The organism is Methylorubrum subtropicum (assembly GCF_038442325.1).
Taxonomy (GTDB): Bacteria; Pseudomonadota; Alphaproteobacteria; order Rhizobiales; family Beijerinckiaceae; genus Methylobacterium; species Methylobacterium subtropicum.
Genome location: NZ_JBBXMW010000009.1, coordinates 1 through 109,254 on the forward strand (window position 1 = coordinate 1; position 109,254 = coordinate 109,254).

At 69.8% G+C, this 109,254-nt stretch carries 112 protein-coding genes, 1 rRNA gene, 1 other RNA gene and 2 riboswitches (1 of these 116 only partly in view); of the genes, 60 read left to right on the plus strand and 54 right to left on the minus strand.

The annotated features are described in order from the left end of the window. Both AAHG03_RS13735 and AAHG03_RS13740 read right to left on the minus strand, forming a co-directional pair. Window positions 1–119: ribosomal RNA gene (locus tag AAHG03_RS13735) — 16S ribosomal RNA — on the minus strand; the annotation flags it as partial. 645 nt (window positions 120–764) lie between these two features. Further along, window positions 765–1,286 (minus strand): DUF2244 domain-containing protein, encoded by a 522-nt coding sequence (locus tag AAHG03_RS13740; protein WP_342151238.1) that lies wholly within the window; start codon window positions 1,284–1,286, stop codon window positions 765–767. 20 nt (window positions 1,287–1,306) lie between these two features. On the opposite strand from AAHG03_RS13740, the gene nth reads away from it, so the two are divergent. Together nth and purC are read left to right on the plus strand one after the other, a co-directional pair. Continuing rightward, window positions 1,307–2,113, plus strand: a complete 807-nt coding sequence (nth, locus tag AAHG03_RS13745; RefSeq protein WP_342151240.1) for an endonuclease III — start codon at window positions 1,307–1,309, stop codon at window positions 2,111–2,113. A 224-nt stretch (window positions 2,114–2,337) separates the two neighbouring features. After that, window positions 2,338–3,132: a phosphoribosylaminoimidazolesuccinocarboxamide synthase gene (purC, locus tag AAHG03_RS13750; protein ID WP_342151241.1), complete on the plus strand. Its 795-nt coding sequence runs from the start codon at window positions 2,338–2,340 to the stop codon at window positions 3,130–3,132. Window positions 3,133–3,135: 3 nt separating this feature from the next. Here purC and AAHG03_RS13755 read toward each other — a convergent pair whose 3' ends face one another. From AAHG03_RS13755 to AAHG03_RS13770, 4 genes are read right to left on the minus strand one after another with little or no spacing between them, the layout of a single operon-like run. Continuing rightward, window positions 3,136–4,782: a glycosyltransferase family 2 protein gene (locus AAHG03_RS13755; protein WP_342151242.1), complete on the minus strand. Its 1,647-nt coding sequence runs from the start codon at window positions 4,780–4,782 to the stop codon at window positions 3,136–3,138. Further along, a complete protein-coding gene (locus AAHG03_RS13760) occupies window positions 4,779–6,764 on the minus strand; it encodes a glycosyltransferase family 2 protein (RefSeq protein WP_342151243.1) in 1,986 nt (661 codons plus the stop codon). Before AAHG03_RS13760 ends, AAHG03_RS13755 begins: the two co-directional genes overlap by 4 nt. Before the next feature lie 52 nt (window positions 6,765–6,816). Further along, window positions 6,817–7,473, minus strand: coding sequence for a hypothetical protein (locus AAHG03_RS13765; RefSeq protein WP_342151244.1), 657 nt, complete (start codon window positions 7,471–7,473; stop codon window positions 6,817–6,819). 9 nt (window positions 7,474–7,482) lie between these two features. Next, the gene (locus AAHG03_RS13770) at window positions 7,483–8,022 is read right to left on the minus strand and encodes an invasion associated locus B family protein (RefSeq protein ID WP_342151245.1); all 540 of its coding nucleotides are present in this window, start codon (window positions 8,020–8,022) and stop codon (window positions 7,483–7,485) included. Between the two features lie 169 nt (window positions 8,023–8,191). Here AAHG03_RS13770 and AAHG03_RS13775 point away from each other — a divergent pair, with 169 nt between their 5' ends. After that, window positions 8,192–8,620, plus strand: coding sequence for a hypothetical protein (locus AAHG03_RS13775; protein ID WP_342151459.1), 429 nt, complete (start codon window positions 8,192–8,194; stop codon window positions 8,618–8,620). Window positions 8,621–8,631: 11 nt separating this feature from the next. Here the strand turns inward: AAHG03_RS13775 and AAHG03_RS13780 are convergent, their stop codons facing one another. Both AAHG03_RS13780 and AAHG03_RS13785 read right to left on the minus strand, forming a co-directional pair. Next, complete coding sequence (locus tag AAHG03_RS13780; protein ID WP_342151246.1) at window positions 8,632–9,357, minus strand: M48 family metallopeptidase; 726 nt, start codon at window positions 9,355–9,357, stop codon at window positions 8,632–8,634. Window positions 9,358–9,431: 74 nt separating this feature from the next. Beyond that, complete coding sequence (locus tag AAHG03_RS13785) at window positions 9,432–10,679, minus strand: polyhydroxyalkanoate depolymerase (protein ID WP_342151247.1); 1,248 nt, start codon at window positions 10,677–10,679, stop codon at window positions 9,432–9,434. A gap of 134 nt (window positions 10,680–10,813) precedes the next feature. Here AAHG03_RS13785 and AAHG03_RS13790 point away from each other — a divergent pair, with 134 nt between their 5' ends. The 5 genes from AAHG03_RS13790 to purQ all read left to right on the plus strand — a co-directional run bounded on the left by AAHG03_RS13790 (window position 10,814) and on the right by purQ (window position 14,359). Then, the gene (locus tag AAHG03_RS13790; protein WP_342151248.1) at window positions 10,814–12,223 is read left to right on the plus strand and encodes an ActS/PrrB/RegB family redox-sensitive histidine kinase; all 1,410 of its coding nucleotides are present in this window, start codon (window positions 10,814–10,816) and stop codon (window positions 12,221–12,223) included. Between the two features lie 36 nt (window positions 12,224–12,259). Continuing rightward, window positions 12,260–12,862 carry an ActR/PrrA/RegA family redox response regulator transcription factor gene (locus AAHG03_RS13795; protein ID WP_342151249.1) on the plus strand — a complete coding sequence of 201 codons (603 nt, stop codon included), beginning with the start codon at window positions 12,260–12,262 and terminating at the stop codon, window positions 12,860–12,862. A 248-nt stretch (window positions 12,863–13,110) separates the two neighbouring features. Continuing rightward, window positions 13,111–13,335, plus strand: a complete 225-nt coding sequence (locus AAHG03_RS13800; protein ID WP_342151250.1) for a hypothetical protein — start codon at window positions 13,111–13,113, stop codon at window positions 13,333–13,335. Between the two features lie 104 nt (window positions 13,336–13,439). Next, complete coding sequence (gene purS, locus AAHG03_RS13805) at window positions 13,440–13,679, plus strand: phosphoribosylformylglycinamidine synthase subunit PurS (RefSeq protein ID WP_342151251.1); 240 nt, start codon at window positions 13,440–13,442, stop codon at window positions 13,677–13,679. After that, window positions 13,679–14,359 carry a phosphoribosylformylglycinamidine synthase subunit PurQ gene (purQ, locus tag AAHG03_RS13810; protein ID WP_342151252.1) on the plus strand — a complete coding sequence of 227 codons (681 nt, stop codon included), beginning with the start codon at window positions 13,679–13,681 and terminating at the stop codon, window positions 14,357–14,359. The genes purS and purQ overlap by 1 nt, the downstream gene beginning before the upstream one ends. Before the next feature lie 179 nt (window positions 14,360–14,538). Here the strand turns inward: purQ and AAHG03_RS13815 are convergent, their stop codons facing one another. The 7 genes from AAHG03_RS13815 to thiO all read right to left on the minus strand — a co-directional run bounded on the left by AAHG03_RS13815 (window position 14,539) and on the right by thiO (window position 19,829). Next, entirely contained in the window at window positions 14,539–15,129 is a 591-nt protein-coding gene (locus tag AAHG03_RS13815; protein ID WP_342151253.1) for a PepSY domain-containing protein, read from the minus strand. 139 nt (window positions 15,130–15,268) lie between these two features. Next, the gene (locus AAHG03_RS13820) at window positions 15,269–15,814 is read right to left on the minus strand and encodes an adenine phosphoribosyltransferase (protein ID WP_342151254.1); all 546 of its coding nucleotides are present in this window, start codon (window positions 15,812–15,814) and stop codon (window positions 15,269–15,271) included. Window positions 15,815–16,034: 220 nt separating this feature from the next. Next, complete coding sequence (locus tag AAHG03_RS13825; RefSeq protein ID WP_056244667.1) at window positions 16,035–16,832, minus strand: inositol monophosphatase family protein; 798 nt, start codon at window positions 16,830–16,832, stop codon at window positions 16,035–16,037. Between the two features lie 139 nt (window positions 16,833–16,971). Beyond that, complete coding sequence (locus AAHG03_RS13830) at window positions 16,972–17,592, minus strand: thiamine phosphate synthase (protein WP_342151255.1); 621 nt, start codon at window positions 17,590–17,592, stop codon at window positions 16,972–16,974. 5 nt (window positions 17,593–17,597) lie between these two features. Further along, the gene (gene thiG, locus AAHG03_RS13835) at window positions 17,598–18,401 is read right to left on the minus strand and encodes a thiazole synthase (protein ID WP_342151256.1); all 804 of its coding nucleotides are present in this window, start codon (window positions 18,399–18,401) and stop codon (window positions 17,598–17,600) included. Window positions 18,402–18,405: 4 nt separating this feature from the next. After that, complete coding sequence (gene thiS, locus AAHG03_RS13840) at window positions 18,406–18,618, minus strand: sulfur carrier protein ThiS (protein ID WP_342151257.1); 213 nt, start codon at window positions 18,616–18,618, stop codon at window positions 18,406–18,408. Further along, window positions 18,615–19,829 carry a glycine oxidase ThiO gene (thiO, locus tag AAHG03_RS13845; protein ID WP_342151258.1) on the minus strand — a complete coding sequence of 405 codons (1,215 nt, stop codon included), beginning with the start codon at window positions 19,827–19,829 and terminating at the stop codon, window positions 18,615–18,617. Before thiO ends, thiS begins: the two co-directional genes overlap by 4 nt. A 72-nt stretch (window positions 19,830–19,901) precedes the next feature. Further along, window positions 19,902–20,024: riboswitch (TPP riboswitch) on the minus strand. Between the two features lie 173 nt (window positions 20,025–20,197). Between thiO and AAHG03_RS13850 the strand changes: the two genes are divergently transcribed. Both AAHG03_RS13850 and AAHG03_RS13855 read left to right on the plus strand, forming a co-directional pair. Further along, on the plus strand, window positions 20,198–20,704 hold the full coding sequence (locus AAHG03_RS13850) for a retropepsin-like aspartic protease family protein (protein WP_342151259.1): 507 nt from the start codon (window positions 20,198–20,200) through the stop codon (window positions 20,702–20,704). A gap of 206 nt (window positions 20,705–20,910) precedes the next feature. After that, a complete protein-coding gene (locus tag AAHG03_RS13855) occupies window positions 20,911–21,801 on the plus strand; it encodes a hypothetical protein (protein ID WP_342151260.1) in 891 nt (296 codons plus the stop codon). Window positions 21,802–22,058: 257 nt separating this feature from the next. Here the strand turns inward: AAHG03_RS13855 and AAHG03_RS13860 are convergent, their stop codons facing one another. Then, window positions 22,059–23,324 (minus strand): adenylate/guanylate cyclase domain-containing protein, encoded by a 1,266-nt coding sequence (locus AAHG03_RS13860; protein ID WP_342151261.1) that lies wholly within the window; start codon window positions 23,322–23,324, stop codon window positions 22,059–22,061. A 204-nt stretch (window positions 23,325–23,528) separates the two neighbouring features. Here AAHG03_RS13860 and AAHG03_RS13865 point away from each other — a divergent pair, with 204 nt between their 5' ends. The 3 genes from AAHG03_RS13865 to AAHG03_RS13875 all read left to right on the plus strand — a co-directional run bounded on the left by AAHG03_RS13865 (window position 23,529) and on the right by AAHG03_RS13875 (window position 26,478). Then, window positions 23,529–23,897, plus strand: coding sequence for a hypothetical protein (locus AAHG03_RS13865; protein ID WP_342151262.1), 369 nt, complete (start codon window positions 23,529–23,531; stop codon window positions 23,895–23,897). 299 nt (window positions 23,898–24,196) lie between these two features. Next, complete coding sequence (locus tag AAHG03_RS13870) at window positions 24,197–25,177, plus strand: helix-turn-helix domain-containing protein (protein WP_342151263.1); 981 nt, start codon at window positions 24,197–24,199, stop codon at window positions 25,175–25,177. Beyond that, window positions 25,156–26,478, plus strand: a complete 1,323-nt coding sequence (locus AAHG03_RS13875) for an MFS transporter (protein WP_342151264.1) — start codon at window positions 25,156–25,158, stop codon at window positions 26,476–26,478. The genes AAHG03_RS13870 and AAHG03_RS13875 overlap by 22 nt, the downstream gene beginning before the upstream one ends. On the opposite strand, the gene carA is transcribed toward AAHG03_RS13875, so the two are convergent. After that, the gene (carA, locus tag AAHG03_RS13880; protein ID WP_342151265.1) at window positions 26,424–27,653 is read right to left on the minus strand and encodes a glutamine-hydrolyzing carbamoyl-phosphate synthase small subunit; all 1,230 of its coding nucleotides are present in this window, start codon (window positions 27,651–27,653) and stop codon (window positions 26,424–26,426) included. The genes AAHG03_RS13875 and carA overlap by 55 nt on opposite strands. Window positions 27,654–27,845: 192 nt before the next feature. Between carA and AAHG03_RS13885 the strand changes: the two genes are divergently transcribed. After that, window positions 27,846–28,304, plus strand: coding sequence for a GatB/YqeY domain-containing protein (locus AAHG03_RS13885; protein WP_342151266.1), 459 nt, complete (start codon window positions 27,846–27,848; stop codon window positions 28,302–28,304). 3 nt (window positions 28,305–28,307) lie between these two features. On the opposite strand, the gene AAHG03_RS13890 is transcribed toward AAHG03_RS13885, so the two are convergent. Together AAHG03_RS13890 and AAHG03_RS13895 are read right to left on the minus strand one after the other, a co-directional pair. Beyond that, a complete protein-coding gene (locus AAHG03_RS13890; RefSeq protein WP_342151267.1) occupies window positions 28,308–29,462 on the minus strand; it encodes an L-dopachrome tautomerase-related protein in 1,155 nt (384 codons plus the stop codon). A 209-nt stretch (window positions 29,463–29,671) separates the two neighbouring features. Then, complete coding sequence (locus tag AAHG03_RS13895; protein ID WP_342151268.1) at window positions 29,672–30,625, minus strand: SMP-30/gluconolactonase/LRE family protein; 954 nt, start codon at window positions 30,623–30,625, stop codon at window positions 29,672–29,674. A gap of 122 nt (window positions 30,626–30,747) precedes the next feature. On the opposite strand from AAHG03_RS13895, the gene dnaG reads away from it, so the two are divergent. The 3 genes from dnaG (at window position 30,748) to AAHG03_RS13915 (ending at window position 35,663) form a co-directional block, all read left to right on the plus strand. Beyond that, window positions 30,748–32,658 (plus strand): DNA primase, encoded by a 1,911-nt coding sequence (dnaG, locus tag AAHG03_RS13900; RefSeq protein WP_342151269.1) that lies wholly within the window; start codon window positions 30,748–30,750, stop codon window positions 32,656–32,658. A gap of 210 nt (window positions 32,659–32,868) precedes the next feature. Continuing rightward, window positions 32,869–34,869 carry an RNA polymerase sigma factor RpoD gene (gene rpoD, locus AAHG03_RS13905; RefSeq protein WP_342151270.1) on the plus strand — a complete coding sequence of 667 codons (2,001 nt, stop codon included), beginning with the start codon at window positions 32,869–32,871 and terminating at the stop codon, window positions 34,867–34,869. Between the two features lie 419 nt (window positions 34,870–35,288). Next, entirely contained in the window at window positions 35,289–35,663 is a 375-nt protein-coding gene (locus tag AAHG03_RS13915) for a hypothetical protein (protein WP_342151271.1), read from the plus strand. Between the two features lie 104 nt (window positions 35,664–35,767). Here the strand turns inward: AAHG03_RS13915 and AAHG03_RS13920 are convergent, their stop codons facing one another. Continuing rightward, window positions 35,768–38,386, minus strand: coding sequence for a heparinase II/III domain-containing protein (locus AAHG03_RS13920; protein WP_342151272.1), 2,619 nt, complete (start codon window positions 38,384–38,386; stop codon window positions 35,768–35,770). Between the two features lie 195 nt (window positions 38,387–38,581). Here AAHG03_RS13920 and flgB point away from each other — a divergent pair, with 195 nt between their 5' ends. The 10 genes from flgB (at window position 38,582) to fliP (ending at window position 45,390) form a co-directional block, all read left to right on the plus strand. Continuing rightward, window positions 38,582–38,968, plus strand: coding sequence for a flagellar basal body rod protein FlgB (flgB, locus tag AAHG03_RS13925; protein WP_342151273.1), 387 nt, complete (start codon window positions 38,582–38,584; stop codon window positions 38,966–38,968). Beyond that, on the plus strand, window positions 38,965–39,381 hold the full coding sequence (gene flgC / locus AAHG03_RS13930; protein ID WP_342151274.1) for a flagellar basal body rod protein FlgC: 417 nt from the start codon (window positions 38,965–38,967) through the stop codon (window positions 39,379–39,381). The genes flgB and flgC overlap by 4 nt, the downstream gene beginning before the upstream one ends. Before the next feature lie 10 nt (window positions 39,382–39,391). Beyond that, the gene (locus AAHG03_RS13935) at window positions 39,392–39,727 is read left to right on the plus strand and encodes a flagellar hook-basal body complex protein FliE (protein ID WP_342151275.1); all 336 of its coding nucleotides are present in this window, start codon (window positions 39,392–39,394) and stop codon (window positions 39,725–39,727) included. Between the two features lie 12 nt (window positions 39,728–39,739). Next, window positions 39,740–40,528, plus strand: a complete 789-nt coding sequence (flgG, locus tag AAHG03_RS13940) for a flagellar basal-body rod protein FlgG (RefSeq protein WP_342151276.1) — start codon at window positions 39,740–39,742, stop codon at window positions 40,526–40,528. A 59-nt stretch (window positions 40,529–40,587) separates the two neighbouring features. Continuing rightward, window positions 40,588–41,073 carry a flagellar basal body P-ring formation chaperone FlgA gene (gene flgA / locus AAHG03_RS13945; RefSeq protein ID WP_342151277.1) on the plus strand — a complete coding sequence of 162 codons (486 nt, stop codon included), beginning with the start codon at window positions 40,588–40,590 and terminating at the stop codon, window positions 41,071–41,073. Beyond that, the gene (flgI, locus tag AAHG03_RS13950) at window positions 41,073–42,215 is read left to right on the plus strand and encodes a flagellar basal body P-ring protein FlgI (protein WP_342151278.1); all 1,143 of its coding nucleotides are present in this window, start codon (window positions 41,073–41,075) and stop codon (window positions 42,213–42,215) included. The genes flgA and flgI overlap by 1 nt, the downstream gene beginning before the upstream one ends. A 221-nt stretch (window positions 42,216–42,436) precedes the next feature. Beyond that, on the plus strand, window positions 42,437–43,033 hold the full coding sequence (locus AAHG03_RS13955) for a MotE family protein (protein WP_342151279.1): 597 nt from the start codon (window positions 42,437–42,439) through the stop codon (window positions 43,031–43,033). Continuing rightward, window positions 43,033–43,746: a flagellar basal body L-ring protein FlgH gene (gene flgH / locus AAHG03_RS13960; protein WP_342151280.1), complete on the plus strand. Its 714-nt coding sequence runs from the start codon at window positions 43,033–43,035 to the stop codon at window positions 43,744–43,746. Before AAHG03_RS13955 ends, flgH begins: the two co-directional genes overlap by 1 nt. 148 nt (window positions 43,747–43,894) lie before the next feature. Beyond that, entirely contained in the window at window positions 43,895–44,413 is a 519-nt protein-coding gene (locus tag AAHG03_RS13965) for a flagellar basal body-associated FliL family protein (protein ID WP_342151281.1), read from the plus strand. 221 nt (window positions 44,414–44,634) lie between these two features. Further along, the gene (fliP, locus tag AAHG03_RS13970; RefSeq protein WP_342151282.1) at window positions 44,635–45,390 is read left to right on the plus strand and encodes a flagellar type III secretion system pore protein FliP; all 756 of its coding nucleotides are present in this window, start codon (window positions 44,635–44,637) and stop codon (window positions 45,388–45,390) included. Between the two features lie 16 nt (window positions 45,391–45,406). Here fliP and AAHG03_RS13975 read toward each other — a convergent pair whose 3' ends face one another. Continuing rightward, window positions 45,407–45,700: a type II toxin-antitoxin system RelE/ParE family toxin gene (locus AAHG03_RS13975; RefSeq protein ID WP_342151283.1), complete on the minus strand. Its 294-nt coding sequence runs from the start codon at window positions 45,698–45,700 to the stop codon at window positions 45,407–45,409. Then, entirely contained in the window at window positions 45,697–45,924 is a 228-nt protein-coding gene (locus AAHG03_RS13980; protein WP_342151284.1) for a hypothetical protein, read from the minus strand. Before AAHG03_RS13980 ends, AAHG03_RS13975 begins: the two co-directional genes overlap by 4 nt. A gap of 170 nt (window positions 45,925–46,094) precedes the next feature. On the opposite strand from AAHG03_RS13980, the gene fliF reads away from it, so the two are divergent. The 6 genes from fliF to AAHG03_RS14010 all read left to right on the plus strand — a co-directional run bounded on the left by fliF (window position 46,095) and on the right by AAHG03_RS14010 (window position 54,812). Beyond that, a complete protein-coding gene (gene fliF, locus AAHG03_RS13985; RefSeq protein ID WP_342151285.1) occupies window positions 46,095–47,828 on the plus strand; it encodes a flagellar basal-body MS-ring/collar protein FliF in 1,734 nt (577 codons plus the stop codon). Further along, window positions 47,828–48,592, plus strand: a complete 765-nt coding sequence (locus tag AAHG03_RS13990; RefSeq protein ID WP_342151286.1) for a hypothetical protein — start codon at window positions 47,828–47,830, stop codon at window positions 48,590–48,592. The genes fliF and AAHG03_RS13990 overlap by 1 nt, the downstream gene beginning before the upstream one ends. 1 nt (window position 48,593) lies before the next feature. After that, the gene (locus tag AAHG03_RS13995) at window positions 48,594–49,982 is read left to right on the plus strand and encodes a MotB family protein (protein WP_342151287.1); all 1,389 of its coding nucleotides are present in this window, start codon (window positions 48,594–48,596) and stop codon (window positions 49,980–49,982) included. Window positions 49,983–50,173: 191 nt separating this feature from the next. Further along, the gene (locus AAHG03_RS14000; protein WP_342151288.1) at window positions 50,174–51,430 is read left to right on the plus strand and encodes a chemotaxis protein MotC; all 1,257 of its coding nucleotides are present in this window, start codon (window positions 50,174–50,176) and stop codon (window positions 51,428–51,430) included. Between the two features lie 42 nt (window positions 51,431–51,472). Continuing rightward, complete coding sequence (gene fliK, locus AAHG03_RS14005) at window positions 51,473–54,223, plus strand: flagellar hook-length control protein FliK (RefSeq protein WP_342151289.1); 2,751 nt, start codon at window positions 51,473–51,475, stop codon at window positions 54,221–54,223. Window positions 54,224–54,254: 31 nt separating this feature from the next. Continuing rightward, on the plus strand, window positions 54,255–54,812 hold the full coding sequence (locus AAHG03_RS14010) for a transglycosylase SLT domain-containing protein (RefSeq protein ID WP_342151290.1): 558 nt from the start codon (window positions 54,255–54,257) through the stop codon (window positions 54,810–54,812). Between the two features lie 209 nt (window positions 54,813–55,021). On the opposite strand, the gene AAHG03_RS14015 is transcribed toward AAHG03_RS14010, so the two are convergent. The 6 genes from AAHG03_RS14015 to AAHG03_RS14040 all read right to left on the minus strand — a co-directional run bounded on the left by AAHG03_RS14015 (window position 55,022) and on the right by AAHG03_RS14040 (window position 59,920). Continuing rightward, entirely contained in the window at window positions 55,022–55,705 is a 684-nt protein-coding gene (locus tag AAHG03_RS14015; protein ID WP_342151291.1) for a response regulator transcription factor, read from the minus strand. Between the two features lie 309 nt (window positions 55,706–56,014). Further along, complete coding sequence (locus tag AAHG03_RS14020) at window positions 56,015–56,461, minus strand: hypothetical protein (RefSeq protein ID WP_342151292.1); 447 nt, start codon at window positions 56,459–56,461, stop codon at window positions 56,015–56,017. After that, window positions 56,458–57,522 (minus strand): flagellar biosynthesis protein FlhB, encoded by a 1,065-nt coding sequence (gene flhB, locus AAHG03_RS14025; RefSeq protein ID WP_342151293.1) that lies wholly within the window; start codon window positions 57,520–57,522, stop codon window positions 56,458–56,460. The genes AAHG03_RS14020 and flhB overlap by 4 nt, the downstream gene beginning before the upstream one ends. 169 nt (window positions 57,523–57,691) lie before the next feature. Beyond that, on the minus strand, window positions 57,692–58,735 hold the full coding sequence (locus AAHG03_RS14030) for a flagellar motor switch protein FliG (protein ID WP_342151294.1): 1,044 nt from the start codon (window positions 58,733–58,735) through the stop codon (window positions 57,692–57,694). Window positions 58,736–58,780: 45 nt separating this feature from the next. After that, window positions 58,781–59,101, minus strand: a complete 321-nt coding sequence (fliN, locus tag AAHG03_RS14035) for a flagellar motor switch protein FliN (RefSeq protein ID WP_056244556.1) — start codon at window positions 59,099–59,101, stop codon at window positions 58,781–58,783. 72 nt (window positions 59,102–59,173) lie between these two features. After that, a complete protein-coding gene (locus tag AAHG03_RS14040) occupies window positions 59,174–59,920 on the minus strand; it encodes a competence/damage-inducible protein A (RefSeq protein WP_342151295.1) in 747 nt (248 codons plus the stop codon). A gap of 97 nt (window positions 59,921–60,017) precedes the next feature. Here AAHG03_RS14040 and sfsA point away from each other — a divergent pair, with 97 nt between their 5' ends. Further along, the gene (gene sfsA / locus AAHG03_RS14045; protein ID WP_342151296.1) at window positions 60,018–60,740 is read left to right on the plus strand and encodes a DNA/RNA nuclease SfsA; all 723 of its coding nucleotides are present in this window, start codon (window positions 60,018–60,020) and stop codon (window positions 60,738–60,740) included. Window positions 60,741–60,851: 111 nt separating this feature from the next. On the opposite strand, the gene AAHG03_RS14050 is transcribed toward sfsA, so the two are convergent. Further along, window positions 60,852–61,289: a hypothetical protein gene (locus AAHG03_RS14050; protein ID WP_342151297.1), complete on the minus strand. Its 438-nt coding sequence runs from the start codon at window positions 61,287–61,289 to the stop codon at window positions 60,852–60,854. A gap of 124 nt (window positions 61,290–61,413) precedes the next feature. Beyond that, window positions 61,414–62,244, minus strand: a complete 831-nt coding sequence (locus tag AAHG03_RS14055) for an FkbM family methyltransferase (RefSeq protein WP_342151298.1) — start codon at window positions 62,242–62,244, stop codon at window positions 61,414–61,416. A 252-nt stretch (window positions 62,245–62,496) separates the two neighbouring features. Between AAHG03_RS14055 and AAHG03_RS14060 the strand changes: the two genes are divergently transcribed. Next, the gene (locus tag AAHG03_RS14060) at window positions 62,497–63,261 is read left to right on the plus strand and encodes an alpha/beta fold hydrolase (protein ID WP_342151460.1); all 765 of its coding nucleotides are present in this window, start codon (window positions 62,497–62,499) and stop codon (window positions 63,259–63,261) included. 78 nt (window positions 63,262–63,339) lie between these two features. Here AAHG03_RS14060 and AAHG03_RS14065 read toward each other — a convergent pair whose 3' ends face one another. Then, the gene (locus AAHG03_RS14065) at window positions 63,340–63,573 is read right to left on the minus strand and encodes a hypothetical protein (protein WP_342151299.1); all 234 of its coding nucleotides are present in this window, start codon (window positions 63,571–63,573) and stop codon (window positions 63,340–63,342) included. 403 nt (window positions 63,574–63,976) lie between these two features. Then, window positions 63,977–64,654, minus strand: a complete 678-nt coding sequence (locus AAHG03_RS14070; protein WP_342151300.1) for an HAD family hydrolase — start codon at window positions 64,652–64,654, stop codon at window positions 63,977–63,979. A gap of 301 nt (window positions 64,655–64,955) precedes the next feature. On the opposite strand from AAHG03_RS14070, the gene AAHG03_RS14075 reads away from it, so the two are divergent. The 3 genes from AAHG03_RS14075 (at window position 64,956) to AAHG03_RS14085 (ending at window position 67,208) form a co-directional block, all read left to right on the plus strand. Then, window positions 64,956–65,303: a PetM family of cytochrome b6f complex subunit 7 gene (locus AAHG03_RS14075; protein ID WP_342151301.1), complete on the plus strand. Its 348-nt coding sequence runs from the start codon at window positions 64,956–64,958 to the stop codon at window positions 65,301–65,303. A gap of 119 nt (window positions 65,304–65,422) precedes the next feature. Then, window positions 65,423–66,358 (plus strand): penicillin-insensitive murein endopeptidase, encoded by a 936-nt coding sequence (gene mepA, locus AAHG03_RS14080; protein WP_342151302.1) that lies wholly within the window; start codon window positions 65,423–65,425, stop codon window positions 66,356–66,358. Between the two features lie 274 nt (window positions 66,359–66,632). Beyond that, the gene (locus AAHG03_RS14085; protein ID WP_342151303.1) at window positions 66,633–67,208 is read left to right on the plus strand and encodes a DUF4145 domain-containing protein; all 576 of its coding nucleotides are present in this window, start codon (window positions 66,633–66,635) and stop codon (window positions 67,206–67,208) included. Between the two features lie 135 nt (window positions 67,209–67,343). On the opposite strand, the gene msrA is transcribed toward AAHG03_RS14085, so the two are convergent. Continuing rightward, window positions 67,344–68,003, minus strand: coding sequence for a peptide-methionine (S)-S-oxide reductase MsrA (gene msrA / locus AAHG03_RS14090; RefSeq protein WP_342151304.1), 660 nt, complete (start codon window positions 68,001–68,003; stop codon window positions 67,344–67,346). 145 nt (window positions 68,004–68,148) lie between these two features. Here msrA and AAHG03_RS14095 point away from each other — a divergent pair, with 145 nt between their 5' ends. Further along, the gene (locus AAHG03_RS14095; RefSeq protein WP_342151305.1) at window positions 68,149–69,216 is read left to right on the plus strand and encodes a PAS domain-containing protein; all 1,068 of its coding nucleotides are present in this window, start codon (window positions 68,149–68,151) and stop codon (window positions 69,214–69,216) included. Here AAHG03_RS14095 and AAHG03_RS14100 read toward each other — a convergent pair whose 3' ends face one another. After that, window positions 69,217–69,636, minus strand: coding sequence for a response regulator (locus tag AAHG03_RS14100; protein ID WP_342151306.1), 420 nt, complete (start codon window positions 69,634–69,636; stop codon window positions 69,217–69,219). Between the two features lie 166 nt (window positions 69,637–69,802). On the opposite strand from AAHG03_RS14100, the gene AAHG03_RS14105 reads away from it, so the two are divergent. After that, on the plus strand, window positions 69,803–71,278 hold the full coding sequence (locus AAHG03_RS14105; protein WP_342151307.1) for a PAS domain-containing protein: 1,476 nt from the start codon (window positions 69,803–69,805) through the stop codon (window positions 71,276–71,278). 23 nt (window positions 71,279–71,301) lie between these two features. On the opposite strand, the gene AAHG03_RS14110 is transcribed toward AAHG03_RS14105, so the two are convergent. After that, the gene (locus tag AAHG03_RS14110) at window positions 71,302–72,861 is read right to left on the minus strand and encodes a YifB family Mg chelatase-like AAA ATPase (protein WP_342151308.1); all 1,560 of its coding nucleotides are present in this window, start codon (window positions 72,859–72,861) and stop codon (window positions 71,302–71,304) included. Between the two features lie 167 nt (window positions 72,862–73,028). Between AAHG03_RS14110 and AAHG03_RS14115 the strand changes: the two genes are divergently transcribed. Next, window positions 73,029–73,289, plus strand: a complete 261-nt coding sequence (locus AAHG03_RS14115) for a PepSY domain-containing protein (RefSeq protein ID WP_342151309.1) — start codon at window positions 73,029–73,031, stop codon at window positions 73,287–73,289. 217 nt (window positions 73,290–73,506) lie between these two features. On the opposite strand, the gene AAHG03_RS14120 is transcribed toward AAHG03_RS14115, so the two are convergent. Next, on the minus strand, window positions 73,507–73,980 hold the full coding sequence (locus tag AAHG03_RS14120; protein ID WP_342151310.1) for a DUF5991 domain-containing protein: 474 nt from the start codon (window positions 73,978–73,980) through the stop codon (window positions 73,507–73,509). Window positions 73,981–74,066: 86 nt separating this feature from the next. Between AAHG03_RS14120 and ffs the strand changes: the two genes are divergently transcribed. The 3 genes from ffs to AAHG03_RS14135 all read left to right on the plus strand — a co-directional run bounded on the left by ffs (window position 74,067) and on the right by AAHG03_RS14135 (window position 76,495). Next, window positions 74,067–74,163: signal recognition particle sRNA small type (gene ffs / locus AAHG03_RS14125), an RNA gene on the plus strand. A 60-nt stretch (window positions 74,164–74,223) separates the two neighbouring features. Next, window positions 74,224–76,086, plus strand: coding sequence for a DNA polymerase III subunit gamma/tau (locus AAHG03_RS14130; protein WP_342151311.1), 1,863 nt, complete (start codon window positions 74,224–74,226; stop codon window positions 76,084–76,086). Window positions 76,087–76,171: 85 nt separating this feature from the next. Next, window positions 76,172–76,495: a YbaB/EbfC family nucleoid-associated protein gene (locus AAHG03_RS14135; protein WP_342151312.1), complete on the plus strand. Its 324-nt coding sequence runs from the start codon at window positions 76,172–76,174 to the stop codon at window positions 76,493–76,495. Window positions 76,496–76,961: 466 nt separating this feature from the next. Here AAHG03_RS14135 and AAHG03_RS14140 read toward each other — a convergent pair whose 3' ends face one another. Then, the gene (locus AAHG03_RS14140; RefSeq protein ID WP_342151313.1) at window positions 76,962–78,581 is read right to left on the minus strand and encodes a phosphoenolpyruvate carboxykinase; all 1,620 of its coding nucleotides are present in this window, start codon (window positions 78,579–78,581) and stop codon (window positions 76,962–76,964) included. Window positions 78,582–78,895: 314 nt separating this feature from the next. On the opposite strand from AAHG03_RS14140, the gene recR reads away from it, so the two are divergent. The 4 genes from recR to truA all read left to right on the plus strand — a co-directional run bounded on the left by recR (window position 78,896) and on the right by truA (window position 82,242). After that, window positions 78,896–79,501, plus strand: coding sequence for a recombination mediator RecR (recR, locus tag AAHG03_RS14145; protein ID WP_342151314.1), 606 nt, complete (start codon window positions 78,896–78,898; stop codon window positions 79,499–79,501). A gap of 261 nt (window positions 79,502–79,762) precedes the next feature. Next, window positions 79,763–80,278, plus strand: coding sequence for a peptide deformylase (locus AAHG03_RS14150; protein WP_342151315.1), 516 nt, complete (start codon window positions 79,763–79,765; stop codon window positions 80,276–80,278). Between the two features lie 11 nt (window positions 80,279–80,289). Continuing rightward, on the plus strand, window positions 80,290–81,222 hold the full coding sequence (gene fmt / locus AAHG03_RS14155) for a methionyl-tRNA formyltransferase (RefSeq protein WP_342151316.1): 933 nt from the start codon (window positions 80,290–80,292) through the stop codon (window positions 81,220–81,222). A 261-nt stretch (window positions 81,223–81,483) separates the two neighbouring features. Then, a complete protein-coding gene (gene truA, locus AAHG03_RS14160; RefSeq protein WP_342151317.1) occupies window positions 81,484–82,242 on the plus strand; it encodes a tRNA pseudouridine(38-40) synthase TruA in 759 nt (252 codons plus the stop codon). Here the strand turns inward: truA and dapE are convergent. Continuing rightward, window positions 82,227–83,390 (minus strand): succinyl-diaminopimelate desuccinylase, encoded by a 1,164-nt coding sequence (dapE, locus tag AAHG03_RS14165; RefSeq protein ID WP_342151318.1) that lies wholly within the window; start codon window positions 83,388–83,390, stop codon window positions 82,227–82,229. The two genes, truA and dapE, sit on opposite strands and share 16 nt — an antisense overlap. A 242-nt stretch (window positions 83,391–83,632) precedes the next feature. On the opposite strand from dapE, the gene AAHG03_RS14170 reads away from it, so the two are divergent. Beyond that, on the plus strand, window positions 83,633–84,421 hold the full coding sequence (locus AAHG03_RS14170) for a HesA/MoeB/ThiF family protein (protein WP_342151319.1): 789 nt from the start codon (window positions 83,633–83,635) through the stop codon (window positions 84,419–84,421). Here the strand turns inward: AAHG03_RS14170 and AAHG03_RS14175 are convergent. The 9 genes from AAHG03_RS14175 to AAHG03_RS14215 form a co-directional block, all read right to left on the minus strand. Further along, window positions 84,399–85,274, minus strand: coding sequence for a DUF1186 domain-containing protein (locus AAHG03_RS14175; RefSeq protein ID WP_342151320.1), 876 nt, complete (start codon window positions 85,272–85,274; stop codon window positions 84,399–84,401). The genes AAHG03_RS14170 and AAHG03_RS14175 overlap by 23 nt on opposite strands. 23 nt (window positions 85,275–85,297) lie before the next feature. Further along, complete coding sequence (pheT, locus tag AAHG03_RS14180; protein WP_342151321.1) at window positions 85,298–87,718, minus strand: phenylalanine--tRNA ligase subunit beta; 2,421 nt, start codon at window positions 87,716–87,718, stop codon at window positions 85,298–85,300. A 13-nt stretch (window positions 87,719–87,731) separates the two neighbouring features. After that, window positions 87,732–88,211 carry a hypothetical protein gene (locus tag AAHG03_RS14185; RefSeq protein WP_342151322.1) on the minus strand — a complete coding sequence of 160 codons (480 nt, stop codon included), beginning with the start codon at window positions 88,209–88,211 and terminating at the stop codon, window positions 87,732–87,734. Further along, window positions 88,211–88,516, minus strand: coding sequence for a hypothetical protein (locus tag AAHG03_RS14190; protein WP_342151323.1), 306 nt, complete (start codon window positions 88,514–88,516; stop codon window positions 88,211–88,213). Before AAHG03_RS14190 ends, AAHG03_RS14185 begins: the two co-directional genes overlap by 1 nt. A gap of 25 nt (window positions 88,517–88,541) precedes the next feature. Further along, window positions 88,542–89,621, minus strand: a complete 1,080-nt coding sequence (gene pheS, locus AAHG03_RS14195) for a phenylalanine--tRNA ligase subunit alpha (protein ID WP_342151324.1) — start codon at window positions 89,619–89,621, stop codon at window positions 88,542–88,544. A gap of 185 nt (window positions 89,622–89,806) precedes the next feature. Continuing rightward, on the minus strand, window positions 89,807–90,172 hold the full coding sequence (rplT, locus tag AAHG03_RS14200; RefSeq protein ID WP_342151325.1) for a 50S ribosomal protein L20: 366 nt from the start codon (window positions 90,170–90,172) through the stop codon (window positions 89,807–89,809). A 50-nt stretch (window positions 90,173–90,222) separates the two neighbouring features. Further along, the gene (gene rpmI, locus AAHG03_RS14205; RefSeq protein ID WP_056244427.1) at window positions 90,223–90,426 is read right to left on the minus strand and encodes a 50S ribosomal protein L35; all 204 of its coding nucleotides are present in this window, start codon (window positions 90,424–90,426) and stop codon (window positions 90,223–90,225) included. A 174-nt stretch (window positions 90,427–90,600) separates the two neighbouring features. Further along, window positions 90,601–90,885: a HigA family addiction module antitoxin gene (locus tag AAHG03_RS14210; RefSeq protein WP_342151326.1), complete on the minus strand. Its 285-nt coding sequence runs from the start codon at window positions 90,883–90,885 to the stop codon at window positions 90,601–90,603. Window positions 90,886–90,898: 13 nt separating this feature from the next. After that, window positions 90,899–91,180, minus strand: a complete 282-nt coding sequence (locus tag AAHG03_RS14215; protein WP_342151327.1) for a type II toxin-antitoxin system RelE/ParE family toxin — start codon at window positions 91,178–91,180, stop codon at window positions 90,899–90,901. A gap of 290 nt (window positions 91,181–91,470) precedes the next feature. Here AAHG03_RS14215 and AAHG03_RS14220 point away from each other — a divergent pair, with 290 nt between their 5' ends. Both AAHG03_RS14220 and AAHG03_RS14225 read left to right on the plus strand, forming a co-directional pair. Next, window positions 91,471–92,604, plus strand: a complete 1,134-nt coding sequence (locus tag AAHG03_RS14220; RefSeq protein ID WP_342151328.1) for a glycosyltransferase family 4 protein — start codon at window positions 91,471–91,473, stop codon at window positions 92,602–92,604. A gap of 226 nt (window positions 92,605–92,830) precedes the next feature. Next, window positions 92,831–95,167, plus strand: coding sequence for an amylo-alpha-1,6-glucosidase (locus AAHG03_RS14225; protein ID WP_342151329.1), 2,337 nt, complete (start codon window positions 92,831–92,833; stop codon window positions 95,165–95,167). A 249-nt stretch (window positions 95,168–95,416) separates the two neighbouring features. Here AAHG03_RS14225 and infC read toward each other — a convergent pair whose 3' ends face one another. Beyond that, window positions 95,417–95,938, minus strand: a complete 522-nt coding sequence (gene infC / locus AAHG03_RS14230; RefSeq protein WP_244535445.1) for a translation initiation factor IF-3 — start codon at window positions 95,936–95,938, stop codon at window positions 95,417–95,419. A gap of 167 nt (window positions 95,939–96,105) precedes the next feature. Continuing rightward, window positions 96,106–97,332, minus strand: a complete 1,227-nt coding sequence (locus tag AAHG03_RS14235; RefSeq protein WP_342151330.1) for a glycosyltransferase family 4 protein — start codon at window positions 97,330–97,332, stop codon at window positions 96,106–96,108. A 128-nt stretch (window positions 97,333–97,460) separates the two neighbouring features. On the opposite strand from AAHG03_RS14235, the gene AAHG03_RS14240 reads away from it, so the two are divergent. Further along, entirely contained in the window at window positions 97,461–98,255 is a 795-nt protein-coding gene (locus AAHG03_RS14240; protein WP_342151331.1) for an alpha/beta hydrolase, read from the plus strand. Between the two features lie 186 nt (window positions 98,256–98,441). Here AAHG03_RS14240 and AAHG03_RS14245 read toward each other — a convergent pair whose 3' ends face one another. The 3 genes from AAHG03_RS14245 to AAHG03_RS14255 form a co-directional block, all read right to left on the minus strand. Further along, on the minus strand, window positions 98,442–99,134 hold the full coding sequence (locus AAHG03_RS14245; protein ID WP_342151332.1) for a L,D-transpeptidase: 693 nt from the start codon (window positions 99,132–99,134) through the stop codon (window positions 98,442–98,444). 104 nt (window positions 99,135–99,238) lie between these two features. Next, window positions 99,239–99,658 carry a hypothetical protein gene (locus AAHG03_RS14250; RefSeq protein WP_342151333.1) on the minus strand — a complete coding sequence of 140 codons (420 nt, stop codon included), beginning with the start codon at window positions 99,656–99,658 and terminating at the stop codon, window positions 99,239–99,241. A gap of 187 nt (window positions 99,659–99,845) precedes the next feature. Further along, on the minus strand, window positions 99,846–100,052 hold the full coding sequence (locus AAHG03_RS14255; RefSeq protein ID WP_342151334.1) for a DUF2842 domain-containing protein: 207 nt from the start codon (window positions 100,050–100,052) through the stop codon (window positions 99,846–99,848). A gap of 188 nt (window positions 100,053–100,240) precedes the next feature. On the opposite strand from AAHG03_RS14255, the gene AAHG03_RS14260 reads away from it, so the two are divergent. The 3 genes from AAHG03_RS14260 (at window position 100,241) to trhA (ending at window position 103,324) form a co-directional block, all read left to right on the plus strand. Next, entirely contained in the window at window positions 100,241–101,365 is a 1,125-nt protein-coding gene (locus AAHG03_RS14260) for a COX15/CtaA family protein (RefSeq protein ID WP_342151335.1), read from the plus strand. A gap of 4 nt (window positions 101,366–101,369) precedes the next feature. After that, window positions 101,370–102,374: a glycosyltransferase family 61 protein gene (locus AAHG03_RS14265; RefSeq protein ID WP_342151336.1), complete on the plus strand. Its 1,005-nt coding sequence runs from the start codon at window positions 101,370–101,372 to the stop codon at window positions 102,372–102,374. A gap of 269 nt (window positions 102,375–102,643) precedes the next feature. Then, entirely contained in the window at window positions 102,644–103,324 is a 681-nt protein-coding gene (gene trhA / locus AAHG03_RS14270) for a PAQR family membrane homeostasis protein TrhA (protein WP_342151337.1), read from the plus strand. Window positions 103,325–103,491: 167 nt separating this feature from the next. Here trhA and AAHG03_RS14275 read toward each other — a convergent pair whose 3' ends face one another. Beyond that, a complete protein-coding gene (locus AAHG03_RS14275) occupies window positions 103,492–103,743 on the minus strand; it encodes a hypothetical protein (RefSeq protein WP_342151338.1) in 252 nt (83 codons plus the stop codon). A gap of 253 nt (window positions 103,744–103,996) precedes the next feature. Further along, window positions 103,997–104,101, plus strand: a riboswitch (TPP riboswitch). A 71-nt stretch (window positions 104,102–104,172) separates the two neighbouring features. On the opposite strand from AAHG03_RS14275, the gene thiC reads away from it, so the two are divergent. From thiC to AAHG03_RS14300, 5 genes are all read left to right on the plus strand, one after another. Further along, the gene (thiC, locus tag AAHG03_RS14280) at window positions 104,173–106,065 is read left to right on the plus strand and encodes a phosphomethylpyrimidine synthase ThiC (protein ID WP_342151339.1); all 1,893 of its coding nucleotides are present in this window, start codon (window positions 104,173–104,175) and stop codon (window positions 106,063–106,065) included. Between the two features lie 206 nt (window positions 106,066–106,271). Continuing rightward, window positions 106,272–106,619, plus strand: a complete 348-nt coding sequence (locus tag AAHG03_RS14285; RefSeq protein WP_342151340.1) for a flagellar protein FlaG — start codon at window positions 106,272–106,274, stop codon at window positions 106,617–106,619. Between the two features lie 184 nt (window positions 106,620–106,803). Continuing rightward, on the plus strand, window positions 106,804–107,211 hold the full coding sequence (locus AAHG03_RS14290) for a DUF3592 domain-containing protein (RefSeq protein WP_342151341.1): 408 nt from the start codon (window positions 106,804–106,806) through the stop codon (window positions 107,209–107,211). Between the two features lie 262 nt (window positions 107,212–107,473). Further along, on the plus strand, window positions 107,474–107,869 hold the full coding sequence (locus AAHG03_RS14295) for a hypothetical protein (RefSeq protein WP_342151342.1): 396 nt from the start codon (window positions 107,474–107,476) through the stop codon (window positions 107,867–107,869). A 134-nt stretch (window positions 107,870–108,003) separates the two neighbouring features. Further along, the gene (locus AAHG03_RS14300; RefSeq protein WP_342151343.1) at window positions 108,004–108,459 is read left to right on the plus strand and encodes a hypothetical protein; all 456 of its coding nucleotides are present in this window, start codon (window positions 108,004–108,006) and stop codon (window positions 108,457–108,459) included. A 171-nt stretch (window positions 108,460–108,630) separates the two neighbouring features. Here the strand turns inward: AAHG03_RS14300 and AAHG03_RS14305 are convergent, their stop codons facing one another. Continuing rightward, window positions 108,631–109,254 carry the 3' portion of a tetratricopeptide repeat protein gene (locus tag AAHG03_RS14305; protein WP_342151344.1) on the minus strand. 399 nt of this gene lie beyond the right edge of the window, so the window shows 624 of its 1,023 coding nt (coding positions 400–1,023); its start codon lies off the right edge, out of view — the gene reads right to left on this strand; its stop codon occupies window positions 108,631–108,633.

A 109,254-nucleotide genomic window follows, 5' to 3' on the forward strand; every position in this document is an offset into this window, starting at 1 on the left:
GCACGTTCCCACGTGTTACTCACCCGTCTGCCGCTGACCCCCGAAAGGGCCCGCTCGACTTGCATGTGTTAAGCCTGCCGCCAGCGTTCGCTCTGAGCCAGGATCAAACTCTCAAGTTGAAGAGTCAATCCAAGCTGATCACAACATAAACGGAGTGCTCACATCCGATGCTCCGGCGTTTCCACCAAAGCCCGGTGAGCGTTCCGAAACGTCGGTCCAGCGTCATACTCTCACGGCTCGATCTTCCGACCGAACCCGCAAGGACATGAACAAGCCGCCCGCGTTTCTCTTTCTCGATATCTACTTGTCAAAGAGCGCGAAGCCTACACCCGAGGGCGTATCCTTCTGCTGCCGACGCGCCATCATCCCGGTTGCCCGGCCCGATCAGCCCCGTCTTCAGCGATAGTTCCGCGGCGGTCCCGTTCACGCATCGACCGTAAGTCGTTGCCGGGAAGTCCGCCCGAGCGGTCCGCGGCGTCTAGAGCCGGCGAACCGCCCTGTCAACCGTCATCCGATCGACACATCGAAGACACGAAGGACAGCGATCGCCCGATCCAGTCGCCCGGATCAGCCGTGCCGCTCCATCAGTCCCGAAGACCTTCGGTTCGCCTTGCCGCCCAAGTGGTGGGCCGCGGCGCCCCGTCGGTGAGGTGCTTCTACGAGGCCCTCAGCCCGCCGTCAATCGGAAAATCGAGAAAAGTGCGAAAGAGGCCGCCACGGGCCTTCCTGGCGCAGCCGAAGCGCCGCCCAGCAGAGGGGTACCCTCAAAAGCCCTTCTTCACCTGGGCCAGGGCTGCCGCGAGCCCCTCGGCCACGCGCTCGCGCTCGGTCGGGTCGGCATCGCGGGCGACGACGACATGCTCGCGGCGGGAGATCAGGGTGAGGCGGCGCAGACCGAACTCCTCGTCGTCGAGCCGGGCGAGCTTGGTCCAGAGCGGGTTGAAGCGCCATTCGCGGCGGCCGCCGCGGGGATCGATGCGGGCGAGCGAGACTTCGAGGGGCGAGATCGCCACCTCCTCGAACGAGCGCCCGCGCTTGAAGCTCACCTTCAGCGCGACGTAGAGCGCCAGCATGTCGAGGCCGAAGAAGCCGGCGACGGGCCAGAAGCCCGCGCGCCAGCAGGCGATCGAGGTCACGAGCGAGACGGCGCAGCACAGCACCATCACGATCCGGAAGCCATCGCGACCGAGCGATTGGTTGGGGCGGATGACGGCCGTGTAGAGCGGGCGATCCAGGGTCGCCGGATCGAGGCCGTCGGGATGGGCTGAGAGGTTGCCGCTGACCATGCGGGCAATATAACGCGTCGATGCCTCCGAGAAAGCCTGCGCCGCTCATTTCCGATACGGAAGAGCGTCTGTCCAAAACTATCGCAGGCAAGAAGCCGGCGAAGAAACCGGGCAAGGCCGGGGCGAGCCTCGGCCCCGTCCTGAAGGCCTGCGTCGAGACGACCCCGGCGGCGGTGGACGACGCCACCCTGGTCGCCATCTTCGAACGCCTTCGGCAGGCCGATCCGGAGCCGCGCTCGGAACTCCAGTTCCAAAATCCCTACACGCTGCTCGTCGCCGTGGTGCTCTCGGCCCAGGCGACCGACAAGAGCGTGAACTTGGCGACCGAGCCGCTCTTCGCCATCGCGGACACGCCGGAGAAGATGGTGGCGCTCGGCGAGGAGCGGGTCCGCCACTTCATCCGCACCATCGGCCTGTTCAACACCAAGGCCAAGAACGTCATCGCGCTCTCGCGCATCCTGATCGGACGGCACGGGGGCGAGGTGCCGCGGGAGGCGTCCGAGCTGGAGGTGCTGCCCGGCGTCGGCACCAAGACCGCGAGCGTGGTGCTCAACGTCGCCTTCGGGGTGCCGCGGATCGCGGTGGACACCCACATCTTCCGGGTCTCGAACCGCATCCCGCTGTTTCCCGCGCCCACGACCGACAAGGTCCAGGCCGGGCTGGAGGCGCGCGTGCCCGAGCCCTACCGGCTCAACGCGCATCACTGGCTGATCCTGCACGGGCGCTACACCTGCAAGGCGCGCCGGCCGGATTGCCCGCGCTGCCGCATCGCCGACCTGTGCCGATACCCCTCCAAGACGACGGACCTCACGCCCATATCGGACTGAGACCACTCAGCGATCCGGCTTCCGCCGCAGCCCTGCGGGCATTGCCGTGCAAGGCCAACGCGTTGTGCTGCAAAGCCCGTTCCGGTACAGAGATGCTACGGCGGCCGGGACTATTTCCCGCGGACTGTTCGGGTCCCTGGAAAAAGCTCCGGCTACCCACCCGCCAGACGGGTCGCCGCGCCGCGGATTCGCTTCAAGGCCAGTTCGGAAGGAGCCCCGGCCCCATGGACTTCCTCAAACCACGGTACACGCCTATGAACCGCCGCCGTCGCATCTACGAGGGCAAGGCGAAGGTCCTCTACGAGGGACCCGAGCCGGGGACGCTCATCCAGCACTTCAAGGACGACGCGACCGCCTTCAACGCGAAGAAGCACGAGGTGATCGACGGCAAGGGCGTGCTGAACAACCGCATCTCCGAGTTCGTCTTCCAGCACCTCAACGACATCGGCGTGCCGACGCACTTCATCCGCCGGCTCAACATGCGCGAGCAGCTGATCCGCGAGGTCGAGATCATCCCGCTCGAAGTGGTGGTGCGCAACGTCGCCGCCGGCTCGCTGGCCACGCGCCTGGGCCTGGAGGAAGGCACCCAGCTGCCGCGTTCGATCATCGAGTTCTACTACAAGAACGACCAGCTCAACGACCCGATGGTGTCGGAAGAGCACATCACCGCCTTCGGCTGGGCGACGCCGCAGGAGATCGACGACATCATGGCGCTGGCGATCCGCGTCAACGACTTCCTGTCCGGCCTCTTCCTCGGCGTCGGCATCCGCCTCGTCGACTTCAAGATCGAGACCGGGCGCCTGTGGGAAGGTGACCTGATGCGCATCGTCGTCGCCGACGAGATCTCCCCGGATTCCTGCCGGCTGTGGGACATCAAGTCCTCGGACAAGCTCGACAAGGACCGCTTCCGCAAGGATCTCGGCGGGCTGATCGAGGCCTATACGGAAGTCGCCAAGCGGCTCGGCATCATGTCCGAGAACGAGAAGGTGCAGACCAGCGGGCCGCGGCTGGTGCAGTGACGCCTAACGCGGCGGGGCCGGCTCGAGGCCGGTCCAGCCGCGGCGCGGGGCGACATGGGTCGAGAGGTCCGGGTCGAGCCCCGGATGGTAGTGGGGGTCCTGCGCGAGCAGCGGCCCCCATCGCTTTTTGAGCGCCGCGATCTCGGCGGCGTGGCGGGCGGCGGCTTCCGGCGAGGGGCGGCGGCTCGCCGATTCGCGGTGATGCAGCACCGCGCCGCCGACGAAGAGGGTGCGCAGGCCCGCCGCGTTCAGGCGCAGGCACAGGTCGAGATCGTTGAAATCGACCGCGAAGGCCGGATCGAAGCCGCCGATTTCTTTGAATTTTTGGCGCTCGATCACGAGGCATGCGGCGGTCACCGCCGCGACCGAGCGGGTGGCGCGCAAGCTCGAAAAGTAACCCGGAGCGCCCGCGCCGAAGAAACGGTGGCCGTGGGTGGCGAGCCCCCCGGTGCCGAGCACGATGCCGCCGTGCTGGATGCGGCCTTCGCCGTCGATCAACCGGGCGCCGACCGCACCGACCTCCGGCCGCAGGGCCTCGCGCACCATGCGCTCCAGCCAGTCGGGCTGCTCGGCCTCGACATCGTTGTTGACGAAGGCGAGCACGCTGCCGCGGGCGACTTCCGCCGCGCGGTTGTTGATGGCGGCGAAGTCGAACGGGCCGTCACAGTCGAGGATGCGGGTGGCGCCCGAGGCGCGCAGTTCCTCGAAATAGGCGAGCGTCGCGGGATCGCGGCTGCCGTTGTCGCAGATCAGAATCTCTTTCGCCGGCCAGTCGGTGCGGGCGCGCAGGCTCTCGATGCAGGGGCGCAGCAGGTCGAGCCGGTCGCGGGTCGGGACGATCAGGCTGACGCGGGGGCGCGGCACCGGCAGGGGGCGCTCCAGGCGGATGACGCCGTCCGGCTCGACGAAGGCGAGGGTGTCGCCCTCCCCCGCCCGGTCGAGGTCGCGCCGCACCGCCTTCAGCCGGGCGCGGCGGGTCTCGGCGCGGGCCCCCTCCCCTCCCCCGTCGCCGCCGAGCGTCGAGAGCGAGAGCAGGCGCGGCAGGTGGCGGACGGCCCGCGGGTCGAGGCCGAGGGCGATGTCGAGGGCGGCGGCGCCGGGAACAGATTCGGTCGCGGCCACGCGCGCGCGGCGCAGGACCAGAACGGGCCCGAGCCAATCGACTGCGCGCAAAAAATCCAGGTCGAAGGCGGGGCGCAGCAGCGGCAGCCAGGGGCCGCCGGGCCGGATGCGGACGAGGGCGTCGCCGTAGAGGGCGTGGAGCGAGGGATCGGCAAAGGCGGCGGCGATGGCCTCAGTTGCGCCCGCGACGAGGGCGTGGCCGGGGGCCGCGAGGAGGACGAGGGGCGGACCCTCGGGCGCGATCCGGACCGAGCCATCGGGCACCGGCTCGATCCGCTCGATGCCGTGGCGGACGAGTTCCCCGTCCGGCTCGCAGGCGGGCACCGGGCCGGCCCAGTCCAGGCGGTGATGCGCGCCGGTCAGCGCGGCGAAGGCGGTGGCCGCCCGCACCCGGCGACCGGCGAGGCGTGCGGTGAGGATCGGCAGCAGCCGGCCGGGATGCCGGGCCGCGCGAACGAGGCGTCGCAACAAGTTCGGCGCGGGCGCGGCGGCGAAGAGCAGGGCGTCGGGGAGCGGCGCGCCCGTCATTCGAGGTCCTCGCCGAAAGTCGTGAGCGACAGGGCCGGGTGGTAGAACGGATCGTGGCGGATGGCGTCGCGCCAGCGCTCGGCGAAGGCGGCCGCTTCGCGCTCGAACCGTTGGCGGGCGGCGCCGGACGGGCGCCCCCGGCTGACCGATTCGAGATGGGACAGGACGGCGTGCGGTGTCCAGACCGTCTTCCAGCCCGCCGCGCCGAGGCGCAGGCAGAAATCCACGTCGTTGAAATCGACCGCGAAGTTTCCCGCGTCGAAGCCGCCGACGGCCCGGTACTTGTCCGCGCCGACCGCGAGGCAGGCGGCGGTGACGGCGGAGACCTCGTGAGCGACGCGCATCCGGCCGAGATGGCTCGGCGCTTCGGCGGGGCGACGGCGCAGGATGTGGCCGGCCTCGCCGCCGAGGCCGACGACCACGCCGGCATGCTGGAGGCGCCCATCCGCGTAGAGGAGTTTCGCGCCGACCGCGCCGACTTCCGGCCGCACGGCCTGCGCCACCATCGCGTCGAGCCAGTCAGGCCGCAGCACCGCCACGTCGTTGTTGAGCAGGACGAGGATTTTTCCACACGCGATTTCGGCGCCGCGATTGACCATGGCCGCGAAATTGAAGGGGTGCGGGAAGGGCTCGATGCGCACCCGCGGGTCGGCCCGCAGCCGCTCGTAGAGCGCGAGCACCGCCGGATCGGTCGAGCCGTTGTCGACGACGATCAATTCGATCGCCGGGTAGTCGGTCCGCTCCAGCACGTCGGCGGTGACGCGGGTGATCAGGTCGGACCGGTCGCGGGAGGGGATGACGATGCTGACCAGGGGCGCGGGCTCGGGCCGCGGGCGGTGCAGGTCGAGGACGCCGTCGCGGACCACCGGACGGGCGGGATCGCCGGCCGCGGACAGGCGCGCGTCGAGAAGCGCGGCGCGCTGCGCCGTGTCGTCGGGCCCGAACGCGCGGCGGCACAGGATGCGCGGGAGATGGACGACGCGGGTCGCCTCGCAAGCGTCGAGTTCGAGGGCGGTCGCGAAGCTGTCCGGCGCGCCGACCGGCCGCGGGGGCAGACCGGCGAGGAAGGTACGGGCGACGAGGGCCGGGGCGCCGAGAACGCCGCCAACGCGGGCGAGATCGGGGCTCCAATCCGGCTTGAGCCGGGGCGCGGGGACGGCCTCGCCGACCTCGTCGTCGGCGTAGATCAGATCGGGATCACTCTCACGGATCGACGCCGTGAGCAGAGCCAGGGCCTGCGGGGCGAGGCGGTCGCCCGGCCGCAGAATCCCAAAGAAATCGGCGTCGCCGCAGAGGGAGAGAGCCGTGGCCTCCGGGTACCAGGCCGTCGCGTGGATGCGAGGATCGGAGACGGGTGCGGCTCCCGAGAGATGCAGCGTCCAGTTCGCGTGGCTCTGCACCGTGAGCGCCGCGAGCGTGTCGGCCACCGCGGCGGGCGGCGCGCCCTCGCCCGCGAGGACGAGGCGGATGCGGATGTCGGGGGCGGGCGTCTCCGGCGGGGGCGCCTCGCCGCGCGCCTCCCGCCACGCGGCGTAGCCGGAGAGCGGCGTGACCGCGCAGGCGCCGCGCAGGGAATCGCGCCAGCGCCGCTCATCGCGCCGCAGCAGAGCGCGCAGGGCGCCGGCGGCGTGCAGCGGGCGCTTGGCCAGACATTCGGCGAAGACGTTGTTCGAGCTTCGCGCGCCGACCCGCTCCAGGGTGAAGCCCGCTCCCGCGGCGATCTCGATGCCCTCGCAATCGGCGGGCAGGTAGCCGAGCCAGAAGGCGCGGCCGAGGGCGACACCCGGCAGGACGAAGCGGTCGATGCGTCCGCCGGAACGGCGCAGGCGCAGGAGCGGGCGCTGCGGCCGGCCTTCCACGGCCAGGGCGTAGCGCAACACGATCCAGCCGCCCAAGGTCTCGGGCGGCAGGACGAGACGGCGATCGAACAGCGGGTCGTCGTTCGCCGTGAGGGAGAATGGCGTCGCGCGGCCCTGCCACAAACCGTCCGGGGAAATAGTCAGGCGGCCGCTCCCCGGGCGGGCGATCCGGCCGTCATTGGCCCGGCACCGGGGCTTCGCTCTGGGCGGCGTCGGCCGCGGGGGCGGGCTTGCGGCGGGCCACGGGCTTGGCGGCCTTCTTGGGCGACAGGGTCACCTCGATGTCGTAGCCCATCGCCTTGTCGGCGGGCACGACGAGATCGTTCTCGATCACGCTCGCCTCGCCCTGGGCGGTGCCGGCGGGCACCGGGATCGTGACGCGGTGGGGCCGGCTCATCACCGGCTTCTCGCCGTAGGTGATCGAGACGGTGACCGGCGCTTCGAACCGGCCGGGCGCCCCCGCGGGCCCGAGCATGGCGCGCAGCTCGACGCCGACGCGCACGGACACGGAGCCGTCGCCCCGCGCCCGGCACTCGCGGCTGAGCCGCGACACCACGATCTGATGGCGCAGGCGGGTGTTGTCGCCGGCCGCGCCCGCGTAAGCCTGGATCGCGGCGCCGCCCTCCGGCACGAACACGTTGGGGCAGTAGACGTCGTCGGGGTCGAAGGCCTTCGGCGCCATCAGGCTGCCCCCGCCCCCGCCGCCGTCGCCCGTGCCGCCGCCCCCGCCGAACAGGTTCTTGAAGAAGCCGCCGGATTCGGCCTGCGCGCCGCCGGTGAGCGCCAGCCCGAGGATCGCGGCGAGCCGCGCCGCTCTGGTCATCCCGCGCATGCCGCCCTCTTACTTCAGCGCCTCGAAGCCGGTCCCGAAGCCCTTCATCGAGACCGGGATGCCGACGCCCTCCTCCGGGGTCTGGAACACGATGAAGGTCGCCTGCGCGCCGCCCTTGAGCGAGCGGATCAGGCCCTCGTCCATGACGACCTCGGCGACGCAGCCGGTGGTGAGGCAGCGCACGAAGCTCGCCCGGCCGATATCGGTCTGGTCGATCTTGAGGCCGAGCCCCGAGGGCAGCAGCACGCCGAGCGGCGCCACCACGCGCAGCAGGTAGCCGCGGTTGTCCGCGGTCTTGAGCATGATAACGACGAGCGTCAGGTTCGGCCGATCCTCGGCCGCCACGTACTGCACGAGCGCGCATTGCTCGGCCTTGGCGCCGGCCGGCGTCTCGCAACGCAGCTGCCAGTCGTCGAAGGTGTTGCGCACGGTGCCCTGCGCCGCGGCCGGGCCGGCGGCGAAGACCGAGGCCGACAGGGCGGCGAGCGCCAGGGCGCGCCACCCCGCGGCCGACCGCATCACCCGACCCACGCCCGAAAACAGACCCACGCGGCAGCCCCTCGTCGCTCTCATCCGAACCCCGCGAAAGCGAAAGGGTTGGGACCATGCGGGTCACCCGGTGTCAAGCAATCGCGGCAACGGTGTGTCCGTGACGCTACCGTCCGGCCTCGGCCTGCTCTACATAATGGTCAAGCTCGCCCCCACCGGGATCCACACCATGCGCCGCCTCGCCCTCTCGGCCCTCGTCTCGGGTCTCTTTCCGGCCCTCCTCCTCGCTGGCAGCGGAAGCGCCCTCGCCCTGTCGCTGCCCTTCGAGGAATCGGACTACCTGCCGCCCCAGGCGACCACGACCTATGTCGAGCGCTCCCTCAACGGTCAGGCGCCGCTCACCATCGAGCACCCGCCGGTGGAGCGGAACCCGCGCGGACGCCGCCGGGGCGATTCCGCGGCCATCGCCGGCTTCTGCCGCGACGGCGGCACGATCATGCGCCGCGACGAGTTCGGCCGCCCCGCCTATCTCCGCCAGCGCGAAGTCTGCGACAACGTCGCCCCGCGCCAGATGTGGCCCGGCCACGTCGATCCCCGCCCGACCTGGCCGGCGGAGCGCGTCCACGTCCGCAGCCGGGCGATCGTGACGAAGTACTGAAACCCGAAAAATCAGCCGTAGCGGTGCAGCTCCGAGCCGTGCCGCTTCAGCCATGCCTCCGCCGCATCGACGTTCGGGCAAAGCTCGTGCGCCAGCGCCCAGAAACGAGCCGAGTGATTCATCTCGCGTAAGTGCGCCATCTCGTGGGCGACGAGGTAGTCGAGCACGATCGGCGGCGCGAGGATCAGCCGCCAGGAAAAGTTCAGCTCGCCCTTGGCGGTGCACGAGCCCCAGCGGCTGCGGGTGTCACGCAGCGTCAGCCCCGCGGGGCGCCGGCCGAGCCGGTCGGAATAGGTCGCGATCGCCTCCGACAGGTCGCGCCGGGCCTCGCGTTGCAGGAACTCGCGCACGCGGCGCGGCACGTGCGGCGCCTCGCCGGGCACCGTGAGGGTGGCGGCCTCGGGATCGACCGCGACCGTGCCGCGGCCCTCGCGGTGGACCAGCGCGTGCGGCACGCCCCGCAGCGGGATCGTGGCGCCGGGCTCGAACGGAACCCGCTCGGGGATGCGGGCGAGGCGGGCGGCGATCCAGCCGCCATGTCCTTCCGCGAACTTCTGGGCGGCGGCCAGCGACGAGCGGGTCGGCAGCGTCAGGATCACGGCGCCGGTCGCGCTCGAGACCCGCAGCGTCAGGCGCCGCGCGGTCGGGCGCCGGAGGATCGCGATGGAAAACGTCCGGCCTTCGTGATCGATCGCGATATGGTCGGGATCGGGCCGTCGCAGGAGCGCGCGCAACATGGGCGGGAATTTAACCGGCCGGACCCGTCCGAACCATCCCGCCCACGCTCCGTTCACGTGCTTTTCGGCACAGGTTAAGCCGGATTGTCCTGCATCTCGCGGATGAAGGCGGCGATGCGCGGGGCGATGACCGCGCGGTAGCGCGAGCCGTTGAACACGCCGTAATGCCCGACCTTCTCCTGAAGGTGGTAGGCCTTGCGGGAATCGGGGAGGTTGGGCGTCAGGTCGAGGGCCGCCTTGGTCTGGCCGACGCCGGAGATGTCGTCGTTCTCGCCCTCGACCGCGAGGATGGCGCAGCGGCGGATCGCCGAGAGATCGACCGGCTTGCCCTTGTGGCGCATCTGCCCCCGCGGCAGGGCGTGATCGACGAACACCGTCTGCACCGTCTGGAGATAGTACTCGGCGGTGAGGTCCATCACGGCGAGGTACTCGTCGTAGAACTCGCGGTGCTTCTCCGCCGAATCGCCGTCGCCGGTGACGAGGTGGTGGAACATATCGGAATGCGCGGTGACGTGCCGGTCGAGGTTCATCGCCATGAAGCCCGACAGCTGCAGGAAGCCCGGATAGACCCGGCGCATCGCCCCGGGGTTCGGCGGCGGCACCACGGTGATGCAGTTCTTCTCGAACCAGCCCATGCCGCGCTCCTGGGCGAGGCAGTTCACGGCGGTGGGCGAGCGGCGGGTGTCGATCGGCCCGCCCATCAGCGTCATCGAGACCGGGACGGCGGGATTGTCGGCCGCCTCCATCATGGCGACCGCAGCGAAGACCGGCACGGCGGGCTGGCACACCGCCATCACGTGCAGGTCCGGCCCGAGGTCGCGGAACATCGCGGTCAGGTACTCGATATAGGTGTCGAGGTCGAAGCGGCCCTCGAGCAGCGGCACCATGCGGGCATCCGACCAGTCGGTGATGAACACCTGATGGTTCGGCAGCATCGCCTCGACCGTGCCGCGCAGGAGCGTCGCGTAATGGCCGGACATCGGCGCCACGATGAGGAGCTTGGGCTGCGGCTTGGACGGCCCGCGGTTCAGCGCCCGCTCGAAGGCGATGACGCGGCAGAACGGCCGCTCCCACACCACGCGCTCGAACACGGGCACGGACTGGCCGTCCACCTGCGTGGTCGCGAGGCCGAAATGCGGCTTGCCGTAGCGCCGGGTCGCGCGCTCGAACATCTGCAGGGCGGCGGCGGTGGAGCGGGCATAGGGGCCGTAGGCGAAGGGGTTGCCGGGGTTCTCCAGGCTGTGCCGCGTCATGTCCGCGGCGATGCGAGCGGGCGCCAGCATCGCGCGCGCCGTCTCGTACCAAGCGTAGGCCAAGTCCATCTCGTCGCTCCCCTTCGCGACCGAATTTCCGCTTCTCTTAACCGATGTTGGTTTCGAGAGGATCACAGATTTTCGTGTGCGGCGCCGCGCCGCCCGTTTCCGTCGCGGGGTGTGGCCCTATCGTCAGCCGCACCATGATCGATGCAGCCCCCGAAATCGGCCGACCGGCCGGCCGCCACCTGCGGCTCGATACCTTCGTCCGGCTGCGCTGGCTCGCGCTGACCGGCCAGAGCGCCGCGGTGGTGGGCGCACAGTTCGGGCTCGGGCTGAACCTGCCGTTCGGCTGGTGCTTCCTCGTCATCATGGCCTCGTGCTGGCTGAATCTGGCCCTGCGCATCCGGTTTCCGGCGAGCTACCGGCTCAGCGATGATTCGGCGGCGCTGCTGCTCGCCTTCGACATCGTCCAGCTCGCTGCCCTCCTGTTCCTCACCGGCGGCCTGCAGAACCCGTTCTCGCTGCTGTTCCTCGCCCCCGTGCTGATCTCGGCGACCGCGCTGCCGCCGGAACGGACGCTGGCGCTCGGGCTCCTCGCGGTCGGGCTCGCGACCCTGCTCGCCCTGGTGCATCGGCCGCTGCCCTGGTTCGCCGACGGGCGGATCGAGCTGCCGTTCCTCTACGTCTCGGGCGTGTGGACCGCGATCCTGCTCGGCACCGCCTTCACCGGCGTCTACGCGTGGCGCGTCGCCGAGGAGACGCGCCAGCTCGCCCAGGCGCTGGCCGCGACCGAGCTCGTGCTCGCCCGCGAGCAGCACCTGTCGCAGCTCGACGGGCTGGCGGCGGCGGCCGCGCACGAACTCGGCACGCCGCTCGGCACCATCATGGTCGTCGCCAAGGAACTCGACCGCCTGCTCGGCCCCACCGCAACCCCGGAAGTCGCCGAGGATCTGGCGCTCCTGCGCGATCAGGTGGCGCGCTGCCGCGGCATCCTCTCGAAGCTGACGTCGCTGGGCGAGGACAACGAGGAGGGCGAGGGCTTCCTCCAGACCGTCACCTTCGGCCACATCGTCGAGGAACTGGTGGCGCCCCAGCGCGCGCTCGGCATCGCGGTCGCGGTGACGAAGCAGGGCGAGGGGCCGGAGCCGGTCTGCCGCCGCAACCCGGGCGTCATGTTCGGGCTCGCCAACATCGTCGACAACGCCGTGGACTTCGCCGATTCCCGCGTCGAGATCGAGGCGCGCTGGACCCTCGAACGGGTCTGGCTCACGATCCGCGACGACGGGCCGGGCTTCCCCAGCGAGGTGCTGCTGCGGGCGGGCGAGCCCTACGTGACGACCCGCAGCCGCAAGGGCGGCGCGCGGGCGGCGGAGGCCGGCGGCGACGCGGTCGGGGCCGGGCTTGGCCTCGGGCTGTTCATCGCCAAGACCCTGATCGAGCGCTCCGGGGCGCAGCTCGTCCTGTCCAACCTCACCGGGGCGGAGGAGCACGGTGCGCTGGTGCGGGTGTCCTGGGCTCGTCACATTTTCGAGAGGGACGTGATCGCGGCGCAGCCCGTTGCGCACAATTCACTGCGACCCCTGCCAGAACGCGATGCCGCACCCATATAAAGCATTCAGAGGAATGTTAGCGATGAGGAGCACCGCATGCTGACGCAGAGCGGGACGACGGTGCCGGGCCAGGACACCGCCTTTCTTTCCGAGACCGATCCCCTTTCCGCCTTCACCGATCGCAGCCTGCTGATCGTGGACGACGACAAGCCGTTCTCCACCCGCCTCGCGCGGGCGATGGAGGGCCGCGGCTACGCCGTGCAGGTCGCCGAGAGCGTGAGCGAGGGCGTCGCCGCCGTCGAGGCCAAGGCCCCGGCCTTTGCCGTGATCGACATGCGGCTCGGCGACGGCAACGGGCTCGACGTGATCGCCCGCCTGAAGGAGCGCCGCCCGGAAGCCCGCGGCGTGATCCTGACCGGCTACGGCAACATCGCGACCGCGGTGACGGCGGTGAAGCTCGGCGCGTTCGACTATCTCGCCAAGCCGGCCGACGCCGACGAGATCCACGGCACGCTGATGGCGCAGCCGGGCGAGCGGGCCGACCCGCCGGAGAACCCGATGTCGGCCGACCGGGTGCGTTGGGAGCACATCCAGCGGGTCTACGAGCTGTGCGGGCGCAACGTCTCCGAGACGGCGCGGCGCCTCAACATGCACCGCCGCACCCTGCAGCGCATCCTGGCCAAGCGCGCCCCGCGCTGAGCCGAACGACCCGAACGTCACGAGGCCGGCGCCAGCGCCGGCCTTTTTTCTTGGAGACGTCTTGCGTGGTGATGAACCGGTGGACCGATCCGTTGCAGCCGAGTTTTAATCCCGCTTCTTTTCGATTGCCGATATAATAAAATTCACATTTGCCCACGGTGGTGTAGGTGTCATGCATTGCTGACAGTTGCGGGCGAAGGAGCGCCGGGCTAGTGCGTGGCAAAACGGACGCTACGGACCGCCCGCGCATGCGCAACATGATCACGATCCTGAGCCTGATGGTGCTCGTCGGCACGGAAGTGTTCGCCGCCGCCATCGCGGCCGGCTGGGCGCTCGCCGGCCTGTTCGATCTCGGCGACACGGTCGGCCACATCCTGATGGCGCTGTTCAGCCTGCTCGCCGCCTGGATCATGTTCCAGCTCTGGCAGCGCGCGGTGAAGGCCGAGCCGTTCCGTCCGGTGAAGGGCTCCTGAAGGGTTTCGCACGAACACCCCGCGATCATCGCCTGTCGGCTTCCCCACGCTTCCCCGGTGCCGACGACCCGGCATCCGCCGCGTATCCCAACCGAGTGCCACCCATGAAAGCCCGCATCGTCGTCACCTTGAAGACCGGCGTCCTCGACCCTCAGGGCAAGGCGATCGAGGCGGCGCTCAAGTCGCTGAGCATCGACGACGTATCGGGCGTCCGCCAGGGCAAGGTGTTCGACCTCGAGATCGCCGGGGAGAACCGCGAGCAGGCCGAGGCGACGCTGAAGGCGGCTTGCGACAAGCTGCTCGCGAACACCGTCGTCGAGAACTACACGATCGAGATCGCCTGATGCGCGCGGCCGTCGTCGTCTTCCCCGGCTCCAACCGCGACGGCGACGTCGCCCGCGCGCTGACCCGCTCGGGCGCCGAGGTCGTCAAGGTCTGGCACGCCGACACCGAGCTTCCGACCGGCACCGACCTCGCCGTCGTCCCCGGCGGCTTCTCCTACGGCGATTACCTGCGCTGCGGCGCCATCGCGGGCCGCGCCGCCGCCATGGACGCGGTGCGGGCCCACGCCGCCCGCGGCGGCCTCGTGCTCGGCATCTGCAACGGCTTCCAGATCCTGTGCGAATCGGGCCTGCTGCCCGGCGTGCTGATGCGCAACGTCCAGCGCCGCTTCATCTGCCACCGCCAGTTCCTGCGGGTCGAGCAGACCGACACCCGCTTCGCCTCGGCCTACACGAAGGGTCAGGTCATCGACGTCTGCGTGGCGCACGGCGAGGGCAACTACTTCGCCGATTCCGACACGCTGGCCCGCCTCGAAGGCGAAGGCCGCGTCGCCTTCCGCTACTGTGACGCCGCCGGCACCCTCACCGAGGACGCCAACCGCAACGGCTCGCTCAACTCCATCGCCGGCATCTATTCGGAGCAGCGCAACGTGCTGGGGATGATGCCCCACCCCGAGAACTTCGTGGACGACCTCGTCGGCGGAACCGACGGGCGCGGGTTGTTCGACAGCCTCGCGGCGTAACGCTCTTCACCTCCACGCAAAAAGGCTCCTCCCTCGATCCGAGGGAGGAGCCTTTTTCGTTGGATTCCGTCTCACGCCGTCATTGCGAGGCGGAACTGAGGCAATCCAGGGCTCCGAACTCTCCGGAGAGGTCGCGCCGCTGGATTGCTTCGCTCCGCTCGCAATGACGGAGCGCGCAATCAGTCGGCCTTGGCGACGCCGTCGGGGCCGACCTTGATCTCCTTCGAGCCGTCGGGGAGCGCCACCGAGATCTCGTACTCCACGGCGTTGCCCTCGCGCTCGACCTCGGCCTCGTAGGCCTTGCCGCCGCCGGCCTTCTGCTCGGCGATGGTCAGCGCGTCCTTCAGCGAGACCTTGGCGTTGTTGAAGTCGGCCACCTTCAGGCGGGTGAAGTAGCGCTCGATCGGCTGATTCTCGCTCTTGTAGAGCTCGCCCGTGTCGGCGTTGATGCCGTGCTCGACCAGCTTGCCGTCGGGGTAGACGACCTTGATGCTGTAATGGGCCGGGTTCTTGCCGTCGGCGAGCTCGAAGTCGGCGTCGATGGCGCGGCCGCCGGCTTCCTTGCCCTCGGCGGTCGAGATCGCCTGGGCGAGGCTGGTCTTGGCGAGCGGGGCGGCCTGCCACTCCTTCATGTCCTTGCCGGCCGCCGTCGCGGTGCCGGAGGCGGCGGGCTTGTCGGCCGGAGCCGTCGTGGTCGTGTTGGTCTGGGCCGAAGCGAAGCCGGCGGAGAGCGCCACGAGGGCGGCGGCGGTGGTCAGACGCGTGAACATGGCGGAGCTTTCCTTCTACGAGGCCCTTATCGGGTCGCTGGAAACGCCAAGTCCGTCCGTTGGTTGCCGGGGATGGCGCGAGGAATTCGCGCATCCCGTTGGAACCATTCGCCTCTTCGGTTCTGAACCCGCTTTCGCGTCAGTGCCCCTCGAACTCCATGAGGGTGCGGACCGTCACGCCGAGGTCGCGCAGGCGCTGCGCCCCGCCGATCTCCGGCAGATCGATGACGAAGCAGGCCGCCACCACCTCGGCGCCGAGCTGGCGCAGGAGGTTCACCGCCGCGGTCGCGGTGCCGCCGGTGGCGATGAGGTCGTCCACCAGAATCACCCGGTCGCCGGGGCGGATGGCGTCCACGTGAATCTCGATCTCGTCGGTGCCGTATTCCAGCGCGTAGGCGGTCGAGACGGTCTTGTGGGGCAGCTTGCCCTTCTTGCGGATCGGCACGAAGCCCGAGGAGAGCTGATGCGCCACCGCGCCGCCGAGGATGAACCCACGCGCCTCGATGCCCGCCACCTGATCGATCCGCCCGCCCGCGAACGGATGCACCAGCGAATCGACCGCCCGCCGGAACGCCCGCGGGTCGCTCAGGAGCGTGGTGATGTCGCGGAAGACGATGCCGGGCTTGGGGTAGTCGGGAATCGAGCGGATCGATTCCTTGAGGGCGGAGTGGCGGCGGGCTTCCATGCTCGGACTCGCTTTTTTCGAAGACTTGCCGCGGGTTAGATCAGATGGCGGCGTGGAGGGCCAGCGGGGCGTCTCAGAGCCAGATTATCCACCCCGTCATTCCGGGGCCGCGCAGCGGAACCCGGAATCCACCCGTGATGCGCGGCCCTGCATGGCGTCGCGGCCAGTCATGGATTCCGGGTTCGCCTTCGGCGCCCCGGAATGACGGGGGGGGTGGCGCTCAGGAAGCGTTCGCCTTGCGCAGCAAGGCGATCAGCTCGCGCTGCAGCACCTCGTTGCCGCAGGCCACCGAGCGGGCGGCGAGCGGTTCGGCGCCGCCGTCGGCGCTGGAGACGAAGCCGCCGGCCTCGCGCACGAGGATGATGCCCGCCGCGATGTCCCAGGTCTGGAGGTCGCGCTCCCAGTAGAGGTCGGTGCGGCCGCAGGCGACGTAGGCGAGGTCGAGCGCCGCCGAGCCGAAGCGGCGGGTGCCGCCCGACACCGCCATCACGGCAGCGACTTCCTTGAGCAAGCGGCCGTGGCTGCCGCGGCCGAGATAGGGCGTGCCGTAGGCGACCAGCGCGTCGGCGAAATCCTGGCGGCCCGAGACGCGCAGGCGGCGGTTGTTGAGGTAGGCGCCCTTGCCGCGCTCGGCGATGAACAGCTCGTCCTTGATCGGATCGTAGATCACGCCGGCCACGATCTGCCCGTCGCGCTCCAGCCCGACCGAGATCGCGAAATGCGGGATGCCGTGCAGGAAGTTGGTGGTGCCGTCGAGCGGATCGACGTGCCACGTGTGGCTCTTGTCGGTGCCCTCGACGTTGCCGGTCTCCTCCAGGATGAGGCCGTAGCCGGGACGCGCCTTCATCAGCGCTTCCTTCAGCACCTCCTCGGCCTTCCGGTCGGCGGCGGAGACGAAGTTGCCGGGGCCTTTGCGCGAGACCTGAAGATTCTCGATCTCGCCGAAATCGCGCTTGAGCCCGCGGGCGGCCTTGCGCACGGCATCGACCATCACGGTCATGAGGGGAGAGTTGATCATGCGGTCTGGCTCGGGGCGCCCGGCGAGGGCGCGCTCTTGGATCGTTCGGGGATGATTCTCGGCCCGGTTCTATACGGGTTGGCGCCGCGTGCCATGGCCCTTCCGCAGATCGGGCATGTCGCGACACCGTAAAACGGCGTCAGAGCCCGAGACTTTGCAGCAAAGCGCGGGTTTCGGCCGCGGGATCGGCCGAGCGCATCAGCCCGCCCATCACGGCGATGCCGGCAGCACCCGCACCGAGACAGGCGGGCGCCTCAGCCGCGCCGACGCCGCCCAGCGCGAAGACCGGGATCGGCAGGGCGCGGCAGGCTTCGAGCGCCGAGAGGCCGAGCGCCGGGCCGTAGCCGGGCTTGCTGGCGGTGAGAAAGATGGGGCTGAGCGTTGCGTAGTCCGCGCCGGCCTCCGCTGCCGCCGCGGCCTCGATGGGGCTGTGGGCCGAGACGCCGATCAAGGTTTTGGGGCCGAGCGCGGCCCGCGCCTGCGCGATGTCCGCCGCCCCTGCCGCCCCGCCGAGATGGACGCCGTGGGCGCCGGTTTCCGCGGCGAGCGCGACATCGCCCCCGGTAACGAGGCGCCCGCCGAGGGGCGCCAGGACTCCCAAAAAATCGAGGGCGAGGGCGCGGCGGGCCGCGCGGTCGAGGTCGCGGTCGCGCAGCCAGACGAGGCGGGCGCCGCCCGCTGCTACCGCCCGCACCGTCTCGGCGAGCGGGCGGGGCGCGCCGTGCCGGTCGGTGACGACGAGGAGCGGCGGCAGGCCCACGCCGGCTACGAGCCGACGAGGCCGAGCTGCGGGCTCGACGGCTCGGCCCGGCCGCGGCGGGGGATGCGGCCGGCGAGATGCGCGAGGCGGCCGGCCTCGACGGCGTGGCGCATGGCGCCCGCCATCCGCACCGGGTCGTCGGCCTTGGCGACCGCGGTGTTGATGAGGCAGGCCGCCGCCCCGAGTTCCATGGCGATCACTGCGTCCGAAGCCGTGCCGATGCCGGCGTCCACGATCACCGGCACCTTGGCCCGGCGGCAGATGAGTTCGATGTTGGCCGGGTTGGCGATGCCCATGCCGGAGCCGATCAGCGAGCCCATCGGCATCACCGCGGCGCAGCCGATGTCGGCGAGCCGCTCGCAGATGACGGGATCGTCGTTGCAATAGGGCAGCACGGTGAAGCCGTCGTCGATGAGGTGGCGGCAGGCTTCCATCAGTTCGGTGACGTCCGGATAGAGCGTCTCGCGGTCGCCGATCACCTCGACCTTGATCCAGGTGGTGCCGAGCGCCTCGCGGGCGAGTTCGGCGGTCATGATCGCGTCGCGGGCCGTCTCGCAGCCGGCGGTGTTGGGCAGGAAGCGGGCGCCTTTGAGCTTCTGGAACGTGTCCGAGCCGTGGCCCTGGAGCGAGACCCGGCGGATCGAGGCGGTGACGACCTCGGCGCCCGACGCCCGCACCGACTCGGCCATGATCGCCTGGCTCGGATAGCCCGCGGTGCCGATGAACAGGCGCGAGGTCAGCCGCACGCCCGCGATTTCGAGCGCGTCGTCGGCGAGAGCGGGATGCAGCGTGGTGTCGTGATGGTTCATGGAATCAGCCTCCCTGCATGGCGCGGACGATCTCGATGCGGTCGCCCTCGTTGACCGGCGTCTGCCCCCAGGCGGCGCGGCGCACGACGCGGCCGTTGACCGCGATGGCGATGCCCTCGGGGCTCTCGATGCCCCGCTCCTCGGCTTCCGTGGCGAACAGGGCGGCGAGGTCCGCCGCCTCCCGCTCGCAGGCCTCTCCGTTGACGGTCAGCCTCACGCGACGGCCCTCCCTTCGCTCGTTGGTGCAAAGCGCGCCCGGCCGAAGCCTTGGGCGAAGTCCGGCAGCGCGCCGTCAGTGATCAAAGCGGCAACCGCGTCGGCGGTGGCCGGCGCCAGCAGGTAGCCGTTGCGGTGGTGGCCGGTGGCGACGACGAGGCCGGGGGCGGCCTCCTCGATGATCGGGGCGTCGTCGTCCGAGGTCGGCCGGAAGCCGCTCCAGACCGCCTCGACCTCCATCTCCTCGACGCCCGGCAGGATGCGTCGCGCGCCCTCCAGCAGGGCGAACAGGCCGCCCGCGGTGACGCCGGGCTTGAAGCCGCAATCCTCCACCGTGGCGCCGACGATGAGGCCGCCGTCGCCCTTCGGCGCCATGTGGACCTCGGCGGTCCAGACCATGCCGGACAGCGTGCCGGTGCGCCGCGTGGTGCGGAGCGCCAGCGACTGCCCCTTGAGCGGGCGCACCGGCAGGCTGAGGCCATCGGGCAGGAAGCCGGGCTGTCCGCTCCAGGCGCCGGCGGCGAGGATCACGGTGTCGGCGGCGACGACGCGCTCGCCGGCCCGCACCCCGACGACCCGGCCGCCGCGGCGCTCCAGGCCGTCGACGGCGGTTTCCTCAACGATATCAACGCCGGCAGTCTCGCAGGCGCGCAGCAGGGCCGCCATGACGAGGCGGGGATCGACCTGGGCGTCCAGCCGGCAGAGGATGCCCGCGGTCACGTTCGGGCGCAGCAGCGGCTCGCGGGCGCGAACCTGGGGGCCGGACAGCCACTCGGCGGCGACGCCCGAGCGCTTCTGCAGATGGAAGCGGAAGCGCAGGCGCTCGACCTCGTCGCGGCCGACCGCCAGCACCACGGTGCCGTCCTCGCGATAATCGATATCCGTACCCGATGCTGCCCGAAGCCTATCGCGAAAAAGCGGCCATCGGCGCAGGGATTCGAGCGCCAGAGGCAGCAGATGGTCGGAGCCGGGCTCGTGCTCGGCAGCCGGCGCCAGCATGCCGGTGGCGGCCAAGCTCGCGCCGTCGCCGACACGGCCGCGCTCGATCACCGCGACGGAGCGACCGGCCTCGGCCAGCCGCCACGCGATCGACAGGCCGATCAACCCGCCGCCGACCACGACGGCGTCGGCGCGCGGAGGCAGGGAAGCGAAGCGGGGGCGGGCGTCGAGGCCGCGGCGCCGCTCGAACGGGGACGTCAGAATCTCGGACATGGTCACGCAGTCCGCGGGGTTGCCCGCAGGGACCGGATACCGTGAGCTTCCGATGAAGCGGCGCGCCTTGCGGCGACGCGTCAGGTCCAATCCCTACGCCGGTATGAGCCGGATCAGGTTCGAAGGATTTCCGCGCTGCCGGTGACGGCAATAGCGGTTTCTCAGCCCCTTGGCGGGGATCTCCCTGGAACGTTTTTCGATGTGGGCCCCCGCGCGCGCCGGGTCAATCCCCTCTGCGGCACTCGGGACAAATCGATCGTTTCGATGGAGGCGCGGTCCACCCTCCGGCGCGATCGGGCGCGGGCGGCGACGCTTCCTTCACCGGCGGATCGTCCGGTGGGGCCGGGCGGCGTTCGGAGGGGGCGGGCTTGGGTCTGAAGGACATTGCGGTGCTGCTCGGGCTCGCCGTCGCGGCCGGGGCGCTGGCGCCTGCGCTCGTCAAGGCGCGCCTTTCGGAGACCGGCGGCCCGGAAAAAGCCGCGAGCCCGGCCGCTCCGGCCGAGACCGGCACGGTGGCGCTGCACGCGGCGGGTCACGGCCACTTCTACGCCGACGCCGTGATCGAGGGTCGGACGCCGCGCATGGTGGTCGATACCGGGGCGAGCCTGTGCGCGCTGCCCGAGGACGACGCCGAGCGGCTCGGCCTCCGGCTGCGGCCGGGCGACTTCACCCGCGAGGTCGCCACCGCCAACGGCCTCGTGCGGGTCGCGCCCGTCCGGCTCGGATCGGTGCAGATCGGCTCGATCGTGGTGAGCGACGTCGAGGCCGTGGTGGTGCTCCGCGGCCGGCTCGGCACCGGGCTGCTGGGCATGTCCTTCCTCAAACGCCTGCGCGACTTCAGCATCGCGGGTGGGCGGCTCACGCTGCAGGGTTAGGGGCGAAATTCGATCGGCTTGACTGTGGAGAGGGCTGCTGCGGGTGGGGAGCGGGCATCGGCTCATTGCCTTACGAGCGACGTTGTCTGCAGGGCGCAACCGGCAAGATTATTGCTTAGAAGTCCGACGACGCTGGCCGGTGTCTTTCTTCCTAGTTGGTCTGACCTCTTCCACGCATTCCGGTTTACCGCTAAACACGCCTTAGCATGCCTACGATCGCGTCATCCGTTGTCCCGCCGCCGAAATCCTGGGATGAATTTGAGGACATCACGCTTGCCGCTGCCAAGCTACGCTGGGGCAGTGATGACTTCTACCGTCATGGCCGCTCGGGTCAGAAGCAGGACGGGGTCGATGTTTACGGGCTAGACGACAAAAATCGCCAAATCGGGTTGCAGTGCAAAAACACGGTAGACGGAGTGTCGTTTGCCGTTGTCGAGGCTGAAGTGGCCAATGCCGAGACGTTCGAGCCGACCCTGGATCGCCTCTATATAGCCACAACAGCGAAGCGTGACGCCACGCTTCAGAAGCAAATACGCATCCTCTCGGCTAAGCGGCGAAAGGCAGGACAGTTTCGGGTCGACATTCTTTTCTGGGACGACATTTGTCAAGATATCGCCACCAATGATGATATCTTTTTCTCGCATTATCCCCAGTTTCGCAGCAAAGTTAACGAAGTTCGGGCACATGACCGCGCACGATACAACGAGCTAACTGCTTTACTTCGGTCTGACGGCGTTATCGGTTTCCTAGACCGCAACAACATGGCGGGTTTTTCGTTCCTAGAGGCAAAATTTGAACCGCTTAGACAGTTCTGCTATGAGTGGAACCAGCCGGAGAGAGAGTTTCTGCTGCCTGAACTCGAAGAAATTCGAAGGGCTCTCTGGGACAAGGTGAACTCTTACACCGATCTTCTGGCAACGGAGACCTTCCCTACTCGCCATCCCGACCGCCATACTGTACCTCCCGAATGGGAACATGAGCAGCCTGAGCGGTTCTGGCGAGTAGTGAAAAAATTTCACGAGCTCGCGGGTGAGATCGTCACTTTGCATCGTGATTTGATTCGAACTGGGAAGGCTCAGCTAATCGCTGGTAGCTAACTTTGATGAAAGAGCGCCTCGGCCGCAGGGTGGCGGAGACGCAACGCTTCCGTCGGCGCTCGTTGGGGCATCCGTCCAGTTCCCTTGCCGGCATAGCTTAGTCCATACAACCTGGGGCGGCGCTGTGCGCGAACGTCGCCCGGCCGCCTCATGCTGCGTGATCTTAGCCAAATTGTTTTCCAAAGAGCGGACTTCCTAAGTGTATGTGATGGATCGAAAGCAGCCTCTTACGCGGTCAACCTGATCGAGTTCAGCCCCTACCCCGCCTTCGCCAGCGGCTTCGATTTCCGCTCTGGCCGGAACACCGCCATCGGCTCGGGGAAGCCGTCGAGGGGGTGGCTTCCGAGCGGCTCGGGGTCGCCCCAGAGGAAGTCCACGAAGGGTTTCGACATCAGCAGCGGCTCCTGCAGCGTGCGGTTCAGCCGCGCCAGACGGCTCGCGAGGTTCACGTCGCGGCCGATCACGGTGAAGTCGAGGCGGGTGCCGGAGCCGACATTGCCGTAGGCGGCCTCGCCGTGGTGGAGGGCGATGCCGGCATCGACCGTCTTGCCGGCGAAGCGCCCGACCGAATTGGCCTCGGCGAGGGCCGCGAGGGCCGATTGCGCGGCGGTGAGCGCGCCCTTGGCGGCGCTGCCCATGTCGTCGCCGGGCTCGCGGAAGATCGCGAGCAGGCCGTCGCCGAGATATTTCAGCACCTCGCCGCCCTCCCGCTCGATCGGCGGGACGAGGCAATCGAAGAAGGCGTTGAGGAGATCGACCGCACCCTCGGGCGTCAGGTCGGCGGAGAGGCGGGTGTAGTCGCGCATGTCGGCGAACAGGATCGCCGAGCGGATGCGCCGCACCTGGCCGCGGCGGATGTCGCCGGACAGAATCGCCCGGTGCGGCTCGTCGCCGACATAGATGCGCAGCACCGTGTCGAGCTGCTTGTTGAGGAGCCGCATCTCCATCACCGCGGCGAGCGTCGGCATGACGAAGCGCAGGATCGCGATGTCCTCGTCGCGAAAGCCGTCGCTGGAGCGCGTCGCGAAGGTGATGCCGTTGCGGGTGCCGTTGGTGAAGATCAGCGGGGCGACGATGTAGTGGGTGTAGCCCGCGGCCTTCAGCTCGGGGATGACGGCGTAGGCGCCGTCCGGCGTCCGCGCGAGGTCGAGCACCAGCCACTCGCCCGATTGATGCACCGTGTAGAACGGGCTCTCGCGATAGGCCTTCTCCGAGGCCTCGCCGTGGGGAAACAGGCGGACGCTCGAACCCTCCTCGCGGGTCCAGCGCCGGCCGACGCCGGAATATTCCGAGTGCAGCGTGTCGATGGCGGTGGTCGCCCGGTCGATCGGCACGCCGATGGCGTCGAGGCGCTGGGCGAGGCCGGCGAGCAGATCGTCGGCCTTGGGCAGCCGGGCGCCCTCCCCGAGCAGCCAGTCGCGGATGCCGACGCAGGCTTGCAGCGCGCCGAAGGGCACGTCCTCGGCCTCCGATCCGTCGGCCAGCGCGGTCGGGGCTTGTCGCGGGGCGTCCTCGTCGAGCATCGGCCGAAAGTGGTCACTTCGCCGGCCAAGGCAAGGCTTGCCCGGATCATAGCCCCCGCTCCCGGCACCCTCGTGGATGTGGGACGCCGGGTCAATCGATCGGGACGCCCGGTCAATGCCGCCCGCCCGCCCCTGCCCTACACGCGAGGTGGGGAGCCGCGAGGCGCGATTCCCGCGAACGCCCTACGGAAAGACCGATCGACCATGCTGCGCCAAGCCGTGAGCCTCTCCCTCCTCGCCGCGACCCTGATGGCCCCGCTCCCGGCGCTGGCCCAGGGCAAGCAGGACTTCACCATCGTCAACCGCACCGGCTACCAGATCGACGAGGTCTATGTCGGCCCCGTCAGCCAGCGCCATTGGGGCGAGGACGTGATGGGCAAGGATGCGATCGGCGACGGCGAGAGCGCCAACATCACGTTCAACGGCGGCTCGAAGGCCTGCAAGTGGGACATCAAGGTCGTCTACAATGACGGCGACGAGTCCGAGTTCCGCGAGGTCAACCTGTGCAACGTCAGCACCGTGACCCTGTTCTGGAATCGCAAGTCCGGTACGACGCGCTTCGTCGTCCAGTAGTCTTGCGGTCGGGCCGCGCGGGAAGAGGGGGCTCTTGTCGCCCGCGCGGCTTAGAGCCGTATCCGACCTGATCGCATCAGGTCGGATACGGCTCTAAGTCTCTGCTTTGCCGCGCATTCTTTCGACGAACCGGTGTCCACTTCGTCGGAATGCGCTCCGGGCTGAATTTGCGCAGAATCGTGAAGACGCTGCGGCAAATGACGGATTGCCAGTCCAGCCGGCACGACGGATAAGCTCGGATCGAGGCTTCGTCTTGCATCCGCGGGAGAACGGGCCGGCTTTTCCGGTCTTGCCTGCCCGTGCCGCCCCACGCCTTCACCTTCTCATCCACCGACGCGCCGGACGGCTTCGAACGATACCGCGACCTGTACAAGGCTGGGTCCGATGCCGCGGCGACCGGTGCCGGCTTCGGCGCCTCGGTGAAAGCGCATCGGGTCGGTCGCCTGCTGGTGTTCGACCGGCATCTGCGCGCGGTCGAGCACAGCCGCGATCCCGCCCGCGTGCGGCGCGATGGCTTCGATCACTTCACGCTCCAGCTCCTGCGGGCGGGCCGCTTCCACGGCGGTCCGCTCGGCGACGAGCGGCGCATGCGGCCGGGCGAGGTGGTGCTGTTCGACCTGACGCGCCCGCAGCGCACCCGCATCGACGACGCCCGCTTCGTCACCGTCTCGATCGCCCGCGACGTGGTGGAGCGCGCCGCGCCGAACGCCCGGCGCCATCACGGCCAGCCCCTGCCGGCCGCCGCCTCGGGGCTGCTCGGCGACCTGATGGTGTCGCTGATGCGCCGCGGCGCGACGCTGCCGCCGACGGCCTCCGACAGTACGGCCCGGGCGCTGGCCGAACTGCTCGCCGGCACGCTCGCAGAGGTCGAGCCCGTCGGCGACGCCGCCGCTGCCGTCCTGGCCACCCAGCGCCTGGAGCGGGCTCAGGCCTGCATCGTGCAGCGCCTGTCCGATCCCCGCCTCGATGCCGAGGCGGTCGCCGCCGCCGCGGGCCTGTCGCGCAGCGTGCTCTATCGCCTGTTCGAGCCGTTGGGCGGGGTGGCGCAGTTCATCCTGGCCCGGCGGGTGGCCGCGCTCGCCACGGCGCTCCGCAACCCGGACGAAACGCGCTCGATCACGACGCTGACCTACGATCACGGCTTCTCCAGCGAGAGCCATTGCAGCCGCGCCTTCCGCGCCGTGCATGGCCAGCCGCCGGGGCGCTTTCGCGAAGCCGCGCGCGCGGCGCGCCCGGCGGGCGGGGATGTGATGGACGCGTGGTTCCGATCCCTCGCCTGATCCCCCGCTCCGGTGGCCTGTCCGGCTGGCCGCTCGTGGCTTTGCTGGCCGCGATGCAGCTCACCGCCTTCGCCGACCGCTTCCTCCTGACGCTGGTGGCAACGCCGGCCAAGCAGGCCCTGTCCTTGAGCGACACGCAGCTCGGGCTGCTCCAGGGCTCGGCCTTCGTCCTGCCCTACGCGCTGATCCTCCCCTTCCTCGGCACGCTCGCCGACCGGGGGCGGCAGCGCGGGCTGCTGCTCGCCGGCCTCGTTCTGTGGAGCGGCGCCACCCTCGCCTGTGCGTTCGCCGAGAGCTTTGCCGGGTTGCTCGCGGCGCGCCTCGTCCTCGGGATCGGGCAGGCGGCGTTCGCCCCCACCGCCCTGTCGCTGCTGGCGGCGCGGCTCGACCGGCGAAACCTCGGCCGCGGCGTGTCCGGCCTCACCACGGGCGCCGCGCTCGGGCGCAGCCTCGCGCTGCTGCTCGGCGGGCTCGTGCTCGGCTGGCTCACGGCCCGCGACGCGCCGCTGCTGCCGGGGCTGGCGCCGTGGCAGACGCTGTTCGTCCTCGCCGTGCTGCCGAATTTTTTTCTGGTTCCTCTCCTGATGACCGTGCGTTCGACGCCGCGGCCGGTCCGCCCCGTGAGCGCGCGGGTCGCGCTGGCCTGGATCGGGCGGCGGCGCGGGGCCTACCTCGCGCTGGCTGCCGCCGCCACGGCCTCGGTGCTGATGAGCCAGACGCTGGGGGCCTGGGCGCCGACCTTCTTCGTGCGCCGTTTCGGCCTGACGCCGGCCGAGAGCGGCCTGTGGCTCGGGCTGACCGCGGTCGCGGCCGCACCCTTCGGCCATCTCGCGGGCGGCGCGATCCTCGACCGCCTGCGTCGGAACGGGCGGACCGATGCCGCGCCCCGCCTGCTCGCGCTGGCGCTGGGGCTCGCGGTGCCGGCCACCGCGCTCGCCGGCCTGTCGCCGAGCCTCACGCTCTCGCTCGCGGGCTTTGCCGCCCTCGTGATCGTGCTGGGCATGGCGAGCCCCGCCTGGCTGTCGGGTCTCCAGCTGCTGACGCCGCGGGCGCTGCGCGGCCGGGTCAGCGGGCTGTTCCTCGCCGTCATCACCCTGGTCGGCCTCGGCACCGGGCCGGCGCTCGTCGGGCTGCTCAGCGACCGGGTTTTCGGGGAGGACGGCCTGGGGCTGACCCTGGTCGTCCTCTTCGCCGGGGTCGGCGGCCTCGGGGCGCTGGCCGCGACGGTGGCGCGGAGCCTGTGGACTCAGCCCTCGCGACGGTTCTCGCGCATCAACTGGACGAAGCGCTCGAACAGATAGTGGCTGTCGCGCGGGCCGGGCGAGGCCTCCGGGTGGTGCTGCACCGAGAAGGCCGGGCGGTCGGTGAGCGACAGGCCGCAATTCGAGCCGTCGAACAGCGAGACGTGGGTCTCGACCGCGGTCTCCGGCAGGCTCTTCGGATCGACCGCGAAGCCGTGGTTCATCGAGACGATCTCGACCTTGCCGGTGGTGTGGTCCTTCACCGGATGGTTCGCGCCGTGATGGCCCTGGCCCATCTTCACCGTGCGCCCGCCGAGCGCGAGGCCCATGAGCTGGTGGCCGAGGCAGATGCCGAAGGTCGGCACCCGCTCGTCGAGCAATTGGCGGATCACCGGCACGGCGTATTCGCCGGTGGCGGCCGGATCGCCGGGGCCGTTCGACAGGAACACGCCGTCGGGCTTCATCGCCATGATCTCTTCGGCCGTCGTCGTGGCCGGCACCACGGTGACGTCGCAGCCGGCTTCCGCCAGCAGGCGCAGGATGTTGCGCTTCACGCCGTAATCGATGGCGACGACCTTCAGGCCCTCTCCGGTCGCGCGCGAGCCGTAGCCGCCCTTCACCGCCCAGACGGTCTGGGTCCAGGCGGTCGCCTCGCGCGAGGTCACCGGCGGCACGAGGTCGAGGCCTTCCATTGGGGCGAGCGCGGCGGCGCGCGCCTTCAGGGCCTCGCGATCGAACCGGCCGCTCGCGTCGTTGGCGATGACGGCGTTGGGCATGCCATGATCGCGGATCAGCGCGGTGAGCGCGCGGGTGTCGATCCCGGTGATGCCGACGATGCCGCGGGCCTTGAGCCAGCCGTCGAGATGCGAGGAGGAGCGCCAGTTCGAGGGCTTGGTGACGGCCGACGCGATCACCGCGCCGCGCACGCCCGAGGCCGGGGCCTGATCCAGGCTCTCCAGATCCTCGTCGTTGGTGCCGACATTGCCGATATGCGGGAAGGTGAAGGTGACGATCTGCCCGGCGTAGGACGGGTCGGTCAGGATCTCCTGATAGCCCGTCATCGCGGTGTTGAAGCAGACCTCGCCGTCGGCGACGCCCTCATGGCCGATGCCGAAGCCTTCGAGCACGGTGCCGTCGGCCAGCACGAGGAGCGCGGTCGCCAGCGGCTCGGCCCAGGGCTCGGGGTTGTTGCACGCGGGATCGGCGCGCAGGGTCGCGGGTTCGTCTTGCAGCATGGGTCCGATCCGGCTTATGTCCGCCGCCTCGCGCGGCCCATGATCGAGGGTCGCGGGGATGTGCGGGATCTTGGCCCGGCTCATAGCGAGCCCGCGGCTTCGGGGTCAACTTGGTCGCGCGCCCGCGCGCCTTCAACGGGTTGGACGAAGCGGCCAGCCCTGCACGCCACTCACGCCTGGAGCCGGACCATCATGCTGCGCGCGCGCATCACCGCCGAGATGAAGGAGGCCATGAAGGCCCGCGAGCAGCAGAAGCTCTCGACGATCCGCATGATCCAGGCGGCGCTCAAGGACAAGGACATCGAGGCCCGCGGCCTCGGCAAGGGCGAGACCAGCGACGAGGACATCCTTGCGCTGCTCCAGAAGATGATCAAGCAGCGCCAGGAGGCCGCGAGCGTCTACGAGCAGGGCGGCCGGCCCGAACTCGCCGAGACCGAGCGCGCGGAGGCCGGCATCATTCAGACGTTCCTGCCGCAGCAGCTCGACGAGGCCGAGACCAAGGCCGCCATCGCGGAGGCCATCGCCGAGACGGGTGCCGCCGGCCCGAAGGACATGGGCAAGGTGATCGCCGCGCTGAAGGGCAAGTATACCGGCCGGATGGATTTCGGCCGGGCGAGCGGGATGGTGAAGGACGCGCTCGCGGGGAAGTAAGCGCTAAGCGGGACCGGCGTCGATCTTCATGCGGAAGATCGCGTAGGGCGGCCGCTGGCGGTCCACGCCGCCATTGTGCTCCGGGCGGCGATTCGCCTGGGCGGCGGAGAGGTAGAGCCAGCCGTCCGGCGTGATCCAGAATGTGTCGGGCCAAATCAGCCGCGGATCGCGGGCGATGACCTCGATCCGCCCGTCCGGATCGCGGCGGCCGATGGCGTCGAACTCCTGAAGGCTCAGGTACACCCGGTCGCGCGAATCGGCGGCGAGCCCGCCGGTCAGGCCCTTCTCGCCGAGGTCGCGCACGGTCTCGGCCACCGACGCGTCGTCGCGGGCGGAGTCGAGGAGCGCGGCCGTGTCCACCACGTAGAGGCGGCGGCTCATCAGCGGCGCGTAGTAGAGGCGCGTCCCGTCGGGACTCAGCGCGATTCCGTTGGCCCCGCCCTGGATCGGGCCCGTCGTCCCGTCGGCCTTGCGCTTCTTCAGCACGCGGCCCTCGACGATCTTCAGCGTACCCTCGACCGAGCGCGTGCTGGCATGACTCGCGAGCCGCCGCAGCGCCCGGCCGCTGGCGAGATCGACGGCGATCAAGGCGCCCGCCCCGTCCTGGCCTTGGTCGGTGATGTACGCGACCTCGCGGCCGGGCCGCGCATCGACCCGCAGGTCGTTGAGCGACGAGGTTTTCGTGACCACGTCCTGCAACGGGATCGTGCGGGTGATCGCGTTCGACGCCAGATCGATGCAGACGAGCTTGGCCGCCCCCGGCACCGGCTCGCCGGACGAGGCCATCAGCCCGGCATCGAGCAGCCAGAGCCGCCCGCGGGCATCGACCACGCCGTTCGGCACGTGAAACAGCCGCTCCCCGGCCTTCGCCGGATCGGGTTTGTTGGCCGCCTCGCTCGGGTAGGGCACGACGCGGCCGTCTAGAAACACCTCGCCCGCGGTGAAGACCGTGCGGTCGTCGAACCGGGGCATGAACAGGAACATCCGGCCATCGGGCGAAAGCGTCAGCCCGGTCGGCGTCGTCGGCGCCTGCGCGGCGACCACGAGGTCGAGCGGGTTGGTGCCGGGTTCGGCCTGGGCCGGGCGCACCCCCGTGAGGCCTGCGACCAGCAGGCCCGCCGCGCCGCCGAGGAGATGGCGCCGTCCGATGTCGGTCATTCGGTATCCTCTCGGAGCCTGTTTATCCGTCCCATCCCACCCAACCCCCTCATCCTGAGATGCGGAGCGAAGCGAAGCCTCGAAGGAGGGCTCCAGCTCGCTCAGCGATCCCTGGAGCCCTCCTTCGAGGCTGCTGCGCAGCACCTCTGGATGAGGGGTGTGGGTGGGATGAAGGGGGTTGAGGTAGGACGAAGCGGGTGGATGGGCCGTCACGCCGGAACGCGAGCCCCGCGCACCCGCGTCTCCACCGCCAGCACCTTCGGCCCGGCGCAGATGTAGAGCCGGCGCCCGTCCGGGCCGCCGAAGGCGATGTTGGCGCAGGGGCCTTCGGTCGGGATGCGGCCGAGGAAGGTGCCGTCCGGGCTCCACACCCGCACCCCGTCGCCGGTGCCGGCATAGAGGCGGCCGTCGGTGTCGGTCTTGAGTCCGTCCGGCACGCCGGCTTCCAGCCGGGCGAAGACGCGGCCGTTGGACAGGCGCCCGCCCGCCACGTCGAAGGCCCGGATGGTGCGCGGCATCGCCCCGTCCGGTGCTCCGCCGCTCTCGGCCACATACAGAACCCGGCCGTCCGGCGAGAAGGAGAGCCCATTCGGCTGGTGGAAATCGGTGGCGACCGCCGCCAGCGTGCCGTCCGGCGCGCGACGGTAGACGAAGCTTCCGGCCTGCTCCGAGGCGCGCGGCTCGCCCTCGGATCCTTGCGTGATGCCGTAGGTCGGGTCGGTGAACCAGATCGCCCCGTCGCCCGCCACGACCGCGTCGTTGGGCGAATTGAGCCGGCCGCCGCGAAACCGCTCGGCCAGCACCGTGAACGTCCCATCGGGTTCCTGGCGCACCACGCGGCCGGTGCGGTGCTGGCAGGTGATGAGCCGGCCTTGCGCGTCGAGCGTGTTGCCGTTGGCGTTGTCCGAGGGGTCGCGGAAGGTCACCGGAGCGCCGCCGTCGGGGATGCGGATCATCCGGTTGCGGCGGACATCGCTGAAGACGAGGCTGTTCAGCGCCGGCACCCAGACCGGGCCCTCGCACCATTCGCCATCGGCATAGAGCGTCCGCACCTGCGCTCCCGGCGCCAGGATCGCGGCGAGCCCGTCGGCGGCGCGGGCGGCGAAGGGCGCGAGCAGCATCAGCCCGAGGAAGGGGCGGCGGGTGAGGGAGTGAGCCGTCATCGGCCCGCCAACGCATCGCGGCGCGGAAGGCTCCGCCGGCGAGACTCCGTTAGGGATGGCGCGCTAGACTACGCCCCCACGCCGGAGGGCCTCCGCGGTCGGCCATCGAAGCGAAACGATCCGTGCGCTACCCGCCCCACATCCTCGAAGAGATCCGCACCCGGTTGCCCGCCTCCGACGTGGTCGGCCGGCGGGTGAAGCTGAAGAAGGCCGGCCGCGAATGGCGCGGCCTGTCGCCGTTCAACGCGGAGAAGACGCCGAGCTTCTACGTGAACGACCAGAAGCAGTTCTACCACTGCTTCTCATCGGGCAAGCACGGCGACATCTTCACCTTCCTGATGGAGACCGAAGGGGTCACGTTCCCGGAAGCCGTCGAGCGGCTGGCGGGCGAGGCCGGGGTCAGCCTGCCGAAGATGACGGTGGAGAGCGAGCAGGCCGAGGCCCGCCGCACCGGCGCGCTGGAGATCATGGAACTCGCCGCCCTCTATTTCGAGGAACAACTGCGCGGCCCCGGCGGCGGCGAGGCCCGCGCCTATCTCGACCGGCGGGGCTTGGGCGACAGCACGCGCAAGAAATTCCGCCTGGGTTACGCGGGGAGCGCCCGTTACGGCCTGCGCGACCATCTCGCTGGCAAGGGCATCGAGCGCGACACGATGCTCGAACTCGGGCTCCTCGCCACGGCGGAAGGCGTCGCCGTGCCCTACGACAAGTTCCGCGACCGGGTGATGTTTCCGATCCGCGACGTGCGCGGCCGGGTCGTCGCCTTCGGCGGGCGGGCGATGCAGGCCGAGGCCAAGGCCAAGTACATGAACTCGCCGGAGACGCCGCTCTTCCACAAGGGGCGGATGCTCTACAACCTCGATCTCGCCCGCAAGAGCGCCCACGACCGCGAGCGCATCGTCGCGGTGGAGGGCTACGTCGATGTCATCGCCATGACGCTGGCGGGGTTCCCCGAGACGGTGGCGCCGCTCGGCACCGCGCTCACCGAGGACCAGCTGGCCCTGCTCTGGCGCCACGCCGACGAGCCGATCCTGTGCTTCGACGGCGACGGCGCCGGGCAGCGCGCCGCCTTCCGGGCGCTGGACGTGGCGCTGCCGATGCTGGAGCCGGGCAAGTCCCTGCGGGTCGCGATGCTCCCGCAGGGCCAGGACCCGGACGACCTCGCCCGCTCCGGGGGCGCGGCGGCCATCGACATGGTGCTGGCCTCGGCCCAACCGCTGGTCGACGTGCTGTGGGCCCGCGAGACGGCGGCCGGCGCCCTCGACACCCCGGAGCGCCGGGCGGGTCTGGCCAAGACGCTGCGCGAGGCGGTGGCCGGCATCCGCGACGAGACCGTGCGGCGGTTCTACCGCGACGAGATCGACGGGCGCCTGCGCGGGCTGTCGGGCGGACGGCCGGAGCGCGGTGACAACGGCTATGCCGCCGGTCCGCGGCCCCCGCGCGCCCCGTTCCAGCGCCGCCCGCGGCCGGGCGATCCGCCGCCCTCGCCGCGCATCGTCACCGGCTTCAACCCGCTCCTCAAGGTGACGGCCCCGGCCCCCGTGCAGGGCGGGCGAGCGGCCAAGCGCGAGGCGATGATCGTCGCGAGCCTGCTCGCCCACCCGGAGCTTCTGGGCATTGAGGAAGAAGCGCTGGCCGCCCTCGAACTCGTCAACCCGGACGCGCAAGCCCTGCGCGACGTGCTCTTGGAGCGCGCCGCCGAGGTCGATGCGCTGGAGCCCGAGCTGATGGAATCGCGCCTGCGCCGGGCCGGGCTGGAGGAGGCGCATGCGCGGCTGGCTTCGCTCGTCAATCCCGGCGACCGCTGGATGCTCGATCCGCATGCCGATCCGCAGCGTCTGGAACATACCCTGCATCAGGCGGTGATCTTGCACCGGCAATCGGGAGCCCTACATAGCGAGCTTCACCAAGCTGAGCGCGCCCTTGCCGAGGATGGGTCGGAAGCCCATTTCGCGTGGCTATGCGACGTGCAGCAGCAACTCGCGGTGATCGCCGCAGCGGAAGCCGAGGCGGAGGTCGCCAAAGACGATTGATTTCGCGAAAGCGTGGCCCCGCTGCGACGGCGGCAGGCCGGTCGTTATGGTTAACGGACGGTCAAGGGGCGGCAGGCTAGAGCGAATGCAACGAGAATCGGCGCGGGCACTCGACAAGCGCGCCATTCCCCTACATTGCGACGTGTCTTTCGCGGGGAGCGCGCGGGCTAACAAAGCCCCGGCCGCCGCCACGAGAACAATAGGCTGAGCATGGCAACGAAGGCAACCGAGCGGGACGATGCGGACGCCGCCCAGGAGCAACCGACCGACGGGCCGCTCCTCGACCTGACGGATGCCGCGGTCAAGCGGATGGTGAAGCTCGCCAAGAAGCGCGGCTACGTCACCTACGAGGAGATCAACGAGGTCCTGCCCGACGGTCAGGTCGACGGCGACCAGATCGAGGACGTGCTCGCGCAGCTCGACGACATGGGCATCCGCGTCGTCGAGGCGGAGGAGTCCGAGGAGACCGCGACCGAGGCCAAGGCCAACGGCGAGGCGGGCGAGGACGAAGAGGCGTCCGAGGGCGGCGAGGTCGCCGAGACCACGACGGCGCGCGCCGTCGCGGTCGCCACGCCCACCGCCAAGGAGCCGACCGACCGTACCGACGATCCGGTGCGGATGTACCTGCGCGAGATGGGCTCGGTCGAGCTGCTGTCGCGCGAGGGCGAGATCGCCATCGCCAAGCGCATCGAGGCCGGCCGCGAGGCGATGATCGCGGGCCTGTGCGAGAGCCCGCTGACCTTCCAGGCCATCATCATCTGGCGCGACGAACTCGTCGACGGCAAGGTGCTGCTGCGCGACATCATCGACCTCGAAGCGACCTATGCCGGCCCCGACGCCCGCGGCGCGCCGCAGACGCCTGAGGAAGGCGCGGAGGAGTCCGAGGAGGGCGAAGGCCCCGTCCCGCCGGAAGGCGGCGACGACGAGGACGACATGGAGAACAACGTGTCGCTCGCGGCCATGGAGGCCGAGATCAAGCCGCGCGTGCTCGAGACCTTCGACAACATCGCCTCGAACTACCGGAAACTCCGCAAGCTCCAGAACGAGGAGACCGAGCTGAAGGCGGGCGGCGGCACGCCGACGGCCGCGCAGGGCAAGAAGCAGGCGGAGCTGAAGGACATCGTCGTCACCGACGTGAAGTCGCTCTCGCTCAACGCCAACCGCATCGAGGCCCTGGTCGAGCAGCTCTACGACATCAACAAGCGCCTCATCTCGCACGAGGGCCGCCTGATGCGCGCCGCCGAGAACCACGGCGTCGCCCGCGACGAGTTCCTGCGCCACTACCAGGGCTGGGAACTCGACCCGAACTGGATGCAGCGCGTCGGCACGCTCGGCGGCAAGGGCTGGAAGAACTTCGTCGAGAAGGGCGGCCGCCAGGTCGCCGACCTGCGCGAGCAGATCCTGACGCTCGCCTCCGAGACGGGCCTGCAGATCGGCGAGTACCGCAAGATCGTCGCGATGGTCCAGAAGGGCGAGCGCGAGGCGCGGCAGGCCAAGAAGGAGATGATCGAGGCCAACCTCCGCCTCGTGATCTCGATCGCCAAGAAGTACACCAACCGCGGCCTGCAGTTCCTGGACCTGATCCAGGAGGGCAACATCGGCCTGATGAAGGCGGTCGATAAGTTCGAGTACCGCCGCGGCTACAAGTTCTCGACCTACGCCACGTGGTGGATCCGGCAGGCGATCACCCGCTCGATCGCGGATCAGGCCCGCACGATCCGCATCCCGGTGCACATGATCGAGACGATCAACAAGATCGTCCGCACGTCGCGCCAGATGCTGCACGAGATCGGCCGCGAACCGACTCCGGAGGAGCTGGCCGAGAAGCTGGCGATGCCGCTGGAGAAGGTCCGAAAAGTTCTGAAGATCGCGAAGGAGCCGATCTCCCTCGAGACGCCCATCGGTGACGAGGAGGATTCGCATCTCGGCGACTTCATCGAGGACAAGAACGTCGTCCTGCCGATCGACGCGGCGATCCAGTCGAACCTGCGCGAGACCACGACCCGCGTGCTGGCCTCGCTGACGCCGCGCGAGGAGCGCGTGCTGCGCATGCGCTTCGGCATCGGCATGAACACCGACCACACCCTCGAAGAGGTCGGCCAGCAGTTCTCGGTGACCCGCGAGCGCATCCGCCAGATCGAGGCGAAGGCGCTGCGCAAGCTGAAGCACCCGAGCCGGTCCCGGAAGCTGCGGAGCTTCTTGGACAACTGAGGCCAGCCCTATTGTTCGCATCGGGAGCCCGCGGCTCCCCCCTCTCCCCGCACGCGGGGAGAGTGTCGCGACGACCCCGTCGTCGTCGCGATGAGCGGTAGCGGGGGTGAGGGGGACTCTACGGAAGAGGCTCCCTCGGACAGGCCCCCTCACCTTCGGCTGCCGCCTCGCTTCGATGACGACGAGGTCATCGAAGCCCTCTCCCCGCGTGCGGGGCGAGGGGATGCGCGGCTGACTTTGCTCTCAATCGTAAGACGTTCGGCCGCCCCCTCGGCGGCCGTTTTCGTTTCGCCCCACACCCTCCCACCAAAAGGTTCCCGCCCGCGTCACAAAAAACCCAGACTTCCCCGGCATCCCCAGGTCTCACGAGGCCGGGACGCCAGAATCACCGGCCGGCTCGATGTTTGGGGGTTTGCCGGATGACGTTCGACGACGCGCGCGACGACTTCTCGCGCCTGCACCGCCAGTTCACGCTGCATCTCGGGGTCGCGGTCGGCCTGTCGTGGCTGACGGCGCTCTACGCGGCGGCGTATGCCCCGTGGGTGCGCAACATCCGGGCGCTGATCGATCCCGCCGGCCCGCTGCGGGTCGAGAGCACGCTGTCCTACCTGTTCATCCTCCCGGCCGTGCTGACGTTTGCCTGGGCCTCGGCCTATTTCGGCCGCGAGACCATGCGCCGGTTCCAGACCCTGCCGAACCAGACGCTGGAATTCGCCGCCGCCGCGGCGGTCGCCTTCGGCGTGTTCTATCTCTCGATCGACCGCGCCGTCGCCGTCCTGCTCGCGGGCTTTTAAAGCCCTTACTGAGTTGCACGGACCGAGGTCCGTGCGCCCGGCGGACGACCGCCGCCCCGCAGTCGCGGGGGCAAGCGACGATGAGAGGTTCATCGTCGCTTGATTCAGTTGCCCTCCGTCAGACGCCGCACGGCGTCCGTGCCGAGCAGCCGCACGAGGCGACGCTCGGCTTCGCTGTCTGCGGCGAGCATCATGCCGCCGCAGACGCTGCCGCGGCCGTGGAAGGCGTAGCGCAGCACCGGCGCCGCCCGCAGGCCGCCATTGCCGGCTGCGACGAAGCCCTGCATCCGCCCCGGACGGTCGCTGCGCCCGATCACCACGTCGAGCCCCGCCGCCTGCCCGGTCACGGTCCAGGGCTGGAGATCGAGCCGGCCGCTATCCTGCCGCGCGAGCGCCCGGCGCGGGCCCGACAGCGCGACGAGGGTGTCCGGGGGCAGGTGCAGCAGCCCCTCGAAGGCGATGGCTCGCCCCGCGGCGTCGCCGACGCGCACGAAGCGGTCGAGCACCGCCAGCCCGTCGAGATCGTCGAGGACGAGGAACAGGCGGGCATGCGCGTAGTCCGGCCCGTGAATGGTGCTGGCGAAGGCGAGCAGCCGCCCCCCGTCGAGATCGAGTCGGCCCAGCGGCCACGCGCGCCCGGCCATCGGCTCGCGGCCATCGGGAATCGCGACGTTGTGGGCACGCGGCGAGAGCAGGTAGTGGCGCGCCGGCCCCGTCTCGGTCCCTTCGCCGCCGCCCTCCACGATCCAGCGTGAGCCCCCGGTCGCGAAGACGAAGGAGGTGGCGTCGCGGTGCTCCGGCAGAGATTGGCCGGCATGCTGGCAGGCAAAATAGGCCCAGCCCCGCTCCGGCCCGTCGTAGCGCAGGACCGTGACGTCGCCGGCCTCCGCGGGCTCGGCGGGCGCCTCCTCGCGGGCGGCGAAGAGTTCGGACGGCTCGGACACGGCGAGCCGGGCGACCCAGCCGGCATGGTCGATGGCGGTGGAGCCGTCGCCGAAGGGCGGCAGCCGCCCGCCCGGATCGAGCAGCCGGGCGAGGCCGGGCAGGGACGCCGCGACGCGGGCCGCGATGGCCGGGCCGGGCGCCGTGTCGCCCAAAGCCTCGGAGACGCCGCGGCCGAGCCCCAGCAGATCGAGCCGGCGCTGCACGGCGGATTCGGCGAAGCGGCCGTCGGCACTCAGCAACGCGTCGAAGCCCTGGTCCAGGCTGCGACGACTCAGCGTCTCCCAGAACGGCGCGAACGGGAAGGCCGGCAGCGCGCGGGCGAGGGCCAGCAGGGCGGCCGCCGCCTGGAGGCCGGGGAGGCCGCGGGCAAGCGTGTTCGCCCCGACGATCTCGGCGAGCGCGAAGCCGTGCCGCGCCGCCTCCGCCGCGATGGCGTCGCGGTCCGCGCCCTCGTCCAGCAGCAGGCTCGCCAGCACCTCGGCGCGCGGCGCGAGGGCGGCCGGATGCAGGCTGAGCGGGTCGCTCGGCTGGCCCCAGGGGTTGGCCGCCGACCACGATGCGGCGAGGCCGCGGGCGCGCGCGATGCCCTCGGGCTGGGCGGCGAGCGGCAGCAGCCATGTCAGCGACTGGTAGGCGAGGCGCCACGCGACCGAGCGGAACGGGTCCTCGCGCCAATCAGGCCCATCCGCCGGCCCATCCGGAAGCGTCCAGTCCGGCAGGCCGGCGAGGCCGAGCACGACGCCGCCCTCCAGGTCGAGCCGGGCGCTGCGGTCGGGGCCCGCACGCAACGCGCGGGCGCGGGCGAGCGGGGCGACGCCCTCGCCGATCGCGCCGAGCCAGCCCGCGGGCGCGTCCTCGGGCAGGCCGAGGCGGTCGGCGAGGCGGGCGAGGAAGGCCGGGGCGTCGAGGGCGTCGTCGCCGCACAGGCTTTCCAGCCGTAACTCGTCTTCGAGGGCGAGTTCCGGCACGCCGATCAGCTCGGCGCCGCTTGCGCGCTCCGCATCCTCCCACGGGCCGATCTGGAGATCGACCGCCGCCGCGCCGGTCGGCGGGCGCAGATCGAGGGTGAAGCGGCGCGCCTGCGGCACGGCGGCGAGGTTGAACACCGCCCCGAGGCCGGGGACCGAGAGGGCGCCGGGATAGGGCGGCGCCATCTCGGCGCCCGCGCCGTCCCGGTAGACGAGGCGCACCCGCGCGGCGTGCTCGTCCGGCACCGGGGCGTAGAGCTGGCCCCGCAGCGCCAGTCCGACGCCGTCCGGCAGGGCGAAGTGCAGCGGCAGCGGGTTTTCGTCGAGCAGGCGGCGGCGCGGCGCGGCCTCCGGATCGGGCTCGCCCAAGAGGATCACCGGATCGGACACGATGACCGGGGCGGTGTTGCGCCAGGAGCGTACGGTGACGGCGAGGTCGCGGGCCTGATCCGGCATGCGGAAGGCGACCCGCAGGACATCGTCGGCGAGCGCCGGGCCGGGCACCCAGGCGGCGTGCGGATCGAGCAGGCTGCGCACCAGCCCCGGCACGTGGTCGAGATCGAGGCTCGATCCGTCGCCGGCCAGGAAATCGAACCCGAGCGCGAGGCTGTCGGGGCTGAGCCCCGAGGCCTCCGCCTCGTCGTAGGCGAGCGCGAGCCGCAGGCAGGCCCAGGCGCCGGGGCGCAAGTCCTCGAAGCCGAGCACGGCGCGGGCGAAGCGGTGGTTCGGGGCGACGACGTGCAGGCCCGCGCGCCCACCGGGCCCGGCACCGCCGGCATAGCGGGCCGAGGCCGGCACGCGGAGGATCACGGCTTCCGCCTCATCAGGCTCCAAACCCAAATTCCCCGTCGCGCGCATCCATGGCCGCAGGCGCACCGGGTAGGCGCGTCCTGTCAAGCCGGGAGCCAGCCCCATGCAAGATTGCCGACCTAAACCGCAGGGAGACGAGGGGGCTTCCGCCCCCTCACATCACCGACGGGCCCTTTACAGGAGGGGGACGTTGCCATGACGACGGGCGTCTACCTGTTCGACCTCGCCTCGCAGCACGCGCGCTACCTCGCGGTGCGGCAGGCCACCATCGCGGGCAACGTCGCGAACGCGAACACCGCCGGCTACAAGGCCCGCGACGTGGTGCCCTTCGCCCAGGTGTTGGCGAAGACCGGCCTCGACATGCAGATGACGGCGGGCCGCCACATCGAGGGACAGGGCGCCCGCATCCCGGTGCGCACCGACGCGGGCGGCGGCTGGGAGACCCTCGAATCGTCCGCCGGCGTCAGCCTGGAGCAGGAGATGCTCAAGGGCGGCGAGGTCGCGCGCCAGAGCAACCTCGACAACGCGGTGGTCAAGTCGTTCCACCGGATGCTGATGTCGGCCGTGCGGAGCGGGTCATGATCGATCCGCTGCTCTCCGCCTCCCGGCTCGCGGCGGCCGGGCTCCAGGCCCAGTCGGTGCGCATGCGCGTCGTCTCGGAGAACCTCGCCAACGCGCAATCGACCGGCGAGACCCCCGGCGCCGACCCCTATGCCCGCAAGACGGTGACGTTCCGGGCCGAACTCGACCGCGCCGCCGGCTTCGCCTCGGTGCGGCTGGCCAAGCTCGACACCGACAAGACCCCGTTCCGCACCGAGCACGACCCGGCCAACCCGGCCGCCGACGAGGATGGCAACGTCAAGCTGCCAAACGTCAACATGCTCGTCGAGATGGCGGACATGCGCGAGGCCAACCGCTCCTACGAAGCGAACCTCCAAGTGATCAAACAGGCCCGCGCCATGGTCGCGGGCGTGATCGATCTCCTCAAGTCCTGAGACAGCAACGATGATCGAGGCACTCACCTCGCTGTCGGCCTTCGACAAGGTCGCCGGCACCTCCTTCGCCGGGACCGCGCCGGTCCAGCGCGCGGCGCTCCCCGTCCAGGCGGCGGCGCCCGCAGCCGGCACCGACTTCGGCGACATCATGGCCCAGTTCGCGACGCAAGCACGCGACGCCCTGCGGGTCGGCGAATCGACCTCGATCGCCGGCATCCAGGGCAACGCGTCGGCCCAGCAGGTGGTCGAGGCGGTGATGTCCGCCGAGCAGAGCCTCCAGACCGTGGTCGCGATCCGCGACAAGGTCGTGGCCGCCTATCTCGAACTCAGCCGCATGCCGATCTGAGGAGACTGACCCATGCGCGCTCTCGCCATCGCCGCCACGGGCATGTCGGCCCAGCAGCTCAACTTGGAGGTCATCGCGAACAACATCGCGAACCTCAACACCACCGGCTTCAAGGGCGCGCGGGCCGAGTTCACCGACCTGCTCTATCAGGCCGAGCGCCAGCAGGGCGCGCCGAACCAAGCCGGCCAGGAAGCCGTGCCGGAGGGCGCGATGCTGGGCTTAGGCGTGCGCGCCGCCGCGATCCGCAACCTGCATCGCCAGGGGCAACTGGCCAACACCGGCAACCAGCTCGATCTGGCGGTGAACGGGCGCGGCTACTTCCAGATCACCAGCCCCGGCGGTGAGATCAACTACACCCGCGCGGGCGCCTTCAACAAGAACGCCACCGGCCAGCTCGTGACGCTCGAAGGCTACGCCATCGATCCGGCGATCCTGATTCCGCAGAACACCTCGGAAGTCACGATCAATGAATCCGGTCAGGTCTTCGCCAAGGTCCAGGGGCAGGTCGCGCTGCAGAACATCGGCCAGCTCACGCTTGCCAACTTCGCCAACGAATCCGGCCTGGAGCCGCTCGGCAACGGCCTCTACCGCGAGACTCCGGCCTCCGGCGCGCCGGTCGTCGGCAATCCCGGCGACGTCAGCTTCGGCCGGCTGCACCAGGGCTACCTCGAAGGCTCGAACGTCGATCCGGTCAAGGAAATCACCAACCTGATCACGGCCCAGCGCGCCTTCGAGATGAACTCCAAGGTGATCCAGGCCGCCGACGAGATGGCCGGCACCGTCTCGAAGGGCATCCGCTGACGCCGCCTCCCGCGTCGCGACGCCCGCCCTCCCCTCCCTTCCGTATCGGCGCGATCCCCATGGCCCGCACGCTCCTCGCCCGTTGCCTCGCCCTCGCCCTGCTCGCCGGGTCCAGCCAGATGCCGGCGCTCGCCATCGAGGGCATGGCGGGCGGCGAACTCATGCTGCCGGTGCCCGTCGTCACGATCTATCCCGGCGACACGATCAAGGAATCGATGCTGCGGATGCAGGCCTATCCCTCGACCTTCAAGGCGCGGGCGGCCGTCATCGACGCGCCGCTCGCCATCGCCGGGCGGCAGGCGCGGCGGATGCTGCTGCCGGGCGAGCCGGTGCCGGTCAACGCCGTGGACGATCCTCGGCTGGTGAGCCGCAACACCCCGACCCAGATGGTGTTCGAGGAGAACGGCCTCGTCATCACCACCGTCGGCTCGCCGCTCCAGAACGGGGGGCTCGGCGAGACGATCCGGGTGCGCAACACCGACACCAACCGCATCGTGCTCGGCGTCGTGATGGCGGACGGCCGCATCAAGATCGGCGCGCAGTGATGCTGCGGCGACCGACGCACCGTATCCTCATCGCGGTCCTGCTCGGGCTCGTCACGGGTCTCGGCTTCGCCCTCGTCGCCGGCCCGGCCCGCGCCGCGGGCGGCACCCGCATCAAGGACATCGCCACGCTGAAAGGCGTGCGCGACAACCAGCTGTTCGGCTACGGCCTCGTCACCGGCCTTCAGGGCACGGGCGACACCTTGCGCAACGCGCAGTTCACCGAGCAATCGCTGCAATCGCTGCTCGACCGGCTCGGCATCAACGTGCGCGACGCGCGGCTGCGCACCCGCAACATCGCCGCCGTCATGGTGACCGCCGACCTCCCACCCTACACCGGCACCGGCTCGCGCATCGACGTCACCGTCACCTCCATGGGCGACGCCACCTCGCTGAAGGGCGGCACGCTGCTGATGACGCCGCTCACCGGCGGCGACGGGCTCGTCTATGCGGCGGCGCAGGGGCCGCTCGCGGTCTCCGGCTTCACCGTGCAGGGGCAGGCCGAGCAGCTGACGCAGGGCGTGCCGACAGCGGGCCGCATCCCCAACGGCGCGCTGATCGAGCGCGAGGTGCCCGGCACCTTCCGCGATCTGCCCGAACTCGTGTTCGAGCTGAAGAACCCGGACTTCAAGTCGGCGATCCAGATCTCGGACGCCATCAACGCGTGGTCGCTCTCGGCCTTCGGCCGCCGCATCGCCTCGGCCCGCGACCAGCGCGCCGTCGTGGTGATGCGCGGGCGCCAGATGAACCAGACCCGGCTGGTGGCCGAGATCGGCGATCTGACGATCCAGCCCGACACCCCGGCCCGCGTCGTGGTGGACCAGCGCACCGGCACGGTCGTGATCGGCCGCAACGTGCAGATCTCCACGGTGGCCGTCACCCACGGCAACCTCACGGTGCGGGTCACCGAGGCGCCCGAGGTGTCCCAGCCCGCGCCCTTCTCCAACGGCCAGACCGTGGTGGTGCCCCGCACCGAGGTCGCCGCCCAGGAGCAGATGGGCAAGCTCGCCATCCTCGGCGGCTCCGACCTGCAGACGCTGGTGCGCGGCCTCAATCAGGTCGGCCTGAAACCCACCGACATCATCGCGATCCTGCAGGCGGTGAAGACCGCCGGCGCGCTGCAAGCGGAGCTCGTGGTCCAGTGAACCGCCAGACTCATTCAGCTTGCCGCGGGACGGGAACCCCCTCTCCCCGCACGCGGGGAGAGGCCTTTAGGGACCTTGTCGTCCCTAAAGGAAGCGAAGCGGCGGTGAGGGGGCGTTTCCGGACGAGTCTCCTCCGTCGAGTCCCCCTCACCTTCGGCTGCCGCCTCGCTTTGCCGACGACAAGGTCGGCAAAGCCCTCTCCCCGCGTGCGGGGAGAGGGGATGCCTCGCCTCCCCCACACCCTCGCCCTCTGGCTCGCCCTCTCGGGCGCCGCTTTCGCGGCCGGAGGCCACGACAAGCCGGACCCGGCGAAAGAGGCCGCGATGAAGGCGCTCGCGATCCGCGACGCGCCGAAGGAGGTCTCGGCCCAGGACTACGTCGCCAAGGAGCCTGGGAAGACCGGCTACTGCGCCAACATCGCGGACGCTGCCGCCGACGCCCGGTTCGCGTGGCAGAAGGAGCAGCTCGCGACCCTGGAGCGTCAGGTCGAGGAGCGGATCAAGGCGCTGGAGGAGAAGCGGGCCGAGTACGAGACCTGGCTCAAGCGCCGCAACGAGTTCCTGGCCAAGGCCGACGAGAGCGTGGTCGCGGTCTACGCCAAGATGAAGCCCGACGCGGCGGCGCTGCAATTCGCCAACATGCCCGAAGAATCGGCCGCCGCGCTGCTGACCAAGCTCAACGCGCGCGCGGCCAGCGCCATCCTCTCCGAGATGGAGGCGACGCGCGCGGCCAACCTCGCCCGCAAGATGTCGGACACCGGCCGCAAGGACGCGCCGCCCGCGCCCGCGCCGGCTCCCAGAAAGAACGAGAGATCGTGATGCGTGGCTCGTATACCGCCCTCGCCGGCTGCCTCGCGCTCAGTGTCGGCGCCTGCCAGACCAACGAGCTCGACCGCCTCGGCCGCGCGCCGGTGCTGACCCCGGTCGGCACCGGGCTCAACGCCCCGCGCGAGCCGCTGCCGACGACCTTCGGCTCGTACGGCCCGCGCCACAGCTACCATTCGACATGGTCGCCCGCGAGCGCCGACCTTTACCAAGACCCGCGCGCCAAGAACGTCGGCGACGTCATCACGGTGGCCATCGCCATCAACGACAAGGCGCAGTTCGACAACGCGACCGAGCGCGAGCGCAGCCAGAAGAGCTTCCTGGGCTTCGATTTCGGCTACGGCGTCTCGGCGCTGAAGGATTCGGCCACCGCCGACACCGGCATCCGCTCCGGCACCTCGACCAAGGGCCAGGGCAACATCGACCGCAAGGAATCGCTCAGCCTCTCGGTCGCCGCGGTCGTCACCGAGGTGCTGCCCAACGGCAACGTGATGATCTCGGGCTCGCAGGAGGTGCGGGTCAACAACGAGGTGCGCGTGCTCAACGTCGCCGGCATCGTCCGCCCGCGCGACATCTCGCGCAAGAACACCATCGACTACGACAAGATCGCCGAGGCCCGCATCTCCTACGGCGGTCGCGGCCGCCTCACCGACGTGCAGGGGCCGACGGTGGGCCAGCAGATTTTTGAAACGGTGGCGCCGTTCTGAGGCGCGATCATCCTCATCCCACCCTCCCCCTCATCCTGAGGTGCCGGAGCGAAGCGGAGGGCTTTGAGCGAGCCCTCCAGACATCACGGCGATCCCTGGAGCCCTCGCTCAAAGCTGAGCTGACGCCTAGCACCTCAGGATGAGGAGGATGGATGGGACACGCACCGGCGGAAGAATCATCATGGCCGAGACCAAGGACGGCGCGAGGAAGGGCGGCAAGGGCTGGATCGGGGCGCTGCTGCTGGTCACGCTGGTGGCCGTCGGCACCGGCGGCGGGCTCGGCGTCTACCTGGTCGGCAACGTCGAGAAGTCGGTGGACCTCAAGAAGCGCGACGAGGCCGACAAGGCCGTCAAGGTGCTCAACTACACCGGCGACCTCAGCTTGCGCAGCGTCGGCTCGGCGGTGACGAACCTCGCCGAGCCCGCCGACGCCTGGGTGCGGATCGAATCCTCCATCGTGTTCAAGACCGGCACCCTGCCGAACCCGGACGTGACGCTCGCCGAAATCCGCGCCGACGCGGTGGCCTATCTGCGCACGATGTCGCTCGCCCAGATCGAGGGCGCCAGCGGCCTCCAGCACCTGCGCGAGGACCTCAACGAAAGGGTCGCCATCCGCACCAAGGGCGCCGTGCGCGAACTCATCGTCGAATCCCTGGTGGTTCAATGAGCGCGGCTATGGCTCATCCCGACCCGACGCGTTCCCCCTCCCCCCTCCGCGGGGGAGGGTGGCCCCCGAAGGGGGGCGGGAGAGAGGAGCGACGGTGCCACTTGGCCGCCGTCGACGGCGAATTCACCGGAAGCGTGGTTCCCCTCTCCCGCCCTGCCTCCGCAGGGCACCCTCCCCCGCAGAGGGGGGAGGGTTTGGGGTCGCGCTCCCGTCGCTCGTGGATGATCGCGACGGCGACCGTCGCCGTCGTGGGCCTCTCCGCCACCGCCGCCCTCGCCCAGAACGCGGGCGGCGTCACCGGCGTGCCCGGCCTCGACGCCCTGCTGCCCGCGGGCAACGGCGCCGCGTCCGGGCGCATCATCCAGCTCGTCGCGCTGCTGACCGTGCTGTCGCTGGCGCCGGGCCTTCTCGTCATGGTGACGAGTTTTACGCGCTTCGCCGTCGCGTTCTCGTTCCTGCGCTCGGGCCTCGGCCTCCAGAGCACGCCGGCCAACATCTTCCTCGTGTCGCTCGCGCTGTTCATGACCTTCTACGTCATGGCCCCGACCTTCGACCGCGCTTGGAACGAGGGCGTGAAGCCGCTGCAGGAGAACCGCATCGGCGAGGAGGAGGCGTTTTCCAAGATCGTCGAGCCGTTCCGCGAGTTCATGACCCAGCACGTGCGCCCGAAAGACCTCCAGACCTTCACGGATCTGGCCAGCCGCAACTTCCCGAAGGCGGAAGCGGGCGAAAAGGTGGATCTGCGCATCCTGATCCCGGCCTTCATGATCTCCGAACTGCGCCGCGGCTTCGAGATCGGCTTCCTGATCGTGCTGCCGTTCCTCGTCATCGACATCATCGTCTCCACCATCGTGATGTCGATGGGCATGATGATGCTGCCGCCGACCGTGATCTCGCTGCCGTTCAAGGTGCTTTTCTTCATCTTGATCGACGGATGGAATCTGCTGGTGAGCGGGCTGGTGCGGTCGTTCTTCTGACGGTTTGGCCTCAGGTCTACGGCACAGGCCGCCGTGCGGTATGGCGGAAGCGCTGCACGATGATGGCGTCGTCGGTCACGACGTAGTCGACCAGATAGGGATAGGGGACGAGATAGAGACGACGCACCCCGGAGACCGAGGTCCTGACGCCGAGTTGCGGATGCTCCCGAAGTCGCTGGAGCAGATGAGCAAGGCGCGCCTCGATCTTCGCCGCGCCTTGCGGCGAGCGGGCCTGGACGTAGCCGAGCGCCTCGTCGATCTGCCGGAGCGCCCGCGCCTGGAAGCGCAGTTCGCGCGGCGAAAGGCTCACCCGCGATACTTCGCGAACACGGCTTCGACCGCGGCGGCATCGGCGAACTCGCCGCGCTCCATCTCGCCGCGCGCTTCGAGCAGATCGGCCTCTTCCTCGGGCGTCAGCACGAGAACTTCATCGTCCTCACCGGCATAGGCGAGCACGAGGCTGGCGATCTCGTCCTGTAGGTTGGCCGGGAGGGATCGGGCTCGCTCCATGGCCTGCTCCAACCGCTTCGTCATGTCCTGACCTCTCGCATCGCGCGAAGACCACTCCGACCCGGATTTTGGACGCGCGACGGCCGGGTGTCGATGGACATCGCGCCGGCCGCCTCAGCGCAACCCCCACACAAGGCTGACCGGCGACATGGGAACCGGACCAACGCCCCGGTCCGGTTCGGGATGGCCTCAGGATGCCCGGTCGCGAGCAAGCCGAGAGATTGTGGAGCAACATCGTCGATCTCGGCGCGAGGCGGCTGATCGCCCTCGGGCTGGTCGGCCTGCTGGTGTTTCTGGGCGTCGGCATCGGCGCGTATTACCTGAGCCGCCCGGCGCAGGAGATGCTCTATACGGGGCTGTCGCGCGAGGATGTCGGCCGCATCGGCGGCGTGCTCAAGGACAACGGCATCCCGTTCGACGTGTCGGCGGACGGCTCGGCCGTGCTGGTCTCCTACGGCCACACCGCGCAGGCCCGGATGCTGCTCGCCGAAAAGGGCCTGCCGCAGAGTTCCAAGTCCGGCTACGAGCTGTTCAACGATCTCGGCTCGCTCGGCATGACCTCGTTCATGCAGGAGGTGACCCGCGTCCGCGCGCTCGAAGGCGAGATCGCCCGCACGATCCAGGGCATGAAGGGCGTGCGCGCCGCCCGCGTCCACCTCGTGCTCCCCGACCGCGGCTCGTTCCGCCGCGATCAGCAGCCGGCCTCGGCCTCCGTGGTGGTGCGCACCGAGCCCGCCGACGACGTGTCGGGCGCGCAGGCCATCCGCCATCTCGTGGCCTCCGCCATCCCCGGCATGAAGCCCGACCGCGTCACCGTGATCGGCTCCGAGGGCACGGTGCTGCTCGCCGGCGACGATTCGACCACCGCGCCGACCGGCAAGATGGCGACGCTGGAAAAGTCGGTCAGCCGCGAGATGCAGGACAACATCCGCCGCACGCTCTCGCCCTATCTCGGCGTCGGCAACTTCGAGGTCAGCGTCGCGACGCAGCTCAACACCGACAAGACGAGCACCAACGAGACGATCTACAACCCCGACCAGCGCGTCGAGCGCTCGGTCCGCTCGGTCCGCGAGAGCGAGAACGCGCAGAACCGCGCCAGCCAGCGCCCGACCAGCGCCCAGGAGAACCTGCCCGACCAGCGCGCCCGCTCGGACGGCAACGACCAGTCGAGCAACGAGACCTCGAAGAAGGAGGATCTCACCAATTACGAGATCTCGCAGAAGACCGTGCAGACGGTGAGCGACGGCTACGCCATCCGCCGCCTCTCGGTCGCCGTGCTGGTCAACCGCTCGCGGCTGACCGCGCTCGCCGGCCCCGACGACAAGGCCGCGCTGGAAAAGCAGATCGCCGAGATCGAGGAACTGGTCGGCTCGGCCGCGGGCTTCAGCAAGGAGCGCGGCGACACGATCAAGGTCGCGGCGGTCGGCTTCGTCAACGACGGCCAGCCGCTGGAGCCGGTGCCGCCGCTCTCCGTCACCGACGTGCTGATGAAGCAGTCCGGCACGCTCATCAACGCCGCCACGATCCTCGTCGTCGCCGCCCTTCTGATCTGGTTCGGCCTCAGGCCCGCGTTGCGCTCGATCCTGGCCGTGCCGGAGGCGCAGCAGGCCGAGATCGCCGCGCTCAACGCCCCCGAGGGCGCGCCCGCGCTCGCCGCCGGGGCGGCGGCTGCGGCGGCGCAGCAGATCGGGTCGGCGGGCGGCGCCATGGACGGCGCACCCGCGCTCGCCGCCCCCGGCACGGTCGCGACTGCGGCCACGGGCGAGCCCCAGAAACTCATGGCGCCTGGCATGGCCGGCCTGATGGAGGAGTTGGAGGACAAGGCGGCCCGCTCGCCGCAGAAGCGGCTGGAGCAGCTCATCGACATCGACGAGGAGCAGGTCGCCGCCGTCCTCAAGCGCTGGCTGATGCGTGAGGAGCCGGCGTGATGGAGGGCCTGATCGCCCGGCTCCTGCCCGAGATCGGACAGGCGCCCCCGGCCGCCGCGGGCGCGCCGGATTTCGACGGGAACTGGTTCCGCCCCGCGTCGCGCGCCAAGCCGCAGGCCGCCGCGCCCGCTCCGGTCGCGATGCCGGCCGCCCCGATGGCGCCCGTGTCCGAGATCGTGACCCCGGGCGCCATTGGAGGCCCCGCCTTCGCCCCCGTGGGCCTCGCGCCGGCCCCGGTTCGGCCGGCGGAGGATCGCGCGGCGCTGATCGCCGCGGCCGAGGCGCGCGGGCACGAGGCCGGTCGCGCCGAGGCGCTGGCCGAGGCGGAAGAACGGCTCGCGCAGGAGCGCGCCGCCTTCGAGACGCGCTTGGCCGACGCCCGCCGCACCTGGGCCGAGACCGAGGGCACGGTGCTGGCCGGCCAGCTCGCTTCGGCCTTCGCCGGGCTCGACGCCGCCCTGTCGGAGCGCGTCGCCCGGCTGCTGGCCCCGGTCCTGAACCAGGCCCTGCGGCGGCAGGCGGTCGAGGCCCTGTCCCACGCGGTGACGCGCCTGCTCGCCGAACCGCAGCCGGCGGCGATCTCCATCACCGGCCCGGAGGACCTGATCGCGGCGCTGTCCGGGCGGCTGTCCGGCCTGTCGGCGGCGGTCGCCTTCACGGCCGCGGACGTGACCGAGGTCACCGTGAGCGCGGGCGAGACCGTGATCGAGACCGAATTGTCGGCCTGGGGCCGGCTGATCGCCGACGCCGTGGCGGGGGCGTGAGATGTCCGAGCACCAAGAGATCATCATCATCAAGCGCCACGGCGACCACGAGGACGGTCACCACGGCGGCGCCTGGAAGATCGCGCTCGCCGACTTCATGACGGCGATGATGGCTTTGTTCCTCGTGATGTGGCTGATCAACTCGACCAGCAAGGAGCAGAAGCAGACCATCGCCGAGTACTTCAACCCGGTGAAGCTCGCCGAGGTCACGCACGACCGTAAGGGCGTCAACGACCCGCAGGACGTGCCGAACGATCCCGCGCCGGACGGCAAGGGCAAGGGGGAGAGCGAGGGCGAAGGCAAGGGCGGCGCCGCGGGCGCGCCCGGCAGCCGCGCGCGCGAATCCGCCCTCTTCCAGGACCCCTACGCCGTGCTGGCCAAGCTCGCGGCGGATGTCGAGGGCGCGCCCGAGGCCGCGAGCCCCGACGCCTCCGCGCTCGAATCCGGCCAGCCGGGCATCACCGGCGGCGAGATCAGCCGCGATCCGTTCGATCCGCTCTACTGGCAGGTCGCCCCCCTGCCGCGCCGCCGCACCGAGACGCCGGGCGCCCTCGACACCGGCGCGGCGGCCCCGTCCGAGACGCGCCTCGACGCCAAGGGGCAATCCGGCGCAGCGCCCGTCAAAGAGGCGGCGAAGGAGACACCGAAGGAGCCTTCGAAGGACGCGGCCAAGGACGCCGCGAAGAAGGAGGCCGCGCGCCAGAGCCTGCACGAGGCGATGAAGGCGGCGGGCGTGCGCCTCGCCTCCGCCGAGCCGATGCCGGTCGTGAAGGAACCCGAGCCGAAGCCGGCCGAAGCCCCGGCGCCCGTCGAGGCCAAGCTGCCCGAGCCCAAGCCCGTCGAGGCGAAGGCCCCCGACGCCAAGCCGGCCGAGATCAAGCCGGTGGCGAAAGAGCCGGCGCAGGAGGCCAAGGCGGCAGAGACTGCGGCGATGGCGGAGCTGAAGGCCGAGATTGCCAGGGCGGTGCAGCCGCTGGCGACCGCGAGCCCGGCCCCGAACGTCGAGGTGCGCCGCACCGGCGAGGGCATCCTCATCAGCATCACCGACGAGATCAATTTCAGCATGTTCGGGATCGGCTCGGCCGAGCCGACGCCGAAGGTGGTCAAGGCCCTGGAGCGCATCGCCAATGTGATCAACGCGCGCCCCGGAAAGATCGTCCTGCGCGGCCATACCGACGGGCGGCCGTTCAAGTCCGAGACCTACGACAACTGGCGCCTGTCCTCGGCACGCGCGCAGATGGCCTCCTACATGCTCGTGCGCGGCGGCGTCGACGAGGCCCGCGTCGAGCGGATCGAGGGCTACGCCGACCGCCAGCCCCGCGTGCCCGCCGACCCGAAGGCAGCGGAGAACCGCCGCATCGAGATTCTGCTGCGGGGGCTGCCGGAATGATGCGGTGGACTTCTGCTCGCTATCAGCCTCACGCGCCAAAAACCGCGTTGCGCGCCTCCCCTCTCCCCTCCGCGGGAGAGGGTGGCCCCCGAAGGGGGTCGGATGAGGGGCTGGCTCCGCACTTTCCGGCAGCGTCGCTCCCCTCTCCCGCCCGCTCCGCGGGCACCCTCCCCCGCAGAGGGGGGAGGGTTTTGGTGGCGCTCCTCGCACTCGGTCTCGTCGTACCCGCTATGGCAGCGGATCACGGCGGCGGCCATGCCGCCGCGCCCGCAGCGGATTCCCACGCCGCCCCGGCGGACGACCACGGCGGGCATGGCGGCCACGGCGCGCCGGCCAAACCCATCGAACCGCTGCCGGTGACCCCGCACGGGCTGCCGGTGGAACTCGTGCGCACGCTCCAACTGCTGCAGGACCGCATCGCCCGCGGCTCGACCCAGGCCCACCTCGCCCAGCGCCAACTCCTCGTCCACATCGAGCAGAAGCTGACCGAACTCGACCCCGAGACCTGGGCCGCGCCGGAGAACGTGCGCGCCGCCGTCACCTTCGCGCTCGCGGGCGGCGGGCCGGGGGCGCTGCGCCGCGTCATCGCCACCGGCAAAGTGCCGGAGGCGGAGGTGATGCTGGCGCAGGGCGCGCTCGACTTCCTCCAGGGCCGCGAGAGGGAGGCCCGCGCCCGCCTTGCCGGTCTCGACGCGCGGACGTTTCCGGCGGGGCTCGCGGGCCAGCTCGCGCTGACCCAATCGGCGCTGCTGGTGCGCGAGGCGCCGGTGCGATCCCTCGAACTCCTAGACCTCGCCCGCCTGCTGTCGCCGGGCACGCTGGTCGAGGAGGGCGCGCTGCGCCGCCAGATCTTCGTGGTGGCGCAGGGGGGTGATGCCGCGCGCTTCGAGGCGCTGTCGATCCAGTACCTGCGCCGGTTCCGCCGCTCGGTCTACGCCGGCAACTTCCGCCAGCGCTTCGCCGCGGCGCTGACCCGGCTCGACTTCGACAGCGACCGCACCCGCATCGTCAGCCTGGAGCGGATGCTCGACGAGATCGAGCCGGAGAGCCGGCGCGACCTCTACCTCCTCGTCGCCCGCGCTGGGCTGGAGCAGGGCCGGCGCGAGACGGCCCTGTTCGCCGCCGAGCGCGCCGCGGGGCTTGCCGGCCCGGACACCCGTGCCGCCGCCCAGGCCCGGCTCTATCGCGGCGCGGCGCTGATCGTTGCCGAGGGCCGGTTCGAGGAGGCCACCGACGCCCTGCGCGGCCTCGACCGCGCCGCCTTCACGGACGCCGACGCCGAACTCCTGGACTCCGCCCTTTCCGCCGCCGGCCAGATCCGCGGACCCCTGCCGAGCCCGACGCCGACGCCCGCCGAGGCGAGCGCCCGCCGTGCCGTGCCGGAGGCCCCGGCCATCGGCCGCGCCCGCGAGGCCCTGGCCCGCGCCGAGCGGGCGCTGGAACCGTAACCGAAACCCGTTGGACGCCTTTTGGAGCCCCGATCCCGCGTGATGACGCCCCTCGACACCCTGACGCTCCTGCGCCCCAAGGCCGAGGCCGGCCGCGCGCCGACGGGCGACGAGGCCGGCCCGCGCGCGGCCCCCGGCTTCGAGGCGATGCTGGAAGCGTTCGAGGCACGCCCCGCCCCCGCGGAGGCCGGCGCCGAGGGCGAGGAGGCCGCGCCGTTTCCCATGCCGGCCGATCCCCGCTCCGGCGAGACCCCCGCCGACGAATCCGGCGCCTCCCTGCGCGACCTGATGGCGCTCGCCACGCCCGTCCCGGCGGCCCCCGCCCCGGCCCTTTCGCCAGCCCTTGCACCGGAGGCCGCCCTGTCGGCGATCGTGCAGCGCGCCGCCGCCCGCGCGGGCGTCCCCGCCGCCGAGGCTCCCGCGCCCGCGCCGCGCATGACCCTCGTCGGCATCGAGACGCATTTCGCGCCGGTCCAGACCCGCGCCGTGCCGGGTGCCGCGGCCGAGCAGAGCGCGGCGTTCGCGGTCCCGGATCGGGCACCGGCCGCCCCCACCGCTTCCGCGCAGACGCCCAACGCCGCGCTCCGGCCCGATGCGCGCCCCGTCGTCCCGGCCTCGCCCGCTGCCCCGCCGCAGGTGACGATGCCCGGCCCGGCCGTGCATGCCGGCCTCACGGCGCATGGCGGATCACCGACGCCCGCCGTCCCACCGGTGCAGGGACAGATGGCATCCTCAGCGTCACCGGCAGCCGAGCCCCCGGCCGCATTGCGGGCGACGCCGGCCGCGGCGCCGTCCGCTCCCGCGACCCGTCAGGCGCCCCTCGAGGCAACGGCGATGCCGCCCTCCCCCCGTATCGCGACCACGGCGTCGCGTCCGGCGGTGGCACCTGCGCTGCCCGAAACCCGGCCCGTCGCGACCGAGACGCCCCCCGGACCGGATGCCGAGAGACCGGTCCAGACGCTCGCGACGCCATCCGCTCCGGTCGCGGCTCCGACCCCCGCCCCCGTCCCGCCGTCCGCGCCGCGCCCGCTCGCCGTGGCCGCGGCGGTCGAAGCGCCGCCCGTGACGGCAGCCGCCGACCGGGACGGAGCGGCCGATCCGCACGCAGCCCCGGCGACGGCGCCTTCCGATCCTGTCGCCGCGCCCGCGACGGAGGCGGCTGACGCGCAGCCGGCCGGCCCGTCGCCCGCCCGGCGCGCGGCGTCCCCGGCCACGGTGTCCGGGGCGATCACGGAGGATCGCTCCGCCCCGCCTCCGGCCGCGACGGTCGAGGTGCGTTCGACGGTCGTCGCCAACGATCCGGCGGTCGAGGCCCGATTCACGTCTTCCGTCACCGCATCGGCGCCCCTTACGGAAGCCGCCGCGGGCGATCCGGCAGTGACCGCACCATCCGCCCTCGCGGCCGCCGTACCCGCGGACACGGCTCCGCCGTCAGCGCCGGTCACCACCGGATCGCCCGTGCGCGCTTCGGTGGAGGGCACAGTCGCAGCCGCTATCACCGCCTCGGTTGCGGCCGAGCCGCAGGCCGCGCCCCCGCACGCCGTCGCGCCGCTGCCGGCGGCCCTCCCGGCCGGCACGGTGGATGCTCCTGTTTCCGCGCAGCCGCACGCCGATGCCCAGCCCGGCCCGGGCGAGGCCCCGCACGTCGCGGCCACCGCGTCCGCCACCGCGTCAGCCGTCGCTTCGGCGGCCCCGCGGGCGGCGCGTGGCGAGGCGCAGCGCCCGCTCGACGAGGCGGCGCCCGTGCCGGACGCGCGTTCCGACGAGACGCCACGGACGGCCCCCCGCGCCGGTCAAGCAGCGACCGTGCCGGTCCAGACCGGCGCCGCGCACCGTGCGGCCGGCGAGCGGCAGGCTGCGGTGCAGGCGAGCCTGCCGGGCCGCGCCCCCCTGCCGGCCGGCGACGCGGGGCCGGCCCCGCAGGCCTCGGACACCGCCGCCCCGCCGGCCCTGCCCACGAGCGTGGAAGCAGAACGGGCCGGCGCCCCGCTTCGCGCGGGCGACGCGCCGGATGCGGTGACCGACGATGCGCCGTCTCCCGTCCGGACCGAGGCGGGGGCGATGCCCGCCGTCGCGCCGGCGCGGGCCGAAACCGGCGTGGCGCCGCAGCGGGTGGAGCAGCCGGCGCGTGTTTCGCCCGCGCGGGTCGAGACGGCCCCCGCCTCGGAGCGGCGCCCGGAGGAAAGCCCGGTCGCGGCCGAGGCTCCGGCCGAGCCGCGCGCCCCGGAGGCCCCCGCGCCCGCGGCCCCGGTGACGGCGACGCCCGTCGGCCATCCGGGGCCGGCCTCGCCGCTGCGCCAGATCGTCGATGCGGTGAGCGCGCAGTTCCCGCCCGCGCCGCCCGCGGCGCCGGTGCGGACCGCCGTGCCGAGCGAGGCCGGGCCGCTGCGCATCCTGACGCTTCAGCTGCATCCGGCCGATCTCGGCACCGTGCTGGTGCGGATGCGGCTGCAGGACGGGCGGCTGGAGATGAACCTGCGCACCGGCCGCGAGGACACCGCCGAGCGCCTGCGCCGGGAGGGCGGCGCGCTGTCCGAGCTGCTGCGCGAGGCCGGCTACGCGCCGCAATCGCTCACCATCGAGGCGGGCGGCGGCCTCGGCACCGCGCCGGAGCGGGGCGCCCCGCAGAATTTTTCCGCAGGCCTTCAGAACGGACAATCGGGCGGGGCTTCGGCCGACCAGCCGCCGGGCCGGCGCCCGTCCCGCGAGGGACCGGAGCCCGCGCCCCGCGCCAAGGAACAGGACCATGACGGCACGTCTTCCGCTCTTCCTCGCAGCGATCTCTATCTCTAGCGCGGCGCTGGCCGCGACCAGCGTGCCGCCGATGTCCGGAAGCCCCCGCAACGCCACCGCCTCGGAGGGGCCGGACGGGAACGCGCGGGCGGGCTCGAACGTCTGCGAGCAGCAGATGGCGCGGGCCGCCGCCCGCTACGGCGTGCCGCTCGGCATGCTCTACGCGGTGGGGCTGACCGAGAGCGGCAAGCGCGGCTCGCTCCAGCCCTACGCCATGAACATCGGCGGGCGGGCCTATTTCGGCACCGGTCCGGCGGACGTGATCGCGCGGCTGGGGCAGGCGCAGCGCGAAGGCGTGCGGCTGGTCGATCTCGGCTGCATGCAGATCAACCACCACTATCACCGCGAAAAGTTCGCGTCGCTGGAGGCGATGATCGACCCGGCCCAGAACGTCGAGTACGCGACCCGCTTCCTCAAGGAGCTGCGCGACCGCGAGGGCAGCTGGACGCTGGCGGTCGCCCGCTACCACGCCGGGCCGAACAACAACCCGGCCCAGAAAGTCTATGTCTGCCGCGTCATCGCCAACATGGTCGCGACGGGTTTCGGGAACTGGACGCCGGGGGCGAAGGCGTTCTGTCAGCCGGGATAGGCGGGCTTCGACGAGCGATTATGACGCGAGCGCCGAAACTCCCCACCGTCATTCCGGGGCTCGCCGCAGGCGAGAACCCGGAATCCACCCGTGATGCACGGCCCATCACAGCGTCGTGCCCAGTCGTGGATTCCGGGTTCCGCTGCGCGGCCCCGGAATGACGGGGGAGGATGGAAGTCGAGGCGGTCAACTCGCAGGTTGCCCGGCGCTCACCCGTTATAGGTGTAGCCCATATACCGCTTCGCCTCGATCGGGTCGTGGCCCAGGCGCTCGCTGAGCTTCTTGCGCAGCTTGCTCACGTGGCCCTCGATCACGCTCTCCTCGACGCCGTTGCTGTAGACGCCGTAGACCACGTTGAAGACCTGCGTCTTGGTGAGCCGGCGCCCGCGGTTGCGCACGAGGTATTCGAGGATGTGGCGCTCGCGCCGCGGCAGGGAGAGCGGCACGCCGTCGATCTCGGGGTCGCGCCCGTCGTGGAACACCTTGAGGCGCTCCGCTGTCGGCGCGGATTCGGCGGGGGCCGGCAGCGCGCCGTTGACCCGGCGCCAGATCGCCTCGGAGCGGGCCAGTATCTCGCGGACATGGACGGGCTTCGGGAGCACGTCGTCGATGCCGGCATCGAGCAACTGCACCGTCTGCTCCAGCGAGCGCAGATCGGCCAGCGCGATGATCGGCGCGCGGGAATGGCGGCGGATCGAGGTGGCGCATTTGGCGCGTTCCTCGAAGTCGCCGAGCAGGAAGCCCTGCACCGCGTCGAGATCGCTCTGCGAGGCCGCCTCGATCCAGCTCAGGAACTCGTCCGGCAGCAGGCCGAAGGAGGAGACGCCCTCCCGCTCGAAACTGGCCTTGTACCCCTCGTTCACCGCTTCCCGTGGATCGACCAGGAAATACATCGACGGCTCTTTCCCCACACCCGGCGGGAGAGGACCCGGCCGGTGGCCACCGGACGCGCGTGCACCCCTGATGCCGGAGCCCACGCGCACCCTCGATTCGCGACCGCCCCATCCATCTCGCACCGCAACAGAGTGGTCAATTCCATTGCGCGATATTTAATTTCCGAACGCGAATGTTGCGCATCGGCCCATGCGAGTGGTGCATTCATACCACGATCAGGCGCATGAACCAATAGTTTGTTAACTTTTAGGAGTTTTGTCGAGGATACCGATCTATCCGGGCTTTTTTGCGGATTTCCGCCGCCCAGCTCAGGCGTGGCCGACGCGGGCCTGGGCGAGCGCGGTGGCGAAGCCGTCGAGGCAGAGCGCGGCGGCGTCCTCGGCGACGATGCGCTGGATCGCGACGCCCGCGAACATCTCGTCCAGTACGAGCTTGAAGAACACCGTCAGCGGCTGGGCCGAGAATTCGAGGTCCAGCACGACCTGCATGGAGCGGCCGAAATCGAGGCACACGTCGGCCCCGTCGGCATAGGTCAGCACCGAGTCCTTGAAGAACAGCTCGGCCGAGGACGCCACCACGTCGGCGATGTTGCCGTGGTGCTGGCCGCGGATCCAGCCGATCAGCACCCCGCCGTCGACGAGGCAGAGCTCGCCGATGAAGTCGCGCAGCGCATTGGCAAAGATCTCCTCCGCGGCGGCGATGCCGGGGGGCAGGCCGGGAAGGCTGGGCGAGAGGGGAGCGGCCTGAGCGGTCATCGGGCTCTCGCGAACAGGAAGAACAGGATCTGCGCCACGGCGCGGTAGAACTCCGCCGGAATCGTCTGATCGACCTGCACAGCATCGTACAGCGATCTTGCGAGAGGCTTGTCCTCGATCACGGCGATGCCTTTTTCCTCGGCAATCGCGCGAATACGTAATGCAATCAGGTCCTGACCCTTGGCCAGCACCAGCGGCGCCGGGTTCTCGCTCGGCTCGTAGCGCAGGGCGATGGCGAAGTGGGTCGGGTTGGCGATCACGACGGTGGCGCGATCGACGTTGGCGAGCATCTTGTTGCGGGCGCGGTCCTGGGCGAGCGAGCGCAGGCGGGCCTTCACGGAGGGGTCGCCCTCGGACTGCTTGTGCTCGTCCTTGATGTCCTGGCGCGACATCCGCAGCGAGCGCTGCCAACGGATGCGCGACCAGACGAGATCGCCCGCCACGATCACGATGATGGCGATCGCCACCGCCGAGACGAGGCGGATCGAGACGGTCAGGATCAGTTCTGGCAGCTGGCTCGGATCGACGAACATGGCATTGACGGCTCTTGTCCGCTCCGAGCGAAGGAGCAGGAGGGCGACCACACTGACCGACAGGAATTTAACGACGGATTTCAGGAACTCGACTTGACCCTGCAACCCGAAGATTCGCGACAATCCGGCCACCGGCGAGACCCGTGACCATTTCGGCGTGATCCGGTCGCCGACGAAGCGTGGCAGATTCTGCAGCAGCGAGGCCGCGAGACTGCATACGCACAGCAGCACGAGGAACGGCAGCAGGAACCGGCCGGTCGCGAGCGCCACCCCATGCAGCAGCATCGTCGCGTCCTCGCCGGTCTCCAGGCGAAAGCCGCGCGGCTCGTCGAAGAGCGGCGACAGGCTTTGCGTGAGCTGCGCCGCCTGTCCGCGGGCGAAGAAGGCGAGCGCCAAGAGGAAGCCGAGGATCGAGGCGAAGACCGGCGCCTCGCGCGAGAACGGGATGTCGCCCTTCTCGATCGCGTCGCGGACCCGCTTCTCGGTCGCGGCTTCTGTCTTGCTCTCCTTGTCGGTGTCCTCCGCCACGCCTCAGCCCTTTCGGGCCGAAGGCGGCGGGGCTGAACTCAGCAGGGCTGAGCGCCCCGAACGATGGCGAGCCCGACTCGCCATCGTTCGCCCGCGCGACGGCGCGGCGGCGGTCGTCCGCCGGGCGTCTCGATCCCGGCACGGGATCGAGACAACTAAAAAAAACCAATCACCGGATGAGGGCTTCATCCTCGCCTCCCGGATTGATCTCGATCTCGCCGCGGCCGGCCATCTCCATGGCGGTGTCGGTGATGGAGCGACGCGCCTCCATGACGTCGCGCTGCGCCGCGGGCTCGCCGCCGTTGAGTTCGTGCTCGACCATGCGGCGCACGCGGGCCGACAGCGCCGAGAGCACGGTGCCGCGGAACTCGGCGTCGGTGCCCTTGAGCGCCAGCACGAGGCGGTCGTTCGGCACGGCGTCGAACAGGGTGGTGCGGGCGCGCGGCGCCAGCTTGACGATGTCGTCGAAGGTGAACAGCAGACCTTTCAGGATCTCGACCGATTTCGGCCGCGACTCGCCGAGGCTGGTGAGCACGTCGTCCATCTGATGGCGCTCCATCTTGTTGATGATGTCGGCCATCTTGGCGTGGGTGTCGGCGCCGGAATTGCGGGCGCCGTTGATCATGAAGTCCTCGTGCAGCGTCTTCTCGATGCTGAGCAGCACCTCGTCGACGATGGGCTTGAAGCTCAGCATCCGCCGCATCACGGTGTTGCGGGTCGGCGCGGGCAGGTGGCCCATCACCTTGGCGGCGGTGGCGGGCTTGACCTTGGACAGGATCAGCGCCGCCGTCTGCGGGTGCTCCTTGACGAGGTAGCTCGCCAGCACGCTCTCCTGCACCGTGCCGAGGCGCTCCCACACCGAGCGGGTGGCGTTGCCGCGCACCTCGGACAGGATGTCGGCGATCTGGTCGGCGGGCAGCAGCCCGGACAGCAGTTTTTCGACCTCGTTGGCCGTGCCGACGAGGCTGTTGCCGGCCTTGAACTCCTCGGCGAAGTGCTCGACCACCGCGTCGAGCTGGTCGGGGCTGACCGCGCCGAGCTGCGAGGCCGAGCGGGTGATGCGCTTCAGCTCGTCCGGCTCGAAATACTTGATCAGCCGCCCGGCGGCCGGCTTGCCCATGGCGAGCAGCAGCGCGGCGACCTGATCGGTCGGATCGAGCCGTCGGGCCATGGCGCGGCCCGGTGCGGGAGCGGGAACGGGGCTCGCGGACATCCTCACCCTGTCGGAGTGCTAGAGCACGAAGCGGAAAGGGTGAGACTAGCCGTTCTGATCGGAGCCGGAAGGCCCGACCACCTCGGTGAGCGAGATTCCGAAGCGGGAATTGTCCTCCTCGACGATGACGATCTCGCCGCGGGCGATGACGCGGCCGTTGACCATCACGTCCACCGGCTCGCCGACCCGGTGGTCGAGGGGCACGACGGCGCCGCGCCCGAGCTTCATCAGGTTGGCCACCGGCATCGTCGCCGAGCCCAGCACCACTTGCATCAGCACCGGGATGCGCAGGATCGAATCGAGGTTGCGGCCCTCGCCGATCAGCGTGTCGGCGGCGGTCTCGGTGTCGGGGAACGGGCTGCTCATCGCGGGTCGACTCGTGAGGGACTGCGGGCCCGGTCTAGCCGCCGTGGCTGACGCGAGGCTGTCGCCGCGCGGCTATCTCAGCCCCTCCAGCATCGCCTCGATCGCGGCTCGCGCCGCGGCCACGGCCTCGGCGTCCCGCCCGCGCACGACGATGCGATTGCGAAACCCCTCCGCCGTCATCGAAGGGTAGGAGCCGATCGACACGCCGCCATGCGCCGCCGCGAGGGTGCCAAGCGCGCCCGCGAAATTGCCCTCGGGAATGTTGCCGGCCTCGATCGTCTCCGAGATGACCGGCGCGTTCGAGGTCAGCGTCGGGCGGATTTCGTCGAGCATGGCGTTCATGATCTGCGGCACGCCCGCCATCACGTGGACGTTGCCGATCCGAAAACCCGGCGCCTTCGAGATCGGGTTGGCGATGAGGTCGGCGCCCTCCGGGATGCGGGCCATGCGAAGCCGCGCCTCGTTGAGGTCCTCCGGGCGGTGACGCTCCAGCAGCATGGCGCGCGCCCGCTCATCCACGTCGATGCCGACCCCGAAGGCCTTCGCCACGCTGTCGGCGGTGATGTCGTCGTGGGTCGGGCCGATGCCGCCGGAGGTGAAGAGGTAGGTGTAGCGGGCCCTGAGCTCGTTCACGGCGGTGACGATCTCGTCCATCACGTCGGGGACGATGCGCACCTCGCGCAGATCGATGCCGATCTCGGTCAGCACGTCGGCGATGGCGCCGATGTTCTTGTCCTTGGTGCGCCCCGACAGGATCTCGTCGCCGATGATCAGGATCGCGGCGGTGATTTCTTGCGATTTTTCGGATTCTTGGGACATGCGGCCTCGGCGGCGAATTCGGCCCTGGAAGCTAGAGCGCGGATCGGTTTAGGCGAAGCCGCCGCGTCCGTCCCGCGCGGTGTGACGGGTGCGACCGATGCGCTTTCCCTCGGAACTGACCGAAGGCCGCCTCGTGCGGCGCTACAAGCGCTTCCTCGCCGACGTGACGCTGGCGGACGGGCGCCTCGTCACCGCGCACTGCGCCAACCCGGGGGCGATGCTCGGGCTCAATGCTGAGGGCGCGCGGGTGCTGCTCTCGACCTCGACCAACCCGTCGCGAAAACTGCCCTATTCCTGGGAGCTGGTGGAGGCGGACCTGCCCGGCGGCCCGCAATGGGTCGGCATCAACACCGCCCGCCCCAACGCCCTGGTGGCGGAGGCGTTTCACGAAGGACGCCTCGCGCCGCTCACGGGCTACGAGTCGCTGCGCCCCGAAGTCGCCTACGGTAAGGCGAGCCGCGTCGATTTCCTGGCGACCGGCGGCGGCCTGCCGCCCTGCCACGTCGAGGTGAAGAATTGCCACCTGATGCGCCACCCCGGCCTCGCCGAGTTCCCCGACTGCAAGGCCGCCCGCTCGGCCCGCCACATGGAGGAACTGGCCAACGTGGTGCGAGAGGGCGGCCGGGCGATGCTGATCGTGGTGATCCAGATGCGGGCGGACCGGTTCGACGTGGCGCGCGACATCGATCCGGGGTTCGATCGGGCGTTTCGGGGGGCGCTGGACGCGGGGGTCGAGGCGTATGCGTATCGGTGTGATGTTGGGGTGGAGGGGGTGGTGATTGCGGAGGGGGTGCCGATCGTCGGCGGTATCCGAACTTGAGGGATATTCTGTCGGGGTGCGTCCGCTCACGACTCTTAGCGGACCGTTCGTAAGTCAGGATCTATGCAAGCACTTAGTTAATCGGCTGCCTGCATTTACGATTAGATGACTCTAATTATTTACAACAAGAGCATCTACTACTTCACAGTCAACGGCGCCTAAATCGCGACGCACAGAGGTTCTTATATCGTTAATCTGCCTCTGACTTTTTGCTTTGAAATCTATATAGAAAGTTGTTTTAAGTGTGCCTATTTCTTCTCCATAAGATCGGAACATACGGCAGATAATATGGATATCTTTCACGTCCTTGTTTCCATTATTGTATACAGTGAGATTGAATGAAAACGACTGAGTAGAGCCTGTCTGCTGTAGACCGGATCTGCTCAATTTTATTTCTTTCTTTAGGTACTGGCGTTTAGTATCCAAAGCGTGCCGGGCTTCTGGAGTTACTTCTTCATCTCGGAAAAAATATTTCGGATTGTATAGCCATCCATAGCCCACAAGGAATACGACAGCCGCCGCTACCCCCCCCCTGTTCGGCCGTGCCATCGCCCTCATCGTCATCCCACGATCGCTTGTGCATCCACGATGTAAGCAAGGACCACCAAATAGCTGCTTTCCACCCCGAGCAGACTTTGCAAGTCCAAGTGATGGACTGAGAAGTGGCCCGCCCTCACCCCACCCGCTCGAACACCAAATTCAACCGCGTCCGCGCAACCCGCCGATAGCCATACCCCTCCAGCAACGCCGGCAGATCCATCTGCCACTGCTCGGTTCCGTTCTCGACGATCAGCAGCGCCGGCCGCAGGCTTTCCGGCGCCTCGCGAAAGAACGGCTCGAGGATCAGATCCTCGGCGCCCTCGACGTCGAGCTTGATCGCGTCGATGCGGGCGATGCCTTCCGAGCGGCACAGGCTGAGCAGGGTCACCGACGGCACGCGGATCGCGGCGCTCTTGTGAGTGCCGACGATCTTCACGCTTGATTCGCCGCGGTTGCGCGGATCGATGAACAGCGTCAGCTCGCCGGCCCGGTCGGCGACCGCGCAGGCGATGGCCTTGATCGTGCCGAACGGGTTCTGGGCGATGTTGTAGGTCAGACGGTCGAACACGTCGGGCTGCGGCTCGACCGCGAGGATGCGGGCGCGCGGGCCGGTGAGCGCCGCCACGAACAGCGCGTAGGCGCCGATATTGGCGCCGACATCGAGGAACACCGCGTCGTCCTTCAGGCGCGCCTTCAGGATCGCCCGCTCTTCGGAGTCGAAGAACTGCGGCGTGAACAACACCTTCTTCTCGCAATTGTTGTTGTAGGGGTGCAGCCGCATCCGCGCGCCGTAGCGCTCGACATCGAGCGGTTGTCCGCCGAGCAGCGAGATCGCGATCCGGCGCAGCAGCATCGCCATCCGCCGACCGCGCCAGGAATGCTCGTCGAGCGTCTGCGTCCGCTGCGCGATCCGGGCGACGAGCCCGGTCGGGGCGTAGGTGCCGTAGGGCTGGGAATCCTTCATCGTGCCCGCCTGATGCCAGCCGATTGGGGCCGCGGCAAGTCGTGTCGAAATGACGGCCGTTTCTCGAAGCCGCTCAGCGGCTTCGCGGCGCGAAGAGCGCCGCGCGCAGCGGGCCTCGGCGACAGCCGAGGCGTCGAGCGGAGCGGAAGCCTAAGCCCGCGGAGGCGGGCGCCGGCGATTGAGGCCTAGAAAGGAGAATCGATGATGCTGAAGCCTTTGACATTCCGAGGGGCCAAGCTGCATGTCGGTGCCATGCAGACCTTCGATTCCGATGGCGTTGAGATCGCCTTCATCGACGTGCCGGCCAAAGGGGGGACGGGTGACCCGATCCTGCTGATCCACGGCTTCGCCTCGAACCACGCGGTGAACTGGGTCAACACGCTGTGGGTCAAGTTCCTGTCGGAGGCCGGCTACCGGGTCATCGCGCTGGACAACCGCGGCCACGGCCAGAGCGAGAAGCTGTACGCGCCGAAGGCCTACGGCGCCGACCTGATGGCAGGCGACGGCCTGCGCCTGCTGCGCCATCTCGGCCTCCCTCGCGCCGACGTGATGGGCTACTCGATGGGCGCGCGCATCGCCGCCTATCTCGCCCTCGACTATCCCGACGCCGTGCGCTCGCTGCTGATCGGGGGCCTCGGCTTCCATCTGGTGGACGGGCGCGGCCTGCCGCAGGGCATCGCCGAGGCGCTGGAGGCCCCCGCCGGCACGCCCGCGCCGAACCCAACCGCGGCCTCGTTCCGGATGTTCGCCGAGCAGACCAAGAGCGACCTGAAGGCGCTCGCCGCCTGCATCCGCTGCTCGCGCCAGACCCTTTCGCGGGCCGAGTTGTCGGCCATCGACACCCCGACCCTGGTCTCGGTCGGCACGCTCGACACGGTGGCGGGTTCGGGCAGCGAACTCGCCCGGCTGATGCCCAACGCCCGCGCCCTCGACCTGCCGGGCCGCGACCATTCCACCGCAGTGGGCGACAAGCTGCACCGGCAGGGCGTGCTGGAGTTTTTGGCGCAGCGGCCCTGAAGGACATCGACCGCCCATGAAAAAACCGGCGGCCGTGCTCGGGCCGCCGGTGCGAATCGGTCTCGGAATAAACGCCTCTTACGCGCGCAGGCGCGTCGGGCGGCTCTTGTCGCGGGCGGCGCGGGCGGCCTGCTCGACGGTGCGGAACAGGGTGCCGTCGAGGCCGTCGAAGCGCGGCTCGGACGAGAAGAACCGCACGCCGCCGCGCTCCGGGACGGCGATGCCGGCGGTGAGGTCGCCGATCTCGATCACGCGCGTGGGCGGGCCGTCCCCGGCGGAGAGGATGTCGGCATAGGGCTGGACACGGGTCATAACGGGGTGAACTCCTGCGGCCTCCTTGGGGCCGGTTGTCGGGGCAGCGTTCGTTGCGGGGCTCCTAGCCCACCAACATGACCGCCCGACAACACGCTCGCCCCCGTCCGGCCCCGCCGCCGACAAGTCTGGAAGTTTTCAGATGCGAAACATCGTTCAAGGCAAGTCCTCCTGATTGGCGAGGACCACGAAGCGAAATGCTCCGTGATGCATTAGCGTTTGATAACGCGGCGCAAGCGTGCCATGACAAATCACCGCGGTGCGGAGACGACCGCACACCCCGAAGATGAGCGTTCAGGCCTTCACCGTCAACGGAATGTTCTTTCGAAGATCAGCTTGACAGGGAAAGAACACGCCGGGTTTCGGGGCGAATCCGACGTGTCTTGCCTGTAGGGCCCGAGGCTTAGCCCGCGGCGACGATCCGCCCGAGATCGGCATGGGCCGTGAAGACGCACGCCGCGCCCGCGTCCGACAAATCCCGCCCGGTCCGGTCGTGGCCCCAATGGCCGCCGCCGGTGAAGCCCGCGACCCGCATCCCCGCGGCGCGGGCCGCCTGCACGCCCGGCACGCTGTCCTCGATCACGAGGCACGTGGCGGGCGCCGCCCCCATCCGGGCGGCGGCATGCAGGAAGAGGTCCGGGAACGGCTTTCCGCGCGCCACCTCGGCCGAGGAGAAGATGCGCCCGTCGAAGTACGGCAGCAGGCCGGTGAGCGTGAGCGAGCAGCGCAGCCGCACCGGATCGCTGCTGGAGGCGACGCAGAACGGCAGTCGGAACGCGGCGAGCGCCTCGGCGATGCCGGCCATGGCCGAGAGTTCGGCCTCGAACGCGCGCAGCGTCTCGGCCTTCACCCGCTCGGAAAATCCCTCGGGCGGCCTGATGCCGTCCTCGTCCGCGACCCGCTGCATGATCGAGACCATGGAAGTACCGGCATAGCGCGCCCGCACGGTCTCGATATCGATCGCCAGACCGATCTGGTTGAGCCCGCGGGTGAGCACGCCGAGGCTGATCGGCTCGCTGTCCACCAGCACGCCGTCGCAGTCGAAAATCACCAGGGCGGGAGGGGAATGCGGGTCCGTCATCGGGCACGGGCTCTCGCACGGGCGCGGCAGTGCTGCAACGCGGCGGAGAGCCGTCCTCGCAGAAGGAACGGCCGTAAGGCCGGGCGCGAAGAGCGCCCCGCTTGAGCGGCCTCGGCGTAAGCCGAGGCGTCGAGCGGAGCGAACAGCCAAAGCTGCGGACGCGGCTGCCGGCGCTTGAGGCCGAGCAGGAATCCGCGGCTGCCGGCGCTTGAGGCCAGCGACGAAGAAACTTGCCAGCGGCGCTGGCCTCGGCCTAGTCAGGCGGCCAAGCGCGGCGGCTCGAGCCCGCGCGAGGTCGGACATGCTGCGAAACGTCGCCCGCTTCCTCGGATTGCCGTTCTTCAGCCGCGCGATCGGGCTCGTGGTCATGGCGGGGGGCTTCGTGCAGCTCTGCTACGACGGAGCGCGCTCCATCGCCAACAACGGCCTGCGCATCACCACCGTCGCCGACTGGATCCACGCCCTGCCGCAGGATCGCACCGCGGCGCTCGGCCAGACGGTGGAAAGGATCGCGCCCTGGGCCGACGCGGTGCTGCTGGCGCCGCTCGGCCTCGTGCCGGCCTCGCTGTTCGCGCTGGGCGTCGGCGCCGTGCTGATCTGGCTCGGCCAGCCGCCGCGGGAGCCGATCGGGTTTCTGACGGGGCCGTGAGACTGGCGGAGGATCGAGACTGCAACAATGTTGCGGCCTGCCTTGAAAAACGCCCATCTCGGCGGGCACGGTCGGGGCGCTCGCCGAACCCTGCCCCTCATCCGGACGAACCGACGCGCATGACGCTGCCCCGCCTGTCCCTCTCCACCCTTGTCGTCCCCTTGGTCGTCCTGGCGTCCCTCGGGCCGGCCGCCGCGCAGGATCGCGGCAGCGTCAACCCGAAGCCGCTGCCGCCGCTGGCCAACCCGGACGATCCCTCGACGCCGGCGAAAGCCCTGTTCGGGCGCGTGACGGGGCCGACCGGCGGCCAGCCGCAATCCTTCGGCTCCTACGCCAAGGGCTGTTTTTCCGGCGGCGAGGCGCTGGCGATGGACGGGTCGAACTGGCAGGTGATGCGCCCCTCGCGCAACCGGATGTGGGGCGTGCCGCATCTCGTGAACTTCATCGAGCGGCTGGCCGCCCAGGCGCCGCGGACCGGCTGGCCGGGCCTCCTCGTCGGCGATATGTCGCAGCCCCGCGGCGGGCCGATGCTGACCGGCCACGCCTCGCACCAGCTCGGCCTCGACGTCGATGTCTGGCTGACCCCGATGCCGGGCCACCGCATGAGCCGGGCGGAGCGCGAGGAGACCTCGGCGACGAACGTGGTGCGCCCCGACCGCCTCGACATCGACCCCCAGGTCTGGACGCCGCAGCACACGGCGCTGATCCGCATGACGGCGCGCCAGCCGGAAGTCGCGCGCATCTTCGTCAACCCGGCGATCAAGCGGGCGCTGTGCCGCGAGGCGGGCGGGGATCGCGGCTGGCTCACCAAGGTGCGCCCGATGTACGGGCACAACTATCACTACCATATTCGCCTCGCCTGCCCCGGCGGCGAGGCGGCGTGCGACGACCAGGCCCCGCCGCCGCCCGGCGACGGCTGCGGCGCGGAACTCGACTACTGGTTCAGCCCGGCGATCCTGAACCCGCCCAAGCCCAAGACTCCGCCCAAGCCGCGCCCTCCGATGACGCTGGCCGGGTTGCCGGACGCGTGCCGGGCGGTGCTGCACGCGCGGTAGGCGGCAGAAAAGAGCACTTTTCCTCGCCCGGGAAGGAGATCGGAGGCGGGGGCAAAATGAGGCGCAGACAGTGCCTGGCACATCACCGTTTACCCTTATCATTCGAATCAAATTTGTGGTTGAGCCGTCCTCAGGAAAGAGATAGAAATAAAATCATTTAATAAGGCATGCAATCTGCAGCAAGCATGCTTCGCAAGAGGGGGATGTCAGTATTCTACAAAATATGAATAACTTTTTACTATTACTAATTTACATGTAAGAATGGGGGACATGAATGCCAAATAAACCTACGTTTATAGATTTTACAGATGAAGATCGAGAAGCTTTTATTTCAGAAATTGGGCAAGAGGTCGAAAGAGGTTCCGATCGTGCCGTAGTTCTGCTTGGTGCGGCCATGGTTGATGAGGTTCTCAAAAGAACGCTGAGACAATTTTTCGCCGATGTAAGCAGCACGGAGGAACTTCTAGAAGGCGGACCTAGCGCTCCTCTCGGCAGTTTTTCTGCGAGAATTAAAATAGCTGAGGCACTTGGACTAATCGCACCGGCAGAAGCAAAGATTATGGACTCGATACGCACAATCAGAAATGATTACGCGCATAGACTTGCCGGTGAAATCGATACTGCGGCCGTTTCAGACAAATTAGCGAGCAGGCGTGCGACGATAAATAAGTGGATTGCAGAAGCTAAGGTCTCCATAGCTGAAGAAGACAACTTTGGAATGGCATATGCTAAAATGTGCATTTCCGCAATATTGTTTCTTGTAAAAAGATTTTCTTGGATCGACCGCATAAAACGACCCACAAGACCGGAGATGGTCTTAATAAAATCAAAAACAACAAAAAACGAATAATGCACATGATCTGGTGGCACGAATTAATGAACTAAAATCAAGATATATATACAATACCGACGCCAATAGATAAATTATGCAACAACCGTGCGTTAAGAAAAATAGTCAATTATTATTGCGCCACAAATTGCACAATTACTTAGCGGCGATGCCGGTCCCGACCGGGCAGGACACGCCGGTGCCACCGAGCCCGCAATAGCCGCCGGGGTTCTTGGCCAGGTATTGCTGGTGGTATTCCTCGGCGAAGTAGAACGCACCGAGTGGCTCGATCTCGGTGGTGATCGGCCCGTAGCCGCGGGCCTGGAGGGCGGGGGCGTAGGCGTCGCGCACGGTCCGCGCGGTCTCGGCCTGAGCCTCGTCCGCGGTGTAGATGCCCGAGCGGTACTGCGTGCCGACATCGTTGCCCTGGCGATACCCTTGCGTCGGGTCGTGACTCTCGAAGAACACCTTGAGGAGTTCGGCGAGCGGCAGCACGGCGGGGTCGTAGGCCACCAGCACGACTTCGTTGTGGCCGGTGCCGCCGGTGCAGACCTCCTCGTAGGTCGGGTTCGGCGTGTAGCCGCCGGCGTAACCCACCGCCGTCACGTGGACGCCGCGGGGCAGCTGCCAGAACTTGCGCTCGGCGCCCCAGAAGCAGCCGAGCCCGAGCACGATGGTCTCGATGCCCAGCGGATAGGGCCCCTTCAGCGGATTGCCGTTGACGAAATGGGCTTGCGCCGTCGGCAGCGGCGTGGGGCGGCCCGGCAGGGCCTCGGAGGGGGCGGGCATCTCGGGGCGCTTGCGGAAGAACAGCATGGGGCTTCCCTCGATCGTGACGGTGCGGTGACGGGGATTCGTGTCGCGAGACGACTTCCCCTGATATGGTCATGCCCCCGCGCTTTGACGACGGCCCCGGCGGGACCGATTCGGGGCGCGGCGACACGGGAGCGTGCAGGAGCGGATGGGGCCCGACGACGACTGGCAGCCGACCGAGCGGGTGCGCGCCGGCCTCCACCGATCCGGCAAGGGCGACCCGTTCGCCGCCGCCGTGCGGGCGACCCGCATGGCGATGATCATCACCGACCCGCGCCGGCCCGACAACCCGATCGTCTTCGCCAACGACGCGTTCCTGGCGCTCACCGGCTACACCCGGCACGAAGTGACGGGGCGCAACTGCCGCTTCCTGCAAGGGCCGGAGACCGACGCCAACGAGGTCGCGCGGGTGCGCGACGCGATCACCGCCGAGCAGGACATCCACGCCGAACTGCTGAACTACCGCAAGGACGGCAGCGCCTTCCACAACGCGCTGTTCCTCAGCCCCGTCCACGACGAGGACGGCACGCTCCTGTTCTTCTTCGCCTCGCAGCTCGACGTGAGCGACCGCTACGCGCTGCGCGACGAGCGCGACCGCACGCGCGCGGCGCTCGATGCCAACGCGCAGCTGCTGCGCGAGGTCGGGCACCGCGCCCGCAACGACCTGCAGATGATCAGCGCGATGCTGGTGCACCAGAGCGGCGACAGCACCGATCCGGCGGTGCGGACGGCGCTCGCCGTCGCGATCGGCCGCATCGATGCACTCGCCGCGCTCTATCGGATGCCGCAGGGCGAGCACGAGGCCCGCGACCTCGCCGAGCTGGCCCGCGAGGTCGCCGGGACGCTCGTCGAGGCGACCGGGCGCGACGACGTGGCGCTGACCCTCGACCTCGCGCCGATCCCGATCCGGGCCGACGCCGCCGGCCCGCTGGCGCTGATCCTCAGCGAGAGCGTCTCCGACGCGCTCCGCCACGCCTTCCCGGACCGGCCGGGCCGGCTCACCGTGCGTCTCGCGCGGGACGACGCGGCGGTGATGCTCGACGTCGCCGACGACGGGATCGGATTGCCGGAGCCGGCAGGGGGCCACGCGGCGACCGGCCGGGGCTTGGTCGACATCCTCGTGCGCCAGCTCGACGGCACGCGCCGCACCGAGCCGGCGCCGTCGGGCGGCACGCGGATCGTGTTCCGCTTCCCGCCGGGGCGGATCACGTCATAGCTAGCAGTTGCGGTCCTTGAGCGGGTCCGGCTTGCGCCCGTCCGGCAGGATCTCGGCGACGTGCTGGTGCACCATCGCGGCGGAGAACGGCTTGCCGATGAAGCGGGCCCCCTCCGGCATGTCGCCCGGCTCCGGCGCGACGTTGCCGGAGGCGATGACGATCGAGATGTGCGGCCACCGCGCGGCGGTCTCGCGCGCCAGGGCGAAGCCGTTGCGCGTTCCGGGCATCTGCACGTCGCTGAACAGCAGCACGATGCAGGCCTGCTCGCGCTCCAGCAGCGCGATGGCCTTGTCGCCGTCGTCGGCCTCGAACGTCCGGAACCCGGCATCGGCCAGGATATCCGCCGCATCCATGCGGATCAGTCCGTCGTCATCGACGACGAGGGCGTAGGGGGCTGGCGCTTCGGGCTGGGTGCTCATGAACGACACAAGTCCGTGAGCCCGCTGGAGGTCCATCCGATCCCGCGGTCCGGTGGGATATCGGGTCGCACGGTGAATTGCGCGCAATGGGATCGATTCGTGATACTGTTACGCTCGAACGGTGGTAGAGTTTCACGGACGACGGTCGCGAGGAGGCGACGGAGCCTTGCCCGATCGCTTCGAACAGAACCGCATCGACGCCGAAATCGGCCGTTCCGACCCCAGCAACGATCCGTTCGCCGCCGCGGTGCGGGCGACGCGGATGCCGATGCTGATCACCGACCCGCACAAGCCCGACAACCCGATCGTCTTCGTCAACGATGCGTTCTTCAAGCTCACCGGCTACACCCGCGACGAGATCATCGGGCAGAACTGCCGCTTCCTCCAGGGCCCGGACACCGACCGCGCGGACATCGCCCGGCTTCGCGACGCGGTGGAGCGCCGCGCGACGATCGAACTCGATCTGCTCAACTACAAGAAGAACGGCGACAAATTCTGGAACCGGCTGCTGATCTCGCCGGTCTTCGACCGCGACGGCACGCTGACGTTCTTCTTCGCGTCGCAGTTCGACGTGACTCTGGAGCGGGAAAAGCTCGCCCGCGTCCAGCAGGACCGCGACGCGCTGGAGGCCGCCGTCGAGCGCCGCACCGCGGCCCTCAGCCAGAGCGAGCAGCGGCTGCGGTTCGTCCTCAAGGCCGGCCGGATGGGCACCTGCACCGTCGATCTGGAGACGGGCCACACGGTCGCGTCCGACAGCTGCAAGGCGATCTTCGGGCGCAAGCCCGACGAGCCGATGTCCTATGCCGACCTGCTGGAGATGATCCATCCGGACGATCTCGGGCGCATGAAGGCGACCCTGGACGCATCGGTCGCGAACAACATCGAATACGCCATCGAGTACCGGGTCGTCATGCCGTCCGGCGAAGTCCGCTGGGTCGAGGTGCGCGGACAGCCGTTCTACACCTCGGAGGGGACGCCGCTGAGCATGGTCTGCGTCTCTCTCGACATCACCGAGCGCAAGCGCGGCGAGGAGCACCGCGCGCTGCTGGCGGACGAGCTGAACCACCGGGTGAAGAACTCGATGGCGACGATGCAATCCATCGCCCACCAGACCCTGACCCATGCGGGCTCGCTCTCCGATGCGCGCACCACGCTCGACGCCCGCCTGCAATCGCTCTCCGCCGCCCACGACGTGCTGACCCGCGAGAGTTGGGAGGGCGCGACCCTGGCGGAGATCGCCGAGCGGGCCTTGCAACCGTTCCGCCAACGCGACGGCAAGCGGTTCAAGGTCGGCGGCCCGCCGGTGCGGCTGTCGCCCCGGCACGCCCTGGCGTTCGTGATGGCGCTGCACGAACTGGCGACCAACGCGGTGAAGTACGGGGCGCTCTCCGACGCCAACGGCCGCGTGATCCTCGACTGGGACATCGTCGGCGAGGACAGGCCCGGCCGCCTGTGGGTGCGCTGGGAGGAGATCGGCGGCCCGCCCGTCACGCCGCCCCGGAGGAAGGGGTTCGGCTCGCGCATGATCGAGCGGGCGCTGGCGGCCGAACTCGGCGGCACCGCCGAGATCGACTACCGGCCGCGCGGCTTGGTCTGTACGGTCGAGGCGCCGATGCCGGACAAGGCCGTCGTCCTGACCTGAGCCCCGAATCGGCCCGTCGAGCCTCACGCCCGCGGATGCGCCTCGGGCCGGCGGCCGGGCGGGGCCTCGCCGCGACCGCGATAGGACAGGGCCTCGGCCAGATGCAGGCGCCGCACCCGCGCCTCGCCGTCGAGGTCGGCCAGCGTCCGGGCGACCCGGAGCGTCCGGTGGAAGCCGCGGGCGGACAGCCGCATGGTCTCGGCGGCGTTGCGGATCAGCGCGGCGCCCTCCGCGTCGGGGGCGGCGGCCTCCTCGATCACCGGGGCCGGGCAGGTCGCGTTGGTGGTGGAGGCGGGCAGGCCCTTCTCGGCGAAACGCGCATTCTGCCGGGCGCGGGCCGCGGCGACGCGGGCGGCGGCCTCGCGCGAACCTTCGGCCGGCGGCGGCAGGATCAGGTCGGCGGCGGTGACGGCGGCGACCTCGACCCGCAGGTCGATCCGGTCGAGCAGCGGGCCGGAGATGCGGGCGCCGTACTGCGCGGCGCAGCGCTCGTTCGGGCCCTTGCGGCAGGTATAGCCCGGCTCCAGCGCCATGCCGCAGCGGCACGGGTTCATCGCCGCCACCAGCTGGAAGCGGGCCGGATAGGTGACCCGGTGGTTGGCCCGCGCGATCATCACCTCGCCGGTCTCCATCGGCTGGCGCAGGGAATCGAGCACCTGGGGGGTGAACTCGGGCAGTTCGTCGAGGAACAGCACGCCGCCATGGGCCAGCGAGACCTCGCCCGGCCGCGCGTTGAGGCCGCCGCCGACGAGCGCTGCCATCGAGGCGGAGTGGTGCGGCTGGCGGAACGGACGACGGTTCGACAGCGCCCCGTCCTTGAGCACGCCCGCCACCGACTGGATCATCGAGACTTCGAGCAGCTCGCGGGGTCCGAGCGGCGGCAAGATCGAGGGGAGGCGCGCGGCGAGCATCGACTTGCCGGCGCCGGGCGGGCCGTTGAAGATGAGGTTGTGGCCACCCGCCGCGGCGATCTCCAGGGCGCGCTTGGCGCCCTCCTGGCCCTTGATGTCGCGCAGATCCGGCATTGCGCCGGGCGGGGCCGCGATGGCGGGCTGCGGGCGGGCCATCACTTGGCTGCCCTTGAAGTGGTTGGCGAGCTGGATCAGGGAGCGCGGCGCCAGCACGTCCATGTCGCCCGCCGCCCACGCCGCCTCCGGCCCGGTCGCGGCCGGGCAGATCAGCCCGAGTCCCCGGCCGTGGGCCGCCATCGCGGCCGGCAGCACCCCCGCCACCGCGGTGATCGAGCCGTCGAGCGCCAGTTCGCCGAGCACGCAATAGCCGCCGAGGGCATCTTCCGGCAGCGCGCCGATGGCGCCAATCACGGCGAGCGCGATCGGCAGATCGTAGTGCGAGCCCTCCTTCGGCAGGTCGGCCGGCGCGAGGTTGACCGTGATGCGCTTGGCCGGCAGCGCCAGCCCCGAGGCGATCAGCGCCGAGCGCACCCGCTCGCGCGACTCCGCCACCGCCTTGTCCGGCAGGCCGACCACGGTGAAGCCGACGGCGCCGGGCACGATCTGCACCTGCACATCGACGGCACGCGCCTCGATCCCCTCGAAGGCGACGGTGGCGACGCGGGTGACCATGCGGGGGGAGACGTCTCGAATCGTGGAGGTTGCAGCCTAGGCGGGCGTTCGCGGGCTGACAATCGCAAGCGTGGCCTCGAACCGGAAAGCGAGCCGGCAAAACAGGACGGAACCGTACAAAAATCCGGCCGTTCGATCAGGACAACCCACCCCTACGGAGTGCCTGAATGTCGTTTCGCCCCCTCGCCGCCGCGCTGATCGGCGTCGCCCTGCTCACCGGCCCGGCGCTCGCCGACGAGAAGCTGCCGCCCGATCAGCAGGCCAAGGTGGAGGACATCCTGAAGAAGGAGGGCTTCACCAAGTGGAAGGAGATCGAACTCGACGACGGCATGATCGAGGTGGACGACGCCATCGACACCAACGGCAAGCAGTTCGATCTCAAGCTCGATCCGAAGACGCTGGAGATCGTGAAGCGCAAGGCGGAATGACGCTCCGCCGCCCGGCACCGCCTTCCCAGGCGTTCTCCGGGCGAAGGTCGTGTGACCGGGCGCATCGTCCTGGATGTCTTATCCGGGACGATGCGCCCGGTTCCCGTGCCGCGTCGGCTTTCTCCGACGAGCCGGCGGCCATCTCGTCGGACCGATGATCGAGGGAACGGGCCTTGTGCGCGGCGTCCGCCGACCGGGCGGGGCGACGGGCCGCGTCCTACCGGAGCTCCATGAAGTACGCGCCGCTCTCGGCGACGCTCTCCCCCTCGGGCCTGAGGCCGCGCCAGTGGGTGATGAGGCCGGCCCCGCCGCGCTCTTCCGATCGCGAGAGCGTGAGCAGGCTCTCGCCGGGTTTGTAAACGGCGGTGCCGTTGCGATTCACCAGCGACCCGTTCTCGTAGCGGTGGAAGGTGACGGTCAGGATCGAGCCCTCGGATCGTGTCTGGCACAGGATGCGCTCGCCGGTCCGGAAGCCGTGGATCGTGAGCAGGCAGCCGCCGCGGGCGCCGGGAATGCCGAGGACGAGATCGTAGGAGACGAGGGTGGAGGAGCCGCCCTCGGTCAGGCCGGGATCGTGCTCGTAGACGTAGCGGCCCTGCCATTCACGACCCGGTCTCTCCGGTGCCGCGAGCGCGGTCCAGGCCGCGAACGCGGGCACCGCAGCCCAGCACAACCGAGTCGCTCGTCTCATCATCGTCCCTCCCTCAGAGCCGATCGACGCCGGCCCCGCGACCGGCACGCTTGCATCCCGCCGCGCCTGCCGTCATATACGCCCTCGGGAGGTTGGCGAGGGACGTTTCACTCGCCAACCGGGTCAGGTCCGGAAGGAAGCAGCCCTAACGAGACCGAGCGGGTCTTTGTCCAGCCTCCCACCTTCGCCGGCCCCCCCCCGCGGGGCCCGGCGGCCGGCCTTCCCAAAAATCCGATCGGCGGCATGGACGAGACGCACGGCACGCTCCCCGACGCGCCGGGCCTGCCCGGCCTGCCCGCCCCCGCGACGCCCTACCGGGTGCTGGCGCGCAAATACCGCCCCCAGACCTTCGACGACCTGATCGGCCAGGGCGCCATGGTGCGCACGCTGGCGAACGCCTTCGCGGCCAACCGCATCCCCCAGGCCTGGATGCTGACCGGCGTGCGCGGCGTCGGCAAGACCACGACCGCCCGCATCCTGGCCCGCGGCCTCAACTACGTCCGCGACGGTGAGCCCGACACCGGCCCGACGGTGGCGATGCCGGAACTCGGCCGCCATTGCCGCGCGATCATGGAATCCCGGCACATGGACGTGCTGGAAATGGACGCGGCCTCGCATACCGGCATCGACGACGTGCGCGGCATCATCGACGGCATCCGCTATTCGCCGACAGAAGCGCGCTACAAGGTCTACATCGTCGACGAGGTGCATATGCTCTCGGAGAAGGCGTTCAACGCCTTCCTCAAGACGCTGGAGGAGCCGCCGCCCCACGCCAAGTTCGTGTTCGCGACGACGGAAATCCGGAAGGTGCCGGTCACGATCCTGTCGCGCTGCCAGCGGTTCGACCTGCGCCGGGTCGAGGCCGAGACGCTCTCGGCCCATCTGAAGAAGATATGCGCATCTGAGGGCGTGGACGCCGAGGCCGAGGCGCTCGCCGCCGTCACCCGCGCGGCGGAAGGCTCGGTGCGCGACGCGCTCTCGCTGCTCGATCAGGCCATCGCCCACGGCGCCGGCACGGTGACCGCGCAAAGCGTGCGCGACATGCTGGGGCTCGCCGACCGCGCCCGCATCGTCGATCTGTTCGAGGCAATCATGCGCGGCGACGTGCCAGCCGCCTTCGCCGAGTTGCGGGCGCAGTACGATGCCGGGGCCGACCCGGCGGTGGTGCTCTCGGATCTCGCCGGCTTCACCCACCTCGTCACCCGTCTCAAGATCGTGCCGGACGCCGCCGCCGACCCGACGCTGAGCGAGGCCGAGCGGGTGCGCGGCGTCGAATTCGCCGCGCGGCTGCCGGTGCGGGCGCTGTCGCGGGCGTGGCAGATTCTGCTCAAGGCGCTGCCCGAGGTGCAGGCCGCGCCCCGCCCGCTGCCCGCGGCCGAGATGGCGCTCGTGCGGCTCGCCTACGCCGCCGACCTGCCGACCCCGGACGAGGCCCTGCGCCGCCTGCGCAGCGACGAGTCGCTTTCCGGTGGCGCAAGCCCGCAGGGCTCCGGCGGCTCCTTCTCCGGCGGATCCGGCGCGCGGGGCTCCGCCGCGCTCGCCCGCGAGAGCGCACCGCTTTCCGCATCGCCGGCCCCCGCGCTCCCGCGCCCGGTGCTCGCCTCGGCCAACCCCGCCCCGGAAGCCGCCCGCCCGGCGGCCGCCGCCGCGCCCCCCGGCCCGCGGCTCGGGCGGTTCGAGGACGTGGTGGCCCAGGCCGAGGCCCGGCGCGACATCGCCCTCAAGGTGGCGCTCGAGCGCGACGTGCATCTCGTGCGCTTCGAGGAGGGCCGCATCGAGTTCCGCCTCGCCGCCGGCGGGCGGCCGACGCTGGCCAACGACTTGGCGCGAGCGCTCGACGAGTGGACCGGTCGGCGCTGGATCGTCGCGCTCTCGAAGGACGAGGGCGGGGCGACCCTGGAGCAGAACACCCGCGCCGCCGAGCAGACCCGCCACGAGAACGCCGCCGCCCATCCGCTGGTGCGCGAGGTGATGGCGCGCTTCCCCGGCGCGCAGATCGTGGACGTGCGCGACAAAGGGGCCGCCGACGCCGGCCCCGCGACCGGCGTGGCGGCGGCCACCGGCCCGGTCGAGGCGGTGCCCGAGGAGCCGGAGGACGAGGCGTGAGGGCTCACGCCCTGGCGGCAGCGCATCGCGGCCCCTAAGTCAGAGAGCGACGTTCTTCCAAAAATACGACCGGAGCGGACCGATCATGCGCGACCTCATGGGCATCATGAAGCAGGCCCAGGCCATGCAGGAGAAGATGGCCTCGCTCCAATCCGAACTCGACACGGTCGAGGTGCGGGGCGCCTCCGGGGGCGACGCGGTGAGCGTGCGGATGACCGCCAAGGGTCAGGTGCTCGGCGTCACCATCGACCCGAGCCTGATGGTCGCCGACGAGCGCGAGATTCTGGAAGACCTCATCGTCGCCGCCTGCAACGACGCCCGCGCCAAGGCCGAGGCGACCGCGCAGGAGCGCATGGCCGAACTGACCAAGGGCCTGCCGCTCCCGCCCGGCATGAAGCTGCCGTTCTGACGGGACCCCGCGGCCGTCAGGAAACCCGCGCCGTCATTGCGAGGCGGAGCCGAAGCAATCCAGGGCGCGACCCTTCCTGAAGAGGCGAGACTGCGCCGAAGAAACGGCCACGTCCCCCTCCATCCTGTGAGTGCGGAGCGCTGGGTTGCTTCGGCTTCGCCTCGCAATGACGGCGTGAGGCGGCGACCGTCGCGGGCAACGTGCAACCGATCGCTTCGGCCCAGTCTCACGATGACGGCGCAGCTTTCCCCAGCCGCGTCGGCCCGAACCCAAACCATGTTAAGGCACGGGTCCGCCGGCGGCGGCATGATCATCGGGCCGGGCCGACCTTGCCCCCCATTGCGGCTCGGCAGGTTCCGCCGGCCTGACTCCCGGCCGGCGGGACCGCTTCTCAGCGGATGCCCGTCCGTGACGTAGCGAAGCCCTGCCCTTCCAGACGAAGGGCAGGGCTTCGCTCTTTTCAGTCTCAGGCGGCGATCGGGGCGGCCACCGGCTCGGCGGCGCGCACGTCGGCGTCGACGTGGCTCTCGAAGCGCTTGAAGTTGTCGCGGAACATCGTGACGAGGCGCGTCGCGGTCTCGGCGAAGGCGGCTTTGTTGGTCCAGGTCTCGACGGGCGAGAGCACCTGCGTCTCGACGCCCGGCACCTCCACCGGCACCGCGAAGCCGAAATACGGGTCGCGGCGGAACTCGACCTGCGACAGCGAGCCGTCGAGCGCCGCCGAGAGCAGGCGGCGGGTCACGCGGATCGGCATGCGGCGACCGGTGCCGACGCCGCCGCCGGTCCAGCCGGTGTTGACGAGCCAGCAATCGACGCCGTGCTCGGCGATGAGATCGCGCAGCAGGTTGCCGTAGGTGCTCGGATGGCGCGGCATGAACGGCGCGCCGAAGCAGGTCGAGAACGTCGCCTCCGGCGCGGTCAGGCCGCGCTCGGTGCCGGCCACCTTGGCGGTGTAGCCCGACAGGAAGTGGTACATCGCCTCGGCGCCCGACAGCTTGGCGATCGGCGGCATCACGCCGAAGGCGTCGCAGGTCAGCATCACGATGTTCTTCGGATGGCCCGCCCGGCCCGTGGCGCTGGCGTTGGCGATAAAGTCGAGCGGGTAGGCGCAGCGGGTGTTCTCGGTGAGCGAGGCGTCGTCGAAATCCGGCGCGCGGGTCGCGGGGTCGATCACCACGTTCTCCATCACCGTGCCGAACCGCTCGGTGGTGGCGTAGATCTCCGGCTCGGCGTTGCGCGAGAGGCGGATGGTCTTGGCGTAGCAGCCGCCCTCGAAGTTGAAGATGCCGTCCTTGCCCCAGCCGTGCTCGTCGTCGCCGATCAGCTGGCGCGAGGAATCGTTCGAGAGCGTGGTCTTGCCGGTGCCGGACAGGCCGAAGAACAGGGCCGAATCGCCGGACTCGTCGAGCGCCGCGTTGGCCGAGCAGTGCATCGGCATCACGCCAGCATTGGGGAGCACGTAGTTCAGGTAGGTGAAGACCGACTTCTTCATCTCGCCGGCATAGGCCGAGCCGCCGATCAGCACGATCTTCTGGGCGAAGTCGATGGCGATGACGGTCTTGGAGCGGCAGCCGTGGCGGGCCGGGTCGGCCTGGAAGCTCGGCAGGTCGATGATGGTCAGCTCAGGCACGTAGGCGGCGAGTTCGTCGCGCTCGGGCCGGATCAGCAGGTTGCGGATGAACAGCGAGTGCCACGCGAACTCGGTGTAGACGCGGGCGCGCACCCGGTGGGCCGGATCGGCGCCGCCAAAAAGATCCTGGGCGAACAGCTCCTTGCCGCGCGCATGCGCCCGGAAGTCGTCGAGCAGGGTCGTGAACTGCTCGCGGGTGATCGAGCCGTTGTTGTCCCACCAGATCTCGTTCTCGGTGGTGGCGTCGCGTACCACGTACTTGTCCTTGGGCGAACGGCCGGTGTGGCTGCCGGTGGTGGCGACCAGTGCGCCGCCGCGGGCGAGCTGCGCCTCGCCGCGCTTCAGCGCCTCCTCGTAGAGGCGCGGCGGCTCGAGGTTCCAGTGCACCGCCGCGAGGTCGGTGAGGCCGATCGCTTCCGGGCCGTGGGCCGCGTTGAAGTCGCCGATATGGGTCACGGTCTGTCTCCTTGCGCGGCCCTGATCGCGGCCGTTGGCGCCGTTGCCGGTGCCGAAGTCTCGTTCGTGTCGGGCGCGTCCGTGCGGTCGTTCAGGGCCGCCGCACGCCGGTTCGCCGGCCCGACGTGGCAGATGGGCCGATCCCAGGCTTAGCCGTCAACTAAACTTTGGGTGGGCACCAAATTTTTCTTGTGTCGTCGCCCAGCTATGGCCGCGCTTGCCTGTCGCTTCGATGAACGGGCAAAAGCCGCGCACAAGGCCTATGTGAGGGGCGGCGCCCTTCACCTTCCCTCGGACATTCATCGAAGCCCCGCATGCCCCAAGCCGTCGCCGGCCCGGAGATCGAGCGCCTGATCCAGTTGCTGGGGCGCATGCCGGGCCTCGGCCCCCGCTCGGCCCGGCGGGCCGCGCTCCAGCTCATCAAGAAGCGCGAGACCCTGCTGGCGCCGCTCGCCGACGCCATGCGGGTCGCCGCCGAGCGGATCGTGGTGTGCCAATCCTGCGGCAACGTCGATACGCGCGATCCCTGCACCATCTGCGCCGACCACAGCCGCGACCCGACCATGCTGGTGGTCGTCGAGGACGTGTCCGACCTCTGGGCGCTGGAGCGCTCCGGCGCGGTCAAGGCGCGCTACCACGTGCTCGGCGGCGTGCTCTCGGCGCTGGACGGCGTGCGGCCGGAGCACCTCAACATCGCCCGCCTCGTGGAGCGGGCGGCCGAGCCGGGGGTGAAGGAGATCATCCTGGCCTTGAACGCCACCGTCGACGGCCAGACCACGGCGCATTACGTCACCGAATCGCTCAAACCCCTGGGGCTGACGATCACCCGGCTGGCCCACGGCGTGCCGGTCGGCGGCGAACTCGACTATCTCGACGAGGGCACGCTCACGGCGGCGATCCGCAGCCGGACGGCGTTCTGAGAGCATGCTCGCAAAGGGACGGCACGACCGCGTGCAAAACACCAACCGTCATTCCGGAGCCGCGTAGCGGAACCCGGAATCCACCCGTGATGCGACGCCCTGCCCGTCGCGGCCAGTCGTGGATTCCGGGTTCGCCTTCGGCGCCCCGGAATGACGGGGAGAGGTTGAGGTACGGGTTCGCGTTCATTTGACCGCCCCCGCGCCGCCGCCTATCTGCGGGAGGCCGCATCGCTTGTCCCGCTCCCGATCCCGACCGAGCCCATGACCGTCCGCCCCCTCGTCATCCTGCCCGACGCGCAGCTTCGCCTCGTCTCCGAGCCGGTCACCGCCATCACCGACGAGATCCGTGAACTCGCCGCGGACATGCTGGAGACGATGTACGAGGCCCCCGGCGTCGGGCTCGCCGCGGTGCAGGTCGGCGTCCTGAAGCGCGTCGTCACCATCGACACCTCGACGGACGAGGATGCCCGGACCCCGATCGTCTTCCTCAACCCCGAGATCGTCTGGTCCTCGGAGGAGAAGCGGGTCTTCGACGAGGGCTGCCTGTCGATTCCCGAATTCTTCGGCGAGGTCGAGCGGCCCGACCGCGTCCGCGTGCGCTACATGAACCTCGACGGAGAGACCGTGGAGCAGGAGGCCGACGGCCTGCTCGCCACCTGCATCCAGCACGAGATCGACCATCTCAACGGCGTGCTGTTCATCGACTACCTGTCGAAGCTCAAGCGCGACCGGGTGATGAAGAAGTTCACCAAGGCCGCCAAGCGCGACGCGGCCTGAGGCTTTTCCCGATGCGCGTCGTCTTCATGGGCACGCCGGACTTCGCCGTGCCGACGCTGGCGCGCCTCTACGCCGACGGGCACGCCATCACCGCGGTCTACACTCGCGCGCCGGCCAAGGCCGGGCGCGGCATGAGCTTAAGGCCCTCGCCGGTCCACGCCCGCGCCGAGGCGCTGGGGCTGCCGGTGCTGACGCCCGCGACGCTGAAGACCGACGAGGCCGCCGAGACGTTTGCCGGGCACGGGGCCGATGTGGCGGTCGTCGTCGCCTACGGCATGCTGCTGCCCCAGAGAATCCTCGATCTGCCGCGCCACGGCTGCCTCAACCTGCACGGCTCGCTGCTGCCGCGCTGGCGCGGCGCCGCGCCGATCCAGCGGGCCGTGATGGCGGGCGATGCGATGAGCGGCGTCGGGGTGATGCGGATGGAAGCCGGGCTCGACACCGGCCCGGTGGCGATGGAGGCACGCGTGCCGATCCCCGAGGGCATGACCGCGGGCGAGTTGCACGACGCGCTGATGCCGGCGGGCGCCGAGCTGATGGGGCAGGCCCTGGCCCGGCTCGACGCGGAGGGTCTCACCTTCACGCCGCAGGCCGCGGAAGGCGTGGTCTACGCCCACAAGATCACCAACGCGGAGGCGCGCATCGACTGGTCGCGCCCGGCCGCAGAGGTGGCGCGCCACGTCAACGGGCTGTCGCCGTTTCCCGGCGCCTATTTCGAGGCCGATCTCGGCAAGGGCGTCGAGCGGGTGAAGGTTTTGCGCGCACTGGCCGCCGAAGGCTCTTCCGGAGTTCCGGGCACGCTGCTCGATGCATCCTGTACCGTCGCCTGCGGGACGGGCGCGGTGCGCCTGCTCGAACTGCGCCGGGCCGGCAAGGGCGGGACCGCCAGCGGCGAGGAGTTCTTGCGCGGGGCGCGGCTGCAAGTCGGGGCGTTGTTCGGTTGAATCGCGAGCGCACCGCTGCATCCCCTCCCCCCAACGAATCTCGGGCTTGCCCGAGATTCGCAGATGGAAGCCCAAGTCAGGCAGGCCTGACTTGGATGGGGGAGGGTGGCCCCCGAAGGGGGTCGGGAGAGGGGAGCGACGGTGCCGCTTGGCCGCAGCCGCCGGTGAAATCTCCGGAAGCGTGGCTCCCCTCTCCCGCCCGCTCCGCAGGCACCCTCCCCCGCGGAGGGGGGAGGGTTACGGCGTCGCGTCAGCCCTGACATGCCCCGCTACAAACTCGTCATCGAGTACGACGGCGCCCCCTTCTGCGGTTGGCAGCGGCAGGCCGACGATCCGACCGTGCAGGCCGCGCTGGAAACCGCGGTGCAGCGCTTCTCCGGCGAGGCGGCGCGGCTGACCTGTGCCGGGCGCACCGATGCCGGGGTGCACGCGATCCATCAGGTCGCCCATCTCGATCTCGCCAAGGACTGGCGCACCGACACCGTGCGCGACGCGCTCAACGCGCATCTCCGCCCGCAGCCGGTCGCGGTGATCTCGGCCGAGATCGTCTCGAAAGAATTCGACGCGCGCCACTCGGCGATCCGGCGGCACTACCGCTACCGCATCCTCAACCGCCGCAGCCCGGCGGCGCTGACCCGCGCCCATGTCTGGCACGTGCCGTGGCCGCTCGACGCCGATCGGATGCACGCCGCCGCGCAACGCCTGCTCGGCCGCCACGATTTTTCGGCGTTCCGCGCAGCGGAGTGTCAGGCCAAGAGCCCGGTGCGCACGCTGGAACAGCTCGACGTCACCCGCCAGCGGATGGGTCTGTTCGAGGAAATCGTGATCGCGACCGCGGCCCGCTCGTTCCTGCACCATCAGGTCCGCGCCATGGCCGGCACGCTGATGCTCGCCGGCTGCGGGCGCCTGTCGGCCGACGACGTGGCGGAGATTCTGGCGACGAAAGCCAAGCACCGCTGCGGCCCGCTGGCGCCGGCCTGCGGGCTGACTTTTGTGGGTGTCGACTACGCGGAAAAGTAAGCGTCGAGCACGCGGCCGTAGATCGCGGTCAGCCGGTCGAGGTCGTCCACCGCCACCCGCTCGTCCACCTCGTGCATGGTCTGCCCGACGAGACCGAACTCGATCACCGGGCAGGCGTCCTTGATGAAGCGCGCGTCCGAGGTGCCGCCCGTGGTCGAGAGCGCCGGGCGCCGGCCGGTCTCGGCCTGGATCGCGTCGGCGACGAGATCCACAAAGGCGTCGGGCTTCGTCAGGAAGGCAGGCGAGTTCGAGGGCTGGAGGTCGAGGCCGAAGCGCACCGCGTGGCCCGCAGCCTCTTCCAGGCGGCGGCGGATTTCGTCGCCCAGCGTCTGCGCGGTCCAATCGTCGTTGAAGCGCACATTGAACACGGCGCGTGCCGTGGCCGGGATCACGTTGGTGGCCGGGTTGCCGACATCGATCGTCGTGAATTCGAGGTTCGAGGCGTCGAAATGCGCGGTGCCGGTATCGAGCGGCGCGGCGAGCAGGGCGGAGGCGAGGCGCAGCAGGCCGGGGATCGGGTTGTCGGCCCGGTGCGGGTAGGCGACGTGGCCCTGGCGTCCGTGCACCGTGATGCGCCCGGTGAGCGAGCCGCGCCGGCCGATCTTGATCATGTCGCCCAGGCGCTCGGGGTTGGTCGGCTCGCCGAGCAGGCAATGGTCGAACCGCTCGCCGCGCGCCTTCGCCCAGTCGAGCAGCTTGACGGTGCCGTTGACCGCCGGCCCCTCCTCGTCGCCGGTGATCAGGAAGGCGATGGAGCCGCCGAATTCTTGGCCCCGCGCTTCGAGGAAGCGGAGGGTGGCGGCCAGCATGCAGGCGATGCCGCCCTTCATGTCCACGGCGCCGCGGCCGTAGAGCATCCCGTCGGCGACCGCGCCGGAGAACGGGTCGTGCGTCCAGGCGGTCGCCTCGCCCGGCGGCACCACGTCGGTATGTCCGGCGAAGAGCAGGACGGGCGAGCCGGTGCCGATGCGGGCGTAAAGGTTTTGGATGTCCGGCGTGCCGGCTTGCGAAAAAACCGGGCGCTCGACCGCGAAGCCGGCCTCTCCGAGCACGCGGGCGAGAACGGACAGCGCGCCGCCCTCCTCCGGGGTGACGGAGGGGCAGCGGATCAGGGATTGGGCGAGGGCGAGGGGGGAGGTGTCAGGCATCCGGGCCGATCTCGTGCGGGACACCGGGCTTCCACGGGGGCTCCCCTCCCCCTTGCGGGGAGGGGTAGGGGTGGGGGTGGTGCCGGAGAGGGCTCGGCGATCCATCCTGAACCACCCTCACCCTCGGTCCCTCCCCGCAAGGGAGAGGGAAGAGCGTCGGTTCGTTGCCATGCCGTAGGGCAAACCCCGCCGCCGACGCAACGCTGCTTCCGCCGCGCGCGCCGCGCGCTTACATGGCCCCCATGGCTCTCTCGTCGGACGAACTCGAACGCTATGCCCGCCACATCGTGCTGCGGGAGGTCGGCGGGCCGGGGCAGGCGCGGTTGAAGGCGGCGCGGGTGCTCGTGGTCGGCGCGGGCGGGCTCGGGGCGCCGCTGATCCAGTACCTCGCCGCCGCGGGCATCGGCACCATCGGCATCGTCGATGACGACGCGGTGTCGCTGTCGAACCTGCAGCGGCAGGTCATCCACGGCACGGCCGATGTCGGGCGCCCCAAGGTCGAGAGCGCGGCGGACGCGGTCGCCCGGCTCAACCCGCATGTGCGCGTGGTGGCGCATCCCTGCCGCCTCACGCCCGAGAACGCGCCCGCGCTGATGGCGGAATACGATCTCGTCGCCGACGGCTCGGACAACTTTTCCACCCGCTACGCCGTCTCGGACGCCTGCTTCCACGCGAAGAAACCGCTGGTGACGGCGGCGCTCGGGGCCTTCGACGGCTCGCTCACCACGATCCGCGCCCACGAGACCGGCCCCACGGGCGAGCCGAACCCGACCTATCGCTGCCTGTTCCCGAACCCGCCGCCGCCCGGCACGGTCGCGCCCTGCGCCGAGGCCGGGGTGCTCGGGGCGCTGGCGGGCGTGATGGGCTCGCTGATGGCGATGGAGGTGATCCGCGCGGTGGCCGGCTTCGGCGAGCCGCTGGTCGGGCGCCTGCTGATGGTGGACGCCCGCTCGATGCGGTTCGAGACGCTGGACTACGCCTGGGACCCGGACAATCCGTTGAACGGCCTCACGACAGGCCCGGCAGCTTGAGGCCCGGACCGTCCTCCGCCTCCATCTTGTCGAGGCAGCACTTCTTGAACTTCTTGCCCGAGCCGCAGGGGCAGGGATCGTTGCGGCCGACATCCTTGTACGGGTTCGTCACCGGCTGGCCGTAGGATTCCTCGGTCCAGGCCAGCGCCGCGACCGGATCGTCGAGCGTGCCGTAGCCCTCGCCGAACTCGGACAGGTCCGGCGGCTCGGCGCTGGCCTGCCGCAGGGCCTTGCGAAACCACGACGCGTCGCTGAATTCGTCGGTGAGGCGCCCGTCGCGGCGCGCCGCCTCGGCCTTCGGGGCGAGGTCGGTCAGCCCGAGATAGGCGATCGCCTCCTCCCAGCCGACCCAGGCCATGTCGCCCTCGACCGCGGCCTGGGCAGATTCGAAGCGCAGCAGCAGGGTGCGGGCATCGTCGAGCGGTAGCCGCCCCTGGCGGGTCAGGAACGCCAGCGCCTTGAAGCCCTCGTAGCGGATGAAGCCGTCGGCGGCGCTGTCGAGGATCAGCGCGTGGAGCGGGCCTACGTCGCCGTCGAACACGCTCGCCAGGATCGGCGCCGTGGTGATGGTGGCGGCGTCCCCGAGGATCGAATCGACCGTGTCGCCGTCATGGCGCAGCAGACGCATCAGCGGCCGGTAGACCCGCGTGTCGCGGGCCGCCGCCAGCGCGTGCAGCCCCCAGAACAGCAGGTTGGCGTCGTTGTCGCCCACCGTGTCGGGCGCCTCCGCCGCGGTGGCAAGAACCCGCAGCACGGGCTCGGCCACCGCCTCCGGCTCGGCGATGGCCCGGCGCAGGGCCAGCTTCGGCATGGTCTCGGCGCCTGAGAGCTGCTCGACCAGATCGGCATCCATGGCGGGCCTCCTTCGATCCGTGGTCAGGCGCGCAGCGTCGCGCCGGTCTTCTTACCGACCTCGGCGACGATCTTGGCGCTCACCGCCTCGATCTCCGCATCGGTCAGCGTGCGCTCGCTCGGCTGGAGCCGCACCGCGACGGCGACCGATTTCGAGCCCTCCGGGATGCCGACGCCCTCGTAGAGGTCGAACACGTCGATCCCGGCGATCAGCTTGCGCTCGGCGCCCTGAGCGGCCTTGAGGATGTCGGCCGCCGTCACGTCGCGGGCCACCACGAAGGCGAAGTCGCGGGAGATCGCCTGGAGACCGGAGAGCGTCAGCGCGGGCTTGGCCTTGGTCGGGCGGTGGCGCGGCAGCGGCAGGGCGTCGAGGACGATCTCGAAGGCCACTTGGGTGCCCTTGAGGTCCATCGCCTTCAGAAGCCGCGGATGCAGTTCGCCGAAATGGCCGACCACGTTCTTGGGGCCGAACTGGAGCGTGCCCGAGCGGCCCGGATGCAGCCAGTTCGGCCCGCCGGCCACGACCTGAAGTCCGCCGGTCGGCACGCCGAGCGCGGTCAGCAGCGCCAGCGCGTCGGCCTTGGCCTCGAAGGCATCGACGGGCGCGGCCGCGCCGGCCCAGTGGCGCCCGGCGCCGCCGTGGCGCGCGGTGCCGCGGCGGATACCGGCGGCGCGGACCGACTGGCCCTCGGGCTCGTCGCTGGCGAAGCACTGGCCGACCTCGAACAGGGCGACGTCGGCAAAACCCCGGTCGGCGTTGCGCTGGGCGGCGCGCAGCAGGCCGGGCACGAGGCTCGGGCGCATGTCCGAGAGGTCGGCGGCGATCGGGTTGGCGAGCGCCAGATCGGCCCCGCCGCCGCCGAACAGGCGCGCATCCTCGGCGGCGATGAACGAGTAGGTCACCGCCTCCATCAAGCCGCGGCTCGCCAAGGCGCGACGGGCCAGACGGGTGCGCCGCTGCAGCACGGTGAGCATCGGCTCGTGCGCCACGGTCTCGACGCGCGGCAAGGGCTTGGGCTCGATCCGGTCGAGCCCGGCGATGCGCACGATCTCCTCGACGAGATCGGCCTTGCCCTCGACATCGGCCCGCCAGGACGGCGGCAGCACCTTCACGCGATCCCCGGAGCCGGCGACGTGGAAGCCCAGCGTCTCCAGCGTCACCTTCATCTCGGCCCGCGACAGCTCGATGCCGGCGAGCCGCCGCACCTCGGTCCAGGGGAAGTCGATCACCTGGGAGAGTTCCGGCACCTCGCCGGCGATGGCGGCCTGAGACGGCGTGCCGCCGCACAGATCCATCACGAGGCGGGTGGCGAGATCGAGCCCCGGCAGGGCGAAGGCCGGATCGACGCCGCGCTCGAAGCGGTAGCGGGCATCCGTGATGATGCCGAGCCGCCGCCCGGTGCGGGCGATGTTGCGCGGGTCCCACAGGGCGGATTCGATGAGCACGTCGGTGGTGCCCTCGTCGCATCCCGAGGCCTGCCCGCCCATGATGCCGCCGATCGACTCGACGCCGTTGTCGTCGGCGATCACCACCGTGTCGTCGAGCCGGTAGGTCTTGCCGTCGAGCGCGACCACGCTCTCGCCGTCCTCGGCGCGGCGCACCACGAGGCCGCCCGCGACCTTGACGGCATCGAACACGTGCAGCGGCCGGCCGCGGTCGAAGGTGAGGTAGTTGGTGATGTCCACGAGCGCGTTGATCGGGCGCAGGCCGATGGCGCGCAACCGCTTCTGCATCCATTCGGGCGAGGGGCCGTTCTTGACGCCGCGCACGAGGCGAAGCGCGAAGAGCGGGCAGAGCCCCTTGTCGTGCGCGTCGAACCGAAGCGTCACCTCGGTCGGGCAGGCGCCCTCCCCGCGCACCGGCGGCATCGGCTCGCGCTTGAGCGTGCCGATGCCGGTGGCGGCGAGATCGCGGGCGATGCCGTGGATCGAGGCGCAGTCGGCGCGGTTCGGCGTCAGGTTGATCTCGATCACCGGATCGTCGAGCCCGGCCCAGACGGCGTAGGGCGTGCCGACCGGCGCGTCCTGCGGCAGATCGAGGATGCCGTCGTGGTCCTCGCTGAGGCCGAGTTCGGCGCCAGAGCACAGCATGCCGCGGCTCTCGACGCCCCGGATCGTGCCGACCGAGAGCGTGATGTCCTTGCCCGGCACGTAGGTGCCGGGGGGGGCGAACACCGAGAGCATGCCGGCGCGGGCATTGGGCGCCCCGCACACCACCTGCAACGGCTGCCCGTCCCCGGCATCGACCTGGCAGACGCGCAGGCGGTCGGCGTTCGGGTGCTGCTCGGCGGAAGTGACCCGCGCAATCACGTAGGGCTTGAGCGCGGCAGCCTTGTCCTCGATCCCCTCGACCTCCAGGCCGATGCGCGTGAGCGTCTCGGCCAGCGCGTCGAGCGAGGCCTCGGTGTCGAGGTGGTCCTTGAGCCAGGAGAGGGTGAATTTCATCGGGTGCGGTGCCTTAGCGGGCCTTCGTGACCAGAAGGATCGCGAGTTTCAGACGGTCTTCGGGCGGGAGGGCTTCGATCAGATCGACGACCTCGCGAGCCTCGGCAATCAGTTGAAGCGTCGAATCTCGGGAGAGGTTGAGTGCGGGCGTCCTGTAATCGGCTTCATGACGCGCCTCCTGCAAATCCCTGAACCCGGTTCCGATTTGCCGGATCGCCGGTGAGATGGCCGCCGCATCCTTGCCGATGAGGCGATTCTTGGCCGTGCCGTGATCAAGCATCCTGTAGACGGGCTCGATGAGATCGTTCGCCTTTCGCCAGCCGACCAGCTCGTTCGCGCAGACGAAGCACAGCGCGTGGAAGACGGCGTAATACGCGGTGCTGACCGCACGACGTAGCGAGGCCTTGCGCAGGCTCGCGCGACCGCCTTGCTCCGTGAGCGCGACGGCCACGCCCAAGAGGTCGTCGACGAGGGAATTCTTCGAGCGCGCCATCAGTTCGACGGTTCAGGCTCGTCGTCATCGACCAGGATCTCGTCATCGACGTAGACGGGACGCAGATAGGGAAACCGCTCCTCGTCGAGGTCGAGGAGGCGGAATCTCAGGTCCGTTTGGGCGCTCAAGAGTCCATCGACATCGCGCGGATCGACGCCCGGCTTGAAATGCAGCCTCACATAGAACGACGGCTCGCCGTCGTGATCGGCCTTGGTCTCGATCTCGAGATGATCGAACCGCTCGGGCCCGAGCGCCTGCGCGAAGATCTCGCTGGCCAGAGCCTGGACGTCCGCAGTCTTCAGCATCGCTCGTCTCCCGTCTCGGGAAGTCTCACCCCGTCAGCCCGCCGACCAAGCTCGGCACGTCGATCGGCCGGAAGCCGTAATGGTCGAGCCAGCGCACGTCCGCCTCGAAGAACGGGCGCAGGTCCGGCATGCCGTATTTGAGCATGGCGAGGCGATCGATGCCCATGCCGAAGGCGAAGCCCTGGACCTGATCCGGGTCGAGGCCGCCGTTGCGCAGGACGTTGGGGTGGACCATGCCGCAGCCCAGCACCTCCAGCCAGTCGGTGCCCTCGCCGAAGCGCAGCTCGCCGCCCTTTCGCGAGCACTGGATATCGACCTCGGCCGAGGGCTCGGTGAAGGGGAAGAACGAGGGGCGGAAGCGCATCGTCACGCTGTCGACCTCGAAGAAGGCGCGGCAGAACGATTCGAGCACCCATTTCAGGTTGGCGATGTTGGCCGAGCGGTCGATGACGAGGCCCTCGACCTGATGGAACATCGGCGTGTGGGTCTGGTCGGAATCGTGCCGGTAGGTGCGGCCGGGCATGATCACGCGGATCGGCGGCTGCTTGGCCCGCATCGTCCGCACCTGCACCGGCGAGGTGTGGGTGCGCAGGAGCTTGCGCTTCCCGTTTGGGTCGGGCGCCAGAAAGAACGTGTCGTGCATCTCGCGGGCCGGATGGCCCTCGGGGAAGTTGAGCGCGGTGAAGTTCAGCTCGTCGGTCTCGATGTCCGGCCCTTCCGCCACCGAGAAGCCGAGGTCAGCAAAGATCGCGGTGATCTCCTCGATCACCTGGCTGATCGGGTGGATGCGCCCGCGGGTCTCCGGCGCCTCGCGTAAGGGGAGCGTCACGTCGATGCGTTCGGCGGCGAGCCGCGCGTCGAGGGCGGCCTCGGCCAGGGTCTCTCGCTTGGCAGACATCGCGCCCTGCACCCGGTCGCGCAGGCCGTTGATGAGGGGGCCGCGCTCCTTGCGCTCGTCCGGCGTCATGCCGCCCAGCGTCTTGAGCAGTTCGGAGACGCTGCCCTTCTTGCCGAGCGCGGCGACGCGCAGGGCCTCCAAGGCGGCCTCGTCACCGGCCTGCTCGACCTGGCCGAGGAGGTCGCGTTCGAGAGCGTCGAGATCCATCACGCTTCACTGTCCCTGAATGCAGCCTTCTCGGGCCGCGGGCCGCTTGTTTCGCGTTGCCCGCGATCCCGCAAGGGGCGGTCGCCGCCGTCGGTGCAAAAACGAAAAAAAGGCGCGGCGCTCATGGAAGCGCCGCGCCTTGGATGAAAGGATCGCGGACCGCCCGTCGCGGGCGGCCTTGCGGATCAGGCGGCCTTCGGCAGGGCCGACTTGGCCTTCTCGACGACGGCGGCGAAGGCGGCCGGCTCGTGGATGGCGAGCTCGGAGAGGGCCTTACGGTCCACCTCGATGCCGGACACGGCCAGCGCGTTGATGAAGCGCGAATAGGTCATGCCGTGCTCGCGGACCGCCGCGTTGAGGCGCTGGATCCAGAGGGCGCGGAAGGTGCGCTTCTTGTTCTTACGGTCGCGGTAGGCGTACTGGAGGCCCTTCTCCACCGCCTGCTTGGCGATGCGGATCGTGTTCTTGCGCCGGCCGTAATAGCCCTTGGCGGCCTTCAGGACTTTCTTGTGCTTCGCGTGACTGGTCACGCCGCGCTTGACGCGGGCCATGGGAGATCTCCTCGGATTCTAGAAAGACAGATTCGGCTGGACGTGAAGGCTTACCGCTGGTTCGGCAGGAAATACTTCTTCACGTTGGCGGCATCGCCCTCGAACAGGGTCGTGGTGCCGCGCAGGTTGCGGATCTGCTTCGTCGTCCGCTTGATCATCCCGTGGCGCTTGCCGGCCTGGGCGTACATCACCTTGCCGGTGCCGGTGATCTTGAAGCGCTTCTTGGCGCCCGATTTGGTCTTCAGCTTGGGCATTTGGCTCTCCTGACGCAACGACGGTCCGGCCGGAGAGCCGGGGCCTTGCGCTGTGATGCTGCTGGAGCAACGGGAACCGCCACGGCAGCCCTAATCGGCCGGGCGGTTCGACGCGGGCGGCTTATGGCAGAAAGTTTTTGCGGTTTCAATCGATCGCCGCGCAGGGCCGGACCGTCATGCGCTCTCAAGGGTGCGAAGGCCGGAATAGTCGTGCTCGGCCACCGCCTTCGACAGGTCGTGCGCGGTCTGGAGGTTCATCCAGAATTCCGGCGTGGTCCCGAAGAACCGCCCGAGCCGGCAGGCGGTGTCGGCGCTCATGCCCCGGCGACCGCGCAAAAGTTCACTGATGCGGTTGGCCGGAACTTCGATCGCCTGCGCGAGCGCGTTGGCGCTCATGTCCAGCGGGCGAAGGTACTCTTCGAGAAGAATCTCGCCGGGATGCGTTCGAATGCGGGCCATGCCGTACTCTCCCTCAGTGGTAATCGACGATCTCGACATCCTCAGGGCCCAAGCCGTCCCAGCGGAAGCAGATGCGCCATTGATCGTTGATGCGGATGCTCCACTGGCCCTCACGGTCACCGGACAGCTTTTCCAGGCGATTGCGGGGCGGACTGCGTAGGTCGCTCACGACGGAGGCGGCGTTGAGCATATCGAGCTTGCGCTCGGCCGCGGCTTGAAAGGCTCGCCAGCGGCGATGGCACACGCCATGCACATCCAGCGCCTCGGTGTCCTTGTTGCGATAGCTGAGGATCATGGGCGCATCTTTGTACGGATTACGTACAGCAATCCGACTCGCGCGGCAAGCGTGCGGCGGTCCCGGAACGGGTCATCGCCGACGCACTTATCATGTCAGCCCGAAAGCAAGTCTGCGTTGCGTCCATCCTGTGGAAAGCCGGCATTCGGTGGGGTTGCAAAGATTCCCCGTCGCGCCAGGGAGCGAGCGGAACCATAAACCTTGGCTGTCGGTTTCGTTCATGTCCCGCTCAGACCGCGTCGTCCATTACTCGCTCCAACATCCCTTACCCGGTCACAGGAGACGTCTTCGTGCGCATTGCCCAGGTAGCCCCGCTCGCGGAAGCTGTTCCTCCGAAGTTCTACGGCGGCACCGAGCGCGTCGTGTCGTGGATCACGGAAGAACTGGTCCGTCAGGGCCATGACGTGACGCTGTTCGCCAGCGGTGATTCGCAGACTTCGGCCAAGCTCGCCGCCTGCCACCCGGAAGGCCTGCGCCTTCTCGGCTACCGCGATCACACCGCCGGCCACCTCGCGATGCTGCACCACGTGCATCGCCGGGCGCACGAGTTCGACGTGATCCACTTCCATATCGATCTCTTGCAGTATCCGATGTTCGAGGATCTGTATCACAAGTGCCTGACGACCATGCACGGTCGCCTCGACGTGCCGGACTTCATGCCGGTCTACAACACCTTCACCGGCATGCCGCTGGTGTCGATCTCGGACAACCAGCGCGAGCCGATGCCGGAGAACTCCAACTGGCTGGCCACGATCCATCACGGCCTGCCGAAGGAGAATTGCCCGTTCTATCCGGAAGCCAAGGGCGGCTACCTCGCCTTCCTCGGACGCATCTCGCCCGAGAAGCGCCCCGACCGCGCGATCGAGATGGCGATCCGCTCAGGCACCCCGCTGAAGATCGCCGCCAAGGTCGACAAGGCCGATCAGGATTACTGGGACGAGAAGATCGAGCCGATGATCCACCACCCGTTGGTGGAATATATCGGCGAGATCAACGAGGAGCAGAAGAAGGACTTCCTCGGTAACGCCCTGGCGCTCGCCTTCCCGATTGACTGGCCGGAGCCCTTCGGCCTCGTGATGATCGAGGCGATGTCGGCCGGCACGCCGGTGATCGCCTTCGGCAACGGCTCGGTCCCCGAAGTCATCAAGGACGGCGTGTCGGGCTACATCGTCAACTCGATGGACGAGGCGGTCGAGGCCTGCCGCAAGGTGCGTGATCTGCCGCGCGCCGGCGTCCGCAGCCACTTCGAGGGCCGCTTCACGGCGGAGGTGATGGTCCGCAAGTACGTCTCGGCCTACGAGCAGCTGCTCGCCGGCCAGGGCAACGTGATCAAGATGCCGTCGGCGGGCGCCTTCTCGCCCCAGTACGGCGAGCTGAACGGCAAGGCCGGCGCGCCGATCCACGTCGCCGCGATGCCGGCCTGACACCGGACCGTCGCGATGGAAAGATGAGTTCATTGCGTCGAGGCGAAACGCCGACAAAACCGGCCGCCGGCCCCCTCGCCGGGGCCGGGCCGGCGCCTAACTGAACGATCCTCACCGCGCCGCCGGTCGTGCCACACGACCGGCGGTTTTCGATTCGAAAGGTCTGGACCTTGCGAGGGTTCGGAAACCCACGAACCGCACGGATCATCGGCAGGAGGCGCTTCGCATGGCGGCACAGAACGACGCGGCAGAGGCCAGACACGCCGAGCACGAGACCCAGCAGGCGGCGAAGGCGGGCTTTCAGGACGCGGACGAGGCGCTGCCGCAGTACCACATCGAGGCCCAGGCCTCGCTGGTCGAGCGTCCCTTACGCTCGCTGAAATACGGCGAGGCCTTCGCCGTCCTCGACAGCTACGGCGACATCGGCTGGTATCCCGGCGCCGACGGCCTCTACTTTCAGGATACGCGCTACCTCTCGCGCCTCGCGCTCACCGTCGAGGACGAGCGGCCGATGATGCTGTCCTCGGCGATGCAAGACGACAACGGCGCGCTGTCGGTCGATCTCACCACGCCGGACATCCGGCTCGACGCGGGCGACGAGACCGCGATTCCCCGCGAGCTGATCGCGCTGGAGCGCACCAAGTTCCTGTTCAAGGGCACCTGCTACGACCGGATCGGCCTGCGCAACTACGACACCCGCCGCCGCAAGCTCCGCATCGGCGTGACGTTCGACGCCGACTTCCGCGACCTGTTCGAGGTGCGCGGCTCGGACCGGCTGAAGCGCGGCAAGCGCACGGTGGAGCGGCGCTCGGACACCGAGGTGCAGTTCCGCTACGCCGGCCTCGACGACATCGTGCGCACCACCTCGGTGCATCTGGGCCCCAAGCCCCACCTGCTGGAGCCGGGCAAGGCCGAGTTCGTGGTGGAGCTGGCGCCCGGCGCCCACACCTCGCTGTTCATCCGCGTCGCGTTCGAATCGCACCGCGCCTTCACCAAGGCGCCGGGCCCGGAGAAGGCGGGCGAGGCCGCCGCCGCCGCCCTGTCGCGCGCCGCGGGCAGCCTCACCGACCGGCCGGACCGCAGCTTGAGCGAGGGCCGCATCTTCGCCCGCGCCTATCGCGACAACCGCCGGGATCTCCGCCAGCTCACGGCGGGCATCACCACGATCATCTCCTCGAACGACCAGTTCAACGAGGGCCTCTGCCGCGCCACCGCCGACCTCTACATGCTGGCGACGCGCACGCAGGAGGGCGTTTATCCGTTCGCCGGCATCCCCTGGTACTCGACCGTGTTCGGGCGCGACGGGATCATCACGGCGATGATGGCGCTCTGGATCGACCCCAACTTCGGCAAGGGCGTGCTGCGCTTCCTCGCGGCGACGCAGGCCAAGGAGGTCGATCCGGCCGCCGACGCCCAGCCCGGCAAGGTGCTGCACGAGACGCGCCGCGGCGAGATGGCGATGCTCGGCGAGGTGCCGTTCCGCCACTATTACGGCACCATCGACGGCACGCCGCTCTTCGTGATGCTGGCGGCGCAGTACCACGAGGTGACGGGCGACCTCGACACGATCCGCTCGATCTGGCCGCAGCTCAAGCTCGCGCTCGACTGGATCGACCAATACGGCGACCGGGACGGCGACGGCTTCGTCGAATACGCCCGCGAGACCGAGCAGGGCTTGGCGAACCAGGGCTGGAAGGACAGCCACGATTCGATCTTCCACGCCGACGGCGCCATGGCCAAGGGCCCGATCGCGCTGTGCGAGGTGCAGGGCTACGTCTTCGCGGCCAAGCAAGGCGCGGCGAAGCTCGCGCGCCTGCTCGGCGAGGACGATCTTGCGACGCGCCTGACAGCGGACGCCGGAAAACTGCAAAAAAAATTCGACGAGGAGTTCTGGTGCGAGGAGATCGGCACCTACGCGCTGGCGCTCGACGGGGCGAAGCGCCCCTGCGCGGTGCGCTCGTCCAATACCGGCCACGCCCTGTTCACCGGCATCGCCCTGCCTGAACGGGCGGTGGGGGTGGCCGCGCAACTCCTGTCGAAGGAGGGCTTCAACGGCTGGGGCATCCGCACCGTCGCCAAGGGCGAGGCGCGCTACAACCCGATGTCGTACCACAACGGCTCGATCTGGCCGCACGACAACGCGATCTGCGCCATGGGGCTCGCCCGCTACGGCCTCAAGGACGAGGCGGCGCGCGTGTTCGAGGGCATGTTCGACACCAGCCTCTACTACGACCAGAAGCGGCTGCCGGAGCTGTTCTGCGGCTTCATGCGGCGGCGCCAGCGCGGGCCGGTGAGCTATCCGGTCGCCTGCTCGCCACAGGCCTGGGCGGCGGCGGCGCCCTTCGCCTTCCTGGCGGCGAGCCTCGGCTTGGAGCTCGACCACGCCCGCAACCGCATCCGCTTCCGCAACCCGGTGCTGCCGAAGTTCCTGGAGGCGGTGGAGCTGTTCAACCTCAAGCTCGGCTCGTCGCGCGCCGACATCCGCCTGCACCGCCACGGCCACGACGTGACGGTGGCGGTGACCCGCAGGGTCGGCGACGTGCAGATCTCGATGCTGAAGTAGTTTTTGGGATTTTCGGCCGTCTCGCCTCTCCGGCGGGGCGGCCACCCTCCCCCGTCATTCCGGGGCCGCGAAGCGGAACCCGGAATCCACGACTGGCCGCGACGGCGAGTGGGGCCGCGCATCACGGGTGGATTCCGGGTTCTCGCCTGCGGCGAGCCCCGGAATGACGGGGTTTCGCGAGACATAAAAAATGCGCCGCCCCCTCTCGGAGACAGCGCATTGGTCCGACGACGCCGGACGAATCTCTTTTCAGCGCGGCGCCAGGATCATGATCATCTGGCGGCCTTCGAGCATCGGCTCGCTCTCGACCTTGGCGATCTCGGCCGTCTCGACCTTGACCCGCTCGAGCAGACGCAGACCGATGTCCTGGTGGGCCATCTCGCGACCGCGGAAGCGCAGGGTGACCTTCACCTTGTCGCCTTCCTCGAAGAAGCGGTGCACCGCCTTCATCTTCACGTCGTAATCGTGCTTGTCGATGCCGGGGCGGAGCTTGATCTCCTTCACCTCGACGGTCTTCTGCCGCTTGCGCGCCTCGTTCTGCTTCTTCTGCTCGTTGAAGCGGAAGCGCCCGTAATCGAGGAACTTGCAGACGGGGGGGACCGAATTCGGGGCGATCTCGACGAGATCGAGGCCGATCTCCTCGGCCATCGCCAGGGCATCGAAGAAGGGCACGACGCCCTTGTTCTGGCCGTCCTGATCGATGAGCTGGACGTCGCGGACGCCGCGGATGTCCCGGTTGGCGCGCGGCCCGTCCTTCTGCGGGGCCGGCATGGCTCTCATTGGTCTGCGAATGGCTTGGTTCTCCTGTATCAACGACGAAACGGCAGCCTGAAGACCCCGCTTCGAGCGAGCCCCGGCCACCGATCGATCCGGCTCGGCCGGACGGCGCTAACTTGGCAAATCTTCTTGGCAAGTCAACTCGCGAGGGCGCGTTCGGTTCACGCCCCTCGTCCGAGCAGGCCGGCGTAGACGCCGAGCGTCCCCGCGATCATCCGGTCGAGGGAGAAATGCGCCTCGACATGGCTCTGCGCCCGGCGGCTCATCGCGTCGCGGGCGCTGGCCCGCAGCGTCAGCGCCTCGGCGATGGCGTCGGCCAGCGCCACAGCGTCGCCGGCCGGCACGCGCCAGCCGGTGCGCTGGGCCGGATCGACGTCGGGCGGGGCCAGCACCGTCTCGGGCACCGCGCCGAGATCGGAGACCACCACGGGGATGCCGAGCGCCTGCGCCTCCACCGCCGAGCGCCCGAACGCCTCGGGCTCGACCGAGGGCACCGCCACCACGGAGGCCGCGCGGAAGGCCGCGGGCATGTCGGTGCAGTGGCCGGTGCGACGCACGATCCCGGTGAGGCCGCGCGCCTCGATCAGGGCGTCCAGTTCGCGCTCGTAGTTCGTGCGCCCCTGCGCGTCGCCCGCCAGCACCACGGCGAGGTCGGTCAGGCCGAGGTCGCGCATTCGGGCCGCCGCCTCGATCAGCACACGCTGGCCCTTCCAGGCGGTGAGGCGGGCGGCCAGCAGCACCACCCGCTCGTGCGGGGCGACCCCCCAGGCCCGGCGCAGGGCCTCGACGCGGGCCGGTGCCACCGCGGAGGGCGTGAAGGTGGACAGATCGGTGCCGCGGTGGATCACCACGATCCGGTCGCCGGCCTGCTCGGGATGCGCCCGGCGGATCAAGTCGGCGGTGTAGTGCGAGTTGGCGATGACGACATCGCCCCGCGCCATCACCGAATTGTAGAGGAGCTTGACGCTGGTGCGGCCCGAATAGCTGCCGTGATAGGTCGTGACGAACGGGATTTTCAAGCGGCGCGCCGCGCCGAGCGCGACCCAGGCCGGGGCGCGGGAGCGGGCGTGGAGGATCTGCACGCCCTCGCGGCGGCAGAGCCGGACGAGGCGTTCGACGTTCACCGCCATGGCGAGCGGGTTCTTCGTGTTCGCCGGAAACGGCACCCAGGTGCCGCCCTTGGCCTGCAGCTCGCCCACGAGCCGCCCGCCCTCGGTCGCGACCAGCGCGCGGGCGCCGGCCTCGGCGAGGGCCGCGGCGACATCGACGGTGGTGCGCTCGGCGCCGCCGGCTTCCAGCGCCGGGATGATCTGCAGCACCGTGACGCCGGCGAGCGGCGACGGTTCGCCCGCCCGCACGGGGCCCCCGGACAAGCCGACCCCGTTCATCGCCGGCCCCGCGGCCGCGGGAGGGTCGCTCGATACGCACTCATGACCTAAGAATCCGCCCAAGCGCTTTACGGTTCGGTAAACGCCCCCTCACCGCGCTTTCTCGAATTGTCAGGACCAACGCGAACGTGAACGATTCGGCCCCCTCCCCCGACGAACTGCCCGTCACCCATCTGAGCGTAGGCGGCGACGCCCCGCGCCGGCTCGCCCTGCGCATCCGCGAGGGCGACGGCCCGGCGGTAGTGTGGCTCGGCGGCTTCCGCTCCGACATGCGCGCCACCAAGGCCGCCGCCCTCGATGCTTGGGCGGCGCAGGAAGGCCGGCGCATGGTGCGGTTCGACTATTCCGGCCACGGCGAATCGGAGGGCCGGTTCGAGGACGGTACCATCTCGGACTGGCTCGCCGACGCCGAAGCGGTGATCGCCGCCCATGCGGGCGAGCGGCCGATCCTCGTCGGCTCGTCCATGGGCGGCTGGATCGCCTGCCTCGCCGCCCGCAACCGGGCGCGCCGGGGCGGGCGGATCGGCGGAATGGTGCTGATCGCCCCGGCCCTCGACTTCACGGAAGAGCTGATGTGGGCGTCGTTCCCGCAGGAGATCCGGGAGACCTTGGAGCGCGAGGGCGTCTGGTACCGCCCGACCGACTACGCGCCGGAGCCCGACCCGATCCGCATGGCGCTGATCGAGGACGGACGGCGCCATCTGCTGCTCGGCGAGGATTTGCAGCCCGGCGGCCCGGTCCACATCCTACAAGGCATGCGCGACCCGGACGTGCCCTACGCCCACGCGCTGCGCATCCTCGACCGCCTGCCCGCCGAGGGCACGCGCCTGACGCTGGTGAAGGACGCCGACCACCGGCTGTCGCGTCCACAGGACATCGCGCTGCTGGTCCGCACCGTCGAGGCGATGGCGCGGGAGGGGTGAGAGGCCGTTCGACCGGCCCATCCCACCCATCCCCCTCATCCTGAGGTGGCGACGCGAAGCGGCGCCCTCGAAGGAGGGCTCCAGGGAACGCGTGATCCGCTGGAGCCCTCCTTCGAGGCCCGCTTCACGGGCACCTCAGGATGAGGGGAGTGGGTGGGATGGTCCTGTCGAACGGGCTCCGGCGGCTCACGCCGGAAGGACGACGACCTTCGTCTTCACCGGCGTCCGCGAATACAAGTGGATCATGTCCTGGCTCAGCAGGCCGACGCAGCCGCTGGTGATGCCCGAACCGATCGATTCCGGGTCGCTGCTCGCGTAGATCGTGTACAGCGTGTAGGCGCCGTTCTGGTAGAGATGGAGCGTGCGGGCGCCGAGCGGGTTGTCGAGGCCGCCGGGCATGCCGCGGGCGTATTTCGCGGCCTCGGGCTGGCGCTTGATCATCTCTTTCGGCGGGGTCCACGTCGCCCATTCGGACTTGCGGCCGACATAGGCGTCGCCGCTCCACAGGAACCCGTCGCGCCCGACATTGGCGCCGTAGCGGGTCGCCATGCCGTCCTCCTCGATCCGGTAGACGTAGAACTTGCCCGGATCGACCACGATGGTGCCGGGGGCCTCCTTCGAGGCGTACTGCACCGTCCGGCGGTAGTATTTCGGATCGACCTTCTTGATGTCGACCGCGGGGATCGCGAACTTCTCGTCCGGCAGCGGCCCGTAGGTCTTGGCGGCTTCCGCCATCAGCGCGCCGTCGGCGGTGACGCAGCCGCCGAGGCCGAGCGCGCCGAGCCCAGCGGCGGAGCCGGCCAGGAACGAGCGGCGGCTGAGAAAGGGGGCCCGAGGCGCGAAGCCAGCGAGCGCGGCATCCTTGCGATCGATCGTCATGATCCCGGACTCCCTTGTCCTGTCATCCGACGCGACCGGAAACGGCTAAGCTTTCGAAGTCAAGACACAGCCCGCCCGAAAACCGTGAGCGGCGGGGTTCCCAGCTATCGCCGCCGACGTCTGTTGCGTGAACGCGGCGCTTCCGAGCCGGAATCGGCGACGCTGCCCCCGTCGTCGACCGTGCCGACGGTGAAGGTGGCGCTCATCCGGCCGTTGCGGCGACTGTAGCGGCTGCGCCGGGCGCGGCGGCCCTCCTGCAGTTCCGGCTCCTCGACCGCCGGGATGCCGGGGATCGTCGCCGTCGAGGCGACCGGCATGGGCGCGCTGACCGTGGCGGAGCCGTCGCCGCCGCCGACATTGCGGGCGGGGGGGCCGAACATCGCGAGGCACTGGTTGTAGGCGAGGTCGTTCTTCAGCCGCTCGCACTCCGCCATGTTGCGGGGCGTACCCTGCGCCGCGGCCGGGGCAGCGAGCGCCAGCAGGCAGCCGGCCGAGAGGAGGATCGAGCGGAGCGGAGGGCGCATGATGCGGCGGGCGACCCTGGGTGAGGCGGCGGGAAAGCTTGAGCGTGGCAGGCGTCAGGCCTTCTCGCCGGGGAGTGCGGCGAAAAAAGGTGCGCGCCACGTCCCTTCCGCGTCGCTCAATATGATTAATGAAATCTTTTCATGATTAATGAAATCTTTTCGCCGGTCCCCGCATCGTGCCGCGCCGCTAACGATCCGGTCGTTCCATCCAGCGGATCAGCGGCATCAGCGGGAAGATCCAGGCGAAGCCGAGGATGCAGTAGGCGACCGTCTGGATCGCCGGATGGGCTTCAGAAATCCGGCTGTCGGCCAGCGCCATGGCGAGCGGCGCGTAGACGATGACGAAGGCCAGGATGCCGAAGGTGCCGAGGAAGGTGCGCGTGCGGCGGCGCATGGGAGCGGGATACCGTCTGATTCGAGGTCGCCGCTCGCTCGTACCGACCGGAGCCGCGGGCCGCAACGCCGGGACGCTGCGTCAAACCCGGCCCCGATCATCCGTCGCGTTGCGCGCGGGCCCCCGCTTCCCGTAAGGCACGGGGCATATCCGGCCGTCCTCGGCGAGAATCCGCGCTTTCAAAGATCATGCGACTGTCCCCAGCCTCGACCGACCTCGCCCCCGCGCGCCCCGGCCAACGCGCCGTGCGCGCATGGCTCTACCTGCTGGCGGCCCTGGTGGTCGCGATGGTGGCCATCGGCGGCGCGACGCGGATGACCGGCTCGGGGCTCTCGATCACCGAGTGGCGGCCCGTGACCGGCGTGGTGCCGCCGCTCAGCGCGGCCGATTGGGCGGCGGAATTCGGGAAGTACCGCGACACGCCGCAATTCCGCATCCTCAACCAGGGCATCGCGCTGTCCGACTTCAAGACGCTCTACTGGTGGGAATGGGGCCATCGCCTGCTCGGGCGCATCGTCGGCCTCGTGTTCTTCCTGCCCTTCCTGTTCTTCTGGGCGCGCGGCTTCCTCTCGCGGCGCCTGCTCGTCGGGCTGCTCGGCCTCGGCCTGCTCGGCGGGCTTCAGGGCGCCATCGGCTGGATCATGGTCGCCTCGGGGCTCCAGCCCGGCATGACCGCGGTCGCCCCGCTGAAGCTCGCGCTCCATCTCACCACCGCGAGCCTGATCCTGGCCGGCCTCGTCTGGCTCGCCGCGGGCACGCGCCCCGGCGCGCTCGATCCCGCGCCGGGCCCGGTGCGGGCGCTCGCCTGCGTGATGCCGGCCCTCGTGCTGATGCAGATCTGGCTCGGCGGGCTGGTGGCCGGCTCCAAGGCCGGGCTCGTGCACAACACCTGGCCGGACATGGACGGCGTGTTCCTGCCGCCGTCGCAGACGCTGTTCGCGCAGGTGCCCTGGATCGAGAACTTCGTCGACAACCTCACCCTGGTGCAGCTGAACCACCGCCTGTTCGCCTACCTCGTCGTGCTGGTGGCGCTGATCCACGCCGTCGATGCGGTGCGCCGCTCGGCCGGACCGGCCGCGGGCCGGGCCGTGGGCGTGGCCGTGCTGGCCACCGCGCAGATGGGCCTCGGCATCGTCACGCTGCTGCTGCAGGTGCCGCTTTGGGCCGGCCTCGCCCATCAGGTCTTCGCCATGGCGGTCTTGGTGATGGCGACCGTCCACGCCCGGCTCAGCCTCGGCACGACCGCCGCCCCCGTCCCGGCGGCGCCCCAGCCGATGGTGCCGATCGGGTTCGAGGCTCTGGCCGGACGATAACGTAATGGCGCGGCAGCGCCCGCCCCTGCTGCCGTGCCGGACGCTGTGGGGCACCTGCGAGCGGCGCGACGCCCGGCCCGGCTGGCGCCGCTTCACGCAGGCCGACTTCCACCCGATCGACGGCGACGCCCCGTGGGGCCTGTTCGCCCGCAACGGCAGCCTGCTGGGCACCGGGCGTGCGCCGAGCACGCCGCTGGCCGAGCCGGAGCCGGGGGAGACAGGGCCGACCCTCTATATCGGCCTGCTCGCGCTCCATTACGGGCATTTCCTCATCAACACCCTGCCCCATCTCTGGCCCCTCGTCGGCTGGCAAGGCGAGCGGCCGAAACTTCTCTGCCACGCGAAGCCCGGAAGCTGGCACGGCGCGCCATTCCTGGAAAAAATCCTCGGCCGGCTGGGCTACGGCCTCGACGATCTCGTCACCTTCGAGCGCCCGGTGCGCCTGTCCGATGTGCTGGTGCCGGAGCCGGCGCTCCATGAGCAGGCGAGCGTCCACGCGATCTACGGCGATCTCTGCCGCGCCATCGGCGAGGGGTTCTGGACGCCGGGCGAGGTCGATTCCGTTGCCCGCCCGGCCTACCTCGCCAAGACGCGGCTGGCCTCGGGCATCACCCGGCTGGTCAACGAGGTCGAGATCGCCGACGAACTCGCGCGAAACGGCGTCGAGATCGTCCATCCCGAGACCCTCGATCTGCCGGCGCAGGTGCGCCTGCTCTCGCAGCGGCGGACGATCCTCGGCACGGTCGGCTCGGCCTTCCACACCACCGTGTTCGCGGCCCCGAACCGGCGCCTCGTCGGCCTCAACTGGCAGCCGGCGCTCAACGCCAACTTCGCCCTGCTCGACGGCCTCAACGGGACGCGGGCGCGCTATCTCCACGCCCCCGGCACGCTCTACCGCGAACGCGGCGCCTTCGAGGTCTCCTGGGAGGTGCCCGACCCGCGCGGGATCGCCCGGGCGATGCTGGCGGAAGCCGAAGCGCTCGACCGCGGCCTAGGGTCCCGCTCCTGATCCCGATGCGCCCCCGCCGGTTGGCTCGAAACCTGCTGCGCCCGCGGCGGCGGTTCACGAAACCGTCGCGGTCCGCCCCGATCCTGCACGCCGCCTAAACGGCGATGCAACATGAACCGCGCCTCTTCTTGCGCTGCACAAGGTCAAATCAGTTGTCATTCGTTCATGACTCGCGTGCGACACTCAGGTTGACACCTGTGGATACGTATTTTTCGGACGGAACGACTTGTGACGTGAAGAATTGAGAGACACCAACACGGGAGCAGAGGATGTTTGTCGCGGACGACGGCCGGCCCCTGAGTCTGACCTGGCACTATACGCCGAGCGAGATGCGGGCGGATGGGGCGGTCCACGTCGCGGGCGTTCTCTTCGGTGTTCTGGGCGCGGTCAGCCTGATCGTCATCGCGGCGCTGAACCATCTCGGTTGGATGGAGCGGGCCTCGCTCATGGTCTACGCGACCGCTCTGGTGGCGATGCTCGGGGCGTCGGCGGCCTACAACATGTGGCCGATCTCGCCGCGCAAATGGATCCTGCGCCGGCTCGACCACGCCTTCATCTACCTGATGATCGCCGGCACCTACACGCCGGTCGTGGCGCTGGTCGGCTCCGGCCTCGTCGCCTGGAGCCTGCTCGCCCTGGTCTGGACGGTGGCGCTCGCCGGCATCGCCATCAAGATCCTGATGCCGGGCCGCTGGGACCGGGTGTCGATCGTGCTCTACCTGATGCTGGGCTGGAGCGGCGTGCTCGCCTACGAATCGGTGATCTCGGGGCTGAGCCCCTCCGCCTTCTGGCTCCTCGCCACCGGCGGCCTGCTCTACTCGGTCGGCGTGGTGTTCCACGTCTGGCGCAGCCTGCCGTTCCAGAACGCGATCTGGCACGCCTTCGTGCTCGCCGCCACCGCGTGCCATTACGGCACGATCATCACCAGCGTGCTCGCCGCGGGGACGTGATCCCGATCAATCCGACCCATCCCCCTCATCCTGAGGTGCGGAGCCAAGCGTAGCCTCGAAGGAGGGCTCCAGTTCGCTCAGCGATCCCTGGAGCCCTCCTTCGAGGCCGCTCACGCGGCACCTCAGGATGAGGGGATTTGTCGGGACAGGCGCCTCGGAAAAACCTCTCAGGCGCTCTCCGACCCGCCGCCCTCGCCGATGGTATCCGACGCACGCTCCACCGCGCCGATGGCGTCGAGCAGGTGCTGCACGCTGCGCTCCACCTCGATCGCCGGGCGGTCCATGGCGGCGGCGCGCTCCACCAGCCCTTCGAGCTGATCGAGGACGTCCAAGAGATCGCTCGCCACGGACGCCGCGTCGCTGGCGGCGCGGGAACGGGTGGCGGGTTGGGGCTTGCGGAAGGGAACGACCGTGCTCATCGCCGTCCTGTGTCGCGGATGGCGGGCCTGGACGCCACCCCGGAGCCCACGCCCATCCACATTTGCGGGCATACGCGGCGGCCTCCCTCGCGGATTGGTGAGTTTTGGGTGAGGCCGTTGCTCGGGATGCTCGGCAAACCGGCAAGGTTCGGGGCGGGCGAACGCCGTTCCGAAGCGCCCGGTAAAACCGAACACTTCGAATCGCCTGTTTGCCGACACGGATTGACAAGGATGGCGCGGCGGCAGAGGTTGGAATCGTTCCGAGGGGGGCCCTAACCGGGCTGAGAGTGGGCAAGACGCCCTGACCCTTGAACCTGATCCGGTTCGTACCGGCGGAGGGACGGGAACCTGCGGCCGGCGCACGAGGCGTCGGCCTTCCGCACCATCGTCGGGACCAACGGGTCGCCTCCCACGCCAGGAGCGACAGCGATGAACGCACCCGTCCGTCCCAAGGACTTCCCCCAGAACAACCCCGCCAGCGTGACTACCGGGCCGATCCAGGGCTCGCGCAAGGTCTACGACGCGGTCCCCGGCCATCCCGACATCCGCGTGCCCTACCGCGAGATCGCGCTCTCCGACGCCAAGGAGGCGCCGGTGCGGGTCTACGATCCGTCCGGCCCCTATACCGAGACGGATGCCCGCATCGATCTGGAGAAGGGCCTGCCGACCGCCCGCGAGCCGTGGATCGCGAAGCGCGGCTACGCGGCGGTGAAGCCCCGCGAGGTCAAGCCCGAGGACAACGGCTTCGCCTCCGCCGACAAGCTCGTCGCCCCGTGCCCGGCCGAGCGCACGATCCGCCGCGCGGAAGCAGGCCAGATGGTGACGCAGTACGAGTTCGCGAAAGCGGGCATCGTCACCGAGGAGATGATCTACGTCGCCCACCGCGAGAACGCGTGCCGCGCCGAGATGCTGAAGAGCGCGGAAGCCGCCCTCGCGGATGGGCAGAACTTCGGCGCGTCGATCCCGCCCTTCATCACGCCCGAATTCGTGCGCGACGAGATCGCCCGCGGCCGGGCCATCATCCCGGCCAACATCAACCATCTCGAACTCGAGCCGATGGCGATCGGCCGCAATTTTTTGGTGAAGATCAACGCCAACATCGGCAACTCGGCCGTCACCTCCTCGGCCGCTGAGGAAGTTGAGAAGCTGGTCTGGTCGATCCGCTGGGGCGCGGACACCGTCATGGACCTCTCGACCGGCCGCAACATCCACAACATCCGCTCGTGGATCGTGCGCAACTCCCCCGTTCCGATCGGCACCGTGCCGATCTATCAGGCACTGGAGAAGGTCGGCGGCGATCCGCTCAAGCTCGACTGGGAGGTGTTCAAGGACACCCTCATCGAGCAGGCCGAGCAGGGCATCGACTACTTCACCATCCATGCCGGCGTGCGGCTCGCCCACGTGCCGCTCACCGCGCGGCGCACCACCGGCATCGTGAGCCGCGGCGGCTCGATCATGGCGCGGTGGTGCCTCGCCGGGCACCGCGAATCGTTCCTCTACGAGCGGTTCGACGAGATCTGCGACATCATGCGGGCCTACGACGTGTCGTTCTCGCTCGGCGACGGCCTGCGCCCCGGCGCGATTGCGGATGCCAACGACGCGGCCCAGTTCGCCGAGCTGGAGACGCTGGGCGAACTCACCCAGATCGCTTGGGCCAAGGGCTGCCAGACCATGATCGAGGGCCCCGGCCACGTGCCGATGCACAAGATCAAGGTCAACATGGAGAAGCAGCTCGCCGAATGCGGCGAGGCGCCGTTCTACACCCTCGGCCCGCTGACCACCGACATCGCGCCGGGCTACGACCACATCACCTCGGGCATCGGCGCGGCGATGATCGGCTGGTTCGGCTGCGCCATGCTCTGCTACGTCACGCCCAAGGAGCATCTCGGGCTCCCGAACCGCGACGACGTGAAGACCGGCGTCATCACCTACAAGATCGCCGCGCACGCCGCCGACCTCGCCAAGGGCCACCCCGCCGCGCAGCTGCGCGACGACGCCCTCTCCCGCGCCCGGTTCGACTTCCGCTGGGAGGACCAGTTCAATCTGTCCCTCGACCCGGACACGGCGCGCAGCTTCCATGACGAGACCCTGCCGAAGGACGCCCACAAGGTCGCCCATTTCTGCTCGATGTGCGGCCCGAAATTCTGCTCGATGAAGATCACGCAGGACCTGCGCGCCGACGTGCTCGCCATGGAGGAGGCGGGCATCGTGCTGGGCGAAGCCAAGCCCCTCTCGGAGGAGGAGCGCGAGGCCGGCATGGCGGCCAAGTCCCAGGAGTTCCTGGCGGAGGGCGGCAAGCTCTACGTCGACGCCGCCGAGTGATTTTTCAGGGGGCGGCCGGTCTCCGCGCCGGCCGCCTCTCCGTCCCGGCCTGCGTCATTCGATCGTTTCCTTGGGAAAATCTTTACGTTTCATCGACTCCGTTCCGCGGCAGCGGGGGAGAACGGGCCGCGGGTAAGACTCCGCTTATCGCCCGCGCGTGATCTTGGGTTCATGCTACGTCCCTGAACCTGAGAAGGACCTCCGCCATGGACGCGATCCGTCCAGCACCGCCGATGCCGCCCGTCACGGCGGCCCCCACCGTCACCCCGGTCCGCCCCGTGGCGGGCCCGTCGAACGGCCCCGAGTCGCGGGTGCTCGACCCGGCGGTCTCCATCGACGTGCGGCCCGAGGCCAGCGCGGCGAAATCGTCCGAGCCGGAGCAACGCGCCTATATCCGCGATCAGGACACCGCCTCGCTCGTCTTCCGCGTCACCGATCCCAAGACCGGCGACGTGGTGATGCAGCTGCCCACCGAAGTGGTCCTGCGGGCCCGCGCCTATGCGCAGGAGAACTCCGCGGCCTTCAGCGGCGAGCGGCTCGTCAAGACGGCGTGATTGGGCTTCGTTCGATGAGTTGACCGACGCGCTCCGGTGATTGCCCCAAGGCGGTCTCCCAACCGGGAGGGTCGCTGCCGGTGGCTCGCGGTGACAGGCGGCAGCGAATCCCTTAAAGAAAGGATCGAGACATTGTGGCGCATCCTTTGATGCACACGATCTGCTTGATCAAGAATGTTCAAAAATGCTCAGTTACTTTGGTTCTGAGGCGTTCTGGGCTCCGACAATTTTATCAATCGTTGTTATTTTGGCTGGGTCATTTGCAGTCAATAAAGAGTATTTTGTAAAAAAGCACTGGGCAAGAGTAGCAGGAACGATAGTGGATCATCACCACTCCGGTGGCGAAACGGACTATGATGTTTTAAAGATTTCTTACCATTATCTCGGGAAAGACTTTCACGTCACCTATTCCGACTACGGCACGAAAACTTGGTTCCGTTGTGGAGAGATTGAAATATTCGTTGATCCTAGAGACCCCACAGATATACACATTGGAAAAAATGTAAATTATTATAAGATTTTCACTCTCGCTACGTTCGTTTTTCTAGTGACCTCTTTGATGGCTTTGTATAGAGATGCGAAAGGCATGTAATGCAAATTCGCTGATTCGCGACACAATGCCATTTGAAAAATATCATAAATTACCATGCGGGTTTTTATAAAGAAAATGTTGTAATTGATTTGCTTATAAATCCACGTTCGGTACAGACCTCCGGCATCGGCCCGGTGGCGCCACGCGGCCCTGCGACTCGCAGTAGGCCCGCCCCGCGGCACGCCTTGACTATCGGGGCCCCGCCCCAATCTTCGGCTGCAAGCGGGGCCATGCCCCATCCTGGACAGCCGGACCCGACCTCATGCGCTTGCCGATCCTCGCCACCTGCCTTTCCGCCGTCGTGATCCTGGCGGCGCTGGGACCAGCGGATGCCGCCAAGCGCAAGGTGCAGGTGCCGCACCGCTACGACGGGCGCTGGAGCATCGAGGTCGTGACCCGCGACGGCCCCTGTGATCGCGCCTACCGCTACGGCGTGCAGATCCAGCGCGGCGAGGCGGTCTACGGCGGCGGCGAGGTGAACATCCAGGGCCGGGTCTCCCCCAACGGCGCCGTGCGCGGCATCATCTCCCGGGGCGACAACGCCGCCCAGGTCACCGGCCGCCTGACCCCCGGCGGCAGCGGCTCGGGCACGTGGCAGACCGTGGGCAACGGCCTCATCAGCTGCAGCGGCAACTGGAACGCCATGCGCCGGGGTTGAGCCCCATCCCTGTGGCGCCGGGGCGACAACCGAACTTTGTGTCGCGGTGCGGCATGAAGTCAGCCCCGATGCCCTAGATCTGTCGGTTTGTTCAGGGAAGGATGGGGGCGTTCGACACCGGTTCGAGACGCCCCATGAAAGCCGTGCTGCTCTGCGGTCTTGCCGTCGCCCTCGCCACCTCGGCCGTGGAGGCGCGCCCCGCCGCCCGCCAGCACGTGCCCGGCACGCCGCATGCGGTGCTGGCCCCGCTCGAAGAAGCGGCCACGGCGTGCTTCGCCGAGACGGTGATGTCGAACCCCAAGGCGATGCGGCTCGCCCGCGAGGCCCGCTGGTTCGAGGCCGCGGGCGTCATCGGCTTCCTGTGCCGCCCCGAGGTGCAGCGCATGGCGGTCGCCCACGACCAGATCTACGGCCGCGGCACCGGCGAACGCTTCTTCAAGGGCGCCTACGGCCGCCATCTGGACAAGCAGCTCGCCGCCCGCCTCCAGCCGCTGCTGGAGACGAAGTCGGTCGCCAGCGCCGAGCCCCCGGCGGAGAAGGCGGCGCTGACCGACGTCACCGAGACCGGCTCGACCTCCGACGAGCACTGAACCGGCCGACTCCCAAACCCAACCCCCTCATCCTGAGGTGCCGCAGCGAAGCGGAGGCCTCGAAGGAGCGCTCCAGCCGGCCGCGCGATCCCTGGAGCCCTCCTTCGGGGGCGCCGCTTCGCGCCGCCACCTCAGGATAAGAACGTGGGTGGGAGGGGCCTTTCGAGCCGCCTACTGACCCGCCCGTTCCGCCGCCAGCGCCTCGGCGCGCTTGCGTTCGTCCGGGGTGAGCCCGGCGGTGGCCTGATCGAGCACGTCGTCGGAGCGCCCCTGCGCCGCCGCGGCGAGGTTCCAGCCCGCCGCCTCGACGAGGTTTTTCGGCAGGCCGCGGCCGTGGAGATAGAGCCGGGCGACACGGTTCTGGGCGATGGCGTTGCCGCGGCGCGCGGCGTGCAGGAAGTAGCGGGCGGCGCGCGCCTCGTCCTTGGTCACGCCGTCGCCGAGGAACAGCCGGATCGCGAATTCGACCTCGCCCGCGAGATCACCGTTGTCGGCCGCGCGCCGGAACCACTGCGCCGCCTGGACGGTGTCGCGCTTCACGCCCTTGCCCTGGAGATAGAGCACGCCGAGCGCGTGCTGGGCCGGGGCGATCTCGGCCTCGGCCGCCTTGCGGAAGTTGACCGCCGCCGCCGCGTGCTCCTCAGGCTTCGCATCGGCGATCTGGATCAGGGCGAGGTTGTAGGCCGCACTCGGCTCGTTGCGCTGGGCCGCCTTCTCCAGCCACTCGCGCCCGGCCTTGGCGTCCTTGGGCTGGCCGCGCCCATCCATCGCCATCAGGCCGAGCGAGGCCATGGC

Excerpts from the sequence above, each read along its gene's own strand:
- AAHG03_RS13740 (WP_342151238.1), bottom strand. The coding sequence starts at position 1,286 with ATGGTCAGCGGCAACCTCTCAGCCCATCCCGACGGCCTCGATCCGGCG.
- nth (WP_342151240.1), top strand. The coding sequence starts at position 1,307 with ATGCCTCCGAGAAAGCCTGCGCCGCTCATTTCCGATACGGAAGAGCGT.
- purC (WP_342151241.1), top strand. The coding sequence starts at position 2,338 with ATGGACTTCCTCAAACCACGGTACACGCCTATGAACCGCCGCCGTCGC.
- AAHG03_RS13755 (WP_342151242.1), bottom strand. The coding sequence starts at position 4,782 with ATGACGGGCGCGCCGCTCCCCGACGCCCTGCTCTTCGCCGCCGCGCCC.
- AAHG03_RS13765 (WP_342151244.1), bottom strand. The coding sequence starts at position 7,473 with ATGCGCGGGATGACCAGAGCGGCGCGGCTCGCCGCGATCCTCGGGCTG.
- AAHG03_RS13775 (WP_342151459.1), top strand. The coding sequence starts at position 8,192 with ATGCGCCGCCTCGCCCTCTCGGCCCTCGTCTCGGGTCTCTTTCCGGCC.
- AAHG03_RS13780 (WP_342151246.1), bottom strand. The coding sequence starts at position 9,357 with ATGTTGCGCGCGCTCCTGCGACGGCCCGATCCCGACCATATCGCGATC.
- AAHG03_RS13785 (WP_342151247.1), bottom strand. The coding sequence starts at position 10,679 with ATGGACTTGGCCTACGCTTGGTACGAGACGGCGCGCGCGATGCTGGCG.
- AAHG03_RS13790 (WP_342151248.1), top strand. The coding sequence starts at position 10,814 with ATGATCGATGCAGCCCCCGAAATCGGCCGACCGGCCGGCCGCCACCTG.
- AAHG03_RS13795 (WP_342151249.1), top strand. The coding sequence starts at position 12,260 with ATGCTGACGCAGAGCGGGACGACGGTGCCGGGCCAGGACACCGCCTTT.
- AAHG03_RS13800 (WP_342151250.1), top strand. The coding sequence starts at position 13,111 with ATGCGCAACATGATCACGATCCTGAGCCTGATGGTGCTCGTCGGCACG.
- purS (WP_342151251.1), top strand. The coding sequence starts at position 13,440 with ATGAAAGCCCGCATCGTCGTCACCTTGAAGACCGGCGTCCTCGACCCT.
- purQ (WP_342151252.1), top strand. The coding sequence starts at position 13,679 with ATGCGCGCGGCCGTCGTCGTCTTCCCCGGCTCCAACCGCGACGGCGAC.
- AAHG03_RS13815 (WP_342151253.1), bottom strand. The coding sequence starts at position 15,129 with ATGTTCACGCGTCTGACCACCGCCGCCGCCCTCGTGGCGCTCTCCGCC.
- AAHG03_RS13820 (WP_342151254.1), bottom strand. The coding sequence starts at position 15,814 with ATGGAAGCCCGCCGCCACTCCGCCCTCAAGGAATCGATCCGCTCGATT.
- AAHG03_RS13825 (WP_056244667.1), bottom strand. The coding sequence starts at position 16,832 with ATGATCAACTCTCCCCTCATGACCGTGATGGTCGATGCCGTGCGCAAG.
- thiG (WP_342151256.1), bottom strand. The coding sequence starts at position 18,401 with ATGAACCATCACGACACCACGCTGCATCCCGCTCTCGCCGACGACGCG.
- thiO (WP_342151258.1), bottom strand. The coding sequence starts at position 19,829 with ATGTCCGAGATTCTGACGTCCCCGTTCGAGCGGCGCCGCGGCCTCGAC.
- AAHG03_RS13855 (WP_342151260.1), top strand. The coding sequence starts at position 20,911 with ATGCCTACGATCGCGTCATCCGTTGTCCCGCCGCCGAAATCCTGGGAT.
- AAHG03_RS13860 (WP_342151261.1), bottom strand. The coding sequence starts at position 23,324 with ATGCTCGACGAGGACGCCCCGCGACAAGCCCCGACCGCGCTGGCCGAC.
- AAHG03_RS13865 (WP_342151262.1), top strand. The coding sequence starts at position 23,529 with ATGCTGCGCCAAGCCGTGAGCCTCTCCCTCCTCGCCGCGACCCTGATG.
- carA (WP_342151265.1), bottom strand. The coding sequence starts at position 27,653 with ATGCTGCAAGACGAACCCGCGACCCTGCGCGCCGATCCCGCGTGCAAC.
- AAHG03_RS13885 (WP_342151266.1), top strand. The coding sequence starts at position 27,846 with ATGCTGCGCGCGCGCATCACCGCCGAGATGAAGGAGGCCATGAAGGCC.
- AAHG03_RS13890 (WP_342151267.1), bottom strand. The coding sequence starts at position 29,462 with ATGACCGACATCGGACGGCGCCATCTCCTCGGCGGCGCGGCGGGCCTG.
- AAHG03_RS13895 (WP_342151268.1), bottom strand. The coding sequence starts at position 30,625 with ATGACGGCTCACTCCCTCACCCGCCGCCCCTTCCTCGGGCTGATGCTG.
- rpoD (WP_342151270.1), top strand. The coding sequence starts at position 32,869 with ATGGCAACGAAGGCAACCGAGCGGGACGATGCGGACGCCGCCCAGGAG.
- AAHG03_RS13915 (WP_342151271.1), top strand. The coding sequence starts at position 35,289 with ATGACGTTCGACGACGCGCGCGACGACTTCTCGCGCCTGCACCGCCAG.
- flgB (WP_342151273.1), top strand. The coding sequence starts at position 38,582 with ATGACGACGGGCGTCTACCTGTTCGACCTCGCCTCGCAGCACGCGCGC.
- flgC (WP_342151274.1), top strand. The coding sequence starts at position 38,965 with ATGATCGATCCGCTGCTCTCCGCCTCCCGGCTCGCGGCGGCCGGGCTC.
- AAHG03_RS13935 (WP_342151275.1), top strand. The coding sequence starts at position 39,392 with ATGATCGAGGCACTCACCTCGCTGTCGGCCTTCGACAAGGTCGCCGGC.
- flgG (WP_342151276.1), top strand. The coding sequence starts at position 39,740 with ATGCGCGCTCTCGCCATCGCCGCCACGGGCATGTCGGCCCAGCAGCTC.
- flgA (WP_342151277.1), top strand. The coding sequence starts at position 40,588 with ATGGCCCGCACGCTCCTCGCCCGTTGCCTCGCCCTCGCCCTGCTCGCC.
- flgI (WP_342151278.1), top strand. The coding sequence starts at position 41,073 with ATGCTGCGGCGACCGACGCACCGTATCCTCATCGCGGTCCTGCTCGGG.
- AAHG03_RS13955 (WP_342151279.1), top strand. The coding sequence starts at position 42,437 with ATGCCTCGCCTCCCCCACACCCTCGCCCTCTGGCTCGCCCTCTCGGGC.
- flgH (WP_342151280.1), top strand. The coding sequence starts at position 43,033 with ATGCGTGGCTCGTATACCGCCCTCGCCGGCTGCCTCGCGCTCAGTGTC.
- AAHG03_RS13965 (WP_342151281.1), top strand. The coding sequence starts at position 43,895 with ATGGATGGGACACGCACCGGCGGAAGAATCATCATGGCCGAGACCAAG.
- fliP (WP_342151282.1), top strand. The coding sequence starts at position 44,635 with ATGATCGCGACGGCGACCGTCGCCGTCGTGGGCCTCTCCGCCACCGCC.
- AAHG03_RS13980 (WP_342151284.1), bottom strand. The coding sequence starts at position 45,924 with ATGACGAAGCGGTTGGAGCAGGCCATGGAGCGAGCCCGATCCCTCCCG.
- fliF (WP_342151285.1), top strand. The coding sequence starts at position 46,095 with ATGCCCGGTCGCGAGCAAGCCGAGAGATTGTGGAGCAACATCGTCGAT.
- AAHG03_RS13990 (WP_342151286.1), top strand. The coding sequence starts at position 47,828 with ATGGAGGGCCTGATCGCCCGGCTCCTGCCCGAGATCGGACAGGCGCCC.
- AAHG03_RS13995 (WP_342151287.1), top strand. The coding sequence starts at position 48,594 with ATGTCCGAGCACCAAGAGATCATCATCATCAAGCGCCACGGCGACCAC.
- fliK (WP_342151289.1), top strand. The coding sequence starts at position 51,473 with ATGACGCCCCTCGACACCCTGACGCTCCTGCGCCCCAAGGCCGAGGCC.
- AAHG03_RS14010 (WP_342151290.1), top strand. The coding sequence starts at position 54,255 with ATGTCCGGAAGCCCCCGCAACGCCACCGCCTCGGAGGGGCCGGACGGG.
- AAHG03_RS14015 (WP_342151291.1), bottom strand. The coding sequence starts at position 55,705 with ATGTATTTCCTGGTCGATCCACGGGAAGCGGTGAACGAGGGGTACAAG.
- AAHG03_RS14020 (WP_342151292.1), bottom strand. The coding sequence starts at position 56,461 with ATGACCGCTCAGGCCGCTCCCCTCTCGCCCAGCCTTCCCGGCCTGCCC.
- AAHG03_RS14030 (WP_342151294.1), bottom strand. The coding sequence starts at position 58,735 with ATGTCCGCGAGCCCCGTTCCCGCTCCCGCACCGGGCCGCGCCATGGCC.
- fliN (WP_056244556.1), bottom strand. The coding sequence starts at position 59,101 with ATGAGCAGCCCGTTCCCCGACACCGAGACCGCCGCCGACACGCTGATC.
- AAHG03_RS14040 (WP_342151295.1), bottom strand. The coding sequence starts at position 59,920 with ATGTCCCAAGAATCCGAAAAATCGCAAGAAATCACCGCCGCGATCCTG.
- sfsA (WP_342151296.1), top strand. The coding sequence starts at position 60,018 with ATGCGCTTTCCCTCGGAACTGACCGAAGGCCGCCTCGTGCGGCGCTAC.
- AAHG03_RS14050 (WP_342151297.1), bottom strand. The coding sequence starts at position 61,289 with ATGGCACGGCCGAACAGGGGGGGGGTAGCGGCGGCTGTCGTATTCCTT.
- AAHG03_RS14055 (WP_342151298.1), bottom strand. The coding sequence starts at position 62,244 with ATGAAGGATTCCCAGCCCTACGGCACCTACGCCCCGACCGGGCTCGTC.
- AAHG03_RS14060 (WP_342151460.1), top strand. The coding sequence starts at position 62,497 with ATGCAGACCTTCGATTCCGATGGCGTTGAGATCGCCTTCATCGACGTG.
- AAHG03_RS14065 (WP_342151299.1), bottom strand. The coding sequence starts at position 63,573 with ATGACCCGTGTCCAGCCCTATGCCGACATCCTCTCCGCCGGGGACGGC.
- AAHG03_RS14070 (WP_342151300.1), bottom strand. The coding sequence starts at position 64,654 with ATGACGGACCCGCATTCCCCTCCCGCCCTGGTGATTTTCGACTGCGAC.
- AAHG03_RS14075 (WP_342151301.1), top strand. The coding sequence starts at position 64,956 with ATGCTGCGAAACGTCGCCCGCTTCCTCGGATTGCCGTTCTTCAGCCGC.
- mepA (WP_342151302.1), top strand. The coding sequence starts at position 65,423 with ATGACGCTGCCCCGCCTGTCCCTCTCCACCCTTGTCGTCCCCTTGGTC.
- AAHG03_RS14085 (WP_342151303.1), top strand. The coding sequence starts at position 66,633 with ATGCCAAATAAACCTACGTTTATAGATTTTACAGATGAAGATCGAGAA.
- msrA (WP_342151304.1), bottom strand. The coding sequence starts at position 68,003 with ATGCTGTTCTTCCGCAAGCGCCCCGAGATGCCCGCCCCCTCCGAGGCC.
- AAHG03_RS14095 (WP_342151305.1), top strand. The coding sequence starts at position 68,149 with ATGGGGCCCGACGACGACTGGCAGCCGACCGAGCGGGTGCGCGCCGGC.
- AAHG03_RS14100 (WP_342151306.1), bottom strand. The coding sequence starts at position 69,636 with ATGAGCACCCAGCCCGAAGCGCCAGCCCCCTACGCCCTCGTCGTCGAT.
- AAHG03_RS14110 (WP_342151308.1), bottom strand. The coding sequence starts at position 72,861 with ATGGTCACCCGCGTCGCCACCGTCGCCTTCGAGGGGATCGAGGCGCGT.
- AAHG03_RS14115 (WP_342151309.1), top strand. The coding sequence starts at position 73,029 with ATGTCGTTTCGCCCCCTCGCCGCCGCGCTGATCGGCGTCGCCCTGCTC.
- AAHG03_RS14120 (WP_342151310.1), bottom strand. The coding sequence starts at position 73,980 with ATGAGACGAGCGACTCGGTTGTGCTGGGCTGCGGTGCCCGCGTTCGCG.
- AAHG03_RS14130 (WP_342151311.1), top strand. The coding sequence starts at position 74,224 with ATGGACGAGACGCACGGCACGCTCCCCGACGCGCCGGGCCTGCCCGGC.
- AAHG03_RS14135 (WP_342151312.1), top strand. The coding sequence starts at position 76,172 with ATGCGCGACCTCATGGGCATCATGAAGCAGGCCCAGGCCATGCAGGAG.
- recR (WP_342151314.1), top strand. The coding sequence starts at position 78,896 with ATGCCCCAAGCCGTCGCCGGCCCGGAGATCGAGCGCCTGATCCAGTTG.
- AAHG03_RS14150 (WP_342151315.1), top strand. The coding sequence starts at position 79,763 with ATGACCGTCCGCCCCCTCGTCATCCTGCCCGACGCGCAGCTTCGCCTC.
- fmt (WP_342151316.1), top strand. The coding sequence starts at position 80,290 with ATGCGCGTCGTCTTCATGGGCACGCCGGACTTCGCCGTGCCGACGCTG.
- truA (WP_342151317.1), top strand. The coding sequence starts at position 81,484 with ATGCCCCGCTACAAACTCGTCATCGAGTACGACGGCGCCCCCTTCTGC.
- dapE (WP_342151318.1), bottom strand. The coding sequence starts at position 83,390 with ATGCCTGACACCTCCCCCCTCGCCCTCGCCCAATCCCTGATCCGCTGC.
- AAHG03_RS14170 (WP_342151319.1), top strand. The coding sequence starts at position 83,633 with ATGGCTCTCTCGTCGGACGAACTCGAACGCTATGCCCGCCACATCGTG.
- AAHG03_RS14175 (WP_342151320.1), bottom strand. The coding sequence starts at position 85,274 with ATGGATGCCGATCTGGTCGAGCAGCTCTCAGGCGCCGAGACCATGCCG.
- pheT (WP_342151321.1), bottom strand. The coding sequence starts at position 87,718 with ATGAAATTCACCCTCTCCTGGCTCAAGGACCACCTCGACACCGAGGCC.
- AAHG03_RS14185 (WP_342151322.1), bottom strand. The coding sequence starts at position 88,211 with ATGGCGCGCTCGAAGAATTCCCTCGTCGACGACCTCTTGGGCGTGGCC.
- AAHG03_RS14190 (WP_342151323.1), bottom strand. The coding sequence starts at position 88,516 with ATGCTGAAGACTGCGGACGTCCAGGCTCTGGCCAGCGAGATCTTCGCG.
- pheS (WP_342151324.1), bottom strand. The coding sequence starts at position 89,621 with ATGGATCTCGACGCTCTCGAACGCGACCTCCTCGGCCAGGTCGAGCAG.
- rplT (WP_342151325.1), bottom strand. The coding sequence starts at position 90,172 with ATGGCCCGCGTCAAGCGCGGCGTGACCAGTCACGCGAAGCACAAGAAA.
- rpmI (WP_056244427.1), bottom strand. The coding sequence starts at position 90,426 with ATGCCCAAGCTGAAGACCAAATCGGGCGCCAAGAAGCGCTTCAAGATC.
- AAHG03_RS14210 (WP_342151326.1), bottom strand. The coding sequence starts at position 90,885 with ATGGCCCGCATTCGAACGCATCCCGGCGAGATTCTTCTCGAAGAGTAC.
- AAHG03_RS14215 (WP_342151327.1), bottom strand. The coding sequence starts at position 91,180 with ATGATCCTCAGCTATCGCAACAAGGACACCGAGGCGCTGGATGTGCAT.
- AAHG03_RS14225 (WP_342151329.1), top strand. The coding sequence starts at position 92,831 with ATGGCGGCACAGAACGACGCGGCAGAGGCCAGACACGCCGAGCACGAG.
- infC (WP_244535445.1), bottom strand. The coding sequence starts at position 95,938 with ATGCCGGCCCCGCAGAAGGACGGGCCGCGCGCCAACCGGGACATCCGC.
- AAHG03_RS14235 (WP_342151330.1), bottom strand. The coding sequence starts at position 97,332 with ATGAACGGGGTCGGCTTGTCCGGGGGCCCCGTGCGGGCGGGCGAACCG.
- AAHG03_RS14245 (WP_342151332.1), bottom strand. The coding sequence starts at position 99,134 with ATGACGATCGATCGCAAGGATGCCGCGCTCGCTGGCTTCGCGCCTCGG.
- AAHG03_RS14250 (WP_342151333.1), bottom strand. The coding sequence starts at position 99,658 with ATGCGCCCTCCGCTCCGCTCGATCCTCCTCTCGGCCGGCTGCCTGCTG.
- AAHG03_RS14255 (WP_342151334.1), bottom strand. The coding sequence starts at position 100,052 with ATGCGCCGCCGCACGCGCACCTTCCTCGGCACCTTCGGCATCCTGGCC.
- AAHG03_RS14260 (WP_342151335.1), top strand. The coding sequence starts at position 100,241 with ATGCGACTGTCCCCAGCCTCGACCGACCTCGCCCCCGCGCGCCCCGGC.
- AAHG03_RS14265 (WP_342151336.1), top strand. The coding sequence starts at position 101,370 with ATGGCGCGGCAGCGCCCGCCCCTGCTGCCGTGCCGGACGCTGTGGGGC.
- trhA (WP_342151337.1), top strand. The coding sequence starts at position 102,644 with ATGTTTGTCGCGGACGACGGCCGGCCCCTGAGTCTGACCTGGCACTAT.
- AAHG03_RS14275 (WP_342151338.1), bottom strand. The coding sequence starts at position 103,743 with ATGAGCACGGTCGTTCCCTTCCGCAAGCCCCAACCCGCCACCCGTTCC.
- thiC (WP_342151339.1), top strand. The coding sequence starts at position 104,173 with ATGAACGCACCCGTCCGTCCCAAGGACTTCCCCCAGAACAACCCCGCC.
- AAHG03_RS14285 (WP_342151340.1), top strand. The coding sequence starts at position 106,272 with ATGGACGCGATCCGTCCAGCACCGCCGATGCCGCCCGTCACGGCGGCC.
- AAHG03_RS14290 (WP_342151341.1), top strand. The coding sequence starts at position 106,804 with ATGCTCAGTTACTTTGGTTCTGAGGCGTTCTGGGCTCCGACAATTTTA.
- AAHG03_RS14295 (WP_342151342.1), top strand. The coding sequence starts at position 107,474 with ATGCGCTTGCCGATCCTCGCCACCTGCCTTTCCGCCGTCGTGATCCTG.
- AAHG03_RS14300 (WP_342151343.1), top strand. The coding sequence starts at position 108,004 with ATGAAAGCCGTGCTGCTCTGCGGTCTTGCCGTCGCCCTCGCCACCTCG.